This window comes from Marinicella pacifica, from assembly GCF_014636635.1.
Lineage (GTDB): Bacteria > Pseudomonadota > Gammaproteobacteria > Xanthomonadales > Marinicellaceae > Marinicella > Marinicella pacifica.
Window position 1 is genome coordinate 1 of record NZ_BMEO01000011.1, and the last position, 85,871, is coordinate 85,871.

Sequence of the window (85,871 nt, forward strand, 5' to 3'; positions counted from 1 at the left end):
TTGATGAATCATCAATAATTAATTAAAAGCCCTAAATACAACAAACCCCTGAAAAAAACAGGGGTTTGTCATTAGCCTGAGGAACCTCCAGGGGTTCCTTTTTTGGTTCTATTAATTCTGTTTTAGTCGAGTAAAGAACGCAGCATCCAGGCAGTCTTTTCGTGAAACTCCATACGCTGGGTCAGTAAATCAGCACTCACTTCATCGCCTTCGATGGCGTCAGAAGTAATCACTTTTCGCGCATGGCGAATGATGGTTTCATGTGAGTCGAGTAAGTTCTTAATCATCTGTTTGGCTTCCGGGACTTCAGTTTCTTCTTTGATTTCAGTGAGTTTTGAAAAAGCCTGATAAGAACCGGGGGCAAATTCACCCAATGCGCGGATGCGCTCGGCAATGACGTCCACTGCTTCAGCCAATTCCAGATAATGTTCTTCAAACAGTTCGTGTAAAGTGGTGAACATTGGGCCGGTGACATTCCAATGATAGTTGTGGGTTTTTAAATAAAGTGTGTAGCTGTCAGCCAGTAATTTACTCAGGCCTTCGACAATTTCACTTCTGTTTTCTTGTTTTAATCCAGTATTGATAGACATAATATTTATTCATTATTGTTGATGAATATTAATTATAAGTCTTGGTTGCGGCTTTGTAAAATTGATAATTTTGAACATTGTGTTCGGCAAAATCGATAATATAAAACGATTAATGAATATTTAACATTCTATTGGATAAATGTATTATGGGTTTAATGTTTTAGCCACGCGAAACCCAAGGCGGGGATCGGTGAAGCTGTCGGGGCCTTGTTTACGGTGGCTGCTGTGGTACTCCTCAAGTGCGCTGCCCCAGTGCCCACCACGTATAACACGTTTTTCGCAACCTTTATTGACCCAAGCCAGACCGTCATCGGGTGCCCTGAAATAACTGTCATGCCAGCAATCGGTCACCCATTCCATGACATTGCCGCTTAAATCATAAAGCCCAAAGACATTGGAACTGAATTGTTTGACCGGTGCGGGGCCCCAGTAACCGTCTTGGTACTGATTCACACCCTCACGCCACCGCACGCGGCTGCCGCGCAGACGGTCATTGGCACCGCTTAAGTTGCCATAGTTATCAGGTGGTGGATTAACACCCCAGGGAAAGGGTTCTTGTGAACCGGCTTTAAGCACATACTCAAACTCACTTTCTGACAACAGCCGATAGGCTTCTCCGGTTTGTTCCGCCAGCCAATCGGCATAGGCTTGGGCATCCTGCCAGGAAACATGAATAACAGGGAGATTGCCATCCGCTCTTTTGCCCAGATAGTCATGGCGCCAATTAATACCATGTTTGTTTTTAAAACGTCCTGTTCGCGGGTTATAGACCACGCTTCTGTTAAGTTGTTCGGCGGTGGTTTTGTAACCGCTGATGCGAATAAATTCAGCAAACTCATCAACCGTGATTTCATGCTGACCGACGGCAAAAGCCTTTTTAAAATTAACCCAGTGCGCCGGTTGTTGGTACTTTGGCCCGTCTGCGCGGCCCATAAAAAAAGTGCCCACCGGCAACACAACCATTTGCGGGCCATCACCGCCTTGTGTGAGGGGGTCTCGAAGTACATCAAAAACGGCATAAGAACCGTAAGTTTGGGCTTGTATAAATTGTTGCTGATAGGGTTTGATGACATCGGCCTGCAGATTCAGCTGTTCTAATTTATTCAGCAGTTCTTCGGCACGATTAAGCTGTAAAGACTGGATGGCGAGATAAAACTGGCGATCAAGGTAGTTAAAACGTTGTTGTTTTTGTTGGTTCACCTGTTGAACGGTGGCGGCATATAGCGGGTGGTTGTCGTTGAGTCCGCCCAGGATTCTCAGCTGTGCCCGGGCCACGTCAAAATCACCTTCTTCGGCAGCACGGATGGCCTGCTGACTGATGGTTGCCAGTAATTGATTTTCCAGTTCAGTGAGCGGCGGGTACTCGTCATCTAACTGCCGGGCTTGCTGAAATTTATGGATGGCATCTTCGTGATTAAAGGCATACAAATCGTTGTTGCGCAATAATTCATGCGTCTCTTGAGTGAGTTTCTTTAAAGTAAACAGGGTGCTGATTTGGTCTGTGTATTCAGCAATTTTGGGGTCATCAGGGGCCAGCGATTTAAGCCGGGCGGTCAGTGCGGTGAGCTTTTCTTCGTCATAATCAAGCATCGCCTGAGCAGCCGCTTCGTAAAGTCGGGCGTGTAAATCGTCCAAAAGTTCATTTAGTTGGGGCACGTCATGGTTGGCATTTTTGGCCGCCATCAGGTAAAACAGGGCATTTTGTTTTTCCGGAAAGAACGCATGGTCATTGTCGATGGCCAGTTGCGCCAAAGTTAATAAATCATCGGCAGTCAGGTTTTCTTCGGTAAAATTCATCTCTTCGGGGAGCCAGTTGGGAATTTCAACCCGGGTGCGGATGGTTTCAGGTAATGCCGGTTCCTGTATGTCGTCTGTTGCCGGTGATTGGGTTTGCAGATTGACATTTTGTCCGATTGTAACGGTCTTTGGCTCATTTGATTGGAAATAGTTGGGGCCGGTTTTTAACACATACAACAGGCTGACCAAAGCCAGCCAGATGAGCGCCATGATAATTTCTTTAATGCTCATCCAGACAACGGTCTCGCTCAGTGTTGCAGATACGCAGGTCACGTATGGGGGCAATGCCTTTCGGGTGCTGCTTTAAATAAGCTGTGAACAAATCTTTTAATTCGCTGCCATTGGCGCTGCAGCTTTGGATCATGTCTTCATTAACCATTGTGTAGCCGTCCTGATTGGTATGAGCCGACAATAAATAATGGGGCATCACCACCCGCACGTTGCCTTTGCTGTCATCAGGCAAAGGCGTCAGGTCGTTATGCAGGTGAATGTGATGAACCGATTCTTGGGTCGGGTTATGGATAAAAGATAAGCCCGCCACTTGCAACCAGTGACCGTTGGCGGTCCAGTTAGACACGCTGTGTTTAAGAATATCCACCAACAGCATCTTCGGAATCTCAATCAGTTGTAAGTTACTCGGATAGGGGAACATTTCATGCAGATGTTTGGCTGTGATATCACTGCCTGCCGGGATGTTTTGGTTTAAGCGAATACTGCCGGAATTCAATAAAGCCACTTCGGCACCACAGGCGCTGAAAGCATGCAGACTTAAATCGGCCAGTAAGTCACCGAGATTGGTCTCAAAACGGCGAATGGTGGTTTCTTCAGCCACCAGTTCTGTTTGGGTGATGCCGAGTACTTGCTGTAAACAACGTGATTCGGCTTGGTGTTTGGCGCAATACTGCTGTTCAATGTTCTCATTCAGACTTTTCACCAAAGCCAGCGTGTCCGTATCCGGTTCGATGTTATCAGCCAATGGCACAACTTGTGGCAGTAACGCCGCTTTGGGTTGAGACAAATCAACTTGCACCACCACCGCAGAAGCGGCATCGGCATCAGCTTTTAAAACCCAGCGGTTATTCACCGTTTCAGCCTGGGCGAAATGCTCGTGACCACCGAAGATAATATCGGGACGATATGCTTCAGGTAAGGCCAGCATGGCCAGATCATCGGGCATGGTTTGGTGGGTCAGGGCAATCACAAAATCAGCCCCGGCACGGCGCAACATCGGCACATACCGGGCAGCGGTTTGCCGGTAGCTGTCAAAGGTGTCGATGTACTCAGGATGCGCCATATCCGTGGTCACACTAAATACACCCACCTGATAGGGACCGTATTGTTTCAGAATATAAGGTTTAAGATGATTTGACTGGATACCGTCTGCTGTCCATTTTATATTGCTGTCCAACCAGGTGAATTCAGACCGGTTGAGTAAATCATTCATCAGCGGCACATGTTTAAGGTCGCCTTTGTCAAATTCGTGATTACCAAAAGTTACCAGCATGTCCGCATCAAATTCATCTGCCGTCCCGTCCAGGAAATTCATGGCCTGAATCATGGCCACGCCATTGTCCTGTTTGCTGTTAAAGGACGGGTGTAAAAAATCACCGGCATGCAGTAGCAGAACATGGTCTGATTCAGTTTCTGATTGTTTTCTCAAGGCACGAACCCGGGCTAAACCGCCGGTTTTTCCCTGATTAATGCCGGCAATGCGATAAACATCGTTAATCGCAATGAGGGTCAGTTGATTGTCTTGGCTGATTTTTTTGGTTGCATGTTGGCAACCGGCCAATACAATGAGGAGTCCAATAATAAAATAAATTCTGATTTTTTTCATGACTAAAATTTTATCAAATTATGCATTCGTTGATGACATAAATGTCGCCCAAAAATTGCTCACTGCGGTGGATTCTCAAGAATATTACCCGATGGACACCGAATTTGAGCGTTCGAGAACTTTTTATCTTCACCCGGCTTTGTTACAAGTGCATATAGATGATACCTTTTATCTGGTGGACATTGCCATCAAAGAATTGGCTGAATTGTTTTTACCGGCATTTGATAAACTGATTTTACATTCAGGTTCTGAAGATCTGGAGTTGTGGCGACAGGTGACCGGCAAAAAGCCCAGAGCGGTGTTTGATACCCAAGTGGCGGCGGCTTTGGCGGGCTATTCTTTGCACACCTCGTACCAAAATCTGGTGGAGTCTGAATTTGATGTTAGTTTAACACAGGGCATGAGCCGTTCTGACTGGCTGCAACGTCCGCTGACTGAGGCACAAAAAGAATATGCGGTTGAGGATATTTATTATCTGGGTGAATTAAAACAGCGGCTGAGTGAACAGCTTTCACAGCGAGGCTTAATACTTTTGTTTGAGGTTTTAATGCAGCAACAACTGGACAACCTTGATACAGATGGACACAATGAAAAAATGTACCAAAAACTGGTGAAAAGCCAGCGACTGGACAAGCAACAAAGGGCGCGCTTATGGCGGCTGTTGTTGTGGCGTGATCAGCTGGCACAGCAACGTAACAAGCCCCGTAACTGGATTTTAAAACCACCTGAAATGATTGCTGTGGTGCAACAGGTCACAGGTTTTGAGGATTTGTTTGACATTGGTTTGTATCCTAAATTTATTAAATACAATGGCCGTGCTTTACTGGCGGCTTTACATGGCCGGGATACATGGCAGGACACCGAGCCGCCGCAGATAATTAAACTTAACAGCCGACAGGGTCAACAGCTCCAGGCGATGAAAAAAGCAGTTAAAGACAAAGCGACTAAAGCCGACATCGATCCGGCCTTAATTGTCAATAACGCCGGTTTAAAAACGCTGGCTTTTCAAGGTGAAACGTTGGAAGTGTTGCCGACATGGCAAGCATTAATCGAGGCGGGGTTTTGAGCGTTCCGGTTCAGAGCCATCGGGGCAGGGCTTAAACGCACAATTATTTTCAGGGTCTCTACCAACGTAACTGCCATCATCACATTGTAAGGCTTCCTGGGTACAATAGACTACGGGCTCTTTTTGTTTAGATTGTTCAGGGCAGGCTTTGAATAAACATTCATTGTTAGGATGTCGCTTCACAAAAGACCCATCAGGGCATTGTTTCATATCATCCGCACATTGGATTTCAGTCAGTGGTTCTGGGCAGGGATCAAATGCACAGTTTAAGGCAGGGTTACGGCTCACAGTCTGGCCGTCTTCGCAGACTTTGGCGTCCTTGGTGCAGGCGCCTGGTACAGAGGATTTATTGGGGTTTTCGGTGGTTTCCGTTTGGCAGCCTACTACCCAAAACAAGGTTACCCATAAGATGACAAAAAATTTCATGCAGGCAACGGTTTTTCCCAGAACATGGCCTGGCCATGGTGATCATCCAGTTGATAAGGTTTAAAGCCAAAACGCTCATAAGCGGCCTGCGCTGTGGTGTTGCCGGTGACCACTTCAAGGGTCAGCTTGCAACATTGTCTTTGTTGCGCAATATCTTCCACCAGATCAAACATTTTTCGGCTTAAACCCATGCCACGATACTCTCCGGCCACCACCACATCATGAATGTTAATCAGCGGTCGACAGGCAAAGGTGGAAAAACCTTCAAAGCAGTTAATCAAACCGGCCGGCTGACCATCCACGTAGGCCAGAATACTGAACGCATCCCGACGGTCCGCCAGAGCCGGAATTAAGTTTTGAGCGGTAAAGTCACTCAAGGCCATACCACCGCCCATCGGATCGGTGGCATAACAATCCAATAACTCAATCACATGCCGTGCATGTTGTGGATTGTGGTAATCTGCTTGAATAACCTTAACCGCCATACATCACTCGCGTAATTTAGCCAGTAAGCGCAGTAATTCAATATACAGCCACACCAGTGTGACCATCAGGCCAAAGGCGCCGTACCATTCGAAATGCTTGGGTAGGTTTTGTTCACTGCCGCGTTCGATAAAATCAAAATCCAGCACCAGGTTTAAGGCCGCGATACCGACCACAAACACGCTTAAGCCAATACTCAGCATCGACGCATTTTCGGTATTAAAGTAACTGATATTGGCACCAAAACCAAAATGAGCCACCAGGCTAAAGAGATAAAAGACGGCAATGCCCATGGTGGCAAACACAATCACTTTTTTAAAGGTTTCGGTGACTTTAATCAGACCGGTACGGTAACTGAATAACATGGCAAACATCACCGCGACTGTGAGACCTACGGCCTGTGATACGAGTCCAGGGTAGCGGGCTTCAAAAACGGCTGAGAGACCACCGACAAATAAGCCTTGTAAAACCGCATAAATCATCGAGCCAGCCACAGCAAACTTGGGTTTAAAGGCGACAACCAAGCCAACAACCAGACCACCGAACATACCGGTTAACATCAAGGTGCGACCCAGAGCCGGATCATTGAGCATGGTTTGCCAGGTCCAGGCACCCACGGCCACCATAATCAACAGTAAAATACCGGTTTTGTTGATGGTGCCGTTAACCGTCATGCGCTGTGAATCATCGCGAATCATTTCGTCCACAGGCCCTAAACTGACGGCATGTTGTTCAAATTGATTCATCGCCGGATTGGCGGTTTTCATGTTTTTTAAATTCATTGATTAACCTAATTTGTGTGATTGAAAAAAGAGACAATCATTATATAGGTTCATTTTCAAAGGGTACAAGCTAAATCGGATGCCGGCAATCAAAAACCGGTAAAAAAAGATGTTCAGTCATTTGCGATAGGCATCTTACAATGCGGATTATCAACATTCCCCCGAAAGTTGATGGCTCAGTCTCATCCCCCAATGGACTGATTCTATCGTGCCCGAGGACCGGCACCAAATGACTGAACATGAAGCAATTAACCTGATCATTCCGACTGTTTAATCTTGTTTGTGCCGGCATGCATTCATTCAGGTAACATCTGTCCTTATTAAGCAATTAATCATTGCTGTTACCCATAGAAGCGAAGAAATGATACAAAACCCTCAAAAATAATTTATTTTTTTAAATAAGGCTGTTCGCGGATGGTCAGGTATTCTCTGGCTTGATGCATCAAATGCACAAAAGCCTGTTGGTGGTTATTGTGTAAAATGCTTTTCAGTCGGTTAATGGTGTCGTCCAGGGCATTGATGATGGTGGGGCTGTACTGATTCAGTTTCTGGATTTCATAGTATAAATCGGGGTTTTCGTGGGTCACATTGGCAGCAATGCGCCACTGGGCATCAAAAGTGGTACTGGATAGATTGGCGAGCAGATCGGCGGCTTCTCCCGATTCGGCCAACACCGTCATAAATATAATGTTCAGTAAATGCGACAGACCGAGCACATAGCTGATTAAGCGGTCATGGTCTTCAAATTGCATTTCAACGCGTTCCACCATGGTGGGCTGAAACAGTTGTTTGGCACTTTGTAACGCCGCATCATCGCCCATGTGAATGAAAATCACATGTTTATTCGACAACAGCTGACTGTCGGGGCCAAACATGGGGTGAATAGAGACCACCCGACAGCCGCTGTCGTGCAGCGAACGCAGGGGACGGCGCAGGGGGGTTTTGATGGAACTGATGTCCATGATAATCCCGTTTGGTTTAAGTTGTTGCAGTTGATTCAACACCTCGACACTTTTTTGTATGGGGGTGGCGAGGATAATAAAATCGTGGTTCAGTTCAATCCTCGTGATATCAGCAATAAAATTATCCTGGTCGGGCAATGGTGCAAGGTCATTAATTTCAACGGTGAAATTCTGCTCCTGTAAAAAATGAGCAAACCATTGTCCCATCTTACCGTTACCGCCGATAATCAGGGCTTTTTTGTTGTGACCGTAACCGGAGTTTTTAACTTTCTGGACCTCTTGTTTGCTGAGTGAGGTTTCAATAATCAGCTCAAATATTTTTTGTGCAATGTTTGGATTGAGTTTTTTCTGCTCAGCCACTTCTCGGATGTGATTAATAACTTGTTTTTCACGACCGTAGTCACGGGTGGGTGATTTTGTGTCGAGTTTCACATTTCCAATCTGCTCAACATTAAACTGTCGTTCAGCAATCAGTGCTATAATTTGCTCATCGATGTCATCAAGTTGCTGACGTAATTGCGATAATTTTTGATTTTTCATATTGAATGTCAGTAAATTTAAGCGTAAATTGTTACAGTATAAAGATGATTAAGCAATAATTTTTAATGGGAGTATGAATATATGCGTAAACTGTTAGTTTTGTTAGTAATAACATTTTTTAGTGGACTGGTTGTGGCCAAGGATCGTCCGGTGGTGGCGGTTCTCGATTTCACCAATGATACCCGAGCTCACTGGTGGCGAACTGATGTGGGGCATGAGTTGGGCGGTATGCTGGCCAATGAGTTAACTTCGACCGGAGCCTTTAAGGTGGTTGAACGACAACGCCTTGACAGCGTATTGGGTGAACAGGATTTGGGTGCTTCAGGTCGTGTTAATCCGGCCACGGCAGCTAAAATGGGCAAGGTGACCGGTGCTCAGTATTTAATTACCGGTAAAGTGGCGGCTTATGAAGAAAATACCAAAGGAACTGGTGGCGGATTGAGTTTCAAAGGTATTTCTTTGGGTGGTAAAAGCCAACAGGCTTATTTAGCCATAGATTTACGTGTGATTAATGCGACCACCGGTGAAGTTGAATATGTCCGTACCATTGAAGGTCGTTCCAAAGGCGGCGGTATGAGCGTTGGTCTGTATCGTGGTGGTTTTGGTGGCTCATTGGGCGGCCACAAGAAAACCCCAACCGGTAAAGCCATTCGTGCAGCGCTGGTTGAAGCCACAGATTATTTAGCCTGTGTTATGTATGATCAGGATGGTTGTGTTCGTGAATACAGAGAAAAAGAACGTAGTCGTCGTGAGAAAACCAAATCATCTTTATCACTCGACTAAGACGATTCACAGGTTTTAACAAACCAAAAAAAGGCCGGCAAAAGACCGGCCTTTTTTAATGGGATGGTCCGCTGTTAATTGGCTTTATGAACGGCTCGTTTATCGACGCTCATGGCCGCTTCAAATACAGCTTCAGATAAAGTCGGATGGGCATGAACAATCCGTGCCAGGTCTTCGGCACAACCTCTAAACTCCATGGTCACCACACATTCAGAAATCAATTCTGAAGCACCGGCGCCAAAAATATGGGCACCCAGTAACTCATCGCTTTCTTCATGAGCCAGTAGCTTGACCATGCCTGTGGGCTCATTCATGGCCAAGGCACGACCATTGGCCGCAAAGGGAAAAGTACCGATTTTATATGGAATACCGGCTTCTTTGAGCTGCTCTTCAGTTTTACCGACCCAGGCCAGCTCCGGTTCGGTGTAAATCACCCAGGGAATGGTGTTAAAGTCAATGTGGCCATGTTCACCTAAGATGCGTTCTACCACGGCAGACCCTTCTTCAGAGCCTTTATGTGCCAGCATCGGACCGCGAACCACGTCACCTACGGCCCAGACATTCTCGACACTGGTCTGGCAGTTGTCGTTGACATCAATTTGACCGCGTTCGGTTAATTCAACGCCACAATCATCGCTTAGCAAGCCTTCTGTTTCGGCTTTACGACCGACAGCCACCAGTAATTTATCAAAAGTTTCAGTGTGTTTCTCACCATCTTTTTCATACACCACTTCCACCTGGTTATTTTTCACTTCAGCAGATTTAACAAAGGTTGATAAGTGAATATCAAGCCCCTGCTTTTTGAACTCACGGGCCGCGACTTTGGCAATGCCCTGGTCACAGGCACCTAAAAAGGTGTCCATGGCTTCAAATATGGTGACATCACTACCGACCCGGCGCCAGACACTGCCCATTTCCAGGCCAATCACGCCGGCACCAATTACACCCAGTTTTTTAGGCACCTCTTCGATGTTTAAGCCGCCGGTATTATCTAAAATATATTTGTTATCAACCTCAACATTGGGAATCGACACGGGTACCGATCCGGAGGCCAGGATAATGTGCTTGCCGGAAACGGTTTGCTGACCTTCTTCGTTGCTGATTTCAACCTGACGGTCTTTTAATAATTTTCCGCTACCGGCAATGTAGCTGACTTTGTTGGCTTTGAATAATTGTTTGATACCGCCGGTCAGTTGTTTGACAATTTTGTCTTTACGGCCAATCATGGTGCCGACATGAATGGCAGCGTCTTTAAACGAAATACCGTGGACATCGTAATGCTGCGTCATTTGCTCATAATGCTTGGAAGAGTCCAGCAACGCTTTGGAAGGAATACAACCCACATTGAGGCAAGTACCGCCAAGGGCGTACTCGTCGTCTTTGGTTTTAAAGCGGTCAACGCACAGGGTTTTCAAGCCGCCCTGAGCAGCCCGAATGGCCGCCACATAACCGGCCGGACCGCCGCCAATCACCACCACATCATATTGTTCACTCATCAATTAATCTCCGTTACAGTTTAAGCAGCATTCTGGCCGGATCTTCCAGCATATCTTTTAAAGTGACTAAAAACAGCACCGCATCTTTGCCGTCAATAATGCGGTGGTCATAGGTCAGTGCCAGGTACATCATGGGTCGAACCACAATTTCACCCTCAACCACCACCGGTCGTTCTTTGATGGTGTGCATGCCTAAAATGGCACTTTGCGGCATATTCAAAATTGGCGTTGACATCAAAGAGCCAAAAGAGCCGCCGTTGGTGATGGTGAAGGTGCCACCTTGTAAGTCTTCCATCGTCAGTTTGCCACTGTTGCCTTTTTCGGCAAAATCACGGATGCCTTTGTCTATATCCGCCAGACCCATGGCATCGGTGTTTTTTAACACCGGCACCACCAGGCCGCGCTCGGTGGCCACCGCGATACCGATGTTTTGTTGTCGGTGATAAACAATGTCATTGTCTTCGACGGACGCATTGATTATCGGAAACTGTTTGAGCGCCTCGGTGGCCGCTTTGACAAAAAAGGACATCAATCCAAGTTTAATGCCATGTTTTTTCTGGAATTCGTCTTTGTATTTACTGCGGATATCCATCACTGCCTGTAAATCGACCTCATTAAAAGAGGTCAGCATGGCAGCGGTTGACTGGGCTTCTACCATGCGATCGGCAATTTTGGCCCGCAATCGGCTCATTGGTACCCGCTCTTCCAGCGGGGTGTTGGCCACATTCATGACATCGGGTTTGGTGATGCGTCCACCGCGACCGCTGCCTTCGACTTGAGACGCGTCAATGTTTTCATCTTTCATCATTTTGCGGGCGGCCGGACCGGCTGAACCGGTGTCAATGTCATCAGCGGTTGTTTTGGGTGGTTGTGTGGCGGATTTTTGTTCGCCGGACTTGTCTGATGAATCGTCAGTTGATTTCTTTTGTGTGGATGTGTCTTCGGTTTTTGGTTCATCTTGAACCGCGCCTTCTTTGACCCTGGCAATCACGTCACTGGCCTGCACCACATCGCCTTCTTCAACGTCGACAGATTCCAGTACACCGTCAACCGGCGAAGGCACTTCCAACACCACTTTGTCGGTTTCTAAATCCACCAGATTTTCATCTCTTCGAACCGTGTCACCGGGTTTTTTATGCCAGGTGGCAACGGTGGCGTCACTCACTGATTCGGGTAAAACCGGTACTTTAACATCAATGCTCATTTTATTATTACTCCGCGTCTATGGCCGATCCATGGTTTCCATGAATGGCATCTTCGATTAATTGGTTTTGTTCTTTTACATGGACTTGATACGATCCGACAGCCGGCGAGGGCGAACCTTTACGGCCGGCATAATACAGTGGGAATCGATCTGCCACACAATGTTGTAAATGGTGTCTGATCTGAAACCAGGCACCTTGGTTTATGGGTTCTTCCTGACACCAGATCACTTCTTTGGCGTTGGTGAATTTGTCCAGCTCGGCGGTCAGTTCAGGCCGCGGGAACGGATACAGTTGTTCAATGCGAATCACGGCAATGTTTTTTATGTCATTCTCATTGATCCTTTTCATCAGGTCGTAATAGACCTTACCTGAGCACAGTATAATGCGCTCAACTGCTTTGTTCGTGACTTTGCGATCCGGAATCACCAGCTGAAATCCGCCTTGCGTCAGTTGTTGTTTGGTGGACACGGCTTCTTTATGCCGTAACAGACTTTTGGGGGTCATCACAATCAAGGGTTTTCTGGCTTTGCGCAGCATTTGCCGGCGAATCATATGAAAGGTCTGGGCCGGGGTTGAGGGCATGCACACCTGCATATTGTTGACCGCACAGAGCTGCAAAAAGCGTTCTAAACGGGCCGATGAATGTTCAGGCCCCTGGCCCTCAAAACCATGGGGTAAGAACATCACAAGACCACTTAATCGACCCCATTTGGCTTCACCTGAGGATATAAACTGATCAATCACCACCTGGGCCCCGTTGGCAAAGTCACCAAACTGGGCTTCCCAGATCACCAGGGCATTGGGTTCAGCGGTGGCATAACCGTATTCAAAACCCAACACCGCCAGTTCTGATAGCACAGAATTAATGATGTCAATTTTATTGCTGTCGGTTTCCAGCCGTTCCAGTGGTGTGTAGTTTTTGGCCGAATCGGTGGTGTGTATCACCGCATGGCGATGGAAGAAGGTGCCGCGTTGGGAGTCCTGGCCATCGAGACGAATCTGGTAGCCGTCATCCAGAATACTGGCATAGGCCAGGGTTTCAGCAAAACCCCAGTCCATTGGTATTTCGTCGCGCATCATTTTGATGCGGTTATCATTAATACTTTTCACCCGGGGATGGGGTTTAATATCATCCGGCAAATCGGTGATGATTTCGGCGTATTTTTTGAACTGTTCTTCACTGATGGTGGTGTCCACTTTCTCGCGCAAATCACCATCAAGATGGGGGGGCCAATCGACCACAAATTGATCGTTGTTTTCATCCGCAAATTCCACGATATGCTGTTTATCATCGAGGCTGTCACGGTAGTCGTTCATTAACTGTTCAGCGTAAGATGAATCAATCACGCCGTTTTCGATTAATTTTTGGCTGTAAATTTCCCGTGGTGTCGGGTGTTTTTTGATGATTTTGTACATCTTGGGTTGCGTGGCGGAGGGTTCATCCGCTTCGTTGTGACCGTGTTTGCGGTAGCACACCAAATCTATCACCACATCGATATCAAAACGTTGGCGGTAATCTGCGGCCACCTGGGTGGCAAACACCACCGCTTCAGGATCATCCCCATTGACATGGAAAATCGGTGCCTGCACCATTTTCGCCACTTCGGTGCAATACAGTCCGCCTTTTTTGTCCAAAGCGTGGGTGGTGGTGAAGCCAATCTGATTATTAACCACCACATGGATGGTGCCGCCGACATCAAAACCTTCTACCCGTGCCATATTAAACAATTCCATGATGACACCCTGACCTTCAAATGAGGCATCACCATGAATCAGTACCGGCACCACCTGGTTTTTGTTTTGATCATCACGTCGTACCTGCCGGGCCCGCACCGATCCCAGCACAACCGGGTTAATAATTTCCAGATGTGAGGGGTTGAAAGCCATGGCCAGGTGCACCGGACCATGTGCGCCGGGTACGTCTGATGAATAGCCCTTGTGGTATTTAACATCACCGGAATTGACATTGTCCAGAGACTCATCACTGCCTTCGAATTCATCGAATAAATCAGCCGGAGATTTACCCAGTATATTGATCAGCATATTGAGGCGGCCGCGGTGGGCCATGCCGAACACAATTTCTTTCACTTGATGCTTACCCAGATGGCCAATCAGTGCATCCATTTGTGGAATCAAAGCATCGCCGCCTTCTAATGAAAAGCGTTTTTGGCCCACGTATTTGGTGTGCAGGTAGCGTTCCATGCCTTCGGCCTGGGTGAGTTTTTTCAGCATTTGTTTCTTTGCATCGTCGGAAAACCCAAACTCACCGGCGGGTTTTTCCAATCTTTGTTGCAGCCATTCGCGTTTTTCAATATCAGTGATGTGCATATATTCAACACCGATGTGCCGGCAATAAACCCGTTCCAGTCTATCTACGATGTCGGCTAAAGACATTTCAGGCGTATCGGTGACCAGCGAGCCGGTGTTAAAACGGGTGTTGAGATCCGTTTCACTGAGGCCGTGAAAAGACAATGTTAAGTCAGGTGTGTCCGGTCGCTTGGAATAGTTAATGGGATCCAAATCGGCTTTTTGGTGACCGCGCAGGCGATAAGAATTTATCAAACGCAACACCGCTGCTTGTTTCATCGCATGGTCAGCATCACCTGATAGCCCACCGCCGGCCGGTAATTGACCGGCGGCTATAAATTGTTCAATCACCGGTTGATGGCGAACATCGGGTTGCTCACCGTCAAACTGTTTAAACAGTTGTTGCAGTTCAGGGGTGACTGCTTGAGGATCCTGTAAGTAGAGATCGTAGTATTGCTCTAACCAAGCTGAATTGGCGCCAAAAAAAGGGGCGCTTTGTTGCTTTTCTTTAATCCAGTTCGCCAAGGGAATGCTCACGTCAAAAATAAAAGCCGTTATTATACCTGAGTTAAGCGTGGGTAAAAACCTATCGGCACCGATAAGGTGGATTAAATCGCATTTTTATTTGTAAAGAGCAGCTTTTGTAAAACCCATTGTCAGCGGCTTATTTTTTGTGACATAATATTCACACAGGGTACAAAACTTCCCAAAAATATTTATTTTTTTAACAGCGTGTCTTCACAAATTATCTGTTCTTGTTAATTTTTTTAAATGCAGAAAAATAAAAGTTAATAAAAAAAATCAATTTTACTCGTTTATGGTGGCAATATATGCTATATTTCCTGGCGACATTTCGGCCGCTTTCTGGAATGTATTTTTTTGTCTAAGGTGTTGAAATGCAAGTATAAAACAGTATGCTTGCAAAACAACCTGTTCTCATCAGTGAGACTTAAGCGGTTGAAAGTACTGGTTAATTTTTTTAAATCCAAATAAGATTAAAATAAATAATTTATTAATTTATTTTGGGAGAGTGACGGGGACAGTTATGCAAATGAGTGAAGTCAAAAAGAAACAGCAGGTTTATTCGCAGGAAGAAGCTTATCAGGCATCCTTAGATTATTTTAAGGGCGATGACCTGGCGGCCCGTGTCTGGGTCAACAAATACGCATTAAAGGATTCAGAAGGTAATATTTTTGAACAAACGCCGGATGATATGCACCACCGACTGGCTTCAGAAATCGCCCGGGTTGAAAAAAAATACCCCAATCCGATGTCGCAACAGGAAGTTTTTAACCTGATTAAAAACTTCCACTATCTGGTTCCTCAAGGTGGCCCCATGACCGGTATCGGCAATCCCTTTCAGATTGCTTCTTTGTCTAACTGTTTTGTGATTGGTAATCCCGGTGAATCGGATTCTTACGGTGGTATCATGAAAATTGATCAGGAACAGGTGCAATTGATGAAGCGTCGCGGTGGAGTCGGTCATGATTTATCCCACGTGCGGCCACGGGGCTCAGCGGTTAAGAATTCAGCGCTGACGTCCACCGGTATTGTGCCGTTTATGGAGCGCTATTCCAATTCCACCCGTGAAGTGGCCCAGGACGGTCGCCGGGGTGCGCTGATGTTGTCGGTATCAATCAATCATCCCGATGCCGAAGATTTTATTGATGCCAAGTTAGAGCAGGGTAAAGTGACCGGTGCCAATGTATCGGTGCGCATTGATGATGGTTTTATGCAGGCGGTGGCAGACAATAAGGACTATCAGCAAAACTACCCTGTGTTCAGTGATGACCCCAAATTCAGTCAAACCATCAACGCCCGCCAATTGTGGCAAAAAATCATCCACAATGCCTGGCAGTCCGCTGAACCCGGCATTCTGTTCTGGGACACCATCACCCGTGAATCGGTGCCTGATTGCTATGCCGATTTGGGTTATGAAACCGTTTCCACCAATCCTTGTGGTGAGATACCCTTGTGCCCTTATGACTCTTGTCGTTTACTGGCGATTAATTTATTGTCCTATGTGAGCAATCCCTTTACGGACACAGCAAAATTTGACGAGACCTTGTTTAAAGACCATGTGGCCAAAGCGCAACGTTTAATGGATGACATCATTGATCTTGAGCTGGAAAAGATTGATGCGATTTTAGAAAAAATTGATGCCGATCCGGAAAGTGAGGAGGTCAAGCGCATTGAGAAAAACCTCTGGTTAAACATCAAACAAAAAGCCGAAGAGGGCCGCCGAACCGGCATCGGTATCACTGCCGAGGGTGATATGCTGGCAGCTTTAGGCATTCGTTACGGCAGTGATGAAGGCAATGATTTTTCCGAGAAAATCCACAAAATGATTGCGGTTGAGACCTATCGGGCTTCTGTGAACATGGCTAAAGAACGCGGTGCTTTTGGTCTTTACGACAGTGAACGTGAAAAAAACAATCCGTTTATACAACGGCTGAAAAAGGCCGATGCCGGGATGTACAAAGACATGGTTGAATATGGTCGTCGTAACATTGCATTATTAACCATTGCACCCACCGGCACCACCAGTTTAATGACCCAAACCACCTCAGGGATTGAGCCGGTTTTCTTACCGGTGTATAAACGTCGGCGTAAAGTGAACCCCAATGATAAGGACGCACGGGTGGATTTTGTTGACGAGGTGGGCGATTCCTGGGAAGAATATACCGTGTTTCATCACCGGTTTAAGCAGTGGATGGAAGTGAACGGTCATGACACCGAAAAAAGCTACACGGAAAAACAGTTAAATGCGCTGGTTAAAAAGTCACCTTATTATAAGGCCACCAGTAATGATGTGGACTGGCTGAGTAAAGTGCGGATGCAAGGAGCGGTTCAAAAGTGGGTGGATCACAGCATCAGTGTGACCATTAATTTACCGCAAAATGTCAGCCAAAAACTGGTGGGTGATTTGTATATGGAAGCCTGGAAAGTGGGTTGTAAAGGAGTCACCGTTTACCGTGACGGTTCACGCTCGGGCGTCCTGATTTCCAATGAAGACAAACAAGAAGAGCTGGTGCCATTTCCCACCAAACGGCCGAAAATTCTGGAAGCCGATGTGGTGCGGTTCCATAACAACAAAGAAAAGTGGATTGCCTTTGTGGGTCTGATTGACGACCAGCCGTATGAAGTGTTTACCGGTCTGGCGGATGATGAGGATGGTATTTTCCTGCCCCGTTCCATTGAAAAAGGCCTGATCATCAAAAGCCGTTTAGAAGACGGCAGCTCACGCTATGATTTTCAGTTCACCAACAAACGCGGTTATAAAACCACCATCGAAGGTTTGTCCCATAAATTCAATCCTGAATACTGGAACTATGCCAAATTGATTTCCGGTACCTTGCGTCACGGCATGCCGATTGTTAAAGTGGTGGGATTGATTAATACCTTGCAACTGGACAGCGAATCGATTAATACCTGGAAAAACGGTGTGACCCGTGCACTCAAACGTTATATTGCCGATGGCACGGAGGCCGAGAAAGGGACCTGTGAAAATTGCCAGTCCACCGAGTTGATTTATCAGGAAGGCTGCTTAACCTGTAAAAGCTGCGGTTCATCCAAATGCGGTTAGGGTGAACCCGGCATGCATAAAAAGCACCCACACCGGGTGCTTTTTTTTGGGCTTACAGTTCACCGCTGTGAATGATGGCAACACCATCGGCCAGCAACTGCTGTCTTTGTTTTTCATGGTTTTCAGGGTCAATGGCGCGGGTGGCATCTTCAATCAGCACACATTGAAAACCCGCCTTCAGGGCGTCCTGAATGGAATAATACACACAAAAATCTGCCGCTAAACCTGTGAAATACAGGGTTGTGACCTGTAATTCTCTTAAATAACCGCTTAATCCGGTGGACTGCATATGGCCATTGTCATAAAAAGCACTGTAACTGTCGATATCGGGGTTCATGCCTTTGCGAAAAATAGCGGCGATGCGATGGCTGTCTAAATCGGGGTGAAACTCAGCGCCCTCTGTGCCTTGGACACAATGAGCCGGCCACAGGGTTTGTGGCAGTCCGTTTAGTTCAATCTGATCAAAGGCTTTGTGCCTTAAATGGTTACGCGCAAAACTCAAATGTTCAGCGGGATGCCAGTCCTGACTGGCAATCACTAAGTCAAATTGATTCTGGAGGCCATTAATCACCGGCACAATTTGATCCCCTTCGCTGACGGCCAGCTTGCCGCCGGGCATAAAGTCATTTTGTACATCAATAAGCAGTAAGGCTTTCATGCTTGTCTCCTGAGTTGTTGGGCCAATGAATCCCGCTGATGTTTTAAGCCGGGACTGAGGCCGACTTTGTATTCATGTGGATTGTCAAAGCGGCGATAATCCTGGGGCATTTGGGTCAATTGAAATTGAACATGGTCGGCAATGTCTTTGAGTGTGGGTTGTGTTTCACAACATTGACCCGCTTTCATCACCGGTTTTAACAGTGGTTTGGCTGTGAGCTTATGCAAGTCCATGGATTTAAAGGGTTCAAAAGAGTGTAACATGATGTCAGGTTTTGTCTCATCGGCCAGGGTAACCACATCGGCACCAATCGGTTGGTTTTGGCTGTTATATAAGCGCAGTACCTGTTTGTGACCGGGCAGGGTCATTTTTGCGGTATTTTCAGACAGTTTAATGCGCGGTTTGTCGCGGTATTGAGCCAGTTTATAAACACCGTCCAATGCGCCGTCGGGACGCCCGATCACCAGGGAAGTACCGACCCCGAAAATATCAATCGGTGCCTGTTGTTCCTGAAGACTTTTTATGACATGTTCATCCAGTTGGTTGGAGGCAGCGATTTTGACATGATGTAAACCGGCGGAATCCAGCATTTGACGACTTTGCTTGGATAAATAAGCCAAATCACCGCTGTCTAAGCGGATGGCCTTTAATGAATGTCCGCGGGCTGCCATTTCCAGACCCACCGTGATGGCATTGGGAACACCACTTTTCAATGTGTCGTAGCTATCCACCAAAAGCACTGTATTATTCGGTTGGTCTTCCGCAAAAGCACGAAAGGCACTGAGTTCATTGTCATAACTTTGTACAAAAGAATGGGCCATGGTGCCGACCGCAGGTACTTCAAAATCCTGAGCGGCTTTGACATGACTGGTGCCATTAAAGCCGCCAATCACAGCTGCCCGACTGGCATAATAGCCACCGGCACCCTGTGCACGGCGCAAGCCAAAATCCAGTAACGCGGCAACACCCGCCACCGAACGTATACGGGCGGCTTTGGTGGCAATCAGGCTCTGAAAATTAAGGGTATTGAGTAACAAAGTTTCAATCAGCTGAGCTTCGATTAAATCAGCGTGAACCGTCACCACCGGCGCCCCCGGAAACACCAAATCCCCTTCGTGGCAGCTTTTTAAAGTGCCGGTAAAACGAAAATCGGCCAGATACCCTAAAAAATCAGCTTTAAACCCCTGATTGGCCAAAAACCGAAGATCATCCTCACTGAAACGCAACGATTCAAGCGCATTCAGCAAAGTACCCAGACCGGCAAAAACCGTATAACCACCCTGAAACGGATTTTTACGAAAAAAATAATCAAACACCGCCGGATTTAGGTGCTTATTCTCATGAAAATATACCTGCGCCATACTGATTTGGTACAGATCGGTGTAGTTGCCGGTGATGTTAAGCATAGGCTATATTTTATCAAGTGAATGGTTTTAATTAAATAAGCATTCAGGCTAATCAGCTGCGATGATGTGTTGGTATAAAAATAACTGATTCAGCAATGCTTGATTACTGGATAATTGATGTCGGGTAAATGTTGACATATCACAGAGTCGTTCAGCAAAAGTCAATGAGCAACCATACTGTTCGCCGTTGATGTATAAATGGGCCTGTTGTTCATCAAGCGCATAGTAAGCAAAACTATCCGCAGGATTTTTCTGCCACTGTTCGCTGGTGTCCTTAATGGGATAGTCAGGTGCGTCATCCAGTAGGCGGTAGCTGCTGATAAACTGACCGAATATATCAGCCAGTTCGGTGTCGGTTAAACGTTGTAAGCGTTTGATTTGTTTTCTCAGGTGCTTTATTTCATGCTCGGTAATGGCAGCGGTGGCTTGGGTTTCTTTGCCGGCATCTGTTAAGCGCGCGGATTCGGGTAATTGCTGTGCCACATAATCGGCCAGCGCCGTTAATAATTCAGCATCAGCCGGCGCACGTAAGCCCACCGACAGTGTTAAACAGTCATCATCCAGTGAGATGCCATGATGGGCCATGCGTGGTGGTAAATACAACACATCACCGGGCGACAGGGTTTGGCTTAATTGCGGTTGGTAACCGTCAATCACCGCCAGATCACTGTCTTCGACAGAGACAAAATCGGTTAAAACAGTGCTGTCATAAGACCATTGGCGTTGGCCCTTGACTTGTACCAGAAACACGTCGTATTGATCAATGTGTGCGCCCACGGATGCGCCGGTGGGTGCATAGGATAACATCAGGTCATCAAAACGCCAGGCTTTAATAAAGGGTAACGCCGATAATATGGCCAGGGTTTGCGGAAACCATTTTTCAATGTCAGACACCAGAAGGGTCGGATTCATATCTGTGAGCGATGACCACACATCGGGGTCGTCATACACTGCCCGATAATGGCGATTATCTTCACTGTAAATTATGCGTGACTGTACGCCCTCACGACGTGACAATTCAAACAATTGATACCGGTTTGGCAGTGTATTTAACGGCAGATTTGTTTGCCTGAATAAATAAGGCCGCTGTTGCCAGTAATTTTTTAAAAATTCCTCACTATTGAGGGGCTGATTGTTAAATATGTTTGGCAAATTGTTCGGCATGGCCTGTGTAGGTGGCTGGCGTGAGTGTCAGCAATTGCTGTTTAACGTCCTCAGGTACTGCCAGGGTTTTAATAAAAGCCTTGATGGTGGTCTCGTCAATACTTTGACCGCGGGTCAGTGCTTTGAGTTTTTCATAGGGGTTGTCAATACCATATCGGCGCATCACGGTCTGAATCGGTTCGGCCAGCAAGGCCCAGTTTTGATCCAAATCAGCAGCCAGAACATCGCGGTTTAATTTTAATTTATTCAGGCCTTTGGCCAACGAGCGGTAAGCAATCAGGGCGTGACCGTAGGCCGTGCCCATGGCACGTAAAACGGTTGAATCGGTGAGATCACGCTGCCACCTTGAGATCGGTAATTTTTCAGCCAGATGCGCCAGCAAAGCATTGGCCAAACCGAGGTTACCTTCGGCATTTTCAAAATCAATGGGATTAACCTTGTGCGGCATGGTGGATGAGCCCACTTCACCGGCTTTGGTTTTTTGGCCGAAATAATTGTTACTGATATAGCCCCAAATGTCACGGCTTAAATCCAGCAAAATGGTGTGGATGCGAATCATCACATGGCTCAGCTCAGCGATGTAATCATGGGGTTCAATCTGGGTGGTGTAGGGGTGGTGGTGTAAACCCAAGTCGGCGATAAAGGTTTGCGCCAAAGACTGCCAATCAATAGCCGGGTAAGCACTCAAATGGGCATTAAAATTCCCCACTGCACCATTGATTTTACCGTAGATGGTGATGGACTTGAGCTGATGGAGCTGTTGTTCCAGACGAAACACCACATTGGCCAGTTCTTTGCCCATAGTGGTTGGTGAGGCCGGCTGGCCATGGGTTTTTGCCATCATCGCATCACCGGCAAATTCATGCGCCATGGCCCTGAGGTGAGCGATTAATTTTTTGATTTCGGGGACCAGGATAGATTCCCTGGCCTGCTGTAAGATTAAACCATAAGCCAGGTTGTTGATGTCTTCAGAGGTGCAGGCAAAATGCACAAATTCCAAATAATCGGCCATCCCGTCAATCTTTTGCATGTGGTTTTTGATGTAATATTCCACCGCTTTGACATCATGATTGGTGGTGGCTTCAATGTCTTTGACCTGCTGGGCCTGTTGCGGCGTGAAATTCTCATGTAAGGCCAGTAATTGTTGCTTTTGCCGGACACTGAAAACCGGTAATTCCTTAATCTCGGCACATTCACTCAAGTGAATCAGCCAGGAAATTTCCACCAAAAGGCGGTTTTTAATCAGGCCATATTCACTGAAGAAAGGTGATAAGTCCCGGGTTTTGGATTGATAACGGCCGTCAACGGCAGAAACAGCGGTTAAAGCGGACAAAGACATGGTGTAAGGGCGATTAAAAAGTAAGCGTATTATACGTTTTTGACTTAGTTAACTCAACGCGTGATAAAAAACCTTGCATAATGCATAAGAATATGCGAATATAAGTTAATATTAAATTGCGAGAGATCATTATGCAACACGTCGTTATTTTAGGTGCCGGAATCGGCGGCATTCCCATGGCATTAGAGGTTAAAAATCTTCTCGGAAAGGATTGTCGGGTGACGGTTATCAGCGACAAAAGCTGGTTTGAGTTCACCCCGTCCAATCCCTGGGTGGCGGTTAACTGGCGAAAACAAGAACAAATCAAAGTGGATTTAGCGCCGATGTTTAAAAAACGGGACATTGACTTTATTCCGGTGGCAGCCCAACAGGTTAAACCCGATGATAATCAAGTGGTGCTTAAAGATGATCAGGTGATTGATTATGATTATCTGGTGATTGCCACCGGACCCAAATTGGATTTTGCAGCGATTAAAGGCTTGGGGCCGGATGGTTTTACAGAATCTGTGTGTACCACGGGACATGCAGCAATTGCGGGTGAAAAATGGGAAGAATTCGTTGCCAACCCGGGACCGATTGTGGTGGGCGCTGTGCAAGGTGCGTCCTGCTATGGGCCGGCCTATGAGTATGCTTTGATTTTAGACACCGAATTGCGCAAACGAAAAATACGCGATCAGGTGCCGATGACTTTTATAACCGCCGAGCCGTACATTGGTCATTTGGGGCTGGATGGCGTGGGTGATACCAAAAGCCTGTTGGAATCAAAATTACGGGATGCCAATATTAACTGGATAACCAACTGTCAGGTGGATGAAATCACCGAAAATGAAATTCATGTCACCGAACTGGAACTCAACCGTGACCCCGTTAAACATGACCCGATTGCTTTTAAACATGCCATGTTACTGCCGGCTTTTGCCGGGATTGATGCCGTTCAGGGCGTGGAGGGTCTGGTCAATCCCAAAGGCTTTATTCTGACCAACAAGTATCAACAAAACCCAACATTTAATAATGTCTTTGGGGTCGGTGTTTGTGTGGCGATACCACCGATAGGTAAAACCGCGGTGCCCGTCGGCGTGCCAAAAACCGGTTATATGATTGAATCCATGGTTACTGCCACAGCTCATAATATTCAAGCCATGATCAAAGGTGAGGCACCGCAAGCCAAACCGACCTTGAACGCATTATGTCTGGCTGATTTTGGTGACGGTGGGGTGGCCTTTGTGGCCAAACCACAAATGCCGCCACGGAATTTAAATTGGTCGGGCAGCGGACGCTGGGTGCATTGGGCGAAAGTGGCATTTGAGAAATACTTTTTACGCAAAGTGCGCAAAGGTCAGGCCGAGCCGATTTTTGAAAAATACGTGATGAAGGCCATGGGTCTGGTACGCTTAAAAAAATAAAAGCTCACCCGCCAAAGAAGTTCACTTGAGCTTTACCGGCTGGGCTTTATAATGGTGGTTTTTCTCAAAGGAAAATGCTATGAAAATCAGCCATAAATTTGACGGTGGCCGCATACAAGTGCTGGCCTGTGAGCAAGCCGATGATATTCGGGTCAACATTGACAAAGATTCAAATGCAGACTTTCGCCAATGGTTTTATTTCAGACTCCACGGTGTTAAGGACAAAGATTGTGTGGTGAAATTTATGAATGCCGCCGACTGTTCTTATGTGGAAGGCTGGCAGGATTATGATGTTTGTGCCTCCACCGATCGCCATGATTGGTTCCGCCTGCCCACTGACTTTGACGGCAAAGTGATGTCGGTTGAATTTAACACCGACACCGACGACATATATCTGGCCTACTTTGCGCCGTATTCTTTTGACCGTCATTTAGATTTACTGGCTTTTGCCCAATATTCACCGTTGACCGAGGTCATTAACCTGGGTGAAACCGTGGATGGCCGTGATTTTGATATGCTTAAAATTGAACAGCCTGACAGTGATGATGACAAGCTCAACGTTTGGTTAACCGCCCGGCAACATCCCGGGGAAACCATGGCCGAATGGTTTATGGAAGGCTTTATCGAATCCCTGCTGGATGCCGATAACCCCACCTCGCGGGCTTTATTACAACAATGCCGATTTTATCTGGTTCCCAACATGAACCCCGATGGGGCTTATCGCGGTAATCTGCGCACCAATGCCGCCGGTGCCAACTTAAACCGGGAATGGAAAGAACCCAGTTTAGAAAAGAGCCCCGAAGTTTTTCTGGTGCGCCAGAAAATGCACACAGAAGGCGTCGATATGTTTTTAGACGTGCATGGTGATGAAGCCATTCCCTATAACTTTGTCGCCGGTTGTGAGGGCAACCCCAATTACGATGAGCGTTTAAAGAATTTAGAAGAGGTGTTTAAGTCCGCTTATTTTACTGCCACGCCGGAGTTTCAGGACGTGCATAAATATGACCTGGATGAACCGGGCAAAGGCGATTTACGCCTGGCCACCAATTATGTGGGTCAGACTTTTTCATGCCTGGCGTATACCCTGGAAATGCCCTTTAAAGATAACCACGATTTGCCAGATGAAGAATATGGCTGGTCACCGGAACGCTGTAAGAAATTAGGCGAAGACACCTTGGTGGCTTTATTAAACACAGTACCGGCGGTATTGGCTAATCCCGGAGAATCCTCATGAAAAAATATGTTACCTGCGGTGTCATCATGATAACTGCATTTTTATTAACCGCCTGTCAACCGGCGCAGGAAAAGTCGGTATTGCCTGATGGTCACAACGCCCGAAATGCGCTGGACTGGGCCGGCGTTTACCAAGGCACCTTGCCCTGTGCTTCCTGTCCCGGCATTAAAACCCTGATTACCCTCCGACCAAATGGTGAATTTATCAAGCAGCAACATTACATCAACACCCAGGGCAGTTATGTTGAACAGGGCCAGTTTGAATGGCAAGAAGACGGCGCCGTGATTCACCTGCTGGGTGATGATGTCGGGGCGGTCAATTACTATAAAGTGGTGGAAAATGCCCTGCTGCATTTAAACGCTGACAAACAAGTCATTAGTGGTGATATGGCTGAATTTTACCGTTTAGAGAAAACAAACATGACTTTACAACAAACCGACTGGCAACTGACCGAAGTGATGAACGTGGCCTTTAAAGACGAGGTTCTGGCCCGCGTCTCCATGCAATTCGATGACCAACGCCTCAATGGCAAAGCACCGTGTAATCGGTTTTTTGCCGAATATCAAACCAGCGAAGGTACATTGGCATTGGAACGGGTGGGCAGCACCAAAATGGCCTGCGAATATATGCACGAAGAACAACAGTTTTTTGATATTCTGGCGCAAGTCAAAAGCTATGATATCGAACTCAATGAATTAATCCTCAAAGACGCTGACGACCAACCACTTTTACGATTCCGAGCGAAAGTGGATGAAAACGGCGCACAATCCAAGGATTAAACGCTACCGCCAGCAACCGTGTTATTTTAAACATTGATACGCAGGCCAAAGCCGAAGAAATAACACTGGCTGATATTAGTATGGCATGAGAGAAAGATCTCAAATGGTCATTCAATGCGTTATTATCATGATGTTAACGGATAATAACGTATTGATGCGTTTTAAACTCGAAAAGACCGGATAAATACGTATTTTTTAAAAAAAGGATAGACCTTTTATCGCCATAAAGGCTTTTAAAGGGCAAAAGTAGATACTCTGTGACTCGTCAAGAGAATTCGGGTATTTGTACCGCATAATATACTCCCTTTGTCCTGTAATGTTAAGCAATAGTCCGAAATACTATTAAGGGCTAAAATGGCATGAAATATGGGTTTAAAGGAGCTTTGTACAAAAAATAAAACCTTGAGAATATGAGGGTTGGCGCGACCGGAGAGATTATTTCGTACATCCATGCACTCAACCCTGCGGGCCGTGCTATAGCACGTTCAAAAAGGCAATCCTGCCTTTTTAGTATGAAATCACTTCCCTGTAATTTCCCCCTACGGGCCGTGCTATAGCACGTTCAAAAAGGCAATCCTGCCTTTTTAGTATGAAATCACTTCCCTGTAATTTCCCCCTACGGGCCGTGCTAAAGCACGTTCAAAAAGGCAATCCTGCCTTTTTAGTCGAACTCGAAGCGGAAGTTCTCATTCTCCGAGCTTGCCCATAAAAAAACCACCGCGATGGGTGGTTTTTGTATGGCGCGCCCGGAGAGATTCGAACTCCCGACCAACCGGTTCGAAGCCGGTTACTCTATCCAGCTGAGCTACGGGCGCTTATTTGAATTTGGGTATTGTACTTAATTTGTTGCCAGGTGTGAAAGGAAACTTTTGGTAATTAAAGACTTTGGTATGTTGTCGTTCCGACAAGCCCCGAGAGATAACTCAGTGCATCCATGCACTTCGCCCTGCGGGCCGCACTGAAGTGCGTTCAAAAAGGCAATCCTGCCTTTAGGGTGGGCTCTGCCCACCAGAAAGAGTTGTAATAATCATCCTGATTTAAACTATTTTAATACCAAATTGGTGTGATTTTTCGAGGAAGACAGCATACCAATAAATGGTGGGCGGAGCCCACCCTACGTGAGCAAATATTTATTAAGGCTTCACATAATCCAACGGGTTGACCGGTTGGCCGTTTTTGCGGATTTCAAAATGTAAATTATTCACATTGGTGCCGCTGGAGCCGAGCTGGGCGATGACATCGCCGCGTTTGACTTGCTGACCTTCGGTGACCAATCGTTTTTTGTTGTGGCCGTAAGCACTTAAAAATGTGTCGTTATGCTTGATAATAATCAGTTCGCCATAACCCAGCAGGCCGTCACCACTGTAAACCACCACACCACTTTCAGTCGCTTTGACAGACTGACCTTCATTGCCGCGAATGGAGATGCCTTTGCGTGCCGGGTTACTGCCGGAAAAAGTGGTTCTTATTTTGCCTGCCGTGGGCCATAACCAATTTAAATCACCGTTTTTCGGTAAGTTGACCACCGGTTGGGTTTTGGGTGGTTGTTGGCTGATAGTGACGCTGGGTTGAGATTGCGTGGATTTTTTTTCCGTTTGCTTGGGTGGCGTTGTTTTGATTGGTGTGGCCGTTTCTTTTTTTGCCGTCAGGACTGGTTGCTGAACGATTGGCCGGGTTTTGACTTTATTTGAACTTAATTCTGTATTTTGTTTGCTCGCGACCAAGCGCAGCCGTTGGTTTGGGTGAATCACATAGGGCGCTTCAATGTTGTTGATGGCGGCCAGCTGTCGGTAATCAATGTTGTAGCGAAATCCAATGGAGTAAAGGGAATCTCCTTTTTTAACCCGGTAATAATCCGGTATGATGGTTGATTTGCGGGCTTGAGAAGATTTGGGCTGTGACGGTCGGGTACTGATTTCATCGACTTTGGCCGGTGGCCTGGATGCACAGGCGGTCAATAACAACAAAACCGGTATGGGCCACCACAGTCTTTTCATTTAACGCTCCACCCCTTCCAGCAAAGGCACAAAAATCACATCTCCCATATTTTCAATCACCGGGCCGCTACTTCCCCGGCTGATTTTTTGTAAAGTTTGCCTGGCTTTACCGCCCACCGGAACAATGATAAAGCCATCCTCTGTTAACTGATCCAATAATTCAAGCGGCGGTTCCGGTGGTGCGGCGGTGATAATAATCACGTCAAAGGGTGCTTCTGTGGGCCAGCCGAGGTAACCGTCATCTGTTTTACAGCGTATATTGCGGTAGCCAAGATTAATGAAACGACGTCGGGCGATGCGGGTTAATTTGTCGATGCGTTCAATACTGAATACATGTGGAACCAGGCGACTCAATACGGCGGCCTGGTAACCGGAGCCGGTCCCCAGTTCCAGCACTTTTTGGGGTGACGGGTGGGTCATCACCTCAGCGCTCATGCGTGCCACAATATAAGGCTGCGAAATGGTCTGGGCAAACTTAATCGGCAGTGCGGTGTCTTCATAGGCGCGGTGCGCCAGCGCTTCATCAACGAAAATGTGGCGTGGCACATCATTCATGGCTGCAAGCACCTGTTCGTTGTCGATGCCTTTTTGGCGCAATCGATCAATCATGCGTTGGCGTGTGCGCTGTGAAGTCATGCCAATGCCCGGTGCATTCATAACTGATCGAGCCACCGATTTAAATCACCCATAAAATCGTGGCGGGTCATGTCAATTTGTAATGGCGTGACTGACACATAGCCGTTTTTAACCGCATGGAAATCGGTGCCATCGCCGGCATCGGCCTCGGGGCCGGCGGGTCCAATCCAGTACATGGTGGAACCACGCGGATCGGTGATGGGCAGGGCATTTTCTGCTTTGTGTCGGTTACCCAGGCGGGTGACTTTAAAGCCCTTAATCTCATCCACCGGTAAATTCGGCACATTGACATTTAAAATGGTGTCTTTGGGTAGTGGATTGTTTTCAAGATGTTCAATCAGACGGCGTAAATAATGTGCCACCGCTTTATAATCCCGTTTGCGGTGACTGTCTTTGCAAGAATCCATCACAATCGACACCGCGATGGCCGGCAAGCCCAGATAACGGCCCTCAATGGCGGCTGCCACAGTGCCTGAATATAAAACATCATCGCCGAGATTGGCGGCATCATTAATGCCCGAAATAACCATATCCGGTTCATAATCGAGCACACCGGTCACTGCCAGATGGACACAGTCGGTGGGGGTGCCATGAACGCTATAAGCATCATCACCAATCTGATCCACCCGAATCGGACGATCCAGCGTCAATGAATTACTGGCGCCGGAGCGATCCCGGTTGGGCGCAAAAATCACCACATCACCCAGTTCCCTGAGCATGGTAGCGAGGGTGTTGATACCGCGGGCATTGATGCCATCATCATTGCTGACTAAAAATCTCATTGAAATTTTATTCATCCAAATCCTCTATTATAATAAGTTGGTCACTAAATAGACAGGCGGAAAGTGAAGATGGCTGAACAATTAACGTTAAAGCAGGTGCTTCAGGAAATTGATAATCAGGCAGGGCAGGCAGATATCGTGACCCTGGATGATTTGGTGAAACACTTTCAAAGCCGGGGTTTCGGGCCGCTGATTATGTTTCCGGCACTGATTGCGGGACTACCCACCGGTGCGATTCCGGGCGTGCCCAGCTTATGCGGTTTATGTATTGCCCTGATTTCTGTGCAGTTGGTGTGGGGTAAACAACACCCGTGGTTACCCAAAAAGCTGGCCAGCATTGAGATGGACACTGAAAAAATTAAATCGACAGTTCCCAAAGCCATGCCCTGGGCCAAGCGGATTGATTTTTTGGTCAGGCCCAGACTCAAAATATTTACCACGGATAAGGCACAAAGGGTAACGGCGCTTATCACCACTTTATTGGGATTGAGCATGGTGCCTCTGGAACTGGTGCCGTTGGGTGCCGGAATTCCGGCCTGGGTGCTGGTGATTATGGCGCTGGGCTTTAGTGGTCGTGACGGTCTGTTAATCCTGCTCGGTTACGTGGTCGCGGTTGCCGGTTTGTTGTGGATTATTCTGTGACTTCAGTTTGTTTTTGGCGGCTTCGGACACCTCGTTTTCATCCACCAACAAGCCCCGCGAGGAAGCCCTTTTTTGCCATTGTTCGCGGGCAAATTTCTGCATATTCTGAACCTGATCCACCTCGTCCATAATCTCCAGACCCAGCAGGGTTTCCACCAGGTCTTCCAGAGAAACCAGACCGCGGGTGTCACCGTATTCATCCACCACCAGGGCGATGTGCTGGCGTTCATTGAGCAGTGACTCGAGTAACATCGGCAAGCTGGTGTCTTCTATAACACACAACAAATCCCGTTTTAAATCTTTTAATTGCTTGTTATCGTCTTTGGCCTGAGCCATCAGAACGTCATTTTTCAGCACAAAAGCGGTGATGTCATCCACAGTTTCACTGTAAACCGGTAAACGTGAAAAGTTGGTGTTCATAACTTCCTCCACCACATCTTCCACATGCAAATTTTCATCAAAACTCACAATCACCCGACGCGGTGTCATGATGTCTTTGGCTTTTAAATTGTTGAGCCGAAATAAATTGTCAATGATGCGTGATTCGTGTTCATTGATATGTCCGGTACGGCGACCCAGACCCGCCATTGCCAGAAATTCATCCCGGTTAAAAATATGGTGTTGTTTACCTCTTGAAATCAGGCGGGTAACCTGCTCAGAGAGCCAGATAAAGGGGTACAATGACGTGATTAAAAACGACACAAAATAGGCTGTGGCATTGGCCAGAGATTTCCAGTACACCGCACCGATGGTTTTCGGGATGATTTCAGAAAAAAACAGTATCATCACCGTCATCACCGCTGAAAAAAGACCAATCCAGGCACTGCCAAACACATAAGTGGCTTTGGCACCCGCAACAATCGCACCCACTGTATGGGCGATGGTGTTGAGGGTTAAAATGGCTGCCAGCGAACGGTCAACTTGGGTAAATCGTAATCGGCGAATGCGATCGGCTTTAATGGGTTCTGTTTGCTTTAATTTTTCCATGTATGAGGGTGTGATACTGAGTAAAACAGCCTCAGCGATGGAGCACAAAAATGAAAAAAACAAAGCCCCAAAGACGTAGATTAACAATATAAACATAGGGTGTTAATAAAATGGTGTCCTTCTAAAGTATAGACAATTCGTCTCGATAACAATGCTCATTTTGAGTTTAATGAAAGCATCAACGGATTTATAATGGGTATTTTTGACGATAAAAACAATGAATGCCAGTCAATTTAAACAGGTCATTGATTATTTTCAGCGCTTACAGGACAGTATTTGCCGTCAATTGAGTGCCGAAGACGGTGATCAGCCATTTCGGGAAGATAAGTGGCAACACAACAATGGCGGTGGTGGTCGCACCAGGGTGCTTACAGGTGAGTTATTTGAGCAGGCCGGGGTCAATTTTTCTCATGTTAAAGGCGATAAACTGCCGGTGGCGGCCACCGAGAAGCGGCCGCAGATGGCCGGTCAGGGGTTCGAAGCTTCCGGTGTTTCTCTGGTGGTGCATCCGGATAATCCCTTTATTCCCACGTCGCATGCCAATGTACGGGTCTTTCGCACTGTTCCAAAATCACGCGATGATAAAGATTTTTGGTGGTTTGGCGGCGGTTTTGATTTAACCCCCTACTATCCGTTTGATGCAGACATTAAACATTGGCATCAGGTGGCTTATGAGACTTGTCAAGCTTTTGGTGATGAGGTTTATCCACGTTTTAAAGCCTGGTGTGATGATTATTTCTATCTTAAGCACCGCCATGAAACCCGTGGGGTGGGCGGGTTATTTTTTGATGATTTAAATGCATGGGGCTTTGAGAAAACATTTGCTTTTATACGGGCGATTGGTGAAGCCTACACCAAAGCCTATATTCCGATTGTTCAAAAACGCAAAAACATCAGTTACGACGAAACCCACAAGCAATTCCAGAAGTATCGGCGCGGCCGCTATGTGGAATTTAATCTGGTCTATGACCGCGGTACTTTATTTGGTCTGCAGTCCGGCGGCCGCACAGAATCCATATTAATGTCGCTGCCGCCTGAAGTGTCCTATCGTTATAATTACAGCCCGCCGGCAGAAAGTCAGGAAGCCAAATTGTCCGATTATTTAAAACCGCGCGATTGGCTGGGGCTTCAGGGTTCCGGGCACGGATAAGCATTTAATTCAGAAGCCGTCAGACGTATTATTGGATAACTGCCACTGCCATAGTCCGGGTCGATGGCCTGATAATGAACTGCACCACCTTCGCAACTGAGTTCAAATTGCAGATTACCCCAGGGGGCTAAAATGATGTCATCGGGGTTAAAATCAGGACCGAAAATCCCGCCACTTCCGGTATAGGCATCTGTAAATTCAAGCAAAACCGAATCAGTTGAGGGATAACTTATCTGACCGCCACTTGAAACAATCCACTGTTTATCACCATCGGGTGTAAAACTATACCACTGCATCACCGCGGTGTTATCCGTCAAGATTTGCAGATGAAATCCTTCACCGTTGCGGTCCGGATTAAACCAGGAACCGGTGACGGCAGCGGCATGAAATTCCTGAGTTTGATCGGGAGAATTGAAAAATCCTTCAGCCCGCGTAAATGGCTCAACCACAAAACGCACAACCTCACCGGTATCGGGATTTGTGTATTTTGTGAAACCGCGTTGCCGGGTGCCGCCGATACCGTCAAAAATCATTTCTAATCCGCCAAAAAGCGCTAAACGCGTGTTGTCAGGATTATAGTCGGGACCAAACACCCCACCGTTCACGGTGTAAAGGGTACTGGTGGCCAGGCCGTTGGCAGCCAAAGCCCCATCAGCAGCCACATACCAGCGGGCATCACCCTTGTCATTGTAAGTAAACCATTGCAACCAAAATTCGCCACCTTCATTTAACAACTCAAGACTGAAACCTTCGCCGTTGCGACTTGGGTCATAGTAGAGTGCGGTGACGGGTAAACCCATTTCAGGGGCTGGGGTTTCGGACAAAGGAACGGTGAGTGTTTTATCAAAGCCGCCGTTCAATGCGGATGCGCCGGAACTGTCTTCATAATGCTGCCAGCGACCTTGTGACCAATACACAGCCGTTTGTGGATTGCTGTCATTGTTTTGGCCCACCATGTCGGGCGTGATGATTTCAAAATTAAGGACGTCATTTTCGTCAAAAATCAATTCCGCGGGCAGTTGAAATTCTCCGACCCAGGTATCATCCCGGTAATACCCATAAGATGACCAGTGGCTTGATTTTTGGTTTAGCCAGCGGCTGTTTTGCCACGTCATGTCAAGGATTTCTTCGTTAAGTTTTAACCGCACATAGGGCGTCATTAAAATATTATGACCCGGTAAAGCGGCCACTTCGCCGTTGTCATCGCGATGACGCATGGGTTTGTTAAAGCGCAATTGCAGTGCGTATGTACCTCCCGCTGTCAAGCCCGCAAAAACATGGCTGTAGAAGTTTCTGAGGTTTTCATCATCGCGATCGGCATCCCAGGCGGCATCAAATACGATGGTATCCGTTGCGGTATCTATAATTCGGTATTGTATGATGGCCGGTGGCCCTGCCTGGGTGTACCAGGCCACGGCAAAAGATTTTGCCAGCTGTTCCCGAATGCGCCGAATCGCCGAATCCGGTGCGATAAACCCCGAATGGCCGTTAGTAACCACACCGCCGTAATCTGCCGAAAATCCCGGTAAATCAGGGTGCGCATCAGGGCTGAGTGTATTGGATGGTTCGGTTTCCAGCGTCCAGGCAGGAATTTGATAAGTATTTTGGAAATATTCGTCGGTGGAGCCGATACCGAAACCAGGTCGGGTAAAACCTGAACGGTCCACATAGTTTTTGGCACCGGGCAAGGCTTTGTGGTGGCGACTAAAAACAGACAAAACCCGAGATTGCAGGGTGTTTAAATCATTGTTAAAGGAACGGTTGGCAAAATGCACCTGCGAAAAAGAATGCAAATCCGTGTAAATCCGCAACTGATTCGCTTCCACCAGATCAGCGGCATTCAGCAGAGCCTGTATCTCCGGTTCTGACTGGGCGGTGGGGCCATGGTAAACAATTGAGGTGCTGTTGGATGAAGATGATGTGCTTGAGGCCCAATAAGGCGGGTTGTTGCGGTTTAAATCAACACCATTTAAGTAATCACTTTGGGTGCTGAGTGTTTCGTCGGTGTTGCGTAAATTTTTGCGCCGCATGCGGCCGTCTCTGGGGCCTATGGCGGCACTGTACCAATTGCTTTTTGGGTAGCGCTGGGTTTGCAAAAAACCATCTACGTTCAGCACCGGAATGGTGATGAGGGTGCTGTTTTCCATCAGATACTGATACAGCCCCTGGTCGTGACTGTTTGCATGAAACAATTCTATGATTCCGGTGACGGTTTCAGGTGATTGCCACTCACGGGCATGAATACCGCCGTTGACCATCATCGCTGCTTCCGTTTGGCCATAGGGGGTGCGGTTGTTGGCATCGCCCAATACATAGGCCCAGATTGCGCGTTGTTTATGGGTTGTTCCCACCTGTTCGGCATTAATCCATGGGTTATCCAAATCAATACTTTGTAATTGATCCTGTAAACCTTGATAAGTCCGAAAACCGTCAAAGGGTTCCGCCACATCCGCCGGTATCGGTACCGGATAGCCCAAAGCCAGAGGCCCGCCTTGTTCCTGCCATTGGATAATATTTTGGGCCTGCAGACTTAGCGTAGCCAATATCAATAAAAAGCAAAGCATCAACCGATTATTTTTCATGGTTGCCTCCCAGCTGATTTTGCAGCCATTGTTGTTGGTTGCTGGTCAATCGGATTGATTTGTGTGGGGCCATTGCGGTTAATTTTTTTACGCCTAACGGGTTTCTGGACAAAGCATACAGTAAATTTGAGGCCAAGGGCTCTGAGCGGTTGTGTTGCCATTCAGCCAATAATTTATCCATTAATTCGGGGTCAACTTGTTGTCCAAGTACGCCGGCAGCGGTGCGCCCCAGTGTGCTGTCATCAAGTAAAGAAACCAGCCATGTTTTGTCCTGTTGGTTTAATTGGAGGCTGCGGTAAATACTCAGTGCCCGAATTTGATGGGGACCGGGCTGCTGAACCAGGATCTGTAACCATTGGGTGCTGGCAGGCGGATTATGCAGCCAGGCGTTGATTAAAGCGACTTTGGCATCGACATTGTGACCGAGGACAATCTTTTCTTGAATGGCCGGACTGTCGAGCGTAACCGCCAGTAGGGTGCTGAAGTTATTAACTTGTTGACTCATCAATTGTTGATGAATAAGCGCTTGTTGTTGCGGCGGCGTTAAATGCGCTAAAGCTTCTTTGATACCGGCGGTGATGGCCGGATGAGCTGCTTGGTAAAAATCTGACAGTTCTGTCAATAATTTTTGTGGTTGCCTGTCAGCCAATGCGTAGATATAACGCTCGGTTTGTTCGCTCAGTAAACGGTTGAGCTCACCGGCGGCACGGGCGGCAATCAGATAAACACCAACATCATGACCATGATCGTCAGCTCGGCGGGTGGCGATTGGCCGGTGTTTTTGCCAGTGTTTTAGTAAAGGCACAAATACCGACTGCGCCGGCAGATTTTGTATATGGTTCAAAACCACATTGGCGGCTTGTTCGGCCGCTTCAGGGTTTTTGGTACGGTCACAAATTTGTTGCCAGGTGGCCAGAGGTTGTCGGCTGCCGATGACCGCCTGAGTTACGGCCGGGTGGTTGTTGATATCCGGTAATGGGTTGATCGGTGTTTGATTGTAGGCCTGCACGGAGGGCCACAGGCCAGATGCCAAGAAGAAGACAATATATAACCGCATGCTATGCTCCGATGACGATCTGATGATTTTAAATGAATTGATGATTTCTGACAAATAAGGCCATTCTTATCCATAAAAATTTGCACAATGGATTTTTGAAAGCTGAACTATTGACATCAGTGATGTTAAAATTGATTCTTTTTTATTGGTACATTGAATGGATTTTGAAACCCTATCCATGGGCGAATATGCCGAGCGGGCTTATCTGGATTATTCCATGTATGTGGTACTGGACCGGGCTTTGCCGTTTATTGGCGATGGTTTAAAACCGGTACAACGGCGTATTGTGTATGCCATGAGTGAGCTGGGTCTGTCGGCACAATCGAAACACAAAAAATCAGCCAGAACCATTGGTGATGTGATTGGTAAGTTTCATCCGCATGGTGATTCGGCCTGTTATGAAGCGATGGTACACATGGCTCAGGACTTTTCCTACCGTTACCCGCTGATTGACGGCCAGGGAAACTTTGGTTCACCGGATGACCCGAAATCTTTTGCGGCAATGCGCTACACCGAATCGCGGCTGACCGCCTATGCCAAAACTTTGCTCAGCGAATTGCCCCACGGCACAGTGGACTGGGGACCCAATTTTGACGGCACCATGGACGAACCAATTTGGTTGCCGGCCAGATTACCCAATGTTTTATTGAATGGTGCATCGGGGATTGCGGTCGGTATGGCCACCGATATTCCGCCGCATAACCTCGTTGAGGTGGCCAATGCCACTTTGCATTTGTTGGACAATCCAGGTGCTGATGTGGCCGAATTATGTGAATTTATTTCAGGTCCCGATTATCCCACCAAAGCAGAAATTATCACGCCGCGGGCGGAACTCGTGAAAGCTTATGAATCCGGTCACGGCAGTATCCGTATGCGGGCGGTATACAGCCGTGAGGGCAACGACATTGTTATCACCGCTTTACCCCATCAGGCTTCGGGCAGCAAAATCCTCGACCAAATTGCGTCCCAGATGCGGGCCAAGAAATTACCCATGGTGAGCGATTTACGCGATGAATCGGACCATGAAAACCGGGTGCGACTGGTGATCACCGCCCGCTCCAACCGGATTGATTTTGAAGCGCTGATGTTGCATTTGTTCGCCACCACGGATTTGGAAAAGACCTATAAGCTGAATCTGAATATGATCGGTCTTGATCAGCGGCCTCAGGTAAAAAACCTCAAAGGCATCTTAAAAGAATGGCTGCGGTTCAGAACCGAAACCGTACGCCGCCGTTTACAACATCGTTTGGATAAGGTGGATGCCCGTTTGCATATTTTAGACGGTTTGTTGGTGGCCTTTTTAAATCTGGATGAGGTGATTCGGATTATTCGGGAAGAAGAACAGCCGAAACAAGAGCTGATGCGTGCCTTTAAACTTAGTGAAATTCAGGCTGATGCCATTTTAGACACCCGTTTGCGTCATCTGGCACGTCTGGAAGAAATGAAAATCCGCACCGAACAAACTGAATTACAGGCGGAAAAAATCGATTTGGAAACCACCTTAAAATCCCGGGCGCGCATGAAAACCCTGATTAAACAGGAAATCACCACCGATCGTGATCAGTATGGTGATGCACGTCAATCGTCTCTGGCGGAACGTGATGCCGCCGAAGTCTTTGATGAAACCAAGCTGGTGCCCAGTGAGCCGATGACAGTGATTTTATCCAAAGCCGGCTGGGTGCGTGCGGCAAAGGGTCATGAGGTGGATCCGATGACCATGAGCTACAAATCCGGTGATGCGTATCTGGACCATTGTTTCGGACGCAGTCAGCATTTTTCGGTGTTTTTAAACAACAATGGCCGTAGTTTCACGCTGGCCACCCACAGTTTACCCTCAGCCCGCGGTCAGGGCGAGCCTTTGGCCACAAAATTTAATTTTAAGAACAACGCTTTACCGGTCGCGGTGAGCTGCTTTCCGCCGAAAGCGGCGATTTTAATGGCGTCATCCGCCGGTTACGGCTACCATGGTTTAATGGAAAACCTGTACAGTAAGATGAAAGCCGGTAAACTGGTTTTAACTGTTCCCAAAGGTTATCAGGCCCTTAAACCACGGCGCATCGAACGGGTGGCCGAAGCCCACGTGGTGTGTGTCACCAATGCCGGTTATATGCTGGTATTTCCGCTGGAAGAATTGCCGGAACTGACCAAAGGCAAAGGCAATAAAATGATTAATATCCCCGCCAAACGACTCAAATCCGGCGAGGAATATTTGTTATCTACATTGGTTATTACACCGGACCAATCCTTCCTGGTGCACGCCGGTCAGCGTTATATCCGTTTTAAATGGAAAGACCTGGAAAACTATCTGGGCAAACGGGCACACCGTGGTCAGGTCTTGCCGCAGGGCTTTAGAAACGTCGATCGGCTAGAATCGGAAGTGGACTAATCCAATGCGTATCGGGCTAATCATTGCATTTATGATGTCTGCTTTCAGTGCCACGGCGGTGCACACCATGCCGAGTCTGATGGATTGTGATGACATGATATTTGTGGATGGTTTTGTGTCCGATTCCTGGCCGTCTCAGGGCAGTGGCGGGTCGGTTAACACCGGTTCCCGAACCATTTATATCAACAGTCAATTGCAATACCGCAGTTATTATTACCACATCCCCTCAAGCTATCAGGGGCTAAAAGCCTTGCCCATCATGTATTTGTTTCATGGTGCCGCCGGTGCCGGTAATGCGCCGTGGGCAGCAGAGTACAGTCGGGATTTATGGCAAGCAACGGCCGAAGCCCATCAGATTATTGTTGTGGCTCAGGTGGCAACCGGTCAGCAAGGTGGCTGGATACCGAGCAATATGGTGGCGATTCTAAATGCAATATCCGCCGATATGCAGGCGCGGTATAACATCGAAAAACGCCGGGTTTATGGCTGGGGTTTTTCAGCCGGTGGTTTTGTGTTGCATGAACTGGCTTTACTGAATGCCGGTGAATTTGCCGGTTATGCCGTTAGTGGTGCCCATCTGGGATATGCTGCCAGTGTTGGTGTTTATCCATCCACCGCTTCACGGAAGTTACCCGTGGTCCTGTCTGTCGGACAAAGTGATGGATATTATAATGATGTTTTTAATGATTTCAGTACTTTTCAGCAATCCGGTTGGCAAGCGGGTTACAATGTCTGGTTTGACAGCTATGCAGGCGGTCATCAATATTTTCCCACAGAACCTGCAGATGTGTGGGATAAACTCTGTATTTCTAGTAATTTAGATTAAAATGAATGAACAAAAACAACTGATTATCGGTTGGAAAGAGTGGGGTGCTTTGCCGGAATTGGGTATTCAGCGCATCCACATGAAAACCGACACCGGTGCCAAAACCAGTGCCATTCACACGATTGAATATGCCCTGTATGAAAAAGACGATGAAGAATGGGTGCGTTTTGTGGTGGCGCCGGTCCAGGATGATGATGACAGCCAAATTGAATGCCATTTGCCGGTTAAGGACAAGCGCACAGTAACCAATTCAGGTGGTATGAAAACCCACCGCATTGTGGTCGAAACCCTGTTGCATATTGGTGATCTGCAAAAACGCATTGAACTGACCCTGGCCTGCCGTAAAAAAATGAAATTTCGCATGCTTTTAGGCCGTCAGGCCATGCAAGGTATGTCTGTCAGACCGGACAAAGCCCATCTCATTAAACCCCCAACCAAAACAAAACCATGAAAATTGCCCTGCTCTCCCGTAACGCCCGCCTGTATTCTTCTCGACGCCTGGTCGAAGCCGCCCAAAAGCGTGGCCATGAGGTGCGGGTGGTGGATGCCTTGCGTTGTTATATGAACATCTCATCCAATAATCCGGTGCTGCATTATCGCGGTGAGGACCTGACGGATTTTGATGCAGTGATACCGCGGATTGGTGCATCGATTACTTTTTATGGCACCGCTGTGTTGCGGCAATTCGAAATGATGGGGGTCTATCCCCTCAATGAAAGTGTGGCGGTCACCCGTTCCCGGGATAAACTGCGGTCATTACAACTCTTATCACGAAAGGGTATCGGCATGCCGGTCACCGGTTTTGCCAATTCACCTGATGACATTCCTGATTTGATTAAAATGGTGGGCGGTGCGCCTTTGGTGATAAAATTACTGGAAGGTACTCAGGGAATCGGTGTGGTTCTGGCAGAAACCCGTAAAGCGGCTGAGAGTGTGATTGAAGCCTTTTTAGGTCTCAATGCCAACATTATGGTACAGGAATTTATCAAAGAAGCCGGTGGTGCCGATATCCGCTGTTTTGTGATTGGCGGCAAAGTTGTCGCGGCCATGAAACGGCAAGGTGCGGAGGGAGAATTTCGTTCTAATTTACACCGTGGCGGCAGTGCGTCATTAATTAAACTGAGGCCCGAAGAACGGCAAACAGCCATCAGAGCGGCTAAAATTATGGGGCTGAATGTGGCCGGTGTGGATTTATTGCGCGCCGATCGTGGTCCTGTTGTGATGGAAGTGAATTCATCCCCGGGTCTCGAAGGCATCGAACGTGCCACCGGTAAAGATGTGGCCGGATTAATCATTGATTTTATCGAAAAAAATGCCAAACCCCACCGCACCCGAACCAAGGGCGGAAAAGGCTAAATCTGTTGAAAAAAGGCACCCAAGAAGGTATAATAATTAGTTAATCAAAATATAAAAAAACCTATGAAAATAATCACTGTTCCGGTCGCAAAACGCAAAGAATGTCACTATTTACTCGAGACTGCATTCCAGTTGGCAGATGATCTTGACGCCAATGTCTCAGGCTTGCATGTCAGACCCCACAGAGAAGAATCCATCGGTGGCGATTACGGTATCATTAGTCCGATTGCCATGAACAACATGTCGCAGTGGTACAAAGCGGATTTGGACGATGAATTAGAAAGCCAGGCTGCCGCTGATTTGTTTAAAGAATACAGCGACAATGCCGGTTTTAATTTCAGAAAACGCATCACCAAAGACATGGAAGAATCGTCTTTGTGGCGTGAAATGGTGGGCGATCCGCAAAGTGTATTGTCCATTGTCGGTCCGGTCAGCGATCTCATGTTGGTATCACGACCCAAGAAAAAAAGCAGCGGTCAGGCCAAGCAATTTTTATCCGCCGCTTTGTTTAACACCGGCCGACCGGTGCTGATGTTGCCGCAGAAAAAACTCAAAAGTGTCGGCAAACGGGTTTTGATTGCCTGGAACCAGAAAGATTCGGTGATGCAAACCATCGTCAGCGCATTGCCGCTGTTAAAACAAGCAGAGCAAGTTAACATACTGTGTGCCGGTCCCGACAACCGTGCCCGGCCCAAAACCAAACATTTACAGGATTATTTAAAAGTATGGGGCATTGACAGTGACATGAAAATCACCAAAGGTCTCAAAGTCCACGATGAAATCATCGATACCTACAAAGCCACCGGTTCGGATTTATTGTTGATGGGTGCCTATTCCCGCGGTCGTTTCACCGAATGGTTTATGGGTGGCTTTACAAAGTACATTCTGACCGACAGCAATATCCCGACACTGATGCAGCACAGCTAAGCATTGTCAGATATTCATGATAGTCAAAAACGCCCTAATTGGGCGTTTTTGTGGGTCACATTGGGTGGTTTATTTCGCCAATTTTAACCAGGTTTCCACCACAGTATCTGGGTTTAAAGACACACTCTCGATACCTTCATCTAACAGCCATTGGGCCAGATCTGGGTGGTCGGAGGGGCCCTGGCCGCAGATGCCGATGTATTTGCCGCGTTTTTTGCAGGCCTGGATGGCCATCGACAACATTTTTTTGACTGCAGGATCGCGTTCGTCGAATAGATGAGCGATAACACCGGAATCCCGGTCTAAGCCTAAGGTTAATTGGGTCATGTCGTTGGAGCCGATGGAAAAGCCATCGAAGATATCCAGGAATTCATCCGCCAGCAGGGCATTGGAAGGTAACTCACACATCATGATGATTTTGAGGTCATTGTCGCCCTGTTTCAGGCCGAATTTAGCCATCAGGTCAATCACCGCCCGGCCTTCTGCGACAGTGCGTACAAATGGTACCATAGCCCAGACATTGGTCAGGCCCATCTCATCCCGGATATATTTTAAGGCCTCGCATTCCATTTCAAAACAATCCACAAAAGAATCATCCAGGTAACGGGAAGCACCGCGAAAACCAAGCATCGGGTTTTCCTCATCCGGTTCGTAAGCATTACCGCCAATCAGGTTGGCATATTCGTTGGATTTAAAATCAGATAAACGGACAATCACCGGTTTCGGGTTAAAGGCCGCGGCCAGCGTGGAGACGCCTTCGGCCAGCCGTTTCACAAAATAATCTCGCGGCGAATCATAGGCCGCCACCATCGGGTCGGTGATGGCTTTGATGTCAGCCGGTTGGTTGTCGTAGTCCAGCAACACTTTGGGGTGAATGCCAATCATGCGGTTGATAATAAACTCCAGACGGGCCAGGCCGATGCCGAAACCGGGCAGGTTCTGAAAGTCAAAAGCGCGGTCCGGATTACCGATGTTCATCATGATTTTTAACGGGGCTTCGGGCATGTTTTTGAGGTCGGTGGTTTTGATTTCAAAATCCAGTAAGCCTTCATAAATCCGACCAGTATCACCTTCGCTGCAGGAGGCTGTCACCGCCTGGCCGTGCTTTATTTTGGTCGTGGCATTACCGCAACCGACAATGGCCGGAATGCCCAGTTCACGGGCAATGATGGCGGCATGGCAGGTGCGTCCACCACGGTTGGTGACAATGGCCGCGGCTTTTTTCATAATCGGTTCCCAATCGGGATCGGTCATGTCTGTCACCAGCACATCGCCTTCATTCACTTCATGCATCTGGTCGATTCCGGCAATCACTTTGGCACTACCCTGACCAATTTTTTGGCCAATGCTGCGGCCTTCGGCAACCACGGCACTTTTTTCTTTGAGTTGATAACGTTCAATTTTTTGACCACCGGTTTCACGCGATTTCACGGTTTCGGGACGGGCCTGAACAATATACAATTCGCCACTGTGGCCGTCTTTGGCCCATTCGATGTCCATCGGTCGTTTATAGTGGTCTTCAATAACCATCGCCTGTTGTGCCAGTCGTTGTGCTTCTGCGTCGCAAATAGAAAAGCGCTGTTGTTTCGTCTTGTCCACCGGATCTGTACGCACGCCGGTGTCTCCGTAGGTCATGGCGATGGCTTTGGTGCCTAAATTGCGGCGTAAAATGGCCGGTTTTTTATTTTTCAAACTTTGTTTATAGACATAGAATTCATCGGGGTTCACCGCGCCCTGAACCACCATTTCTCCCAGGCCGTAAGATGAGGTAATAAACACCACATCATTAAAACCCGATTCGGTGTCCATGGTAAACATCACGCCACTGGCGGCCAAATCCGAACGCACCATTTGTTGAATGCCGGCGGATAAGGCCACATCCTCGTGTTTAAAGCCGTGGTGAACCCGGTAGGAAATGGCGCGGTCATTGTACAGGGAGGCAAACACTTCATGGGTTTTGGCCAGTACATCATCAATACCATGAACATTTAAAAAGGTCTCCTGTTGGCCGGCAAAGGAGGCGTCCGGTAAATCTTCGGCGGTGGCGGATGAACGCACAGCAACGCTAAAATCATCGCCCAGCTCATCTTGCATCGCCTGATAAGCTTCGCTGATGGCTTGTTGCAGTTTGGGTTGAAAAGGTGTATTTAAAATCCAGGCACGGATATCTTGTCCGGCACTTTGCAAGGCCGCTAAGTCATCGGTATCGAGCTTATTCAGGCGCGCGTTGATTTTATCCCCGAGACCGGATTCGTTCAGAAAATCCCAAAAGGCTTGCGCGGTGGTGGCAAAACCACCGGGGACTTTGACACCCAAAGCCGATAAATGGGTAATCATTTCACCCAAAGACGCGTTTTTTCCACCCACCTTGTTTAAATCACCCAAGGTCAATTGATCCAGCCTAATGATGTAATCTGACATGAAATTTCCGTTGTGCTTAAAAATGGTATATTCTATATGACGCAACCAAGAAGCGAAACGGATAAGCCTTGAAATTAATAAATTTGACTCAAAAACAGCCAAAACCATGAATGATAAGTCACCCCAACAAACCTGCGCCATCTTTTATGTCTCAGACGGCACCGGCATCACCGCTGAAACGGTGGGTCAGAGTCTGATTACACAATTTCCGCAACACATAAAATTTATTCAAAAACGCATTCCTTTTGTGGATACCGAAGCCAAAGCAGCGCAAGCCGCGGACATGATTCGACAAGCGCAAGCAGATTTTCAGCCGCTGGTTATTAACACCGTGGTGGATGTGAATTTACGTAAAATTATTCACGCCGCCGGTGGTCTGAAATTGGATCCGTTCAATCAACTGCTGCGTCAGATTGAAGAAAATTTGGGGATTGAACGCAGTCCCGGTGTCGGTCGCGCCCATGGTATTTATGACAGCCATTCCTATAATGCGCGCATAGACGCCACCAATTTCGCCCTGGCCCATGATGATGGCATGAACCTGAATCTCAATCAGGCTGAAGTTATTTTGTTGGGCGTGTCGCGTTCAGGAAAAACACCCACTTGTCTTTATCTCGCGTTGCATTACGGCATTAAAGCCGCCAATTACCCGATCACGGATGAGGATTTGGAGCGCATGGAGTTACCCAAAGCTGTTACCAAACACCGCGATAAATTGTTTGGTTTAACCATCGATCCCCATCGACTGTCTCAGATTCGCGGCAAAAGACGGCCCGATTCGCGTTATGCTAATATGAAAAAATGCCAAAAAGAAATCTCCGATGCTGAATCTCTGTTCCACCGTTATCGTGTGCCTTTTATGAACACCACGTTGACTTCGATTGAAGAAATTTCCGGTAAGATTTTATTGGAACTTAACTTAAATAAACGCTTGTATTGATGTCAAAATCCATTTTAAACAGCCGTTACTGGCGTCATCAGATATGGGCGCATAAGCACCACATCAGCCTGCAGGACTGGCATGAAGATAATTTCAGCTTACTGATGCGATTATTACCACCACGATTACATGTCGGGTTGCGGCATCAGGTCAGGGTTGATGGACAGCCCATTTTACAGGTGGTACAAACTGAGGCCTTTAAATACACCTCTGAATTGAATTTTTGCCTGCTGTTTGAGGATGAACCGTCAGATAATCTGCTGGTCAGGGTTTACCATGATGTGAATTTGGCTGAATTGTGGCAGGCTCATCAGTTTGACCGTTCGTTTCAACAACTGGGCGGACGGGCCGATTGTGGCCTAAAAGCCCGGCGGCGATACAGTTTGAATTGTTTTTTCAATAAATGGCTTCGACATTTATTGAAAAAAGGTTATGCCGGATCCGGCTGGTATGTTCAAAACAAGCCGATAGCGGAGACACAGTTTTAATTATGGATAAACACGCCTATTATCAGCAAGCGGTACAATGTGTTGAAGCGGAGATTGATTTTGTCAGCGAAACGTTTCGGCAATTACGCGGTCGTTCTGCAATAACCCTGCGAGAGGATTTTTGCGGTACCGCACAAACCACCTGTGAATGGATTAAACGGGGTGATGCCCATAAAGGGTATGCAGTGGATTTTGATCCGCTGGTTTTACAATGGGGTGAGCGTCATAATGTCAGTGCGCTCAATGCCGAACAGCAACAACGGATAAATTTAATCAATGCAGATGTCCTGCAGGTACAGACACCGGCCATGGATATGGTGTTGGCGATGAATTTCAGCTACTTTATTTTTATGGGTCGCGGTGAAATGCTGGATTATTTTAACAGTGTTCACCGGTCACTGGCCGGGGACGGGGTGTTTTTTCTGGATGCTTTTGGCGGCTATGAGGCGGCCAAAGAACTCACTGAAGAACGGGATTGTGATGGATTCACCTATATTTGGGAACAGTCCTCCTTCAACCCCATCACCGCAGAAATGCAGTGTTATATTCATTTTGAGACGGATGAGGGGGTGCGCATGGATCGGGCTTTTGATTACCGGTGGCGCTTATGGACATTGCCAGAAATCACCGAGTTGCTGCGGGAAGCGGGATTCAGCGAAGTGGATGTTTACTGGGAAGGCACCGATGAAGAAACCGGTGAGGGTAATGATATTTACACCGCCAGCACCGAAGGCACCGCCGATGCCGGCTGGGTGTGTTATATCGTGGCTCAAAAATGACCTACAGGATGTAGGTCGGTGGCGTGAGCAGGCCGAAATTGTTCCCGACAATAATCGGCATTTCCCACATCCTTGTGGGTCGACGCGGAAGCCATCACACACAGGATGTAGGTCGATGGCGTGAGCAGGCCGAAATTGTTCCCGACAATAATCGGCATTTTCCACATCCTTGTGGGTCGACGCGGAAGCCATCACACACAGGACGTAGGTCGAAGGCGTGAGCAGGCTTATGATGTTCCAGACAATCTATGCATTGCTTAGGTTCTGTAAATCGAAGGAATTGTTGGACATGTTGACATCTTTATGGGTCAACGCGAAAGCCATCATTCGCATCAGGCAAAACTTTAAGATTCTATTTGTCGGCGGACAAGGATTGAATGTCTTGACGCAGGGCATCCTTTTTTGACAGGTTCATTTCGATGGTGCGCTTTAAAATGGCAAAACTTTCCATATCGATTTGGGTCCACTCGGCACCAAATAAATCGTTGCGCAGATGAACCACCCGAATATTCATGATAATTGAAGGTGAATTTTCGATCGGAATCTGTAGCCGAAAAATATCCCCGGCCTTGACGGTGGTCTGCTCAGGGCAAGCCAGTAGCACACCTTTGAGAGATATATCGTAAATATGGGATTGCCAGCAGGATACGCCTGAGTACAGTGTCACTTCTTTGGTCAGGGGAATGCGGGTGAACTGACGTTTTTCTGGGTAGTCATTCATGGCGTGTTTGGCAGCGGGTTGTCTGAAATCGGCTATTGTACTCATAATAAATGGTATTGAAAGCTTTGCCAAAAAACTGTGACGTGGGTTTATTTTCCTAATAATTTCTCTAAGCCCTGGTAATCTTTAAGATCCACAGGTTTGAGTTGTTCAGCATTAAGCTCAGTTAATATTTGATAAGCTTCGTCACTTTCATTAATCTCGTTTAAAGCTTTGATGACTGATGATTTGATGCTTGGACTAACGGTCGGTGAAGCCAAAAAGACCTGTCCCGGAAAAGGTTTACTTTCTTTTAAAACCAGTAAATTGGGGTACAGTTCATACAGATATTGCGGAATAATCGCTGCTTCAGCTTCTCCTGAAAAAACCTGGTTGATAACGTCTTTCCAGGATAAAGCCGTGACCACTTTTTGCGGTTGCAAAAATAAATCCGTAAACCAGCGGTCATAAAGCAAGGATCCCAGGTTGGGTGAGGGGAAGGTGATGACCCGCTGTCCCACCAGCTGTCTGCCGATGTCTTTGGTCAGGTCTATGTTTTGGTTAGTGACCAGATAATATTTTTGATCCGCTGCAATGCGTAATATGGGCTCGTAATTTTTTTCAGTGATGCGGTAAGCACCGATGTGCGGTGCATCTAAGGTGAAATCGGGGTTATTTGTTTTGGCATCCCGCCAGTAAAAGTAATAGTTATCCGCAGATTCGATGTTGACCGCAAAGCCGGTTTTTTGTGCCAGCCAGTCAGCCAGCGGCTGATAAACAAACGCAGCTTGCTGGTGGGGATAAATGGCTTCCACCGTGAGGTTAATGGTCTGTGCTTTTAACTGAAAAACAGCGAAAAAACACACGAATGTGACAAAAAGTCGTACTTGTTTTGACATGATGATTCCAACCCGGGTTGAATACAATTATCTTATCATAAATCAACAAGTTAGGACAATTTAGAGAGTTAATCATCTGCGCGGGATTTGTTTTTGACAATTTGAGCGCATAATTGCCCATTAAAATTGATTGGCGGTGAACATAATTGTACGGGGCTGTCATTTATTGTCACTTTTTCAGCATTTTTTAAATCTGTATGGTTTTTATCAAGCTGAACAAGTGTTAAGTGTTTTTTATTGCGACCGATAAAATGCAATCGGGCAATGATTTCTTGTCCGGGGTAACAACCCTTTTGATATTCAATCAACTGATGTTGATCCAAAGATAAATGCTGAGGGATAAACTGTTCACTGGTTTGCCGGGTAATCCAGGGCAATTCAGCGCGGAAAAATAAAGCCCAAAATAAGGTTTCATCGGCGACAGTCAGGTCTGCAGTCAATGTTAATTGAATGTCTTCAACCCGGCGGTAATCAGTTGCCTCAACAACAGGCTGTCGTTCATCGGCCACTTTAAGTTTGACACCCATTCGAAAAATACGCATCTGTATATATTGTTCAAACTGTTCAGAAAGCGTTTTATCGACCGCTAAATAGTAATCATCGAATTGTTTCCACACCAATAAACTGAACAGGATGCGACCCTTGGGGTTACAAATGGCTGTGTAGTGTGGCTGAGGCCATTGATCATCGAATAAATTGATGGTTTGGTTTTGTAAAAAAACGGCCGCATCATTTCCGCTTAATTTAAATAGACTGAGGTGTTTTGCTAATGAGTGCAGGCTTGACATAATTTTGACCTCCTGTGTGGATAATGGCCTATTTTAACAAATCAGGCTGCATTTGCAGCCCGTCCGGTCAATGCTGTTTGCGCATTGGAGAGCTGGGAGCAGGAGCGCAAGCGTACGCCTCCATGGATGGAGGTGTGCTGCGTGAGCCGGGAGCGGAAGCGTACGCCTCCATGGATGGAGGTGTGCTGCGTGAGCTGGGAGCGGAAGTGTACGCCCCAAGGACATTCTTTCTTGAACTGTCATTTGCCGGGGCGGGGTGTTATAATTGCGCTTTGTTGAATTAATCAACTGATCATTATTGTGACCACAGAGAACAATCAAAAACCGAATACAAAAAAACCGCCACACACAGACGAAAATCGTGCGGATGAAGTGCTGTATCCAAAAGAAATCGGTGGTCGAAAAAAAGGCCTGGAACCCACCCGTTATGGCGATTGGGAAAAAAATGGCCGCTGTATTGATTTTTAGAAAATAACACAGGAATATTCATGAGTAGCTCAAACCGACCTCTGTCACCACATTTGCAGGTGTACAAATTCCCGCTGACGGTTAAAACGTCCATACTTCACCGCATCACCGGTCTGCTGCTGGCTTTTGGCCTGGTGGTTTTTGTCTATTGGCTGACGGCCCTGGCCACAAACACAACGGCGGCGGATAAACTGCGCGCCTGGTTGCTCACGGTACCGGGTCAGATTCTTGTCTACCTGTGGCTGTTGACGTTTTTTTATCATTTTTGTAATGGAATCCGACACCTGTTTTGGGACGTGGGCAAAGGATTCACCAATGAACAGGCACAACGCTCAGCAGTGGCGGTCCTGGTGGCGTCGCTGTTATTAACCGTGCTGACTTTTTTCCTGGCATCCTAAGGAGAATACAATGAAATACCAAACTGATTTAGCCAAAGCCAAAGGCCTCGGCAGTGCCCACAGCGGTTTTTCCCATTGGTGGCTGCAGCGGCTGTCTGCGGTGCTGTTGTTGCCCACAGGCTTGTATCTGCTGTGGCAATTTATCGCTCTGGATAATTTATCAGCCGCCGTCATGATTGAATGGATGAAATCATCGTTGAATGCCGGTGTATTGCTGGTATTCGTGTTGGCCGCGGCCTACCACGGCGCATTGGGTTTACAAGTCGTTATTGAAGACTACGTGAACAACAAAAGCACAATGATGGCACTGCGCACACTGGTGTATGGCGCCATGATTGGTCTCATTTATTTCAGCTGTTTTGCTGTTTTTAAACTCTTATTGGGATAAACAATGTCACAAACATACGAAATTACAGAACATAAATTTGATGCCGTTGTGGTGGGTGCCGGTGGAGCCGGTTTGCGTGCCACCATGGGTTTGGCCACCAAAGGTTTAAAAACGGCTTGTGTGACAAAAGTGTTTCCAACCCGATCGCACACCGTGGCCGCCCAGGGCGGTATGAGTGCGTCTTTGGGTAATATGGGCGAAGATGACTGGCGTTGGCATATGTACGACACCATCAAGGGCTCAGACTGGCTGGGTGATCAGGACGCTATTGAGTATATGTGTCGCGAAGCGGTTCCGGCGGTGATTGAATTGGAACATTACGGCGTGCCTTTTTCGCGCACCGAAGACGGTAAAATTTATCAACGACCGTTCGGTGGTATGACCACCAATTTCGGTAAAGGCACTGCGCAAAGAACCTGTGCCGCAGCGGACCGCACCGGCCATGCGATTTTGCACACTTTATACCAACAGTCTCTAAAGCATGATGCCTCGTTTTTTATTGAATACTTTGCCATAGATCTGGTGATGGAAAACGGTGAATGTAAAGGGGTATTGGCCTGGAACCTTGCAGATGGCACCTTGCATTTGTTCCGCGGCAAAGCCGTGATTCTGGCTACAGGCGGCTATGGTCGCGCTTATTTTTCATGCACATCGGCGCACACCTGTACCGGTGACGGCAACGCCATGGTATTGCGTGCCGGATTACCCTTACAAGACATGGAATTCGTCCAGTTTCACCCCACCGGAATATATGGTGCGGGTTGTTTAATTACCGAAGGGGTGCGCGGTGAAGGTGGTTTCTTAACCAACTCCGAAGGCGAGCGCTTTATGGAGCGCTATGCCCCAAATGCCAAAGACCTGGCTTCTCGTGATGTGGTGTCACGATCCATGACCATCGAAATCCGTGAAGGTCGCGGTGTCGGACCGAATAAAGACCATATAAATCTCCATTTGGATCATCTCGGGGCTGACGTGATTCACAATCGATTACCGGGCATTGCCGACTCGGCTGAGATTTTTGCCGGTGTCGATGTGTCTAAAGAACCGATTCCTGTGTTGCCGACGGTTCACTATAACATGGGCGGTATTCCAACCAACTACCATGGTGAAGTGGTGCATAAAAAAGACGGCAATCCCGATGAAGTGGTACCCGGTTTATATGCCATCGGTGAAGCGGCCTGTGTCTCTGTGCATGGTGCCAATCGGCTGGGTTCTAATTCTTTACTGGACTTAATTGTGTTCGGACGGGCGGTGGCGAACCGTTGTTCCGAAACCATCAAACCCGGTGAATCACACAGCGAATTACCCAAAGATGCACTCGATAAATCGCTGAATGATTTTGATAAAACCAGACACGCTAAGGGTGCGATTCGCACCGCTGAACTGCGTCTTGAAATGCAAAAAGTCATGCAGGACAACGCCGCAGTTTTCAGAACCGGCGAGGTGCTACAGGAAGGTTGTGATAAAATCACCGCCACCGCCGCTAAAATAAATGATATTCATGTGTCTGACCGTTCCATGGTGTGGAACAGTGATTTGGTGGAGTCTCTGGAGTTGCGTAATTTAATGAGTCAGGCAGTGGTCACCATGTTTTCTGCAGAAAACCGCAAAGAATCACGCGGCGCCCATGCACGTGAAGATTTCCCGGACCGCAATGATGAGGAATGGATGAAGCACACCTTGGCTTATACGGATACCGACAACAAGGTTCATTTTGATTACCGTCCGGTGCACATGCACACCTTAACCGATGAGTGTGAAGTGATTGCTCCCCAGAAACGCGTTTATTAGAGGTTTATCATGGCTGAGTTTAGCTTACCTAAAAATTCTAAAATCAACAAAGGCACCCATTATCCGTTGTCACAAAAAGGCGGCGATGTCAGTACTTTTAAAGTTTATCGGTGGTCGCCGGATGAGGGTAAAAACCCGCGTACGGACACCTACGAGGTGAATCTGGACAATTGTGGTCCGATGGTGCTGGATGCTTTGATTAAAATTAAGGACGAAGTGGACTCTACCTTAACGTTTCGGCGCTCCTGTCGTGAAGGTATTTGCGGTTCTTGTGCGATGAACATTAATGGCACCAACACCCTGGCTTGTACCACTTCTATCAAAGCCATCAAAGGCAAGGAGGTTTCCATTTACCCCTTACCGCACATGGAAGTGGTCAAAGATCTGGTGCCAGATCTGAGTCACTTTTACGCCCAATACGCGTCCATTAAACCCTGGTTACAGACCGATTCGGTGCCATTGCCTGATAAGGAGCGATTGCAGTCGATTGAAGATCGCGAAAAACTTGACGGGCTTTATGAGTGCATTTTATGTGCCTGTTGCACCACGTCTTGCCCCAGTTACTGGTGGAACGGTGACCGCTATCTGGGACCTGCGGTGTTACTGCAATCCTATCGCTGGTTGGCAGATTCACGGGATGAACACACCGGTGAACGCCTGGATGATTTAGAAGACCCGTTTAAATTGTACCGTTGTCACACCATCATGAATTGCACCAGCACCTGTCCCAAAGGGTTGAACCCGGGTAAAGCTATTGCTGAAATTAAGAAAATGATTGCCGAGCGTCACGCCCTGTAACCATGGAGACAGCGAACCATGATCGCATTGGTTATTTTCGCTGGCGTTGCCGACGGGGCATGAAAGAACTTGATTTTGTGCTCAATGGCTTCTTGGATCAATGTTGGAATGGGTTAAACACAGAGGATAAAAAGTTGCTGGATGAGTTGTTAGAAGAGCAAGACATGCAGTTGTGGTACTGGATGAGTGGTCAGCAACAACCGCAAGACCCTGACATCAACGCGCTGGTGAAACAAATCTGTGCCGCCGGTTACCATCAAAAATAATCAGTGGATTGACGGTTTGTGGCTGAGCCAGTGGTTGCTGCTTTTTGTGTTTGTGAACGGCTGCTTATTTGTGACCTGGCCATGGTCGCTATTCAGTCTTCTGATTCTGCCGTTTATCCTGTGCAATCAAAGAACAATCAGTCAAAATAAAAACCGTGAGATATATGTTAACAAGCAATCGCAATGGTTTTGTCGACTGGCTGAGGATGTGATGGCGTGTCGTGTAGGGGATTACTGGCACATGGGCGGATGGCTCTGGTTGCGACTTGAAAGCGACCGTTTTCAACACCATTGTTTAATCATCAAAAATCGAATGGGCGGGGTCGGATACGCACAACTTTTAATCGCAGTGAATCAAAATGAGCAAAAAACAGAATAAACGTTATACCGTGGCTGTGGGGGATGTGACGGTGGGTTCTGATCACCCGGTGGTGGTGCAGTCCATGACCAACACCGATACCGCCGATGCCAAATCCACTGCCCGGCAGATTTATGAATTACACCAGGCCGGTTCACAAATTGTGCGCATTACCGTTAATAATGAATCGTCTGCCGCTGCCGTGCCGGAGATTATTGACCGTCTGGCCGCCGCTCAATGTCATGTTCCGGTGGTGGGTGATTTTCATTATAATGGCCACCGTTTACTACAGGATTATCCTAAGTGTGCCGAAAAACTGGCCAAATTCCGAATAAACCCGGGTAATGTGGGTTTTGGGAAAAAGAAAGATCAGCAGTTTGCCGAAATCATTGAAATTGCTAAGAATTTAGATAAGCCGGTTCGTATCGGTGGAAACTGGGGCAGCTTAGATCAAAAACTGATGGCAAAAATGATGGATGACAATGCCCGTCAGGCCGAACCGCTTGATAGTCAGTCTTTGATTGAAAAAGCATTAATAGAGTCTGTGTTATCGAGTGCACGGCAAGCCGAAGAACTGGGTTTACCGGCGGATAAAATTATCATCAGCTGTAAAGTCAGCGCCGTACAATCTCTGATTCGAATCTATCAACAACTGCAGGAATTATGTTTATACCCGCTCCATTTGGGCCTCACCGAAGCCGGCATGGGGTACAAAGGCGTGGTCGCTTCAACCGCGGCCTTGTCGGTTCTGTTGCAGCAAGGTATCGGTGACACCATTCGGGTTTCATTAACTCCGGAACCGGGCCAGGCGCGTACCGATGAGGTCAAAATTGCGCAGCAAATCTTACAAAGTCTGGATTTACAATCCTTTAAACCCGAAGTCACCGCCTGTCCCGGCTGTGGCCGCACCACCAGTGAGTTTTTCCAGGTCTTGGCGCAACAAGTCAGTCAGCACATGGATAAAAAAATGCCCGAATGGCGCTTAACCCGACCCGGCGTCAAAGACATGAATGTGGCGGTGATGGGTTGCGTGGTCAACGGCCCCGGTGAGTCGAAACACGCCGATATCGGTATATCTTTACCCGGCACCGGCGAAGCGCCCACCGCCCCGGTGTTTATTCGGGGTCAAAAAACCCACACCTTAAAAGGTGACAACATCGGTGAACAATTTATTGCCTTGTTAGAGGAATTTGTTGAAAACCATTACTGATCAGAGGACAGGGAGTAAGAGGACATAGGACAGAGGACAGTGTATTTTACTTCTTGACATTTTGAGGCGACAACTGTTCTGACACAGGGGTTGTTAACCACAAAGTTCGCAGAGATTTTCACAAAGGGCACGGAGTAATTCATTCATTATTATTTCCTTAGTGAACTTTGTGTGTTCTCCGAGCTCTCTATGGTTGAATTTTAGTTTGACAAGGTAAGAATACACGTAAAGATACGGGCTAACAGGCCCGCGGGATTTTTATAGGACGCTGGATACCGGACTGCGCCGGTATAAATTTATTTTCTGAAGGCGCGGTAGGCTAAATAGAGGGTTAGGGCGCCACTGATCATAACTGAATTGGCGATACCCGGCAACCAGCTTGTCTGTTCTCCATCCAATGCATATAACACGGCCGTTGCGGTGAGGCCACCAGCAGTCAAAATGCTGAACTTTAATTGTTGTTGAGTCTGTTGTTTTTGCCGGCGGCGTTCGGCCTGTTCCAGTTTTAAATGACGGGGCAGGGGTTTGACCTGCTGGCTGAGCAACTGATGCACCAGCATCGGGGTTTCGGCGGCTTGCTCAATCCATTTGGGCAAATTTTCTTTAACTTTATCCAGGGCATTTTGTGGACCGTAGTGTTGCCGCATAATGTCTCTGAGAATCGGCTCAGAGGTTTGCCAGACATCTAATTGCGAATAGAGCTGACGCCCCAGGCCTTCGATGTTGAGTAATGTTTTTTGTAATAAAATTAATTCCGGCTGAATAATCAGCTTAAAACGTTTGGCCATCTGAAAGGTTTTCAGCATCACTTCACCAAAGGATATTTCCTCAATGGGTCGGGCCAGATAGGGCTCGCAAATGGTGCGGGTGGCGGCTTCTAAATCATCTAAATTGGTGTCAGCCGGTACCCAGCCGGACTCAATATGCAGTTCGGCGATGCGGCGATAATCTTGTTCAAAAAAAGCCATAAAATTATTCGCCAAATCTACCCGGTGGCCTTTGGGTAATGAACCGCAAATACCGAAATCCAGCAACATGATTTGCGGATCATCGGGATTTTCCGGATTGATAAATATATTGCCCGGGTGCATATCGGCATGAAAAAAATTATCTCTGAAAACCTGGGTATAGAAAATTTTGATGCCTTTTTCAGCCAGCCGTTGACGGTTAATACCGGCGGCATCCAAAGCCGCAAAATCCTTGATGGAAATACCCTTGATACGTTCCTGTACCATGACTTTTTGTTTGCTGTAGTCCCAGTAGATTTTCGGGATATAAAGGTGTTGAGAGTGGCGGAAATTTTTTCTCAGCAGTGAACAATTGGCCGCTTCACGTTGTAAATCCAGTTCGTCATATATGGTTTTTTCGAATTCATCGACAATTTCCCGGGGATTGACCTGAACCCCGGCTTTCAGGTGCCGACCGGCCAGTTCAGCGAGGGTGTGCATCAGTTGTACATCACGTTTGATTTTTTTCTCGATGCCGGGCCTGAGAATTTTAATCACCACGTCATCACCGGTTTTCAGGGTGGCGGCGTGTACTTGAGCTATCGAGGCTGAGGCCAGCGGCTGCTCTTCGACTTCAGCAAAATGACTGCGTAAATCAGCGTCCAGCTGATCTTGTACAACCGTTTTGGCTTGATGCCAGGAGATGGGTTCGACATCGTCCTGTAGTTTTCCCAACGCCAGTGCGATATCCGCGGGAATTAAATCGGGTCGGGTGGATAAAGTTTGCCCGAGCTTAATAAAAATGGGGCCCAATTCTTCAAGTGCCAAACGCAAGCGTTCACCCGGAGGCATACTTTTGACGCCTTTTTTACCGAAAGGCGCGAGTACATTCACCAGGTTAAAAAAACCAAAGCGACCATTATTCACCAAAGAGGGAATGCGATAAGCCGCTAACGTGTGGCTTATTTTAAGCAAACGGAAAAATTTCATGCGTCCTGATTCATGCGGGTTTTGATGCGACGCTCCAGACGCACCACATCGGCCTGTAGGTCATCGACGTCATCCAAAAATTGTTCCATCTCAGCAGCTGCAATCAGGCTGCGATCTTCATGCACCAAAAAGTCGTGGAGATTACGTTTCAGGCTGTTGCTTAATTGCTGTCCTTGTTGTCGTAATTTTTGTAAACCTTGCGACAGGTGATATCCGGCGGTGTCTCCGAACAGATCACACAGGGCTTCTTCGTGATCGGGTTCCAGGTTTTTTAAAAAATCAGCGATAAATTGTCCCAGGCCGGCGTCACCTTTTATTTGCACCTGATCCAGGCCGGCGATGTGCTGGTTGCTGGCCATCGCAAACAATGCGGTCGGCTTGCCGGTGATGGTGGTGTCGGCTTCAATGTCGCCGGCACCGGTGACTTCTATGCCATTATCCACAATATGCAGGTGCAAACGCGGTCCTATCGGTTGGATGTCAAGGGCAATGCGCTTACCGATGTGCGGCTTTAAGGTTTTCAACGCTTTTTGATCATATTGAATGGCGCGGTTGATGGCTTTGTCCAGCAACAGAGCAGTGGGTGATTTCATAGTTTAAATCCAGTGTGAATCGCGACAATGCCGGCGGTTAAATTCTGATATCGACACATGTCCAGACCGGCTTGTTCAAACATGGCTTTGAGCTGTTCCTGATCGGGGTGCTTTTCGATGGATTCGACCAGATACTGATAAGAATCCCGGTCACCGGTGACCCGATGCCCGATTTCAGGCAGCAGTTTAAAAGAATACAATTCATACAGTTTCTTTAAAAACGGCTGGTTAACTTTGGAAAATTCCAGTACCAGCGCTTTGCCGCCGGGTTTTAACACCCTGTACATTTCATTGAGGGCTTGTTGCTTGTCGGTTACATTACGCAGTCCAAAGGCCATGGTGATGGCATCAAAGTGGTTGTCGTCATAAGGCAATTGTTCCGCGTTCATCTGCCGGCAACAGAAACGACCATAAAATCCGGCGTCTATCAGGCGGGCTTCACCGACATCCAACATCGCCTGGTTAATGTCGCCCAGCACCACATGGCCTTCTGTGCCCACTTTTGGTATGAGTAATTTTGCGATGTCGCCGGTACCACCGGCCAGATCCAGTACCCTGTGATTTTTTTGAATGCCTGACGTGGCCACAAAATGCCGTTTCCACAAGCGGTGAATACCACCTGACATCAGATCATTCATTAAATCATAACGGCTTGCTACCGAAGTGAACACTTTTTCAACCAGGTGCTGTTTGTCATCTTTGGCCACCCGTCGAAAACCAAAGTCAGTGGTTTCATGCGTCATTGTCTGACTCCCTCGGCAAATCTTCGTGATTAAGTTCGCAGCGTTTTAAACGTATCAAAGCGGAAATGTCTTCATCGCCATAACCGGCTTCTGACAGGCGTTTGTAATCTTCAATACTGGCCTGAACCAGAGGCAATGATGCATCCATTGTGTTAAGCGTGGACTGACAGATGTGCAGGTCTTTGAGCAATAAGTCGAGTTTAAACCCAATATTAAATTCATCTTTAATCATGGTTTGTCCGCGATTTTCCAAAAACCAGTTTCCGGCGGCCCCGGCACTCAGCACCTCCACCACTTTCTTGACATCCAGCTTGCATTGTTCGGCCATGGCCAGAGAAGAGCACACCGCTTGCGCCACACCGGCAACCATTACCTGGTTCACCGCTTTGGTGGCCTGTCCCTGGCCGACTTTGCCCATGTGGGTAATTTGACTGCCAATGGCCGAGAAAATATCTGCAGCCCGTTTGTAGGTTTGACGGTCGCCACCCACCATAATGGATAAAGAGCCTTTTTTGGCACCTTCAACCCCTCCGGATACCGGCGCGTCTAAAAAAACGATGCCGTTGGCGGCCAAATCATCACTGATGGATTGAGCGGTTTGGGGCGACACGGTGGAGCAATCAATGACCACAGAACCGGGCTTCATATGTGGAATAAGGTTGCTGATAATGGCCTTTAAGTCGTTGTCTGCAGAGACACAAGTCAGTACACAATCAGCGGTACCAAACAAAACGGCGTCATTCTCAAAAGACGTCAGATTCAATTCTTTTTCCATGGCCTGGGCTTTGCCCCGGGTGCGGTTTTTAACGCCCAGCAGAAGATTTTGTTTATGCAGGTTACGCGCCATGGGCCGTCCCATGGCACCCAGACCATAGACCACGACCTGGTTGAGTTTATCAAGTGACATTGATAATCGGTATCCGTTAATTAAAGAGGGGTTATTATAACCGATAGACCAAGAGATTTAAGGTTTTCACGTCCTTGTGATGATTTGGGTCAAGCTTTAGCCTTGAACAGCGGTGATGTATAGTTCAACCCGCCGATTTTGAGCCCGTCCGGCGGCGCTGTTATTGTCCGCAATCGGTTGGCCTTCACCCATGCCGATAACACTTAAGCGGTTGCCCGGAATACCGCGGTTTTCAAGATAAGAAGCCACGCTGTTGGCGCGACGTTGGGATAAGGTCATGTTGTACTCATCGTTGCCGGTGGAGTCAGTGTGACCAATCACATCCAATTGGGTGTCTTTATATTTATAGAGCACTTTGCCGACAGAATCTAAGGTGTCATAAAATTCGTTTTTAATCAGGTATTCATCGGTGTTAAAAGTGATGTTGCTGGGCATAATCAGTTGAATCTGATCGCCTTCGCGCACCACGCGTACACCGGTGCCTTCAAGTTCCTCGCGCAGTTCTTTTTCCTGATGGTCCATATAAGCACCCACCCCGGCACCAATGGCCGCACAGCCGGCAGCGGCATTGCGGGCTGATGTGGAATTACGGGTGGCACCGATTAAGCCGCACACAACCGCTCCGGCGGCACTGTATTTAACACTTTTGCGAACTTTTTCTTCGCCAGTGTAGGGATCGGTGGTGGTGCAAGCGCTTAAAATTGTTATGAGTGTAATAGTTATGATTGTTTTTAACATTAAAAACTCCTTTGGATTATTGGGTGAGTATCTAATGTAAACTTTGGCGATTAAAATGACGTTAAAAATACCGTAAAAAGAACGAAAACCCGGACATAAAAGACTTATGTCTTAGTCACATCTGATCAGAATGGATATCTGCCTGTCTTTGTACCTTTAAAAGTGGGCGTATTTCACTCAAAGGGATACCCAGTGAGTATTTTAAGTAAAAGTACTTTTGAAACAGGTCTTCTTCGGTAATCAGTGTGGTGTTGAATTGTGCCTGGTATTCATCCCGTTTGATCGAGGTCCATTCTGTGGCATCCACCCGCGCATGGGGGTCCTGATAAGTCACTTCTTCGATTAAATCAGGGTCAAATTTTAAGTCTGTATCGGTGGGATAGCGTAAATAATAGCGTCCGCTGTCATCCAATAAGACCTGAATCTGACAAAATGGTTTAAAACCATGGTATTCGTTGTCGTTAAGAGGGCTTTGTTTTAAAAACACCAAAAACCGCTGACCTTCGTTTTCACGGTCGGGATAATAGCATTGATGATCCTCAAAACCATTGGCGCTAACAATCAGTAAATCGTTCTTATTGACGCCTTTATACGGAACCCGGACGGTCAGAAAAGCCTGACCCTTGGCATTGAGGTCACGGGTTTTTTGGTAGTCAATATTCACCACCTGTGCCACCGCCACCACATCGGCCCATTGCGCGGCCTGTTGCAGTGAAGTGAATTGGATTGGTTCAGGCATGTTGTAATCAAACTGAAAATCCTGATTAGATTCCGGTAATAAATTCTGGCCACTGAGCACGTGGCTAAACAGTAATGTGGTGATAAATATAATGGTGCGCTTTTGCATGGTTATTGATTTACTTTGGCAATGGATTGACCTAATTTGACCGCATCACCGGCTTTGAGTTCGGTTTCAAAAGTGATGCTGTTTTCCGGGAATAATAAAACAACCGTGGAACCCATGTTAAAACGGCCCATTTCATCGCCTTTGTGGTATTCAGTTTTGCCTTGAGGTGTCAAAGCCACCGGCTTTGAAGCATAAGGCGGCGTAATCACGCCGTTGCTGACGGTTTCAATGCTGGACACAAAAATGGCTCCAACATACACATAGGCCAGCGGTCCCAAATCAGTACCCAAATGGTTAACCAGGCGTTCATTACGGGCGAATAAACGGGGAATTTCGCGGGTGGTCCAGTCGGCGACACTGAACAAACGTCCCGGGATATGGCGCATACTTTTTAACCGGCAATCGATGGGGGCATGCATGCGGTGGTAATCCCGGGGTGATAAATAGATGGTGATAAACTGGCCGTTGCGAAAATTGGCATCGATGTCGGTCGCCAACAGTTCTTTAACACTGTAGCTGTGATTCTTGGCCTGGATAATGCGCCCTTGCTTTATTTCACCCAGTTGTGACACCACACCGTCCACCGGTGAAATAATCCGCTCACTGCGGACATCGATGGGGCGGGCATCGGCTTTGAGGGCACGGGTGAAAAAAGCATTAAAATGCGGATAGCTCTCAATGTCTGGGTCAGCCGCTTCATTCAGGTTAATGTTAAACTTTTTTACCATGGTGTTGATGGTGAAGTTTTTGATTGGCTTAACCCGAATACGCATCAAATAATACATCAGCCTTGATAACAACCGATGCGGCAAAATGTATTGAAAAAACAGGGCTATTTTACCCATCATTGCACCAGTTTTTGTAAGTCAGCGGTGATTACGTCCACTTCATGAGGGGTGGTGAAGATGCCCACCCTTTGGGCCTCTTTATTGAGCACAAACCAGGCGGCGGTGTGGTCCACTTGATAGGCCTTGTCGCCCGGTTTATGGTCTTCCACCTGATAAGCGACGCCCAAGGTGGCAGCCAGTTTTTTTAAATTTTCAGGGTCTGCGGTATAGGCCTTAAAATCAGGATTAAAGTAGGCAATGTATTCTTTTAACACTTCCGGTGTATCACGTTCAGGATCCACGGATATGAACACAAAATTAGGCGTTACCTGGTTATTTTGCTCGAGTTTTTTATTGATTTTCTGCATATCCAGCAAGGTGGTCGGACAAATATCGGGACAATGGGTGAAACCAAAAAACAGCACGCTGTACTGGCCGGCCAGGTCTTTGATTGAGACGGTTTCACCGTTTTTACTGATGAGTTCAAGATTTTCCAGAGCCAATGGTTGCGGGAAAACCTTGAGGCTTTCAAATTCAAGTTCTTGTAATCGGTCGCCATTGTCGTTTTGGCATGCCACCGTAAACAATAAAAAAAACACCGGTAAAAATAGCCGCATGAGATAACTCCAAGATTAATTAATGATTGCCAATTGGCCCAAAAAGAGGCATTGTAATATGTTTTGGTTATTTCAGCGAATTCAAGTATGCGCTTAATGGATTTATTTAATCAGTTGGTTGAAAAACTGTCAGCGGCTGAACTTAGTTATGGCCAGAGCACCGAAGGGCCGGAGGATGATGTTATTTTATTGCTGATGGCCGTCATGGATGTGGATTTTGAAACACTCAACACCCTGGCTGACCAACTGGTCAGCGTCGCCCGGCAACAACAGGCCCATGCAATGATTGAACAACGCATCCGGCAGCAGCGACCGATGTGCTATGTGGTTGGTTTTGCCTTATTTGCCGGTTTGAAGTTTACTGTGGATGAACGGGTGTTGATACCGCGTTCGCCTTTTGCCGAACTGATTGACCGGGGTTTTCAGCCGCATGTGGATATGGGCCGGGTTAATCGGGTGCTGGATTTATGCACCGGCAGCGGCTGTATGGGGTTGGCGGTGGCACATTATTATCCGCATTGCCAGGTGGATTTGGCGGATGTATCAGCAGATGCTTTAGCTGTGGCCGTAAAAAACCGGGAAAATTTACAGCTCAAAGACAGAACCCGATGTATTCAATCTGATTTATGGCAGCATATTCATGACCGTTATGATGTAATCATCAGCAACCCACCCTATGTCAGTGACGCTGAGCACCGAGCATTGCCGACAGAATTCAGTCATGAACCTGCCATGGCTCTGATCAGTCCCGGAGCGGGTTTGACTTTGCCAACAAAAATTTTGCTTGAGGCGGCTGATTATTTGACGCAGCAAGGGGTTTTGTTTCTTGAAGTGGGCTACAGTGATGATGCTTTACAGGCGGCTTTATCCGAGGTACCCTTTGAATGGCTGGAATTTGACCATGGTGGTCAAGGAATATGTGTTTTTAATCGTCAAGATTTGATAAAGTACCAACCTTATTTTGTCACTGTTTTAGAGTCCCATGTCGCATAATACATTTGGTAAAAATTTACGCTTTACCTCCTTTGGAGAGTCCCATGGATCAACCATAGGTTGTGTGCTGGACGGTTTTCCACCGGGCATGCCGATTACACCGGAGGAAATCAAACATGAATTACGGCGACGTGCCACCGGTCGCTCTAAACACACCTCACAAAGACGTGAGCAGGATGATGTACAGATTGTTAGCGGGGTTTTTGAGGGTGTTACCACCGGCCATCCGATTGCACTAATTATTGAAAATACCGATGCCAAAAGTAAAGATTACAGCAACATCGCCACCCAGATTCGCCCCGGTCACGGTGATTACAGTTACTGGAAAAAATACGGCATCCGTGATTATCGCGGCGGCGGTCGTTCATCGGCACGCGAAACCACCATGCGCGTGGCGGCCGGTGCGTTGGCGAAAAAATGGCTGAAAAAACAGCATGGTATTGAAATTACCGCCTGGCTGTCGCAAATCGGCGACATTCAGCTGCAGGCAGGGGATTTATCGAAAATAGATGACAGTCCGTTTTTTACCGGCGAAATTAATCGAGTGCCGGAATTAGAAGAGTTTATGCATAAACTGCGCAAATCCGGTGATTCTGTCGGCGCCGCCATCAGCGCCAAAGCGGTGAATGTACCGGCCGGTTGGGGCGAGCCGGTGTACGGTAAGCTGGATGCGGAACTGGCGCTGGCCATGATGAGCATTAATGCCACCAAAGGCGTGGATATTGGTGCCGGATTTGATTCGGTGGCACAGTCAGGCAGTGTTCATCGTGATGAAATCATCGACGGTGAATTTCAGAGCAATCACGCCGGCGGTATTCTCGCCGGTATCTCTACCGGCCAGGACATTACCCTGAAAGTGGCTTTTAAACCCACGTCGTCCCTGCGCTTACCGGCGCAAAGCATCAATGAAGCAGGTGAGCCGGTTACGGTGGTCACCAAAGGCCGCCATGACCCGTGCGTCGGTATTCGCGCCGCGCCCATTGTCGAAGCCATGATGGCGTTGGTATTAATGGATCATGGCCTGCGCCATCACGCACAAATTAATAGTAACCAACACACTTTTGAATAATTTTTATGAATAAAGAACTCAATATTGCCATTGTCGGTGCCACCGGTGCGGTGGGGCGGGTGATTCTGGAATTGCTGGAATCACGAGATTTTCCGGTGAATAAGCTGGCTTTGCTGGCCAGTGCCAACAGTGCCGGTGAGGTGATGTCTTATAAAAAGAAATCGCTGACGGTGCAGCCTTTAGAAGCCTTTAATTTTAAAGGTTATGATATGGCCTTTTTTACTGCGGGCAGTCGGGTTTCAGCGCAATATGCTTCACGGGCGGTGGATGCCAAATGTGTTGTGATAGATAACACTTCATATTTTCGTAATGAAGAAGATGTGCCTTTGGTGGTGCCGGAAGTCAACGGTGCGGAATTAAACCGTTATCAGGACACCTATTTAATTGCCAATCCCAATTGTTCTACCATTCAGATGGTGTTGGCGTTGGCGCCGATTCACAAAGCCGCGGTGATTGAACGTATTAATGTTTCGACCTATCAGTCAGTGTCCGGTGCCGGGCAAAAGGGTATTGATGAATTATCTGCGCAGACACGTAATTTGTTGAATTTTAAACCGTTGCAACAGCAGGTGTTTTCAGGACAAATTGCCTTTAATGTGCTACCGCATATTGATGATTTTCAGGACAATGGTTACACCAGGGAGGAAATGAAGATGGTGTGGGAAACCCAGAAAATCCTTGATGACCGCAGTATTCAGGTGAATCCGACCTGTGTGCGGGTGCCGGTTTTTTACGGGCATGCTGAAGCGGTGCACATTGAAACCAGAGACAAAATGACTGCCGGTGAAGCACGTCGGCTGATGGCTGAGATGGATGGTATTGAAATTATGGATGATCCGGGTGCATTGCGTTATCCGTCCCCGGCCCTGACTGCCGCCGGTCATGATGCGGTGTATGTGGGGCGAATTCGAGAGGATATTTCTTATCCGCGCGGATTAAACATGTGGATTGTGGCGGACAATATTCGCAAAGGGGCAGCGTTAAACAGCGTGCAAATTGCCGAAAAGTTGTTGACCTTGATGCAGTGATATTATGAAACATGGTCTGACTAAGTCTCAGTGAGGCGCTATTTAAACAAAAAAAATCCTGTCAATAAGAATAGCTTAGCGGTTATTTTTTAGTTAAATTCTTGCTATTTTATTGTAGAATTAGTTACTATCACTTTATAAGTCGTATAAAACAGCACACACACGGGTAAATTATGAAACACAAATTAATTATATTGGCACTGGTTTTTGGTCTGGTTTTCGTGTCACAAAACACCTTTTCTCTGGGTATGGGTAAGATTCAGGTTAATTCTGCCCTGGATCAGCCGCTGAATGCGTCTATCGATATCCTTGCCGGTGAAAATGAATCCATTGATGAAGTGTCGGTGAAAATGGCCAGTGCCGATGATTATAAGAAAGTGGGTCTGGACAAGTCATTTGTTCCGGCCCATATTACGGTGTCCTTAGACGAAAACAACCCGTATAAAATCAATGTCCGTTCTAACGGCCCTGTTTCTGAACCCATCGTTTCATTGTTGCTGGATGTTAAATGGCCGAATGGTCGGATGTTGCGTGAATTTACCCTGTTATTGGATCCGCCGAGTTATCAGACCGCTAACCGTGGGTCGGTAACCATGCCGGTAACTGAATCCGCACCAGCCACTCAACCCGAGACCCTGGGTGATGTTCAGGATGACATCGTTACGGCGCAAACTGATGAGATTCCGCCTGTGACTGAGGATTTAAATGAAGCGGATGAAGAACCACAGGCTGATATGACTGCTGATGCGGATCAAACTGAATTTGTGGTTGAAACACCCATGGATGAGAATGTGTCAGAAACCCTGTCGGTCATGCCCGGTGAAGTGTATGTGGAATCCGGTGATACTTTATGGCGCATCGCTAACCAAAATAAACCTGCCGGTGTTTCCACCCATCAGATGATGATGGCCATTTATGAGAAAAATCCAAATGCCTTTTTAAATAATAACATCAATGAGATGATTAAAGGCAGTACTTTGCAAATGCCTGATGCCGATGCCGCGGATGATATGAGTTACCAGGAAGCGCTGGCAGCTTTTGAGGCGCATAATAACCGCTGGGCATCGGCCACAGACACTTACAGCAGTTTCCAAACAGAAACCACAACAGAACAAGAAGACGTGGTTGCCGATGATCTTGATTATGGTGTGCAATTATCCGGTGGTGAAGGTGATGACAGTGACAGTCAGCAATCAGAAGGTGACGTCGCGGATACCGGTCAGTCCGGACTCAGTGATGAAGAGGCCTTTAACGCCAGCAGTGAAAATGAAGAATTAAAATCACGGGTTTCTGAATTAGAAAATATTGTTAACGAACAGCAATCTGCATTAGAACTGCAAGACGATGACCTGGCTAATTTGGAAAACCAAATGGCTCAGGTACCCGATGCAGAAGACCCCAATGAAGAAGATAATTTAGCGGACAGTGATTTTGACGGTCTGTCCGATGAAGACACCACGGATAACAATGAAATCCTCAGTGAGGAAGCTGTTGACGGTGACGATGTGTGGGATAGCGGCATCGCCGATACTGAAACAGATGGTCTGAGTGAAGAGCCCATGGATGCTGCGAACATCGATACATCATCAGACGATGAAGAATCAATGGACAGTGATGCAGTCTTAGCCGACGAAGGCACAATAAGCAGTGAAGATGATGCATCAGCGGATGCCGCAGACACAGAAGTTATGACCACACCGGTCAGACCACAACCCGTTAGTGATCCCTGGTACACCTCAGCGATTAACTGGGTACAAAATAATGTACTGTGGGTGATTATCGGATTGGTGGTGCTGTTTTTAATCATCCTGTTGCCTCGCTTGTTTAACCGTGGGGATGAAGATCCGGCGGAAGAAAGCAGCTTCCTGGATGACATCAAATCCTCCCGTGGTCAACAACAGGAATCTGATGTAGATGCAGATGACAGTGAAGCGGGTGAAGATGACGAGACTGTGTTAACAACACCCATTGCCGTTGAGGATGAAGCGGATGATGATGAGTTGCAGGATGACGCCTCCGATTTATCTATACAGTCCGGACAAGACGACGATGAGGATGATGATGAGGATGATGATGAGGATGATGTCTTGGCGGAGCTGGACAATTCTCTGGCATTCGATGACAGCGATGATGATGAGGGCGATGATGATTTTGCGTTTGATTTTGATGAAGACGAAGACGAAGCTGAAGAAGGTTTAATTGAAGCGACTTCTGATGAAGTGGATGATTTAGATTATGAAACGCCCACCAAAGAGTATGATCCCACACCATTTAAAGACGATGATTTTGATGATGATGACTTTGATTTATCGGATTTAGATGACGATCTGGACGAAGAAGATTTAGAAGAAGATTCAGAAGAAGACTCAGAAGATGAATCACCTGAAGAAGATTTGTTTGAAGATGATCTTGATTTAGAAGCTGAATTATCTGAACTTGATGATGCGCTTGAGTCCACTGATTTAGATGAAGATGATTTAGAATCAGATGAGGAATCCGAAGATGACTTTTCCGATGATGATTTTATGGCTGAACTGGATGACCTTGAGGGCCTCGATAATGACGATGAAAATGACACTGAAGTCACAGAAGTGGACGATGAAGAGGATGAATTTGACGCTTCTATCAGTTTAGATGAAGAGGATTCCGTTACCACATTTGAAACCGATGAAGAAGACACTATGGATGAAGACATTGATTTGGGTTTAGATGATTTGATGGATGAAGGTGATGTCATTGAAACCAAACTGGACCTGGCTAAAGCCTATATTGAAATGGGTGACACCGAAGGTGCCAAAAATCTGCTTGAAGAAGTGAAAGCAGAAGGCAATGCGGCGCAACAATCGCAAGCCGATAAATTATTGGATGAGATTTAATGTAATGAAACGACCAACACCTGATGAAGGTGTTGGTCGGTTTTAAATCCCTATGCGATTGGCCTGTGGTGTGGAGTATGATGGTGAGCCGTTTTTTGGCTTCCAGCGTCAAAAACAGACGCCCACTGTTCAGCAATGTCTTGAAGAAGCCATCGGCTCGGTGGCCAACCACGCGGTTGGTGTCACCTGTTGTGGGCGCACCGACACCGGTGTCAGCGCTGATTTACAGGTTATCCATTTTGATACCGAAGCAGTCAGAAACCCTCGACAGTGGACACTGGGTATTAACAGCGCCCTGCACAAGGCCATCAGTATTTTGTGGGTCAAGCCGGTACCCGATGAATTTCATGCGCGGTTTTCCGCCAGCGCCCGACGTTATCAATACCGTATTTGCAACCGCTCGGTGCGACCGGCCATCAATCGTCACTATTTAACCTGGGTCTTAAAACCACTGGACGATGTTAGGATGAATCAGGCCATTCAATATTTACTGGGTGAGCATGATTTCAGTGCTTTTCGTTCCAGCCAATGTCAATCCAAACAACCGGTGAGAACGATTAAGCATGCCAGTGTCAGTCGCCGTGACGAACAGATTTTAATTGACATTACCGCCAACGGTTTTTTACACCATATGGTTCGAAATATTGCAGGAACGTTGATCCGTGTGGGTAAAGGTGAGCAATCTCCGCAATGGGTGGAACAGGTATTGCAATCAAAAGACCGCAGGCAGGCAGGTATAACCGCAGCGCCCAATGGATTGCGTTTTGTGGGTGTGGATTATCCCAATCACTTTAATTTACCGACATCTGTGGGTCATGCAAGTTAAATTTTGCGGTCTTCAAAACAAGTTGGATGTGGCATTAGCCGCGTCACTTCAATGTGATGCGGTGGGTTTTATCATGGTGCCCGACAGCCGACGTGCGGTGGGCTTAGAACTGGCCCGGGAATTAACCCAATTTACACGCCAATTTGACTTGACGTCCGTTATCCTTGTGGCCGATGCTGATAGTCACACGGTGGATCAAATTGTGAACCAATGCCAACCGGATATTATTCAGTTCCATGGTAACGAATCGGCAACTTTTTGCCAACAATTTGAAGTGCCCTACTGGAAAGCGGTGCCGATGTTGACTGTGCAAGATTGGCCGCGCTATATTGAAAGCTATCATCTGGCACAGCGTTTTGTACTGGATACTTACGGGAATGGGAAAAGTGGGGGATCCGGCCGGTCTTTTAGCTGGTTCCGGTTTCCGCCTGAGTACATCTCGCGTTTAATTCTGGCCGGTGGATTAACCGTTGATAATTTGGCTGAGGCGGTATCAGTCACAGGAGCAGAATTTATTGATGTCAGCAGTGGTATCGAGAAAACACCTGGCGTAAAATCACAAACCCTGATGCAACAATTCATGCAAGCCGTCAATAACAACGCACTCAAATCATGAACCAAGAATTTAACAATTTACCTGACGAAACAGGACATTTTGGCCGATACGGCGGTAATTTCGCCTCGGAAACACTTTTTCACTGCTTAGAAGCGCTTAATGCGGCCTACAAGAAACTCAAAACTGATGCCGATTTTCAGCAACAATTCAAACAGGATCTGGCAGATTTTGTCGGTCGCCCCTCACCCCTGTACTATGCTGAACGCTTAACCAAACAGCAACAAGGCGCTCATATTTGGCTTAAACGTGAAGACCTGAACCACACCGGCGCGCACAAAATAAATAACACCGTCGGACAAATATTGCTGGCCAAAGCCATGGGTAAAAAACGTATTATTGCCGAAACCGGTGCCGGCCAGCATGGTGTAGCGACAGCGACGGTTGCCGCCCGAATGGGGCTGGAGTGTATCGTGTACATGGGTGCAGTGGATATCGAACGCCAGGCGATTAATGTATTTCGAATGAAGTTATTGGGGGCCGAAGTGCGCTCGGTGGATTCAGGTTCAAAAACCCTTAAAGATGCTTTGAATGAAGCCATGCGGGATTGGGTGGCCCATGTGGATGACACCTTTTATATCATCGGCACGGTGGCGGGGCCCGCACCTTATCCTGAAATGGTGCGTGATTTTAATGCAGTGATTGGCCGCGAAGTACGTCAACAAAGCATGGACAAAATCGGTCGTTTACCCGATGCTCTGGTGGCCTGTGTCGGTGGCGGTTCCAATGCCATGGGTTTGTTTTATCCGTTTATTCAAGACAAGGAAGTTGCCATGTATGGTGTCGAAGCCGGTGGTCAAGGTTTAGAGACCGGTCGGCATGCGGCCTCTATCAATGCCGGCAAGGTGGGCGTTTTACATGGTAACAGGACCTATGTTATGAGCGATGAGGCCGGTCAGGTGATTGAAACCCATTCCATATCTGCCGGATTGGATTACCCCGGTGTCGGCCCTGAGCATGCATATCTGAATGATTCAGGGCGGGCCAAATACGTCACCATTAATGATGATGAAGCTTTAGCGGCATTTCACACACTCACAAAAACCGAAGGTATTATGCCGGCGCTTGAGAGTGCTCATGCCATTGCTTATGGCATGAAGTTGGCAAAAAGTCTGTCGCCGGAACAACATATTGTGGTTAATCTGTCAGGGCGTGGTGACAAAGATGTTCACACCGTGGCTGATATTGAAGGGGTATCGGTATGAACCAGTTATTGACCGAAACCTTATCAAATCTGAACCATAAAAAAGCCCTGATTCCATTTATTACAGCGGGATACCCCGATCCTAAAATGACCCTGCCCATTATGCATTGTTTGGTGGAAAATGGTGCCGATGTGATTGAATTAGGCATGCCTTTTTCTGATCCAATGGCGGATGGTCCGGTGATTCAAAAGGCATCTGAACAAGCCATTAAACAGGGTACAGGCCTTAAACAAACTTTACAGATGGTGTACGAATTTCGCCAAACCAACCAAACCACACCAATTGTGTTGATGGGTTATTTAAACCCGATTGAATCCATGGGTTATGAAGTTTTTGTTGAACAAGCCGCGCGGGCAGGCGTAAATGCAGTGTTATTGGTGGACAGTCCGCCGGAAGAGTCCGCGGACATTCAAACGCATTTAAAAGCCCATAATATGCAACAAATTTATTTAGTGGCACCGACCACTTCAGCGCAAAGAAAGCAACTTATCTGTGATGTGGCTGCCGGTTTTATATACTATGTGGCATTAAAAGGCGTCACTGGCGCCGCTGATTTAAACACAGACGCGGTGAATCATGCGGTCAAAGCCTTAAAAGCCACCACCCAATTGCCGGTGGCGGTGGGCTTTGGCGTGAAAGATGCTGATTCTGCGGTGGCGGTGGCCCGTGAAGCTGATGCGGTCGTGATTGGCAGTGCCCTGATTAAAATCATTGATGCTGCAGCCGATAATGTTGAGTCGGTACTTCAACAAGTGGGTGAATTTATGCGTCCTATTCGCGCGGCGCTGGATTCGTTATAATGTCTCATCACAATCAAACAACAGGAGTTAACCTGAGATGAGTTGGTTTCAAAAAATTATGTCTTCACGCATCCGTACCGAAGGCGGTAACAAAAAGAAGAACATTCCCGAAGGTTTGTGGGGTAAATGCAGCCAGTGTCAGGCGGTGTTGTATCAGCCTGAAAATGAAAAACAGGGAAAAGTGTGCCCCAAATGCGGACACCATGAACGTCTGACCGGCCGTGAGCGACTGGTTTATTTTCTTGACAACGATGACTGGCTGGAAATCGGGGCCAATGTCAAACCGGAAGACCCTCTCAAATTTAAAGACACCAAAAAATACAAAGACCGGCTTGTTGCGACCCAGAAAAAAACCGGTGAAAACGATGCTTTGGTAGCGGTTCAGGGTCAGCTCCAGGGTCGTGATGTGGTGGTCACGGCTTTTGATTTTGATTTTATGGGCGGCTCCATGGGGTCGGTGGTCGGTGAAAAATTCGTTCGTGCTGTACATCATGCTTTGGAACATCGTTTACCCTTGATTAATTTTTCCTCATCCGGTGGCGCCCGAATGCAGGAATCCTTATTTTCTCTTTTGCAAATGTCCAAAACAGCAGCGGCGCTGAAAAAAATGAAAAATGCCGGTTTGCCGTACATTTCCGTATTAACCAACCCCACCACCGGCGGGGTGTCGGCATCGCTGGCGATGCTGGGTGATGTCAATATTGCCGAACCCAATGCCCTCATCTGTTTTGCCGGCCCCCGGGTGATAGAGCAAACCGTTCGTGAAACCCTGCCTGAAGGGTTTCAGCGCAGCGAATTTTTATTAGAGCATGGGGCTTTGGATCTGATTGTACCGCGACACCAAATGGGTGACAAAATCATTCAGTTGCTCAATTTGTTACTACCGCTCTCGCAAAGTGAAGCGCATGATGAAGTGCTTGAACCCGACGAAGTGTTAACCGCCGAAGAACGTGAAGACACTTGATCAGTGGTTAGCCGGCTTTAACGAAAACAAAATTGATCTGGGTTTAAGCCGGGTTCAAACCGTGTTATCACGGCCGCCTTTTCATCAGATTAATGCCAAAATCATCACCGTGGGCGGCACCAACGGCAAAGGTTCAACCGTGACAGCGGTTTCGGCTCTGCTGAATGCAGCCGGTTACCGGGTGGGAACTTTTACCTCACCGCATATTTTTCGATACAACGAACGCATTCAAATCGATGGACAGGCACAATCTGACGCCGCCATCGTGGCTGCTTTTGCCGCCATTGATGAGATACGAGAGGCCGTGCCGTTAAGTTATTTTGAATACGCTTTTTTGGCTGGCTTATACATTTTTCACCAAGCGCGGGTGGATTATATGGTTTTGGAAGTGGGTCTGGGAGGGCGTTTGGATGCGGTCAATGCCCTGGATTCAGACCTCAGTATCATTACCACGGTGGACATCGACCACAGCCACTGGCTGGGTGACAGCATCGAAGCCATTGCCGCTGAAAAAGCCGCCATAATGCGTTCCGGTTGTGTTATGGTCTATGGTGATACTGATTGTCCCAAAGCCATTTTAAATCGGGCCAAAGATGAGCAAGTCCGCTTGCTACAGGCATCGATTGATTTTAACAGCAGTATGCATTCAAAAGGTTTTGATTTTCGACAGGGAAACACACAATTCAATAATCTGCCTTTGCCGCGTATGGCGGGAGATGTTCAAGTCCGTAATTTCACCACCGCCTTAACCGCGGTTTTAACTCTGGAAAAGAAACTGGATGCATCCATCATTGGTCATGCCTTAGCAACCTGGAAAATTCCGGGTCGCATTCAGACCATTCATGACAATCCACACGTGATTGTCGATGTGGCTCATAACCGTCAATCTGTTGACACCCTGTCACAGTATTTAACTCAAAACCCGGTCAAAGGCCTCACCCGCGCGGTTTTTTCTGTGTTAAAAGACAAGCAAGCCGAAAGCTGGTTGCCCGATATCAATCAGCAGGTGGATCATTGGTTTATCTTTGCCCTGCATGGCGAACGGGCTCTGGATATTCAAAGCTTAAAACAACAACTGGCCGACGCCGGTGCATTGCTTTCGGTGTGTGCGGATGGCTCAAACGCTTATCATCATGCCCTCAGCCTTAGCAAGCCCGAAGACCGGGTGATTGTGTTTGGTTCGTTTCATGTGCTGGACACAGTGTTTCAATCATCACCGCATCAACTCAATCTAACATAAGCGGTTCAGTTTGCATCCCCTGATTTGTTTTTGTTATCGAGATCAGATTGATCCGATTCCGCTAAATCTGAGGCATGGGGGCGCTGTTTATCTTCGCCCTCTTGGTGCTTGTTATCTGTCTCAGCGGGCTGTTGTTTTTCGGCTTCTGAGGATGAATTTTCGGGCTCGCTGTTTTGTTCATCGTTAGCCTGGTTTACTTTCACAGGTTCAATAATATGCAAATCACGCTGCGGGAACGGGATGCTGATGTCCGCTTCGCGGAAGGCCTTATCAACAGCAAAATTCAAGTCACTTTCCACCTGGTAGATATTTTTAATGTTATAAATCATCACCCGAAGTTCGAAATTGAGGCTACTGTCACCAAAGGATCTGAAGTGAACCTGTGGTTTGTAGCCGGTACGATTAACCACCTGGTTATGGTTTTTGGCCACTTTTAATAGAGCTTGTTTGACTTGTTCAGTGTCCGAGCCATAGGCAACACCAACTTTGATGATAATTCGACCAATGGAATTACTGAGATTCCAGTTAGTTACATGGTGTGATAATAATTCAGAATTCGGCACCAACACTTCTGAGTTATCAAAGGTTTTGATATTGGTGGCTCGCATTTTGATTTTTTGGATAAAACCGATGGTGTCGCCCACTTCCACCCAGTCGCCGGGTTTGACCGGTCGTTCGAACAGCAAAATAATTCCCGACACAAAATTACTGACAATATTTTTCAGTCCAAAACCAATACCCACGGATAAGGCACCGGCAATCACGGTTAAATTGGAAATATCAAAGCCGGCAATCGACAAGCCGATGAACACCGCGATGGTGATGCCAATATACCAAAACAGCATAGACACCACCTCTCGCGGACCTTTTTTTAAACGACTTTTATTAAACCACTGATATTCAATGCCATGGCGAATACGACTTAATATAATTATCAGAACAATAGAAATTAAGATGGCGATGACTAAGCTGCTTGGGACTATTCTTAAAGACCCCAGTTCAAATCCATTGGTAAAAATCAGCTTTAACTGTTGATAGGTTTCCTTAAAAGCACCACCGATCCAGATCATAAAGCCCAGTCCGGCGATACCAACAATCAAGCTGATCAGTAAGCTGACCCAAAATGGAAAAGCATAGACCGGGACTTCGTTCTGGTTTTCGTCTTCGTTGTCTTCAGCCTCTTTTTTAAGCTGCCTGATACGGTGAACCAGTAAAATTTTACGAAGTCCGTTGATATTTTTGGCGGCCAAATGAAAAATAAAACCACCTAAATTTAAAACCAGCAGGTATTGAGCCAATTTGGCATAGGTGGCGATATAGAGTGCAAGGGTCATAAAGGCAATACCACAACTGATGGCAGCCACATATTTATCTTTGTATGGTTTTAAAACCAGATACCAGTAGTAACTGGCAACGATAAAAAGAGCATTAATGGTGATAAATAGAGGTGTAATAAATAAAGACTGCGAACTCAGCCATTGGTCAAAATTATATTGTCTGTAATCAATCGCATTCCAGCCATAGGCGGCCAGAATGATTAATCCGGTGGAGGCCCAGATAAAACGTTTTATATTCTTTGGATGAAAAGATTTTGGTAGTAGTGGCAGCGATAAAAATAAACAACCATCACGAATGAATAAGGCCAGAACCATGAGTAATAACAACCATTGGAAAGGTGCCGGTATCAGCCAGGCATAAACCAGGGCCGCAGTCACAGGCAGCGAGAATGTTAAGGCCATGCTTTTGAACTGATTTTTGAGGGTATCTAAACGTGGTTTTTTGTCGTAGCTTTTAAAATAATGAACCCGATATTTAAAAATAAACAGAAAATAATACAAAAGAGCGACCGTGATAAGTCCGATGGCAATCCATTGCGTTGGTATAATGCGATGAAGCTGTAGCCTGCCTAAATCAGGCGGTTGGTACATAAATTGCCAAATTTTGTGGCGAACCTTAATGCCCTGAATCCACAAGTCACGTTTTTTTTCAAAAATAGCTTGGCGGATTTGGTCCAGTCTGGATGTCATTAATCGGCAATTGATAAGTTCCTGTGTATGGTTTTTTATTTGCTTATCAACGACATCGGTGCCGGGATAGTCCGGTTCCGGTTTTTCTTGATCGGGTACTTTTGATTGAATTGAACTGTCTTCCAAAGCATCAATCTCGCGCACCTGAGTGAGGCGTTTTAACTCGGCTTCGTTGTATGCTTCGCACTGCCTCAGATGTGACATTAATGCGGCACTTTCCCGGTCTAAATCGTTAAGAACATTTTTTGAGCTGCCGGGTTGCCGGTATTTTTTTAGCAGTGCGTTAAATGATTGTTTTAAATGCTCGGTGTTGGGCGGTGCCTCCTGGCCATACACAGGCAGAAAAGCCTGTGTCAACAGGCCTAAAATAGCCAAGAATATCAGTTGTTTATTACGCCAAATTGGGTGCATGGCATTAATTTTAGCACAATCAAAGCAGTCGTGGCTTTCAGCGGGCGCTTAAGATAAGAATAACAATCCGGTGTCATCATAAAACGGATAACACCGGATTGGTCAGATGGTTTAAGTAGAGTTTGATTGATTCTGCTTGCGTTGAGAAGACTCACTTTGTGATTGAGTGGCCTGCGATTGCTTATCCTGAGCTTTTGCATCCTGAGCTTTTGCATCCTGAGCTTTTGAATCCTGAGCTTTTGAATCCTGAGCTTTTGAATCCTGAGCTTTTGAATCCTGAGCTTTTGAATCCTGAGCTTTTGAATCCTGAGCTTTTGAATCCTGAGCTTTTGCATCCTGAGCTTTTGCATCCTGAGCTTTTGCATCCTGAGCTTTTGATTCCTGGGCTTTTGAATCCTGAGCTTTTGAATCCTGAGCTTTTGCATCCTGAGCTTTTGAATCCTGAGCTTTTGAATCCTGAGCTTTTGAATCCTGAGCTTTTGAATCCTGAGCTTTTGAATCCTGAGCTTTTGAATCCTGAGCTTTTGAACCTTGCGCCTTTGAATCCTGGTTTTGATTGCTTACAGTTTTTGGTTGCCGGTTTTTTTTATTTTCAGATTTGTTGTTGGTTTTTGCGTCGGATTCCTGTCGTGCTTTGTCTTTCTTTATTTGCGCTCCGGACGGCACAATGGGTTCTTTTTTGGCCACTAAATCAGCCACACTGCCCAAAGGACGTTTCATTTTATCGGCGGTATCCGGTGAAACTGGCGCGGATTGTTTATTTTTAGTCGCTTCTTGTTGGTCGCCGCCTGTTTTGGGCTTGTTTTTTACGGCTGCAGACTCAGATTTCTTGGTTGCAGCCGGTTTGCTTTGTTTATTCGGCGTCTGACTTTGCCGGGATTTGTTTTGTGCCGGTTCAGGGTTGTTGTTTTGTGTTTGCTTTGGTTTATTTTGAGTGCTATCGATAGACTTCCGGTTAGACGGCTTCTGTCCGGCCTGTTTTTGATTGGATTGCTTGTTGTTGGTTTGTTGCTGTTTTGTCTGTTTCTGATTGGCCTGCTTCTGCTTAGCTGGCTTCTGATTGGCTGGCTTCTGATTGGCTGGCTTCTGATTGGCCTGATTTTGGTTGGCCTGTTTTTGGTTAGACGGCTTGTTGGTTTGTTTAGGGTTAGACTGATTTTGATTGTCTTGCTTTTTCGCAGCCGGTTTTCTGTTGTTTTGTTTTTGCTGTGTTGATTTTGGATTGGCCGATTTTCGTTGGCCCTTTTTATGAGGGTTAGCTTGTTTATGTGTGTTCGGGCTTGTCTTTGTTTTCTTTTTGCGGTTTTCTGAGCCGGCAAAAAGGGCTTTAAACCAGGATGATACCAGCAAAGCAACAGAACGTTTGGGTGCTTGTTTGTTGGGTTTTACCATCTGTAAAGCCGCTTGTTCTCTCTGCGGAGCCGGCGGGTCTAAATCCATGGGTTTTTGGCAATCGGCGGGCTCAACGAGTTTTATTTTATTGATGTCAATATTCGATTCACTCACATTCAGGCGTTGTACATGAAAATTAGGGGAATTCAAATTTTCATTAGAAATCACATTGAGCTGAACACGATGACGTTGTTCCAAATCCGTGAGTTCTTCACGTTTTTCATTCAGCAATTTATTGCTGATTTCAACCGGCACCTGAATAATAACCCGGCCGGTTTTGGGCTTGATCATTTCTTCTTCAGTCAATCGAATGATGGATATAATCAGCGAATCCATGCTGCGAATGGTGCCATAACCGGCACAGGTGGGGCAGGTGATTTGACTGGAATCGGCAATCGATGACCGCAGACGCTGGCGCGACATCTCCAGCAAACCAAATTTGGAAATACGACCAATTTGGACGCGGGCGCGATCTATGGTGACCGCATCGCGTAAACGATTTTCGACCTGGCGTTGGTTTTTATGCTGACGCATATCAATAAAATCAATCACCACCAGACCGCCTAAATCCCGAATTCGAAGTTGTCTGGCGATTTCGTCGGCAGCTTCTAAGTTGGTGTTCAAAGCGGTGGTTTCCACATCAGCGCCTTTGGTGGCTTTGGCGGAATTGATGTCAATGCTCAGTAAGGCTTCAGTGTGATCAATCACCAAAGAGCCGCCTGAAGGTAATTTCACTTCCCGTTCAAAAGCCGATTGAATCTGACGTTCGATCTGGTACCGGGAAAATAATGGCGTGGTGTCGTTGTAATAAGACAGTTTTTTCAAATTATGTGGCATCACCTGCTGCATAAATTCACGGGCTTTTTCATAAGAAGCCCGGTCGTCAATTAAAATTTCACCAATGCTGGGTTGCAGATAATCACGCAATGCGCGGATAAATAAATCACTTTCCTGGTAAATAAAAAATGGGGCGCGTTTTTGGTCTGCGGTTTTTTGAATGGCTTCCCAGACCTGTTGTAAATAATTAAAATCCCATTGCAGTTCTTCGAAGGTTCTCCCCAAACCGGCCGTGCGAACGATGATACCGTCTTCATTGGGAATGTTTAAACGTTTGAGGTGCTGTTGTAACTGATTACGCTCCTCACCTCGAATTTGCCGAGAAACACCGCCCGCGCGTGAATTATTGGGCATATAAACCAGATAACGGCCGGCCAGTGAGATGTAGGTACTCAGGGCTGCGCCTTTGTTACCGCGCTCTTCTTTATTGACCTGAACGATGATTTCATCGCCTTCATTGAGGGCTTTGTTGATGGGCAAACGGGGCTGACCTTTGGGTGATTGTTTGCAGTAAGCCGGACTGATTTCTTTGTAGGGCAAAAAACCATGTCGCTCAGAGCCGTAATTGACAAAACAGGCTTCTAAGGAGGGTTCGATGCGGGTGATTTTGGCTTTGTAGATATTGCCTTTTTTACGGTAATGGCCGGCTGAGTCGATATCAAGATCGTATAATTTTTGTCCATCGGCAATCGCCACCCGAATTTCATCGGCGTGGGTTGCATTGATTAGCATTCTCTTCATTTTGGTTCCTTTAGTTAAGGAACGAAGTGCTGCTTAACAGTACTTAATTATTTAAGCACAGCCATCATGCTGGTGATGAAAAGGCCTGTGCTTTTAAACGAAAGCGCAAACAGGGCAGTGGAGGTCACGTTTTGTCGGGTGAATAAACTGCTGTGTTTTCCTGTTTACTCGCGTGGTCGTGTTCGCTGTTCGTAGTTGTTTTATTTAAAAAAACAGATGTCATATCTGTTTTATGGCTAAAATTAAGACTGAGCGGGTATTCGTTCCATTCAGTTTTGCCCGTCATCACTCCAATGATGAGTCGTTCCTCAATTGTTGGTATTTCCGTGGAACCGAGCGTGTTAAAATTGTCATTTTGTCTCTTCATTCAAAGACGTTGCTTTTTTTCGGGTTTATTCACACACCGAATTCGGCGGATTTTAACACCAAATACATGACAATGCTTGTTATTTTAATGGAGAATTTGATTTTTGGATAAGCCGATATTTAACATTGACCGACATTCAGAAGGCCAGCGACTGGATAACTTTCTGCGTAAACAACGCAAAAATCTCACCACGGGTCAGCTTTATAAATTAATTCGAAAAGGCCAGATCCGTATTAACGGCAAAAGATCTCAGCCCTCGGCAAAACTCCAAAACGGCGATTTGGTGCGGGTGCCGCCGTTTATTTATTTTGAAGAGCCGCAGACTCAAATTAAGTTGCCGGCCAAAACAGTTGACTGTTTAATGGCGTCAATCATCGCCGAAAATCAGGACTATTTGGTTATTAATAAACCGGCCGGGATGGCGGTTCATAAAGGCACAGGGCATGATTACGGTGTGATTGAAATTTTACAGCATAGGCCGGCCTATCAACATTTGTTACTGGCTCATCGTTTGGATGTGGTTACCAGTGGCTGTCTGGTGTTGGCTAAAAACAGAACGGCTTTGCTGGATTTTCAAGCCGCATTAAAAGCCAGGAAGGTGAAAAAAACGTATCTGGCTTTACTGGAAGGTGCTTTGGATAATTCGGTGCTGGTTAAACAAAGTCTCGCCGAAACCCGCATTAATAATCTTAAAACAGCGGTTATTGATGACAAGGGTAAAACCGCTGTAACCCAGTTCGAACCACAAGGGCATCGAAACGGAATCAGCCGTGTACTTTGTTCACCAGTCACCGGTCGAACCCACCAAATCAGAGCTCATGCGGCTTATTTAAACTGCCCCATTGTCGGTGATACACAATACGGCGCCAAGCCACGAAAAAACCTGTCAAGGGCAGTGTTTTTGCATGCTGAGCACATTGTTTTTGCGGATTATTCGTTTCAGGCACCGGTCGATGCGGACTTTGAAAACTTCTGGCAAAGCTTGTAAATGAATTCGACTCAGGTTTGAGTCGCGACTGATATAAGTTAGAATACATGGTCATTATATTACCGAGGATTTATGTCTGTATTTAATCACAAAAAAGCCTATCCAAAAGGCGAAATTAAACAATTCAATATTGAGTCAAAGCGATTGAAAGATAATGCCCTCGGTGATCCCCATCAGCGGAAGTTAAATGTTTATCTGCCGCCGGGTTATGATCATACGCAGGCTTATCCTGTGATGTATTATTTAGCCGCCTACACCAACAGTGGTCTGGGCGTTACCGGATGGCGAAACTTTGGTGAATCGATTCCCGAGCGTTTGGATCGCCTGATTGGTGATGAAAAAATAGGCCCGATAATCATGGTGTTTCCTGATTGTTTTACCTCGTTGGGCGGCAATCAGTATCTCGATTCTCCGGCCATTGGTGACTATGCCAGCCATATTCATGAGGAATTGATACCATTTGTAGAATCGGAATTAGCCGTTAAATCCGGGGCGCAGCATCGGGCGGTGTTGGGTAAATCGTCAGGTGGTTTTGCTGCGATACGGTTTGCCATGGATTATCCCGGGTTCTGGGGTGCCATCGCCAACCATTCCGGTGATGCCGGCTTTGAGGTGTTATACCGACGTGATTTTCCTGCCGTGGCCGATGTGCTGGTTGATTTTAATGGCGATATTGATAAGTTCGTTAAACGCTTCTGGCGATCCAAAAAAATTATGGGGTCGCATATTCTGGCGCTGATGCACATTTGTCTGGCCGCCACCTACGACCCACAGAAAGATGGGATTCGCTTGCCGTTTGATTTAAACACCTGTGTGCTGGATGAAGCGGCCTGGCAGCAATGGCTCAGTCATGACCCGATTAATCGGGTGGCGGACAGCACAGATGCATTAGCCGCATTGAATGGCTTGTATATGGATTGTGGATTTCGGGATCAGTATTATATTCATTATGGTATGCGGGAATTGGCACAAACGCTTGAAAAACACAAAATTAAACACACTTATGAAGAGTTCAACGGCACCCATTCAGGAATTGATTACCGATTGGATGAATCATTACCTTATTTATACGAGAAAATACAATGATTAAAGTCAGTGCAGCCGCCATCGAGTTCTTGGGCGGTGTCATCAAAGAACAAGACGTGCATAATTTACACCTGAAAGCCACCATCCAGAATCCCGGCACACCGGCGGCGGATTGTCATTTAAGCTTTTGTGAAAAACAGGAAGTGCAGGTGGGTTATGAAGAACAGGATCTGGGTGATTTTAACCTGTATGTGGCGCATGATGATTTAAGCTATTTTGAGGATGCAGAAATTGACTACGAAACAAAAGGCGCCAGTGGTCAGCTCAACATCAAAGCCCCCAATATCAAAGGCGAAACGCCGGGTGATGATGCGCCGATTTTTGATCGTCTGGCTTATTTTATTGATGCCCAGATTAACCCGATGCTGGCCAGCCATGGCGGCAATGCACGACTGGTGGCGGTTGAAGATGATAAGGCGGTGATTGAATTTGGCGGCGGTTGTCATGGCTGTGGTATGGCCAAACAAACCCTGTCACAGGGCATGGAAACCCAAATTACCGCACAATTTCCGGAAATCAGTCAGGTGGTGGATGCCACCGATCATTCCACCGGTGAAAACCCGTACTACTAAAACCTCAAACCATGGAAAATATGAATAACAACATCATTGATGTTACCGCGGACAGTTTTGTTAAAGCGGTCATTGAACAGTCACAACAAAAACCGGTGTTGGTGGATTTCTGGGCCGACTGGTGTGAGCCCTGTAAAAACCTGATGCCATTGTTACAACAACTGGCTGAAAAATACCCCGATGATTTTGTGCTGGCTAAAGTCAACACCGACCAGGAGCAGCAACTGGCCATGCAAGTGGGCATTCAGAGTTTGCCCACGGTGGTGCTGATTAAAAACGGTGAAATTGCCGACAGTTTTACCGGCCTGAAACCGGCCGGTGAACTGGAACAATGGTTATTGCCCCATTTGGATGTGACCACGGATGAAACCGAAGAGCCTGAAATCGTTGAAGACACTGAAGTTACACGCCTGATTGCAGAACAAAACTACCCGGCTGCATTGGCTCAATTAAAAGACATACCCAAAGAACAGGCTATCTGGCAAATGATGGAAGTGTATTTGTTAATGGGTGATACGGAACAGGCGCAACAATTACTCGATGAACTGACTGATGAACAGCGCAAACAGCCGCAAGCCGATATCATCGCGGCGCGCATTCAATTGGAACAGATTGAATTAGACGGTCGCGAAGATTTGCTGGCGATTAAAAATAAAATCAACCAAGGGGCCACAGAACAGGCTGCCGAAGAACTGCTGGATAAATTAGCCGAAAATCCGCAGGATGATGTGGTCAAACAATTACTGATTCAGTCTTTTGCCTTAATGACTGACCGCAGTCAAATCAACCGCTATCGACGCCGTATGTCATCCTTAGTTTTTTAAAAACCTGGAACCATTATGATTAAACAATTACTGACCTTTTCCTTATTATTTTCTTCCTGGGCGCATGCTGATAAAGCGTTACCTCAGGTGGCCGATGCCTTTGAAGTGGATTCGGGGGTTATTATCTCTGCCCAACCGAGCCCGGAAGATCTGAAGACTTTACAAGAATATGGCGTTAAAGCGGTGATTAATTCGCGCACCGACACCGAAATGGAACAGCTTGATTTTAACGAATCGCGTTGGCTGCAAACCGCTGATATGGCTTATCAACAAGTCGCCATTGGTGCTCAGGAATCTTATTCAGTGGCTAAACTCACCGCCTTTAACGAAGCCATGATAAAAGCCCGTGAACAAGCCGGTGATGCGCCGGTATTACTGCATTGTCGTTCTGGTCACCGCTCCAGTCAGTTATACGCGGCCTGGTTGGTTAAGTATCAAGGCCTGACACCGGATGAAGCCCTGGCCAAAGTTAAACCGGCCGGCTGGTGGCCGATGCCGATGGAACAATTATTAGGACAGAAATTATCCGTTCGTATCGCGGATGAAAATGCCACAACCGAGGAATAACATCAGATTATGACAGTTGTCACCCGATTTGCCCCCAGCCCAACCGGTTATCTCCACGTAGGCGGTGCCCGTACGGCCTTATTTTGTTATTTATATGCCCGTCATCATGGCGGTCAGTTTGAATTGCGGATTGAAGACACCGATACAGCGCGCTCCACCCGCGAATCGGTTCAGGCCATTTTCGACGGCATGAACTGGCTGGGTCTGGAGCATGATGGTGAGGTGCGTTTTCAAAGTGATAATCTGCCACGTTATCATGAATGTCTTAAACAACTTTTGGCCGAGGATAAGGCCTATTATTGTGATTGCAGTAAAGAGCGCCTGGAGAAATTGCGCGCTGAGCAAATGGACAAAGGTGAAAAACCGCGTTATGACGGTCACTGTCGTGATTTAGGTCTGGTGAAAAGTGATGACACCATTGTCCGCTTTAAAAATCCGCAACAAGGTGAAGTGACTTTTAACGATTTAGTTCGTGGTGAGATTACAGTCAGTAACCGGGAATTAGACGATTTGGTCATTGCCCGCGCTGATGGCATGCCCACCTATAATTTTAGTGTGGTGATTGATGATGCGGATATGGGCATTACCCATGTGATTCGCGGCGATGATCATGTGAACAACACCCCGCGACAAATTAATTTATACCGGGCGCTGGGCTTTGACGTGCCTGAATTTGCCCATGTACCGATGATTCTCGGTGATGATGGCGCGCGCTTGTCGAAACGCCATGGTGCCGTAAGCGTGATGCAATATGCTGAAGACGGCTATTTACCCGAAGCGGTGTTAAATTACCTGGTGCGCCTGGGCTGGTCACACGGTGATCAGGAAATCTTTTCAAAACAAGAATTGATTGATCTATTCAGTTTCAAAGCCGTTAACCGTGCCCCAAGTGCTTTTAACACAAAAAAACTTAACTGGATCAACCACAAATACATGCAGGAGGCCGACCCCAAACGGCTGGCAATATTGGTGGCTGAACGCCTGAAGCAAACCATTGAGGCCGATTTTAGTATTGAACAATTACTGCCATTAGTCGATTTATTTAAAGAACGCGCCGACACTGTCAACGAATTGGCCGATGCCATGTTGAGCCTGCTGCAACCGCTTAGTGCTTATGATGAAAAATCTGAGAAAAAAGCCTTCAAAGCCGCGGCCATTGAACCCTTAGAGCGGGTGGTTTCGCATTGTCGCGCGGTCAATGATTGGGATGCGGCGGATTTGCATCAGGTGATTGCCGATGTGGTTGAAGAATTAGACGTGGGTTTTGGCAAAGTCGGGATGCCGGTTCGCCTGGCTCTGCTGAGTATTGCGCAAGGCCCTGCGATTGACGTTATCATGCGTGTCTTAGGCCAGCAGGAAACCATCCACCGCTTACAACAAGCCATTCAATATATTCAGGACAAGCACCCTGAGTAAGGGTTTTATCGGTTTGATTTCTTACAGCCGTTTGCTGAAATAATCAGGCTCAATTGCTATAATATGCGCTGACCAATCAGGGGGACAACCTGATTTCTGGTCGTAGATGCAGGCCATTTGTTTTTGGCTTTCTGCGACTTTTTTGTGCGTTCAATTAATTCATTGAACGTTTCTGTTTTAACGACTATAGGTATCTCTATGACACGCAAAGTCTCCATGTTTATCGATGGTGAGGAAGTCACCAGCCAGTGCACCGAATGGATTCCGGTGACGGATCCGGCCACCCAGGAAGTGATTTGTGAAGCCCCCAATGCCACTGAAGACGAGGTCAATCGGGCGGTGGCTTCGGCTAAAAAGGCTTTTGAAACCTGGAAAAATGTGCCGGTGACCAAACGGGCGAGGATGATGCTGACTTACCAGCATCTGCTTAAAAAGCACCACGATGAGATTGCTGAAATTCTGGCTGAAGAAACCGGTAAGAATTTCGAAGATGCCAAAGGCGATGTCTGGCGGGGTATTGAAGTGGCCGAACATGCGGCCAATATGCCGTCGTTAATGATGGGTGAAACCGTTGAGAATGTTGCCACCAATGTGGATACCTACAGCATGATTCAGCCTTTGGGCGTTTGTGCCGGCATGAATAATCAGGGACATGCATCGAAATAGCATATTGGCGCAGTGTTTTTTAATGATATTTAGAGTAAAAGTTTAAATACACTGATGTGAACTTTAAGATTTTGGGGTCAAATGAATGCGGTTTTATAAGAATGGCTGTTTTTATGGTTTTTGCCTGATTCAAGCCAAGCGTAACGGCTTCACGGACGTGAAGTCTCGAAAGAATAGTGTTGGAGTTGGGCTACTCTAAAGCAGGTTTCAGGCATAACCCCAACGTCCATTTGCGTTGAGTCTTTTGGGAATATTCTTTAAGCTGATTAACTGTTCCGACAGCGGAATATCCAATAGATTTAAAGCCTTTTAATTCATCGAGCCATGTGTCAGGGTTGAGCTCTAATTCAGTCAGCGCAGAACCTAACTTTTGTGAAATATAACCTGCTTTATCGTCACGAATAACACGCCCTGTTTCATCCACCATATCGATGTAACTAGAAAGGTAGTAGGGCAGGTCATTAACACCTTTGCCGAAGGGTAATAGGTCGGTTTTATTGGCATCAATTCGTTCTTTAATCGAAGTGTATTCTGAATCAGCCAGAGACTTGGCCATACATGCTCTAATGGGGTTCAGATCAACGTACGCCATGCAGGTCAATAGAGCTCGTTCATCCAGTAATGCCTGGCTTTTGAAGCGAGATTCCCAGAAATGACCGGTACATCGATCTTCCTCATTGGCCATCTTGGCAACATACTCATTTATAGACTTCATAAACCAAGATATTGAGCATAATCTCGACCGGTATTCAGATGCATACTTTTGAACCAGACGAACTGATGAATCATCTAATTCATCACCCTGTAAATAACGCTGGCACATCACGGGCAAAGAGTATAAAGATTGCCATGTTATGAGAGCTTGTTTATCCGTCCAGTTATCATTAGCGCCAATCTTAAGTACAAGATGGAAATGGTTGCTCATGATGGCATATGAACAAACATCGATAGCGAAGATAGAAGCGACCTTTTTGATGCGGTCAATAAGCCATTGCCGGCGGTGCTCGAACGACCTACCGGTTAGGGTATCTTCACCACACAAAAACGCGCGTCTTACGCACCTTGAAACGATATGATAATAAGGGGTGTCTGAGACACAAATCTGCTGACTTCTTGCAACTGTCATCACTTTCTCCATGTAAAAACACCATCCTGACAGGTTTTTAACTAAAAATCTGTAGTGATTATCGATTCGAGTTGTAAGAAATTTGCTACAATTGATGCATGATGAGATGAACGCCCCCAGTGACGGTATCAAAGTACCTGTCTTGTAAAATAACAAGGACAAACT

76 protein-coding genes and 1 tRNA gene are annotated in these 85,871 nt (G+C 46.9%); 41 read left to right on the top strand and 36 right to left on the bottom strand.

Going from position 1 to position 85,871, the window contains the following annotated elements:
• Positions 1 to 122 precede the first annotated feature (122 nt).
• The 3 genes from IEV16_RS10805 to IEV16_RS10815 form a co-directional block, all read right to left on the bottom strand.
• A complete protein-coding gene (locus IEV16_RS10805) occupies positions 123 to 590 on the bottom strand; it encodes a Dps family protein (protein ID WP_188365726.1) in 468 nt (155 codons plus the stop codon).
• A gap of 144 nt (positions 591 to 734) precedes the next feature.
• Positions 735 to 2,618, bottom strand: a complete 1,884-nt coding sequence (locus IEV16_RS10810) for a formylglycine-generating enzyme family protein (protein ID WP_188365727.1) — start codon at positions 2,616 to 2,618, stop codon at positions 735 to 737.
• Positions 2,608 to 4,224 (bottom strand): bifunctional metallophosphatase/5'-nucleotidase, encoded by a 1,617-nt coding sequence (locus IEV16_RS10815; protein WP_188365728.1) that lies wholly within the window; start codon positions 4,222 to 4,224, stop codon positions 2,608 to 2,610. The genes IEV16_RS10810 and IEV16_RS10815 overlap by 11 nt, the downstream gene beginning before the upstream one ends.
• On the opposite strand from IEV16_RS10815, the gene IEV16_RS10820 reads away from it, so the two are divergent.
• Positions 4,223 to 5,290, top strand: a complete 1,068-nt coding sequence (locus tag IEV16_RS10820) for a ribonuclease D (RefSeq protein WP_188365729.1) — start codon at positions 4,223 to 4,225, stop codon at positions 5,288 to 5,290. The genes IEV16_RS10815 and IEV16_RS10820 overlap by 2 nt on opposite strands.
• On the opposite strand, the gene IEV16_RS10825 is transcribed toward IEV16_RS10820, so the two are convergent.
• The 4 genes from IEV16_RS10825 to IEV16_RS10840 all read right to left on the bottom strand — a co-directional run bounded on the left by IEV16_RS10825 (position 5,270) and on the right by IEV16_RS10840 (position 8,483).
• Positions 5,270 to 5,716, bottom strand: coding sequence for a hypothetical protein (locus IEV16_RS10825; protein ID WP_188365730.1), 447 nt, complete (start codon positions 5,714 to 5,716; stop codon positions 5,270 to 5,272). The genes IEV16_RS10820 and IEV16_RS10825 overlap by 21 nt on opposite strands.
• On the bottom strand, positions 5,713 to 6,201 hold the full coding sequence (locus IEV16_RS10830; protein WP_188365731.1) for a GNAT family N-acetyltransferase: 489 nt from the start codon (positions 6,199 to 6,201) through the stop codon (positions 5,713 to 5,715). Before IEV16_RS10830 ends, IEV16_RS10825 begins: the two co-directional genes overlap by 4 nt.
• Positions 6,202 to 6,204: 3 nt before the next feature.
• A complete protein-coding gene (locus IEV16_RS10835) occupies positions 6,205 to 6,966 on the bottom strand; it encodes a Bax inhibitor-1/YccA family protein (RefSeq protein ID WP_188365797.1) in 762 nt (253 codons plus the stop codon).
• A gap of 401 nt (positions 6,967 to 7,367) precedes the next feature.
• Positions 7,368 to 8,483 carry a bifunctional chorismate mutase/prephenate dehydrogenase gene (locus IEV16_RS10840; RefSeq protein WP_188365732.1) on the bottom strand — a complete coding sequence of 372 codons (1,116 nt, stop codon included), beginning with the start codon at positions 8,481 to 8,483 and terminating at the stop codon, positions 7,368 to 7,370.
• Positions 8,484 to 8,564: 81 nt separating this feature from the next.
• On the opposite strand from IEV16_RS10840, the gene IEV16_RS10845 reads away from it, so the two are divergent.
• Positions 8,565 to 9,266 (top strand): CsgG/HfaB family protein, encoded by a 702-nt coding sequence (locus IEV16_RS10845; protein WP_188365733.1) that lies wholly within the window; start codon positions 8,565 to 8,567, stop codon positions 9,264 to 9,266.
• Between the two features lie 74 nt (positions 9,267 to 9,340).
• On the opposite strand, the gene lpdA is transcribed toward IEV16_RS10845, so the two are convergent.
• From lpdA to IEV16_RS10860, 3 genes are read right to left on the bottom strand one after another with little or no spacing between them, the layout of a single operon-like run.
• Positions 9,341 to 10,762, bottom strand: a complete 1,422-nt coding sequence (lpdA, locus tag IEV16_RS10850) for a dihydrolipoyl dehydrogenase (RefSeq protein WP_188365734.1) — start codon at positions 10,760 to 10,762, stop codon at positions 9,341 to 9,343.
• A 13-nt stretch (positions 10,763 to 10,775) separates the two neighbouring features.
• Positions 10,776 to 11,966, bottom strand: a complete 1,191-nt coding sequence (gene odhB, locus IEV16_RS10855; protein WP_188365735.1) for a 2-oxoglutarate dehydrogenase complex dihydrolipoyllysine-residue succinyltransferase — start codon at positions 11,964 to 11,966, stop codon at positions 10,776 to 10,778.
• A gap of 7 nt (positions 11,967 to 11,973) precedes the next feature.
• The gene (locus tag IEV16_RS10860) at positions 11,974 to 14,799 is read right to left on the bottom strand and encodes a 2-oxoglutarate dehydrogenase E1 component (protein ID WP_188365736.1); all 2,826 of its coding nucleotides are present in this window, start codon (positions 14,797 to 14,799) and stop codon (positions 11,974 to 11,976) included.
• A 526-nt stretch (positions 14,800 to 15,325) separates the two neighbouring features.
• Between IEV16_RS10860 and IEV16_RS10865 the strand changes: the two genes are divergently transcribed.
• Entirely contained in the window at positions 15,326 to 17,860 is a 2,535-nt protein-coding gene (locus IEV16_RS10865) for an adenosylcobalamin-dependent ribonucleoside-diphosphate reductase (RefSeq protein ID WP_229728332.1), read from the top strand.
• Positions 17,861 to 17,912: 52 nt separating this feature from the next.
• Here the strand turns inward: IEV16_RS10865 and pncA are convergent, their stop codons facing one another.
• Genes pncA through purB form a run of 4 tightly spaced genes read right to left on the bottom strand, consistent with a single transcriptional unit; the run spans position 17,913 to position 22,427 of the window.
• Positions 17,913 to 18,518 (bottom strand): bifunctional nicotinamidase/pyrazinamidase, encoded by a 606-nt coding sequence (gene pncA / locus IEV16_RS10870; protein ID WP_188365738.1) that lies wholly within the window; start codon positions 18,516 to 18,518, stop codon positions 17,913 to 17,915.
• Positions 18,515 to 19,924 carry a nicotinate phosphoribosyltransferase gene (locus IEV16_RS10875; RefSeq protein ID WP_188365739.1) on the bottom strand — a complete coding sequence of 470 codons (1,410 nt, stop codon included), beginning with the start codon at positions 19,922 to 19,924 and terminating at the stop codon, positions 18,515 to 18,517. The genes pncA and IEV16_RS10875 overlap by 4 nt, the downstream gene beginning before the upstream one ends.
• A 48-nt stretch (positions 19,925 to 19,972) precedes the next feature.
• Positions 19,973 to 21,076 carry a cupin domain-containing protein gene (locus tag IEV16_RS10880; RefSeq protein WP_188365740.1) on the bottom strand — a complete coding sequence of 368 codons (1,104 nt, stop codon included), beginning with the start codon at positions 21,074 to 21,076 and terminating at the stop codon, positions 19,973 to 19,975.
• Positions 21,060 to 22,427, bottom strand: a complete 1,368-nt coding sequence (gene purB / locus IEV16_RS10885; RefSeq protein WP_188365741.1) for an adenylosuccinate lyase — start codon at positions 22,425 to 22,427, stop codon at positions 21,060 to 21,062. Before purB ends, IEV16_RS10880 begins: the two co-directional genes overlap by 17 nt.
• Before the next feature lie 131 nt (positions 22,428 to 22,558).
• Between purB and IEV16_RS10890 the strand changes: the two genes are divergently transcribed.
• The 3 genes from IEV16_RS10890 to IEV16_RS10900 all read left to right on the top strand — a co-directional run bounded on the left by IEV16_RS10890 (position 22,559) and on the right by IEV16_RS10900 (position 25,843).
• The gene (locus IEV16_RS10890) at positions 22,559 to 23,830 is read left to right on the top strand and encodes an NAD(P)/FAD-dependent oxidoreductase (protein ID WP_188365742.1); all 1,272 of its coding nucleotides are present in this window, start codon (positions 22,559 to 22,561) and stop codon (positions 23,828 to 23,830) included.
• Between the two features lie 79 nt (positions 23,831 to 23,909).
• Positions 23,910 to 25,064, top strand: a complete 1,155-nt coding sequence (locus IEV16_RS10895; RefSeq protein ID WP_188365743.1) for a M14 family metallopeptidase — start codon at positions 23,910 to 23,912, stop codon at positions 25,062 to 25,064.
• On the top strand, positions 25,061 to 25,843 hold the full coding sequence (locus IEV16_RS10900; RefSeq protein ID WP_188365744.1) for an META domain-containing protein: 783 nt from the start codon (positions 25,061 to 25,063) through the stop codon (positions 25,841 to 25,843). Before IEV16_RS10895 ends, IEV16_RS10900 begins: the two co-directional genes overlap by 4 nt.
• 738 nt (positions 25,844 to 26,581) lie before the next feature.
• Here IEV16_RS10900 and IEV16_RS10905 read toward each other — a convergent pair.
• The 4 genes from IEV16_RS10905 to surE form a co-directional block, all read right to left on the bottom strand.
• Positions 26,582 to 26,658 (bottom strand) — tRNA-Arg (locus IEV16_RS10905).
• 318 nt (positions 26,659 to 26,976) lie between these two features.
• Complete coding sequence (locus tag IEV16_RS10910) at positions 26,977 to 27,840, bottom strand: peptidoglycan DD-metalloendopeptidase family protein (RefSeq protein WP_188365745.1); 864 nt, start codon at positions 27,838 to 27,840, stop codon at positions 26,977 to 26,979.
• Positions 27,841 to 28,497: a protein-L-isoaspartate(D-aspartate) O-methyltransferase gene (locus IEV16_RS10915; protein WP_188365799.1), complete on the bottom strand. Its 657-nt coding sequence runs from the start codon at positions 28,495 to 28,497 to the stop codon at positions 27,841 to 27,843. It lies immediately after the preceding gene.
• Positions 28,494 to 29,258: a 5'/3'-nucleotidase SurE gene (gene surE / locus IEV16_RS10920; RefSeq protein ID WP_188365798.1), complete on the bottom strand. Its 765-nt coding sequence runs from the start codon at positions 29,256 to 29,258 to the stop codon at positions 28,494 to 28,496. The genes IEV16_RS10915 and surE overlap by 4 nt, the downstream gene beginning before the upstream one ends.
• 69 nt (positions 29,259 to 29,327) lie before the next feature.
• Here surE and IEV16_RS10925 point away from each other — a divergent pair, with 69 nt between their 5' ends.
• Positions 29,328 to 29,900, top strand: coding sequence for an exopolysaccharide biosynthesis protein (locus IEV16_RS10925; protein WP_188365746.1), 573 nt, complete (start codon positions 29,328 to 29,330; stop codon positions 29,898 to 29,900).
• Here IEV16_RS10925 and IEV16_RS10930 read toward each other — a convergent pair.
• Positions 29,844 to 30,983 carry a hemolysin family protein gene (locus IEV16_RS10930; protein ID WP_188365747.1) on the bottom strand — a complete coding sequence of 380 codons (1,140 nt, stop codon included), beginning with the start codon at positions 30,981 to 30,983 and terminating at the stop codon, positions 29,844 to 29,846. The genes IEV16_RS10925 and IEV16_RS10930 overlap by 57 nt on opposite strands.
• A 121-nt stretch (positions 30,984 to 31,104) precedes the next feature.
• Between IEV16_RS10930 and hemF the strand changes: the two genes are divergently transcribed.
• The gene (gene hemF, locus IEV16_RS10935; protein ID WP_188365748.1) at positions 31,105 to 32,037 is read left to right on the top strand and encodes an oxygen-dependent coproporphyrinogen oxidase; all 933 of its coding nucleotides are present in this window, start codon (positions 31,105 to 31,107) and stop codon (positions 32,035 to 32,037) included.
• Here the strand turns inward: hemF and IEV16_RS10940 are convergent.
• Entirely contained in the window at positions 32,016 to 34,619 is a 2,604-nt protein-coding gene (locus tag IEV16_RS10940) for a M14 family zinc carboxypeptidase (RefSeq protein ID WP_188365749.1), read from the bottom strand. The genes hemF and IEV16_RS10940 overlap by 22 nt on opposite strands.
• A complete protein-coding gene (locus IEV16_RS10945) occupies positions 34,609 to 35,676 on the bottom strand; it encodes a hypothetical protein (RefSeq protein WP_188365750.1) in 1,068 nt (355 codons plus the stop codon). Before IEV16_RS10945 ends, IEV16_RS10940 begins: the two co-directional genes overlap by 11 nt.
• Before the next feature lie 157 nt (positions 35,677 to 35,833).
• Between IEV16_RS10945 and parC the strand changes: the two genes are divergently transcribed.
• The 5 genes from parC to IEV16_RS10970 all read left to right on the top strand — a co-directional run bounded on the left by parC (position 35,834) and on the right by IEV16_RS10970 (position 41,171).
• Positions 35,834 to 38,062, top strand: coding sequence for a DNA topoisomerase IV subunit A (parC, locus tag IEV16_RS10950; RefSeq protein WP_188365751.1), 2,229 nt, complete (start codon positions 35,834 to 35,836; stop codon positions 38,060 to 38,062).
• Positions 38,063 to 38,066: 4 nt separating this feature from the next.
• The gene (locus IEV16_RS10955) at positions 38,067 to 38,888 is read left to right on the top strand and encodes an alpha/beta hydrolase family protein (RefSeq protein ID WP_188365752.1); all 822 of its coding nucleotides are present in this window, start codon (positions 38,067 to 38,069) and stop codon (positions 38,886 to 38,888) included.
• A 1-nt stretch (position 38,889) separates the two neighbouring features.
• Positions 38,890 to 39,339 carry an ATP-dependent zinc protease family protein gene (locus tag IEV16_RS10960; protein ID WP_188365753.1) on the top strand — a complete coding sequence of 150 codons (450 nt, stop codon included), beginning with the start codon at positions 38,890 to 38,892 and terminating at the stop codon, positions 39,337 to 39,339.
• Positions 39,336 to 40,244, top strand: a complete 909-nt coding sequence (rimK, locus tag IEV16_RS10965; protein ID WP_188365754.1) for a 30S ribosomal protein S6--L-glutamate ligase — start codon at positions 39,336 to 39,338, stop codon at positions 40,242 to 40,244. The genes IEV16_RS10960 and rimK overlap by 4 nt, the downstream gene beginning before the upstream one ends.
• A 63-nt stretch (positions 40,245 to 40,307) precedes the next feature.
• Positions 40,308 to 41,171: a universal stress protein gene (locus IEV16_RS10970; protein ID WP_188365755.1), complete on the top strand. Its 864-nt coding sequence runs from the start codon at positions 40,308 to 40,310 to the stop codon at positions 41,169 to 41,171.
• 69 nt (positions 41,172 to 41,240) lie between these two features.
• On the opposite strand, the gene ppsA is transcribed toward IEV16_RS10970, so the two are convergent.
• Entirely contained in the window at positions 41,241 to 43,592 is a 2,352-nt protein-coding gene (gene ppsA / locus IEV16_RS10975) for a phosphoenolpyruvate synthase (protein WP_188365756.1), read from the bottom strand.
• 106 nt (positions 43,593 to 43,698) lie between these two features.
• Here ppsA and ppsR point away from each other — a divergent pair, with 106 nt between their 5' ends.
• The 3 genes from ppsR to IEV16_RS10990 are packed head-to-tail and all read left to right on the top strand — an operon-like array spanning position 43,699 to position 45,799.
• Positions 43,699 to 44,532 (top strand): posphoenolpyruvate synthetase regulatory kinase/phosphorylase PpsR, encoded by an 834-nt coding sequence (gene ppsR / locus IEV16_RS10980; RefSeq protein ID WP_188365757.1) that lies wholly within the window; start codon positions 43,699 to 43,701, stop codon positions 44,530 to 44,532.
• Positions 44,532 to 45,020 carry a DUF1249 domain-containing protein gene (locus IEV16_RS10985; protein ID WP_188365758.1) on the top strand — a complete coding sequence of 163 codons (489 nt, stop codon included), beginning with the start codon at positions 44,532 to 44,534 and terminating at the stop codon, positions 45,018 to 45,020. Before ppsR ends, IEV16_RS10985 begins: the two co-directional genes overlap by 1 nt.
• 2 nt (positions 45,021 to 45,022) lie before the next feature.
• A complete protein-coding gene (locus tag IEV16_RS10990; protein ID WP_188365759.1) occupies positions 45,023 to 45,799 on the top strand; it encodes a class I SAM-dependent methyltransferase in 777 nt (258 codons plus the stop codon).
• 352 nt (positions 45,800 to 46,151) lie between these two features.
• On the opposite strand, the gene IEV16_RS10995 is transcribed toward IEV16_RS10990, so the two are convergent.
• The 3 genes from IEV16_RS10995 to ygfZ form a co-directional block, all read right to left on the bottom strand.
• On the bottom strand, positions 46,152 to 46,565 hold the full coding sequence (locus IEV16_RS10995; protein ID WP_188365760.1) for a PilZ domain-containing protein: 414 nt from the start codon (positions 46,563 to 46,565) through the stop codon (positions 46,152 to 46,154).
• A gap of 44 nt (positions 46,566 to 46,609) precedes the next feature.
• Positions 46,610 to 47,398, bottom strand: a complete 789-nt coding sequence (locus IEV16_RS11000) for a phosphate/phosphite/phosphonate ABC transporter substrate-binding protein (RefSeq protein ID WP_188365761.1) — start codon at positions 47,396 to 47,398, stop codon at positions 46,610 to 46,612.
• Between the two features lie 68 nt (positions 47,399 to 47,466).
• Positions 47,467 to 48,186, bottom strand: a complete 720-nt coding sequence (ygfZ, locus tag IEV16_RS11005) for a CAF17-like 4Fe-4S cluster assembly/insertion protein YgfZ (RefSeq protein ID WP_188365762.1) — start codon at positions 48,184 to 48,186, stop codon at positions 47,467 to 47,469.
• A gap of 300 nt (positions 48,187 to 48,486) precedes the next feature.
• Here ygfZ and IEV16_RS11010 point away from each other — a divergent pair, with 300 nt between their 5' ends.
• Genes IEV16_RS11010 through ispG form a run of 8 tightly spaced genes read left to right on the top strand, consistent with a single transcriptional unit; the run spans position 48,487 to position 53,863 of the window.
• Positions 48,487 to 48,654 (top strand): DUF1674 domain-containing protein, encoded by a 168-nt coding sequence (locus IEV16_RS11010; protein ID WP_229728334.1) that lies wholly within the window; start codon positions 48,487 to 48,489, stop codon positions 48,652 to 48,654.
• A gap of 20 nt (positions 48,655 to 48,674) precedes the next feature.
• Positions 48,675 to 49,052, top strand: a complete 378-nt coding sequence (gene sdhC, locus IEV16_RS11015) for a succinate dehydrogenase, cytochrome b556 subunit (protein WP_188365763.1) — start codon at positions 48,675 to 48,677, stop codon at positions 49,050 to 49,052.
• 10 nt (positions 49,053 to 49,062) lie between these two features.
• The gene (gene sdhD / locus IEV16_RS11020; RefSeq protein ID WP_188365764.1) at positions 49,063 to 49,440 is read left to right on the top strand and encodes a succinate dehydrogenase, hydrophobic membrane anchor protein; all 378 of its coding nucleotides are present in this window, start codon (positions 49,063 to 49,065) and stop codon (positions 49,438 to 49,440) included.
• A gap of 3 nt (positions 49,441 to 49,443) precedes the next feature.
• Entirely contained in the window at positions 49,444 to 51,231 is a 1,788-nt protein-coding gene (gene sdhA / locus IEV16_RS11025) for a succinate dehydrogenase flavoprotein subunit (RefSeq protein WP_188365765.1), read from the top strand.
• A gap of 9 nt (positions 51,232 to 51,240) precedes the next feature.
• Positions 51,241 to 52,029: a succinate dehydrogenase iron-sulfur subunit gene (locus IEV16_RS11030; protein WP_188365766.1), complete on the top strand. Its 789-nt coding sequence runs from the start codon at positions 51,241 to 51,243 to the stop codon at positions 52,027 to 52,029.
• Positions 52,030 to 52,031: 2 nt separating this feature from the next.
• A complete protein-coding gene (locus IEV16_RS11035) occupies positions 52,032 to 52,295 on the top strand; it encodes an FAD assembly factor SdhE (protein ID WP_188365767.1) in 264 nt (87 codons plus the stop codon).
• Positions 52,270 to 52,674, top strand: a complete 405-nt coding sequence (locus IEV16_RS11040; protein ID WP_188365768.1) for a hypothetical protein — start codon at positions 52,270 to 52,272, stop codon at positions 52,672 to 52,674. The genes IEV16_RS11035 and IEV16_RS11040 overlap by 26 nt, the downstream gene beginning before the upstream one ends.
• Entirely contained in the window at positions 52,655 to 53,863 is a 1,209-nt protein-coding gene (ispG, locus tag IEV16_RS11045; RefSeq protein WP_188365769.1) for a flavodoxin-dependent (E)-4-hydroxy-3-methylbut-2-enyl-diphosphate synthase, read from the top strand. Before IEV16_RS11040 ends, ispG begins: the two co-directional genes overlap by 20 nt.
• Positions 53,864 to 54,159: 296 nt before the next feature.
• On the opposite strand, the gene ubiB is transcribed toward ispG, so the two are convergent.
• From ubiB to IEV16_RS11085, 8 genes are all read right to left on the bottom strand, one after another.
• Positions 54,160 to 55,800 (bottom strand): 2-polyprenylphenol 6-hydroxylase, encoded by a 1,641-nt coding sequence (ubiB, locus tag IEV16_RS11050; protein ID WP_188365770.1) that lies wholly within the window; start codon positions 55,798 to 55,800, stop codon positions 54,160 to 54,162.
• Positions 55,797 to 56,393, bottom strand: a complete 597-nt coding sequence (locus tag IEV16_RS11055; protein WP_188365771.1) for a ubiquinone biosynthesis accessory factor UbiJ — start codon at positions 56,391 to 56,393, stop codon at positions 55,797 to 55,799. Before IEV16_RS11055 ends, ubiB begins: the two co-directional genes overlap by 4 nt.
• Positions 56,390 to 57,136, bottom strand: a complete 747-nt coding sequence (gene ubiE, locus IEV16_RS11060; RefSeq protein WP_188365772.1) for a bifunctional demethylmenaquinone methyltransferase/2-methoxy-6-polyprenyl-1,4-benzoquinol methylase UbiE — start codon at positions 57,134 to 57,136, stop codon at positions 56,390 to 56,392. Before ubiE ends, IEV16_RS11055 begins: the two co-directional genes overlap by 4 nt.
• Positions 57,126 to 58,043, bottom strand: a complete 918-nt coding sequence (locus IEV16_RS11065; RefSeq protein WP_188365773.1) for an NAD(P)-dependent oxidoreductase — start codon at positions 58,041 to 58,043, stop codon at positions 57,126 to 57,128. Before IEV16_RS11065 ends, ubiE begins: the two co-directional genes overlap by 11 nt.
• A 96-nt stretch (positions 58,044 to 58,139) precedes the next feature.
• Positions 58,140 to 58,781 carry a YiaD family glycine zipper/OmpA-like lipoprotein gene (locus tag IEV16_RS11070; protein ID WP_188365774.1) on the bottom strand — a complete coding sequence of 214 codons (642 nt, stop codon included), beginning with the start codon at positions 58,779 to 58,781 and terminating at the stop codon, positions 58,140 to 58,142.
• Between the two features lie 115 nt (positions 58,782 to 58,896).
• Entirely contained in the window at positions 58,897 to 59,628 is a 732-nt protein-coding gene (locus IEV16_RS11075; protein ID WP_188365775.1) for a hypothetical protein, read from the bottom strand.
• 2 nt (positions 59,629 to 59,630) lie between these two features.
• Complete coding sequence (gene asd / locus IEV16_RS11080) at positions 59,631 to 60,476, bottom strand: archaetidylserine decarboxylase (RefSeq protein WP_229728335.1); 846 nt, start codon at positions 60,474 to 60,476, stop codon at positions 59,631 to 59,633.
• Complete coding sequence (locus tag IEV16_RS11085) at positions 60,473 to 61,072, bottom strand: SCO family protein (protein WP_188365776.1); 600 nt, start codon at positions 61,070 to 61,072, stop codon at positions 60,473 to 60,475. The genes asd and IEV16_RS11085 overlap by 4 nt, the downstream gene beginning before the upstream one ends.
• A gap of 87 nt (positions 61,073 to 61,159) precedes the next feature.
• Here IEV16_RS11085 and prmB point away from each other — a divergent pair, with 87 nt between their 5' ends.
• From prmB to IEV16_RS11135, 10 genes are all read left to right on the top strand, one after another.
• Positions 61,160 to 62,065 (top strand): 50S ribosomal protein L3 N(5)-glutamine methyltransferase, encoded by a 906-nt coding sequence (prmB, locus tag IEV16_RS11090; protein ID WP_188365777.1) that lies wholly within the window; start codon positions 61,160 to 61,162, stop codon positions 62,063 to 62,065.
• Positions 62,055 to 63,134, top strand: coding sequence for a chorismate synthase (aroC, locus tag IEV16_RS11095; protein WP_188365778.1), 1,080 nt, complete (start codon positions 62,055 to 62,057; stop codon positions 63,132 to 63,134). The genes prmB and aroC overlap by 11 nt, the downstream gene beginning before the upstream one ends.
• 5 nt (positions 63,135 to 63,139) lie before the next feature.
• Entirely contained in the window at positions 63,140 to 64,162 is a 1,023-nt protein-coding gene (locus tag IEV16_RS11100; protein WP_188365779.1) for an aspartate-semialdehyde dehydrogenase, read from the top strand.
• A gap of 173 nt (positions 64,163 to 64,335) precedes the next feature.
• A complete protein-coding gene (locus IEV16_RS11105) occupies positions 64,336 to 67,038 on the top strand; it encodes a FimV/HubP family polar landmark protein (RefSeq protein ID WP_188365780.1) in 2,703 nt (900 codons plus the stop codon).
• Positions 67,039 to 67,090: 52 nt separating this feature from the next.
• Positions 67,091 to 67,864 (top strand): tRNA pseudouridine(38-40) synthase TruA, encoded by a 774-nt coding sequence (gene truA / locus IEV16_RS11110; protein WP_188365781.1) that lies wholly within the window; start codon positions 67,091 to 67,093, stop codon positions 67,862 to 67,864.
• The gene (locus tag IEV16_RS11115) at positions 67,854 to 68,480 is read left to right on the top strand and encodes a phosphoribosylanthranilate isomerase (RefSeq protein ID WP_188365782.1); all 627 of its coding nucleotides are present in this window, start codon (positions 67,854 to 67,856) and stop codon (positions 68,478 to 68,480) included. Before truA ends, IEV16_RS11115 begins: the two co-directional genes overlap by 11 nt.
• Complete coding sequence (gene trpB, locus IEV16_RS11120; RefSeq protein WP_188365783.1) at positions 68,477 to 69,682, top strand: tryptophan synthase subunit beta; 1,206 nt, start codon at positions 68,477 to 68,479, stop codon at positions 69,680 to 69,682. Before IEV16_RS11115 ends, trpB begins: the two co-directional genes overlap by 4 nt.
• Entirely contained in the window at positions 69,679 to 70,482 is an 804-nt protein-coding gene (gene trpA / locus IEV16_RS11125) for a tryptophan synthase subunit alpha (RefSeq protein ID WP_188365784.1), read from the top strand. The genes trpB and trpA overlap by 4 nt, the downstream gene beginning before the upstream one ends.
• A gap of 37 nt (positions 70,483 to 70,519) precedes the next feature.
• Positions 70,520 to 71,446: an acetyl-CoA carboxylase, carboxyltransferase subunit beta gene (gene accD / locus IEV16_RS11130; protein WP_188365785.1), complete on the top strand. Its 927-nt coding sequence runs from the start codon at positions 70,520 to 70,522 to the stop codon at positions 71,444 to 71,446.
• Positions 71,433 to 72,686 carry a bifunctional folylpolyglutamate synthase/dihydrofolate synthase gene (locus IEV16_RS11135; RefSeq protein ID WP_188365786.1) on the top strand — a complete coding sequence of 418 codons (1,254 nt, stop codon included), beginning with the start codon at positions 71,433 to 71,435 and terminating at the stop codon, positions 72,684 to 72,686. The genes accD and IEV16_RS11135 overlap by 14 nt, the downstream gene beginning before the upstream one ends.
• Before the next feature lie 5 nt (positions 72,687 to 72,691).
• On the opposite strand, the gene IEV16_RS11140 is transcribed toward IEV16_RS11135, so the two are convergent.
• Both IEV16_RS11140 and IEV16_RS11145 read right to left on the bottom strand, forming a co-directional pair.
• Positions 72,692 to 75,124, bottom strand: coding sequence for a mechanosensitive ion channel family protein (locus tag IEV16_RS11140; RefSeq protein WP_188365787.1), 2,433 nt, complete (start codon positions 75,122 to 75,124; stop codon positions 72,692 to 72,694).
• A gap of 111 nt (positions 75,125 to 75,235) precedes the next feature.
• Positions 75,236 to 78,085 carry an Rne/Rng family ribonuclease gene (locus IEV16_RS11145; protein WP_443093963.1) on the bottom strand — a complete coding sequence of 950 codons (2,850 nt, stop codon included), beginning with the start codon at positions 78,083 to 78,085 and terminating at the stop codon, positions 75,236 to 75,238.
• 479 nt (positions 78,086 to 78,564) lie between these two features.
• Between IEV16_RS11145 and IEV16_RS11150 the strand changes: the two genes are divergently transcribed.
• From IEV16_RS11150 to IEV16_RS11180, 7 genes are all read left to right on the top strand, one after another.
• On the top strand, positions 78,565 to 79,449 hold the full coding sequence (locus tag IEV16_RS11150; RefSeq protein WP_188365789.1) for an RluA family pseudouridine synthase: 885 nt from the start codon (positions 78,565 to 78,567) through the stop codon (positions 79,447 to 79,449).
• Positions 79,450 to 79,521: 72 nt separating this feature from the next.
• On the top strand, positions 79,522 to 80,535 hold the full coding sequence (locus IEV16_RS11155) for an alpha/beta hydrolase (protein WP_188365790.1): 1,014 nt from the start codon (positions 79,522 to 79,524) through the stop codon (positions 80,533 to 80,535).
• A complete protein-coding gene (locus IEV16_RS11160) occupies positions 80,532 to 81,107 on the top strand; it encodes a NifU family protein (RefSeq protein WP_188365791.1) in 576 nt (191 codons plus the stop codon). Before IEV16_RS11155 ends, IEV16_RS11160 begins: the two co-directional genes overlap by 4 nt.
• A gap of 20 nt (positions 81,108 to 81,127) precedes the next feature.
• Complete coding sequence (gene trxA / locus IEV16_RS11165) at positions 81,128 to 81,931, top strand: thioredoxin (RefSeq protein ID WP_188365792.1); 804 nt, start codon at positions 81,128 to 81,130, stop codon at positions 81,929 to 81,931.
• 15 nt (positions 81,932 to 81,946) lie between these two features.
• Positions 81,947 to 82,498, top strand: coding sequence for a protein tyrosine phosphatase family protein (locus IEV16_RS11170; protein ID WP_188365793.1), 552 nt, complete (start codon positions 81,947 to 81,949; stop codon positions 82,496 to 82,498).
• A gap of 9 nt (positions 82,499 to 82,507) precedes the next feature.
• Positions 82,508 to 83,914 carry a glutamate--tRNA ligase gene (gene gltX, locus IEV16_RS11175; protein WP_188365794.1) on the top strand — a complete coding sequence of 469 codons (1,407 nt, stop codon included), beginning with the start codon at positions 82,508 to 82,510 and terminating at the stop codon, positions 83,912 to 83,914.
• A gap of 198 nt (positions 83,915 to 84,112) precedes the next feature.
• Positions 84,113 to 84,580 carry an aldehyde dehydrogenase family protein gene (locus IEV16_RS11180; protein ID WP_188365795.1) on the top strand — a complete coding sequence of 156 codons (468 nt, stop codon included), beginning with the start codon at positions 84,113 to 84,115 and terminating at the stop codon, positions 84,578 to 84,580.
• A gap of 190 nt (positions 84,581 to 84,770) precedes the next feature.
• On the opposite strand, the gene IEV16_RS11185 is transcribed toward IEV16_RS11180, so the two are convergent.
• A partial coding sequence (locus IEV16_RS11185; RefSeq protein ID WP_308611230.1) for a transposase occupies positions 84,771 to 85,871 on the bottom strand: 1,101 nt, incomplete at its 5' end.

Excerpts from the sequence above, each read along its gene's own strand:
- ygfZ (WP_188365762.1), bottom strand. The coding sequence starts at position 48,186 with ATGTCAAGCCTGCACTCATTAGCAAAACACCTCAGTCTATTTAAATTA.
- IEV16_RS10890 (WP_188365742.1), top strand. The coding sequence starts at position 22,559 with ATGCAACACGTCGTTATTTTAGGTGCCGGAATCGGCGGCATTCCCATG.
- odhB (WP_188365735.1), bottom strand. The coding sequence starts at position 11,966 with ATGAGCATTGATGTTAAAGTACCGGTTTTACCCGAATCAGTGAGTGAC.
- IEV16_RS11085 (WP_188365776.1), bottom strand. The coding sequence starts at position 61,072 with ATGCGGCTATTTTTACCGGTGTTTTTTTTATTGTTTACGGTGGCATGC.
- IEV16_RS11180 (WP_188365795.1), top strand. The coding sequence starts at position 84,113 with ATGACACGCAAAGTCTCCATGTTTATCGATGGTGAGGAAGTCACCAGC.
- IEV16_RS10960 (WP_188365753.1), top strand. The coding sequence starts at position 38,890 with ATGAATGAACAAAAACAACTGATTATCGGTTGGAAAGAGTGGGGTGCT.
- IEV16_RS11000 (WP_188365761.1), bottom strand. The coding sequence starts at position 47,398 with ATGTCAAAACAAGTACGACTTTTTGTCACATTCGTGTGTTTTTTCGCT.
- ubiB (WP_188365770.1), bottom strand. The coding sequence starts at position 55,800 with ATGAAATTTTTCCGTTTGCTTAAAATAAGCCACACGTTAGCGGCTTAT.
- IEV16_RS10945 (WP_188365750.1), bottom strand. The coding sequence starts at position 35,676 with ATGCGGTTATATATTGTCTTCTTCTTGGCATCTGGCCTGTGGCCCTCC.
- trpA (WP_188365784.1), top strand. The coding sequence starts at position 69,679 with ATGAACCAGTTATTGACCGAAACCTTATCAAATCTGAACCATAAAAAA.
- IEV16_RS10875 (WP_188365739.1), bottom strand. The coding sequence starts at position 19,924 with ATGCTTAACATCACCGGCAACTACACCGATCTGTACCAAATCAGTATG.
- IEV16_RS10915 (WP_188365799.1), bottom strand. The coding sequence starts at position 28,497 with ATGAATGCACCGGGCATTGGCATGACTTCACAGCGCACACGCCAACGC.
- IEV16_RS10910 (WP_188365745.1), bottom strand. The coding sequence starts at position 27,840 with ATGAAAAGACTGTGGTGGCCCATACCGGTTTTGTTGTTATTGACCGCC.
- IEV16_RS11100 (WP_188365779.1), top strand. The coding sequence starts at position 63,140 with ATGAATAAAGAACTCAATATTGCCATTGTCGGTGCCACCGGTGCGGTG.
- IEV16_RS11030 (WP_188365766.1), top strand. The coding sequence starts at position 51,241 with ATGGCTGAGTTTAGCTTACCTAAAAATTCTAAAATCAACAAAGGCACC.
- lpdA (WP_188365734.1), bottom strand. The coding sequence starts at position 10,762 with ATGAGTGAACAATATGATGTGGTGGTGATTGGCGGCGGTCCGGCCGGT.
- IEV16_RS11075 (WP_188365775.1), bottom strand. The coding sequence starts at position 59,628 with ATGCAAAAGCGCACCATTATATTTATCACCACATTACTGTTTAGCCAC.
- IEV16_RS10970 (WP_188365755.1), top strand. The coding sequence starts at position 40,308 with ATGAAAATAATCACTGTTCCGGTCGCAAAACGCAAAGAATGTCACTAT.
- IEV16_RS11160 (WP_188365791.1), top strand. The coding sequence starts at position 80,532 with ATGATTAAAGTCAGTGCAGCCGCCATCGAGTTCTTGGGCGGTGTCATC.
- IEV16_RS10990 (WP_188365759.1), top strand. The coding sequence starts at position 45,023 with ATGGATAAACACGCCTATTATCAGCAAGCGGTACAATGTGTTGAAGCG.
- ispG (WP_188365769.1), top strand. The coding sequence starts at position 52,655 with ATGAGCAAAAAACAGAATAAACGTTATACCGTGGCTGTGGGGGATGTG.
- IEV16_RS10845 (WP_188365733.1), top strand. The coding sequence starts at position 8,565 with ATGCGTAAACTGTTAGTTTTGTTAGTAATAACATTTTTTAGTGGACTG.
- sdhD (WP_188365764.1), top strand. The coding sequence starts at position 49,063 with ATGAAATACCAAACTGATTTAGCCAAAGCCAAAGGCCTCGGCAGTGCC.
- IEV16_RS10985 (WP_188365758.1), top strand. The coding sequence starts at position 44,532 with ATGTCAAAATCCATTTTAAACAGCCGTTACTGGCGTCATCAGATATGG.
- IEV16_RS11055 (WP_188365771.1), bottom strand. The coding sequence starts at position 56,393 with ATGAAATCACCCACTGCTCTGTTGCTGGACAAAGCCATCAACCGCGCC.
- rimK (WP_188365754.1), top strand. The coding sequence starts at position 39,336 with ATGAAAATTGCCCTGCTCTCCCGTAACGCCCGCCTGTATTCTTCTCGA.
- sdhA (WP_188365765.1), top strand. The coding sequence starts at position 49,444 with ATGTCACAAACATACGAAATTACAGAACATAAATTTGATGCCGTTGTG.
- IEV16_RS10900 (WP_188365744.1), top strand. The coding sequence starts at position 25,061 with ATGAAAAAATATGTTACCTGCGGTGTCATCATGATAACTGCATTTTTA.
- IEV16_RS10840 (WP_188365732.1), bottom strand. The coding sequence starts at position 8,483 with ATGAAAAATCAAAAATTATCGCAATTACGTCAGCAACTTGATGACATC.
- IEV16_RS10815 (WP_188365728.1), bottom strand. The coding sequence starts at position 4,224 with ATGAAAAAAATCAGAATTTATTTTATTATTGGACTCCTCATTGTATTG.
- aroC (WP_188365778.1), top strand. The coding sequence starts at position 62,055 with ATGTCGCATAATACATTTGGTAAAAATTTACGCTTTACCTCCTTTGGA.
- IEV16_RS11065 (WP_188365773.1), bottom strand. The coding sequence starts at position 58,043 with ATGTCACTTGATAAACTCAACCAGGTCGTGGTCTATGGTCTGGGTGCC.
- IEV16_RS10940 (WP_188365749.1), bottom strand. The coding sequence starts at position 34,619 with ATGAAAAATAATCGGTTGATGCTTTGCTTTTTATTGATATTGGCTACG.
- asd (WP_229728335.1), bottom strand. The coding sequence starts at position 60,476 with ATGATGGGTAAAATAGCCCTGTTTTTTCAATACATTTTGCCGCATCGG.
- parC (WP_188365751.1), top strand. The coding sequence starts at position 35,834 with ATGGATTTTGAAACCCTATCCATGGGCGAATATGCCGAGCGGGCTTAT.
- IEV16_RS11115 (WP_188365782.1), top strand. The coding sequence starts at position 67,854 with ATGCAAGTTAAATTTTGCGGTCTTCAAAACAAGTTGGATGTGGCATTA.
- IEV16_RS10810 (WP_188365727.1), bottom strand. The coding sequence starts at position 2,618 with ATGAGCATTAAAGAAATTATCATGGCGCTCATCTGGCTGGCTTTGGTC.
- IEV16_RS11155 (WP_188365790.1), top strand. The coding sequence starts at position 79,522 with ATGTCTGTATTTAATCACAAAAAAGCCTATCCAAAAGGCGAAATTAAA.
- ppsA (WP_188365756.1), bottom strand. The coding sequence starts at position 43,592 with ATGTCAGATTACATCATTAGGCTGGATCAATTGACCTTGGGTGATTTA.
- IEV16_RS10930 (WP_188365747.1), bottom strand. The coding sequence starts at position 30,983 with ATGTTTATATTGTTAATCTACGTCTTTGGGGCTTTGTTTTTTTCATTT.
- IEV16_RS11140 (WP_188365787.1), bottom strand. The coding sequence starts at position 75,124 with ATGCACCCAATTTGGCGTAATAAACAACTGATATTCTTGGCTATTTTA.
- IEV16_RS10830 (WP_188365731.1), bottom strand. The coding sequence starts at position 6,201 with ATGGCGGTTAAGGTTATTCAAGCAGATTACCACAATCCACAACATGCA.
- purB (WP_188365741.1), bottom strand. The coding sequence starts at position 22,427 with ATGTCTTTGTCCGCTTTAACCGCTGTTTCTGCCGTTGACGGCCGTTAT.
- IEV16_RS11105 (WP_188365780.1), top strand. The coding sequence starts at position 64,336 with ATGAAACACAAATTAATTATATTGGCACTGGTTTTTGGTCTGGTTTTC.
- surE (WP_188365798.1), bottom strand. The coding sequence starts at position 29,258 with ATGAGATTTTTAGTCAGCAATGATGATGGCATCAATGCCCGCGGTATC.
- IEV16_RS10995 (WP_188365760.1), bottom strand. The coding sequence starts at position 46,565 with ATGAGTACAATAGCCGATTTCAGACAACCCGCTGCCAAACACGCCATG.
- pncA (WP_188365738.1), bottom strand. The coding sequence starts at position 18,518 with ATGAAAGCCTTACTGCTTATTGATGTACAAAATGACTTTATGCCCGGC.
- ppsR (WP_188365757.1), top strand. The coding sequence starts at position 43,699 with ATGAATGATAAGTCACCCCAACAAACCTGCGCCATCTTTTATGTCTCA.
- IEV16_RS10835 (WP_188365797.1), bottom strand. The coding sequence starts at position 6,966 with ATGAAAACCGCCAATCCGGCGATGAATCAATTTGAACAACATGCCGTC.
- hemF (WP_188365748.1), top strand. The coding sequence starts at position 31,105 with ATGAATGCCAGTCAATTTAAACAGGTCATTGATTATTTTCAGCGCTTA.
- ubiE (WP_188365772.1), bottom strand. The coding sequence starts at position 57,136 with ATGACGCATGAAACCACTGACTTTGGTTTTCGACGGGTGGCCAAAGAT.
- IEV16_RS11170 (WP_188365793.1), top strand. The coding sequence starts at position 81,947 with ATGATTAAACAATTACTGACCTTTTCCTTATTATTTTCTTCCTGGGCG.
- IEV16_RS10820 (WP_188365729.1), top strand. The coding sequence starts at position 4,223 with ATGACTAAAATTTTATCAAATTATGCATTCGTTGATGACATAAATGTC.
- trpB (WP_188365783.1), top strand. The coding sequence starts at position 68,477 with ATGAACCAAGAATTTAACAATTTACCTGACGAAACAGGACATTTTGGC.
- IEV16_RS10805 (WP_188365726.1), bottom strand. The coding sequence starts at position 590 with ATGTCTATCAATACTGGATTAAAACAAGAAAACAGAAGTGAAATTGTC.
- IEV16_RS11070 (WP_188365774.1), bottom strand. The coding sequence starts at position 58,781 with ATGTTAAAAACAATCATAACTATTACACTCATAACAATTTTAAGCGCT.
- IEV16_RS10825 (WP_188365730.1), bottom strand. The coding sequence starts at position 5,716 with ATGAAATTTTTTGTCATCTTATGGGTAACCTTGTTTTGGGTAGTAGGC.
- prmB (WP_188365777.1), top strand. The coding sequence starts at position 61,160 with ATGCGCTTAATGGATTTATTTAATCAGTTGGTTGAAAAACTGTCAGCG.
- IEV16_RS10925 (WP_188365746.1), top strand. The coding sequence starts at position 29,328 with ATGGCTGAACAATTAACGTTAAAGCAGGTGCTTCAGGAAATTGATAAT.
- gltX (WP_188365794.1), top strand. The coding sequence starts at position 82,508 with ATGACAGTTGTCACCCGATTTGCCCCCAGCCCAACCGGTTATCTCCAC.
- sdhC (WP_188365763.1), top strand. The coding sequence starts at position 48,675 with ATGAGTAGCTCAAACCGACCTCTGTCACCACATTTGCAGGTGTACAAA.
- truA (WP_188365781.1), top strand. The coding sequence starts at position 67,091 with ATGCGATTGGCCTGTGGTGTGGAGTATGATGGTGAGCCGTTTTTTGGC.
- IEV16_RS10865 (WP_229728332.1), top strand. The coding sequence starts at position 15,326 with ATGAGTGAAGTCAAAAAGAAACAGCAGGTTTATTCGCAGGAAGAAGCT.
- IEV16_RS11035 (WP_188365767.1), top strand. The coding sequence starts at position 52,032 with ATGGAGACAGCGAACCATGATCGCATTGGTTATTTTCGCTGGCGTTGC.
- accD (WP_188365785.1), top strand. The coding sequence starts at position 70,520 with ATGAGTTGGTTTCAAAAAATTATGTCTTCACGCATCCGTACCGAAGGC.
- IEV16_RS10895 (WP_188365743.1), top strand. The coding sequence starts at position 23,910 with ATGAAAATCAGCCATAAATTTGACGGTGGCCGCATACAAGTGCTGGCC.
- IEV16_RS10955 (WP_188365752.1), top strand. The coding sequence starts at position 38,067 with ATGCGTATCGGGCTAATCATTGCATTTATGATGTCTGCTTTCAGTGCC.
- IEV16_RS11145 (WP_443093963.1), bottom strand. The coding sequence starts at position 78,085 with ATGCTAATCAATGCAACCCACGCCGATGAAATTCGGGTGGCGATTGCC.
- trxA (WP_188365792.1), top strand. The coding sequence starts at position 81,128 with ATGAATAACAACATCATTGATGTTACCGCGGACAGTTTTGTTAAAGCG.